General features: G+C 60.7%; 103 protein-coding genes, 1 tRNA gene and 5 pseudogenes. 60 read left to right on the plus strand and 49 right to left on the minus strand.

Annotated elements, in window-relative coordinates:
- Positions 1-42: 42 nt before the first annotated feature.
- Complete coding sequence (bkdR, locus tag RS887_RS18045) at positions 43-531, minus strand: Bkd operon transcriptional regulator BkdR (RefSeq protein ID WP_008017457.1); 489 nt, start codon at positions 529-531, stop codon at positions 43-45.
- Positions 532-716: 185 nt separating this feature from the next.
- Here bkdR and RS887_RS18050 point away from each other — a divergent pair, with 185 nt between their 5' ends.
- From RS887_RS18050 to RS887_RS18070, 5 genes are all read left to right on the plus strand, one after another.
- Positions 717-1,952, plus strand: a complete 1,236-nt coding sequence (locus RS887_RS18050) for a 3-methyl-2-oxobutanoate dehydrogenase (2-methylpropanoyl-transferring) subunit alpha (protein WP_111288484.1) — start codon at positions 717-719, stop codon at positions 1,950-1,952.
- Between the two features lies 1 nt (position 1,953).
- Complete coding sequence (locus RS887_RS18055) at positions 1,954-3,012, plus strand: alpha-ketoacid dehydrogenase subunit beta (protein ID WP_111288482.1); 1,059 nt, start codon at positions 1,954-1,956, stop codon at positions 3,010-3,012.
- Entirely contained in the window at positions 3,013-4,287 is a 1,275-nt protein-coding gene (locus tag RS887_RS18060) for a dihydrolipoamide acetyltransferase family protein (RefSeq protein ID WP_008017454.1), read from the plus strand. It abuts the gene before it with no gap.
- Positions 4,288-4,290: 3 nt separating this feature from the next.
- Entirely contained in the window at positions 4,291-5,673 is a 1,383-nt protein-coding gene (gene lpdA / locus RS887_RS18065) for a dihydrolipoyl dehydrogenase (RefSeq protein ID WP_322616400.1), read from the plus strand.
- A 220-nt stretch (positions 5,674-5,893) separates the two neighbouring features.
- Entirely contained in the window at positions 5,894-6,913 is a 1,020-nt protein-coding gene (locus tag RS887_RS18070; RefSeq protein ID WP_322616401.1) for a branched-chain amino acid aminotransferase, read from the plus strand.
- A 65-nt stretch (positions 6,914-6,978) separates the two neighbouring features.
- Here the strand turns inward: RS887_RS18070 and RS887_RS18075 are convergent, their stop codons facing one another.
- Positions 6,979-7,737: a helix-turn-helix transcriptional regulator gene (locus RS887_RS18075; RefSeq protein ID WP_322616815.1), complete on the minus strand. Its 759-nt coding sequence runs from the start codon at positions 7,735-7,737 to the stop codon at positions 6,979-6,981.
- Positions 7,738-7,834: 97 nt separating this feature from the next.
- Here RS887_RS18075 and RS887_RS18080 point away from each other — a divergent pair, with 97 nt between their 5' ends.
- Positions 7,835-8,944 carry a cytochrome P450 gene (locus RS887_RS18080; protein WP_322616402.1) on the plus strand — a complete coding sequence of 370 codons (1,110 nt, stop codon included), beginning with the start codon at positions 7,835-7,837 and terminating at the stop codon, positions 8,942-8,944.
- An 11-nt stretch (positions 8,945-8,955) separates the two neighbouring features.
- Here RS887_RS18080 and dmeF read toward each other — a convergent pair whose 3' ends face one another.
- Together dmeF and RS887_RS18090 are read right to left on the minus strand one after the other, a co-directional pair.
- Positions 8,956-9,888, minus strand: coding sequence for a CDF family Co(II)/Ni(II) efflux transporter DmeF (gene dmeF, locus RS887_RS18085; RefSeq protein ID WP_322616403.1), 933 nt, complete (start codon positions 9,886-9,888; stop codon positions 8,956-8,958).
- A gap of 13 nt (positions 9,889-9,901) precedes the next feature.
- Positions 9,902-10,177 (minus strand): metal/formaldehyde-sensitive transcriptional repressor, encoded by a 276-nt coding sequence (locus tag RS887_RS18090; RefSeq protein WP_007988182.1) that lies wholly within the window; start codon positions 10,175-10,177, stop codon positions 9,902-9,904.
- 222 nt (positions 10,178-10,399) lie between these two features.
- Between RS887_RS18090 and RS887_RS18095 the strand changes: the two genes are divergently transcribed.
- Complete coding sequence (locus RS887_RS18095) at positions 10,400-11,431, plus strand: D-cysteine desulfhydrase family protein (protein WP_322616404.1); 1,032 nt, start codon at positions 10,400-10,402, stop codon at positions 11,429-11,431.
- A gap of 3 nt (positions 11,432-11,434) precedes the next feature.
- Here the strand turns inward: RS887_RS18095 and RS887_RS18100 are convergent, their stop codons facing one another.
- A complete protein-coding gene (locus tag RS887_RS18100; protein WP_322616816.1) occupies positions 11,435-11,620 on the minus strand; it encodes an FKBP-type peptidyl-prolyl cis-trans isomerase in 186 nt (61 codons plus the stop codon).
- 28 nt (positions 11,621-11,648) lie between these two features.
- Here RS887_RS18100 and RS887_RS18105 point away from each other — a divergent pair, with 28 nt between their 5' ends.
- The 3 genes from RS887_RS18105 (at position 11,649) to RS887_RS18115 (ending at position 14,707) form a co-directional block, all read left to right on the plus strand.
- The gene (locus RS887_RS18105; protein ID WP_322616405.1) at positions 11,649-13,280 is read left to right on the plus strand and encodes a recombinase family protein; all 1,632 of its coding nucleotides are present in this window, start codon (positions 11,649-11,651) and stop codon (positions 13,278-13,280) included.
- Between the two features lie 430 nt (positions 13,281-13,710).
- Positions 13,711-14,010 carry a hypothetical protein gene (locus RS887_RS18110; protein ID WP_322616406.1) on the plus strand — a complete coding sequence of 100 codons (300 nt, stop codon included), beginning with the start codon at positions 13,711-13,713 and terminating at the stop codon, positions 14,008-14,010.
- A 175-nt stretch (positions 14,011-14,185) separates the two neighbouring features.
- Entirely contained in the window at positions 14,186-14,707 is a 522-nt protein-coding gene (locus RS887_RS18115; protein WP_322616407.1) for a hypothetical protein, read from the plus strand.
- Between the two features lie 279 nt (positions 14,708-14,986).
- Here the strand turns inward: RS887_RS18115 and RS887_RS18120 are convergent, their stop codons facing one another.
- The 7 genes and pseudogenes from RS887_RS18120 to RS887_RS18150 form a co-directional block, all read right to left on the minus strand.
- The gene (locus RS887_RS18120; protein ID WP_322616408.1) at positions 14,987-15,556 is read right to left on the minus strand and encodes a recombinase family protein; all 570 of its coding nucleotides are present in this window, start codon (positions 15,554-15,556) and stop codon (positions 14,987-14,989) included.
- A 458-nt stretch (positions 15,557-16,014) separates the two neighbouring features.
- Positions 16,015-16,659 carry a hypothetical protein gene (locus tag RS887_RS18125; protein WP_322616409.1) on the minus strand — a complete coding sequence of 215 codons (645 nt, stop codon included), beginning with the start codon at positions 16,657-16,659 and terminating at the stop codon, positions 16,015-16,017.
- A 62-nt stretch (positions 16,660-16,721) separates the two neighbouring features.
- A complete protein-coding gene (locus RS887_RS18130) occupies positions 16,722-18,251 on the minus strand; it encodes a hypothetical protein (protein ID WP_322616410.1) in 1,530 nt (509 codons plus the stop codon).
- On the minus strand, positions 18,217-18,396 hold the full coding sequence (locus tag RS887_RS18135) for a hypothetical protein (RefSeq protein ID WP_322616411.1): 180 nt from the start codon (positions 18,394-18,396) through the stop codon (positions 18,217-18,219). The genes RS887_RS18130 and RS887_RS18135 overlap by 35 nt, the downstream gene beginning before the upstream one ends.
- Before the next feature lie 215 nt (positions 18,397-18,611).
- Complete coding sequence (locus tag RS887_RS18140) at positions 18,612-19,136, minus strand: hypothetical protein (protein ID WP_322616412.1); 525 nt, start codon at positions 19,134-19,136, stop codon at positions 18,612-18,614.
- A gap of 17 nt (positions 19,137-19,153) precedes the next feature.
- The gene (locus tag RS887_RS18145) at positions 19,154-19,639 is read right to left on the minus strand and encodes a hypothetical protein (RefSeq protein WP_322616413.1); all 486 of its coding nucleotides are present in this window, start codon (positions 19,637-19,639) and stop codon (positions 19,154-19,156) included.
- Between the two features lie 854 nt (positions 19,640-20,493).
- Positions 20,494-20,682 (minus strand): annotated as a pseudogene (locus tag RS887_RS18150) (FKBP-type peptidyl-prolyl cis-trans isomerase); the annotation flags it as partial.
- A gap of 173 nt (positions 20,683-20,855) precedes the next feature.
- Between RS887_RS18150 and RS887_RS18155 the strand changes: the two are divergent.
- From RS887_RS18155 to RS887_RS18170, 4 genes are all read left to right on the plus strand, one after another.
- The gene (locus tag RS887_RS18155) at positions 20,856-21,929 is read left to right on the plus strand and encodes a sensor domain-containing diguanylate cyclase (protein ID WP_322616414.1); all 1,074 of its coding nucleotides are present in this window, start codon (positions 20,856-20,858) and stop codon (positions 21,927-21,929) included.
- 120 nt (positions 21,930-22,049) lie between these two features.
- Positions 22,050-22,655, plus strand: coding sequence for a DJ-1/PfpI family protein (locus tag RS887_RS18160; RefSeq protein ID WP_322616415.1), 606 nt, complete (start codon positions 22,050-22,052; stop codon positions 22,653-22,655).
- Between the two features lie 184 nt (positions 22,656-22,839).
- Positions 22,840-24,144: an MFS transporter gene (locus RS887_RS18165; RefSeq protein WP_322616416.1), complete on the plus strand. Its 1,305-nt coding sequence runs from the start codon at positions 22,840-22,842 to the stop codon at positions 24,142-24,144.
- A 26-nt stretch (positions 24,145-24,170) separates the two neighbouring features.
- Entirely contained in the window at positions 24,171-24,947 is a 777-nt protein-coding gene (locus RS887_RS18170; RefSeq protein WP_322616817.1) for a substrate-binding domain-containing protein, read from the plus strand.
- Here the strand turns inward: RS887_RS18170 and RS887_RS18175 are convergent.
- On the minus strand, positions 24,937-25,851 hold the full coding sequence (locus RS887_RS18175) for a LysR family transcriptional regulator (protein ID WP_322616417.1): 915 nt from the start codon (positions 25,849-25,851) through the stop codon (positions 24,937-24,939). The genes RS887_RS18170 and RS887_RS18175 overlap by 11 nt on opposite strands.
- Positions 25,852-26,007: 156 nt before the next feature.
- On the opposite strand from RS887_RS18175, the gene RS887_RS18180 reads away from it, so the two are divergent.
- A complete protein-coding gene (locus tag RS887_RS18180) occupies positions 26,008-27,816 on the plus strand; it encodes a monovalent cation:proton antiporter-2 (CPA2) family protein (RefSeq protein ID WP_322616418.1) in 1,809 nt (602 codons plus the stop codon).
- A gap of 160 nt (positions 27,817-27,976) precedes the next feature.
- Positions 27,977-29,074 (plus strand): DNA alkylation repair protein, encoded by a 1,098-nt coding sequence (locus RS887_RS18185; RefSeq protein ID WP_322616419.1) that lies wholly within the window; start codon positions 27,977-27,979, stop codon positions 29,072-29,074.
- A gap of 105 nt (positions 29,075-29,179) precedes the next feature.
- Here RS887_RS18185 and RS887_RS18190 read toward each other — a convergent pair whose 3' ends face one another.
- Positions 29,180-30,070 (minus strand): LysR family transcriptional regulator, encoded by an 891-nt coding sequence (locus tag RS887_RS18190; RefSeq protein WP_322616420.1) that lies wholly within the window; start codon positions 30,068-30,070, stop codon positions 29,180-29,182.
- Positions 30,071-30,202: 132 nt separating this feature from the next.
- Here RS887_RS18190 and RS887_RS18195 point away from each other — a divergent pair, with 132 nt between their 5' ends.
- Complete coding sequence (locus tag RS887_RS18195; protein WP_322616421.1) at positions 30,203-31,849, plus strand: GMC family oxidoreductase; 1,647 nt, start codon at positions 30,203-30,205, stop codon at positions 31,847-31,849.
- Between the two features lie 16 nt (positions 31,850-31,865).
- Here RS887_RS18195 and RS887_RS18200 read toward each other — a convergent pair.
- Positions 31,866-31,988, minus strand: a pseudogene (locus tag RS887_RS18200) (outer membrane lipoprotein carrier protein LolA); the annotation flags it as partial.
- Between the two features lie 76 nt (positions 31,989-32,064).
- Between RS887_RS18200 and RS887_RS18205 the strand changes: the two are divergent.
- Entirely contained in the window at positions 32,065-33,687 is a 1,623-nt protein-coding gene (locus RS887_RS18205; RefSeq protein ID WP_322616422.1) for an MFS transporter, read from the plus strand.
- An 87-nt stretch (positions 33,688-33,774) separates the two neighbouring features.
- Here RS887_RS18205 and RS887_RS18210 read toward each other — a convergent pair whose 3' ends face one another.
- On the minus strand, positions 33,775-34,143 hold the full coding sequence (locus RS887_RS18210; RefSeq protein ID WP_008021151.1) for a DUF427 domain-containing protein: 369 nt from the start codon (positions 34,141-34,143) through the stop codon (positions 33,775-33,777).
- A 336-nt stretch (positions 34,144-34,479) separates the two neighbouring features.
- Here RS887_RS18210 and RS887_RS18215 point away from each other — a divergent pair, with 336 nt between their 5' ends.
- The 3 genes from RS887_RS18215 to RS887_RS18225 all read left to right on the plus strand — a co-directional run bounded on the left by RS887_RS18215 (position 34,480) and on the right by RS887_RS18225 (position 37,960).
- Positions 34,480-36,429 (plus strand): DNA topoisomerase III, encoded by a 1,950-nt coding sequence (locus RS887_RS18215; RefSeq protein WP_322616423.1) that lies wholly within the window; start codon positions 34,480-34,482, stop codon positions 36,427-36,429.
- Between the two features lie 174 nt (positions 36,430-36,603).
- Positions 36,604-37,107: a GNAT family N-acetyltransferase gene (locus tag RS887_RS18220; RefSeq protein WP_322616424.1), complete on the plus strand. Its 504-nt coding sequence runs from the start codon at positions 36,604-36,606 to the stop codon at positions 37,105-37,107.
- A 523-nt stretch (positions 37,108-37,630) separates the two neighbouring features.
- Positions 37,631-37,960, plus strand: a complete 330-nt coding sequence (locus tag RS887_RS18225; protein ID WP_043302583.1) for a hypothetical protein — start codon at positions 37,631-37,633, stop codon at positions 37,958-37,960.
- A 202-nt stretch (positions 37,961-38,162) separates the two neighbouring features.
- Here RS887_RS18225 and cynR read toward each other — a convergent pair whose 3' ends face one another.
- The gene (gene cynR / locus RS887_RS18230) at positions 38,163-39,044 is read right to left on the minus strand and encodes a transcriptional regulator CynR (protein ID WP_322616425.1); all 882 of its coding nucleotides are present in this window, start codon (positions 39,042-39,044) and stop codon (positions 38,163-38,165) included.
- A gap of 123 nt (positions 39,045-39,167) precedes the next feature.
- Between cynR and cynS the strand changes: the two genes are divergently transcribed.
- Positions 39,168-39,635, plus strand: a complete 468-nt coding sequence (gene cynS / locus RS887_RS18235; protein WP_322616426.1) for a cyanase — start codon at positions 39,168-39,170, stop codon at positions 39,633-39,635.
- Positions 39,636-39,697: 62 nt separating this feature from the next.
- Positions 39,698-40,357 carry a carbonic anhydrase gene (locus tag RS887_RS18240; protein WP_322616427.1) on the plus strand — a complete coding sequence of 220 codons (660 nt, stop codon included), beginning with the start codon at positions 39,698-39,700 and terminating at the stop codon, positions 40,355-40,357.
- A 61-nt stretch (positions 40,358-40,418) separates the two neighbouring features.
- Here RS887_RS18240 and RS887_RS18245 read toward each other — a convergent pair whose 3' ends face one another.
- Positions 40,419-41,921 carry an aldehyde dehydrogenase family protein gene (locus tag RS887_RS18245; RefSeq protein ID WP_322616428.1) on the minus strand — a complete coding sequence of 501 codons (1,503 nt, stop codon included), beginning with the start codon at positions 41,919-41,921 and terminating at the stop codon, positions 40,419-40,421.
- Between the two features lie 180 nt (positions 41,922-42,101).
- Between RS887_RS18245 and RS887_RS18250 the strand changes: the two genes are divergently transcribed.
- Entirely contained in the window at positions 42,102-43,352 is a 1,251-nt protein-coding gene (locus RS887_RS18250; protein WP_322616429.1) for an IS256 family transposase, read from the plus strand.
- 322 nt (positions 43,353-43,674) lie between these two features.
- Positions 43,675-44,181, plus strand: a complete 507-nt coding sequence (locus RS887_RS18255; protein ID WP_322616430.1) for a DoxX family protein — start codon at positions 43,675-43,677, stop codon at positions 44,179-44,181.
- 68 nt (positions 44,182-44,249) lie between these two features.
- On the opposite strand, the pseudogene RS887_RS18260 reads toward RS887_RS18255, so the two are convergent.
- From RS887_RS18260 to RS887_RS18280, 5 genes and pseudogenes are all read right to left on the minus strand, one after another.
- Positions 44,250-45,223 (minus strand): annotated as a pseudogene (locus RS887_RS18260) (nitrilase-related carbon-nitrogen hydrolase).
- Between the two features lie 103 nt (positions 45,224-45,326).
- A complete protein-coding gene (locus tag RS887_RS18265) occupies positions 45,327-46,259 on the minus strand; it encodes a GlxA family transcriptional regulator (RefSeq protein WP_322616431.1) in 933 nt (310 codons plus the stop codon).
- Positions 46,260-46,271: 12 nt separating this feature from the next.
- A complete protein-coding gene (locus RS887_RS18270) occupies positions 46,272-46,523 on the minus strand; it encodes an aldehyde dehydrogenase family protein (protein ID WP_416339982.1) in 252 nt (83 codons plus the stop codon).
- A 19-nt stretch (positions 46,524-46,542) separates the two neighbouring features.
- A complete protein-coding gene (locus RS887_RS18275; RefSeq protein ID WP_322616432.1) occupies positions 46,543-47,556 on the minus strand; it encodes a GlxA family transcriptional regulator in 1,014 nt (337 codons plus the stop codon).
- A 154-nt stretch (positions 47,557-47,710) separates the two neighbouring features.
- Positions 47,711-47,932, minus strand: a pseudogene (locus RS887_RS18280) (proline/glycine betaine ABC transporter permease); the annotation flags it as partial.
- Between the two features lie 108 nt (positions 47,933-48,040).
- Here RS887_RS18280 and RS887_RS18285 point away from each other — a divergent pair.
- Entirely contained in the window at positions 48,041-48,703 is a 663-nt protein-coding gene (locus tag RS887_RS18285; protein WP_322616433.1) for a glutathione S-transferase family protein, read from the plus strand.
- Positions 48,704-48,788: 85 nt separating this feature from the next.
- Here the strand turns inward: RS887_RS18285 and RS887_RS18290 are convergent, their stop codons facing one another.
- Together RS887_RS18290 and RS887_RS18295 are read right to left on the minus strand one after the other, a co-directional pair.
- A complete protein-coding gene (locus RS887_RS18290) occupies positions 48,789-49,217 on the minus strand; it encodes a TOBE domain-containing protein (RefSeq protein WP_322616434.1) in 429 nt (142 codons plus the stop codon).
- A gap of 277 nt (positions 49,218-49,494) precedes the next feature.
- A tRNA-Gln gene (locus RS887_RS18295) sits at positions 49,495-49,569 on the minus strand.
- A 307-nt stretch (positions 49,570-49,876) separates the two neighbouring features.
- Here RS887_RS18295 and RS887_RS18300 point away from each other — a divergent pair.
- Both RS887_RS18300 and RS887_RS18305 read left to right on the plus strand, forming a co-directional pair.
- Positions 49,877-50,305 (plus strand): hypothetical protein, encoded by a 429-nt coding sequence (locus RS887_RS18300; protein ID WP_322616818.1) that lies wholly within the window; start codon positions 49,877-49,879, stop codon positions 50,303-50,305.
- 114 nt (positions 50,306-50,419) lie between these two features.
- A complete protein-coding gene (locus RS887_RS18305) occupies positions 50,420-51,001 on the plus strand; it encodes a hypothetical protein (protein ID WP_322616435.1) in 582 nt (193 codons plus the stop codon).
- 41 nt (positions 51,002-51,042) lie between these two features.
- On the opposite strand, the gene RS887_RS18310 is transcribed toward RS887_RS18305, so the two are convergent.
- From RS887_RS18310 to RS887_RS18325, 3 genes are all read right to left on the minus strand, one after another.
- Positions 51,043-53,031 (minus strand): U32 family peptidase, encoded by a 1,989-nt coding sequence (locus RS887_RS18310; protein ID WP_322616436.1) that lies wholly within the window; start codon positions 53,029-53,031, stop codon positions 51,043-51,045.
- 237 nt (positions 53,032-53,268) lie between these two features.
- Positions 53,269-53,649: a RidA family protein gene (locus RS887_RS18320; protein ID WP_008021538.1), complete on the minus strand. Its 381-nt coding sequence runs from the start codon at positions 53,647-53,649 to the stop codon at positions 53,269-53,271.
- 76 nt (positions 53,650-53,725) lie between these two features.
- A complete protein-coding gene (locus tag RS887_RS18325) occupies positions 53,726-54,520 on the minus strand; it encodes an AraC family transcriptional regulator (RefSeq protein ID WP_322616437.1) in 795 nt (264 codons plus the stop codon).
- A gap of 187 nt (positions 54,521-54,707) precedes the next feature.
- On the opposite strand from RS887_RS18325, the gene RS887_RS18330 reads away from it, so the two are divergent.
- The 5 genes from RS887_RS18330 (at position 54,708) to RS887_RS18350 (ending at position 61,305) form a co-directional block, all read left to right on the plus strand.
- The gene (locus RS887_RS18330) at positions 54,708-56,354 is read left to right on the plus strand and encodes an APC family permease (RefSeq protein ID WP_322616438.1); all 1,647 of its coding nucleotides are present in this window, start codon (positions 54,708-54,710) and stop codon (positions 56,352-56,354) included.
- A gap of 46 nt (positions 56,355-56,400) precedes the next feature.
- A complete protein-coding gene (locus tag RS887_RS18335; RefSeq protein WP_322616439.1) occupies positions 56,401-57,327 on the plus strand; it encodes a 4-hydroxyproline epimerase in 927 nt (308 codons plus the stop codon).
- Positions 57,328-57,384: 57 nt separating this feature from the next.
- A complete protein-coding gene (locus RS887_RS18340) occupies positions 57,385-58,332 on the plus strand; it encodes a dihydrodipicolinate synthase family protein (protein ID WP_322616440.1) in 948 nt (315 codons plus the stop codon).
- Positions 58,333-58,438: 106 nt separating this feature from the next.
- Positions 58,439-60,016, plus strand: coding sequence for an aldehyde dehydrogenase (NADP(+)) (locus RS887_RS18345; protein WP_322616441.1), 1,578 nt, complete (start codon positions 58,439-58,441; stop codon positions 60,014-60,016).
- A gap of 2 nt (positions 60,017-60,018) precedes the next feature.
- Positions 60,019-61,305, plus strand: a complete 1,287-nt coding sequence (locus tag RS887_RS18350; protein ID WP_322616442.1) for an FAD-dependent oxidoreductase — start codon at positions 60,019-60,021, stop codon at positions 61,303-61,305.
- A gap of 43 nt (positions 61,306-61,348) precedes the next feature.
- Here RS887_RS18350 and RS887_RS18355 read toward each other — a convergent pair whose 3' ends face one another.
- Both RS887_RS18355 and RS887_RS18360 read right to left on the minus strand, forming a co-directional pair.
- The gene (locus RS887_RS18355) at positions 61,349-62,089 is read right to left on the minus strand and encodes a TorF family putative porin (RefSeq protein WP_322616443.1); all 741 of its coding nucleotides are present in this window, start codon (positions 62,087-62,089) and stop codon (positions 61,349-61,351) included.
- 86 nt (positions 62,090-62,175) lie between these two features.
- The gene (locus RS887_RS18360) at positions 62,176-63,915 is read right to left on the minus strand and encodes an amidohydrolase (protein WP_322616444.1); all 1,740 of its coding nucleotides are present in this window, start codon (positions 63,913-63,915) and stop codon (positions 62,176-62,178) included.
- A 107-nt stretch (positions 63,916-64,022) separates the two neighbouring features.
- On the opposite strand from RS887_RS18360, the gene RS887_RS18365 reads away from it, so the two are divergent.
- Entirely contained in the window at positions 64,023-64,937 is a 915-nt protein-coding gene (locus tag RS887_RS18365; protein ID WP_322616445.1) for a LysR family transcriptional regulator, read from the plus strand.
- Positions 64,938-64,970: 33 nt separating this feature from the next.
- On the opposite strand, the gene RS887_RS18370 is transcribed toward RS887_RS18365, so the two are convergent.
- Both RS887_RS18370 and RS887_RS18375 read right to left on the minus strand, forming a co-directional pair.
- Entirely contained in the window at positions 64,971-65,594 is a 624-nt protein-coding gene (locus RS887_RS18370; RefSeq protein WP_322616446.1) for an NIPSNAP family protein, read from the minus strand.
- Between the two features lie 131 nt (positions 65,595-65,725).
- The gene (locus tag RS887_RS18375; RefSeq protein WP_322616819.1) at positions 65,726-66,499 is read right to left on the minus strand and encodes a helix-turn-helix transcriptional regulator; all 774 of its coding nucleotides are present in this window, start codon (positions 66,497-66,499) and stop codon (positions 65,726-65,728) included.
- Positions 66,500-66,632: 133 nt separating this feature from the next.
- Between RS887_RS18375 and RS887_RS18380 the strand changes: the two genes are divergently transcribed.
- From RS887_RS18380 to RS887_RS18415, 8 genes and pseudogenes are all read left to right on the plus strand, one after another.
- Positions 66,633-67,862, plus strand: a complete 1,230-nt coding sequence (locus RS887_RS18380) for an MFS transporter (RefSeq protein ID WP_322616447.1) — start codon at positions 66,633-66,635, stop codon at positions 67,860-67,862.
- A gap of 175 nt (positions 67,863-68,037) precedes the next feature.
- Positions 68,038-68,853 carry a response regulator transcription factor gene (locus tag RS887_RS18385; RefSeq protein ID WP_322616448.1) on the plus strand — a complete coding sequence of 272 codons (816 nt, stop codon included), beginning with the start codon at positions 68,038-68,040 and terminating at the stop codon, positions 68,851-68,853.
- A 210-nt stretch (positions 68,854-69,063) separates the two neighbouring features.
- Positions 69,064-70,191, plus strand: a pseudogene (locus RS887_RS18390) (ABC transporter ATP-binding protein).
- A gap of 39 nt (positions 70,192-70,230) precedes the next feature.
- Entirely contained in the window at positions 70,231-71,373 is a 1,143-nt protein-coding gene (locus RS887_RS18395) for a spermidine/putrescine ABC transporter substrate-binding protein (protein WP_322616449.1), read from the plus strand.
- Positions 71,374-71,404: 31 nt separating this feature from the next.
- A complete protein-coding gene (locus RS887_RS18400; protein WP_322616450.1) occupies positions 71,405-72,322 on the plus strand; it encodes an ABC transporter permease in 918 nt (305 codons plus the stop codon).
- A gap of 1 nt (position 72,323) precedes the next feature.
- A complete protein-coding gene (locus RS887_RS18405; RefSeq protein WP_322616451.1) occupies positions 72,324-73,151 on the plus strand; it encodes an ABC transporter permease in 828 nt (275 codons plus the stop codon).
- Positions 73,144-74,616: an aldehyde dehydrogenase family protein gene (locus tag RS887_RS18410; RefSeq protein ID WP_322616452.1), complete on the plus strand. Its 1,473-nt coding sequence runs from the start codon at positions 73,144-73,146 to the stop codon at positions 74,614-74,616. Before RS887_RS18405 ends, RS887_RS18410 begins: the two co-directional genes overlap by 8 nt.
- A gap of 305 nt (positions 74,617-74,921) precedes the next feature.
- On the plus strand, positions 74,922-75,689 hold the full coding sequence (locus tag RS887_RS18415; protein ID WP_322616453.1) for a metallophosphoesterase: 768 nt from the start codon (positions 74,922-74,924) through the stop codon (positions 75,687-75,689).
- A gap of 64 nt (positions 75,690-75,753) precedes the next feature.
- Here RS887_RS18415 and RS887_RS18420 read toward each other — a convergent pair whose 3' ends face one another.
- Positions 75,754-76,776, minus strand: coding sequence for a GlxA family transcriptional regulator (locus RS887_RS18420; RefSeq protein WP_322616454.1), 1,023 nt, complete (start codon positions 76,774-76,776; stop codon positions 75,754-75,756).
- 120 nt (positions 76,777-76,896) lie between these two features.
- On the opposite strand from RS887_RS18420, the gene RS887_RS18425 reads away from it, so the two are divergent.
- A complete protein-coding gene (locus RS887_RS18425; protein ID WP_322616455.1) occupies positions 76,897-77,538 on the plus strand; it encodes an HD domain-containing protein in 642 nt (213 codons plus the stop codon).
- 128 nt (positions 77,539-77,666) lie between these two features.
- Here RS887_RS18425 and RS887_RS18430 read toward each other — a convergent pair whose 3' ends face one another.
- A complete protein-coding gene (locus tag RS887_RS18430) occupies positions 77,667-77,867 on the minus strand; it encodes a YbdD/YjiX family protein (RefSeq protein ID WP_057397509.1) in 201 nt (66 codons plus the stop codon).
- 200 nt (positions 77,868-78,067) lie between these two features.
- Between RS887_RS18430 and ahr the strand changes: the two genes are divergently transcribed.
- Positions 78,068-79,099: an NADPH-dependent aldehyde reductase Ahr gene (ahr, locus tag RS887_RS18435; protein ID WP_322616456.1), complete on the plus strand. Its 1,032-nt coding sequence runs from the start codon at positions 78,068-78,070 to the stop codon at positions 79,097-79,099.
- A gap of 62 nt (positions 79,100-79,161) precedes the next feature.
- On the opposite strand, the gene RS887_RS18440 is transcribed toward ahr, so the two are convergent.
- From RS887_RS18440 to RS887_RS18460, 5 genes are all read right to left on the minus strand, one after another.
- Positions 79,162-80,712 (minus strand): glycosyltransferase family 39 protein, encoded by a 1,551-nt coding sequence (locus RS887_RS18440; RefSeq protein ID WP_322616457.1) that lies wholly within the window; start codon positions 80,710-80,712, stop codon positions 79,162-79,164.
- A gap of 3 nt (positions 80,713-80,715) precedes the next feature.
- Positions 80,716-80,994 (minus strand): lipid-A-disaccharide synthase N-terminal domain-containing protein, encoded by a 279-nt coding sequence (locus tag RS887_RS18445; protein ID WP_322616458.1) that lies wholly within the window; start codon positions 80,992-80,994, stop codon positions 80,716-80,718.
- Positions 80,991-81,731, minus strand: a complete 741-nt coding sequence (locus tag RS887_RS18450; RefSeq protein WP_322616459.1) for a glycosyltransferase family 2 protein — start codon at positions 81,729-81,731, stop codon at positions 80,991-80,993. Before RS887_RS18450 ends, RS887_RS18445 begins: the two co-directional genes overlap by 4 nt.
- 49 nt (positions 81,732-81,780) lie before the next feature.
- Positions 81,781-82,758, minus strand: coding sequence for an NAD-dependent epimerase (locus tag RS887_RS18455; protein ID WP_322616460.1), 978 nt, complete (start codon positions 82,756-82,758; stop codon positions 81,781-81,783).
- Between the two features lie 200 nt (positions 82,759-82,958).
- The gene (locus tag RS887_RS18460; RefSeq protein ID WP_322616461.1) at positions 82,959-83,579 is read right to left on the minus strand and encodes a cell wall hydrolase; all 621 of its coding nucleotides are present in this window, start codon (positions 83,577-83,579) and stop codon (positions 82,959-82,961) included.
- 142 nt (positions 83,580-83,721) lie between these two features.
- Between RS887_RS18460 and RS887_RS18465 the strand changes: the two genes are divergently transcribed.
- A complete protein-coding gene (locus tag RS887_RS18465; RefSeq protein ID WP_322616462.1) occupies positions 83,722-84,573 on the plus strand; it encodes a CAP domain-containing protein in 852 nt (283 codons plus the stop codon).
- Between the two features lie 630 nt (positions 84,574-85,203).
- On the opposite strand, the gene RS887_RS18470 is transcribed toward RS887_RS18465, so the two are convergent.
- The 4 genes from RS887_RS18470 to RS887_RS18485 all read right to left on the minus strand — a co-directional run bounded on the left by RS887_RS18470 (position 85,204) and on the right by RS887_RS18485 (position 90,253).
- Positions 85,204-85,359, minus strand: coding sequence for a DUF2474 domain-containing protein (locus RS887_RS18470; protein WP_322616463.1), 156 nt, complete (start codon positions 85,357-85,359; stop codon positions 85,204-85,206).
- Positions 85,346-86,362 carry a cytochrome d ubiquinol oxidase subunit II gene (cydB, locus tag RS887_RS18475; RefSeq protein WP_322616464.1) on the minus strand — a complete coding sequence of 339 codons (1,017 nt, stop codon included), beginning with the start codon at positions 86,360-86,362 and terminating at the stop codon, positions 85,346-85,348. The genes RS887_RS18470 and cydB overlap by 14 nt, the downstream gene beginning before the upstream one ends.
- A gap of 17 nt (positions 86,363-86,379) precedes the next feature.
- A complete protein-coding gene (locus tag RS887_RS18480) occupies positions 86,380-87,801 on the minus strand; it encodes a cytochrome ubiquinol oxidase subunit I (protein ID WP_322616465.1) in 1,422 nt (473 codons plus the stop codon).
- A 127-nt stretch (positions 87,802-87,928) separates the two neighbouring features.
- Positions 87,929-90,253: an FdhF/YdeP family oxidoreductase gene (locus tag RS887_RS18485; RefSeq protein WP_322616466.1), complete on the minus strand. Its 2,325-nt coding sequence runs from the start codon at positions 90,251-90,253 to the stop codon at positions 87,929-87,931.
- A gap of 576 nt (positions 90,254-90,829) precedes the next feature.
- Here RS887_RS18485 and moaA point away from each other — a divergent pair.
- Together moaA and RS887_RS18495 are read left to right on the plus strand one after the other, a co-directional pair.
- Entirely contained in the window at positions 90,830-91,828 is a 999-nt protein-coding gene (gene moaA / locus RS887_RS18490) for a GTP 3',8-cyclase MoaA (RefSeq protein ID WP_322616467.1), read from the plus strand.
- Positions 91,829-91,833: 5 nt separating this feature from the next.
- Positions 91,834-92,733: a bestrophin family protein gene (locus RS887_RS18495; RefSeq protein ID WP_322616468.1), complete on the plus strand. Its 900-nt coding sequence runs from the start codon at positions 91,834-91,836 to the stop codon at positions 92,731-92,733.
- A gap of 265 nt (positions 92,734-92,998) precedes the next feature.
- Here RS887_RS18495 and glp read toward each other — a convergent pair whose 3' ends face one another.
- Together glp and moaB are read right to left on the minus strand one after the other, a co-directional pair.
- Positions 92,999-94,204, minus strand: a complete 1,206-nt coding sequence (gene glp, locus RS887_RS18500; RefSeq protein ID WP_322616469.1) for a gephyrin-like molybdotransferase Glp — start codon at positions 94,202-94,204, stop codon at positions 92,999-93,001.
- Positions 94,201-94,740, minus strand: a complete 540-nt coding sequence (gene moaB, locus RS887_RS18505; RefSeq protein WP_057395966.1) for a molybdenum cofactor biosynthesis protein B — start codon at positions 94,738-94,740, stop codon at positions 94,201-94,203. The genes glp and moaB overlap by 4 nt, the downstream gene beginning before the upstream one ends.
- Positions 94,741-95,024: 284 nt before the next feature.
- On the opposite strand from moaB, the gene RS887_RS18510 reads away from it, so the two are divergent.
- The 7 genes from RS887_RS18510 (at position 95,025) to RS887_RS18540 (ending at position 101,343) form a co-directional block, all read left to right on the plus strand.
- A complete protein-coding gene (locus tag RS887_RS18510; protein ID WP_322616470.1) occupies positions 95,025-95,915 on the plus strand; it encodes a LysR family transcriptional regulator in 891 nt (296 codons plus the stop codon).
- Between the two features lie 146 nt (positions 95,916-96,061).
- Complete coding sequence (gene fdhD, locus RS887_RS18515) at positions 96,062-96,889, plus strand: formate dehydrogenase accessory sulfurtransferase FdhD (RefSeq protein ID WP_322616471.1); 828 nt, start codon at positions 96,062-96,064, stop codon at positions 96,887-96,889.
- A gap of 43 nt (positions 96,890-96,932) precedes the next feature.
- Positions 96,933-97,439 (plus strand): cyclic pyranopterin monophosphate synthase MoaC, encoded by a 507-nt coding sequence (moaC, locus tag RS887_RS18520; protein ID WP_322616472.1) that lies wholly within the window; start codon positions 96,933-96,935, stop codon positions 97,437-97,439.
- Positions 97,436-97,687 (plus strand): molybdopterin converting factor subunit 1, encoded by a 252-nt coding sequence (moaD, locus tag RS887_RS18525; protein WP_008021978.1) that lies wholly within the window; start codon positions 97,436-97,438, stop codon positions 97,685-97,687. The genes moaC and moaD overlap by 4 nt, the downstream gene beginning before the upstream one ends.
- A 3-nt stretch (positions 97,688-97,690) precedes the next feature.
- Positions 97,691-98,179 (plus strand): molybdopterin synthase catalytic subunit MoaE, encoded by a 489-nt coding sequence (gene moaE, locus RS887_RS18530; protein WP_322616473.1) that lies wholly within the window; start codon positions 97,691-97,693, stop codon positions 98,177-98,179.
- 44 nt (positions 98,180-98,223) lie between these two features.
- Positions 98,224-99,582 carry a chromate efflux transporter gene (gene chrA / locus RS887_RS18535; protein WP_322616474.1) on the plus strand — a complete coding sequence of 453 codons (1,359 nt, stop codon included), beginning with the start codon at positions 98,224-98,226 and terminating at the stop codon, positions 99,580-99,582.
- A gap of 465 nt (positions 99,583-100,047) precedes the next feature.
- Complete coding sequence (locus tag RS887_RS18540) at positions 100,048-101,343, plus strand: FAD-binding oxidoreductase (RefSeq protein ID WP_322616475.1); 1,296 nt, start codon at positions 100,048-100,050, stop codon at positions 101,341-101,343.
- Between the two features lie 193 nt (positions 101,344-101,536).
- On the opposite strand, the gene RS887_RS18545 is transcribed toward RS887_RS18540, so the two are convergent.
- A complete protein-coding gene (locus RS887_RS18545; RefSeq protein WP_322616476.1) occupies positions 101,537-102,325 on the minus strand; it encodes a DeoR/GlpR family DNA-binding transcription regulator in 789 nt (262 codons plus the stop codon).
- A 453-nt stretch (positions 102,326-102,778) separates the two neighbouring features.
- Between RS887_RS18545 and speF the strand changes: the two genes are divergently transcribed.
- Complete coding sequence (gene speF / locus RS887_RS18550) at positions 102,779-104,962, plus strand: ornithine decarboxylase SpeF (RefSeq protein WP_322616477.1); 2,184 nt, start codon at positions 102,779-102,781, stop codon at positions 104,960-104,962.
- Positions 104,963-105,011: 49 nt separating this feature from the next.
- Here speF and ppk2 read toward each other — a convergent pair whose 3' ends face one another.
- Both ppk2 and RS887_RS18560 read right to left on the minus strand, forming a co-directional pair.
- The gene (gene ppk2 / locus RS887_RS18555; protein ID WP_322616478.1) at positions 105,012-105,830 is read right to left on the minus strand and encodes a polyphosphate kinase 2; all 819 of its coding nucleotides are present in this window, start codon (positions 105,828-105,830) and stop codon (positions 105,012-105,014) included.
- Between the two features lie 58 nt (positions 105,831-105,888).
- Complete coding sequence (locus tag RS887_RS18560; RefSeq protein WP_322616479.1) at positions 105,889-107,610, minus strand: SulP family inorganic anion transporter; 1,722 nt, start codon at positions 107,608-107,610, stop codon at positions 105,889-105,891.
- A gap of 320 nt (positions 107,611-107,930) precedes the next feature.
- Between RS887_RS18560 and RS887_RS18565 the strand changes: the two genes are divergently transcribed.
- A complete protein-coding gene (locus tag RS887_RS18565) occupies positions 107,931-108,383 on the plus strand; it encodes a hypothetical protein (RefSeq protein WP_322616480.1) in 453 nt (150 codons plus the stop codon).
- A gap of 257 nt (positions 108,384-108,640) precedes the next feature.
- A complete protein-coding gene (locus RS887_RS18570) occupies positions 108,641-109,588 on the plus strand; it encodes a helix-turn-helix domain-containing protein (protein WP_416339986.1) in 948 nt (315 codons plus the stop codon).
- Between the two features lie 729 nt (positions 109,589-110,317).
- Here RS887_RS18570 and RS887_RS18575 read toward each other — a convergent pair.
- Entirely contained in the window at positions 110,318-112,237 is a 1,920-nt protein-coding gene (locus tag RS887_RS18575; RefSeq protein ID WP_322616482.1) for a tyrosine-protein phosphatase, read from the minus strand.
- 257 nt (positions 112,238-112,494) lie between these two features.
- On the opposite strand from RS887_RS18575, the gene RS887_RS18580 reads away from it, so the two are divergent.
- The 3 genes from RS887_RS18580 to RS887_RS18590 all read left to right on the plus strand — a co-directional run bounded on the left by RS887_RS18580 (position 112,495) and on the right by RS887_RS18590 (position 114,870).
- Positions 112,495-113,403: an alpha/beta hydrolase gene (locus tag RS887_RS18580; protein ID WP_322616483.1), complete on the plus strand. Its 909-nt coding sequence runs from the start codon at positions 112,495-112,497 to the stop codon at positions 113,401-113,403.
- Positions 113,404-113,699: 296 nt separating this feature from the next.
- The gene (locus tag RS887_RS18585) at positions 113,700-113,936 is read left to right on the plus strand and encodes a hypothetical protein (protein WP_090456158.1); all 237 of its coding nucleotides are present in this window, start codon (positions 113,700-113,702) and stop codon (positions 113,934-113,936) included.
- Positions 113,937-114,126: 190 nt separating this feature from the next.
- Positions 114,127-114,870, plus strand: coding sequence for a hypothetical protein (locus RS887_RS18590; RefSeq protein WP_322616484.1), 744 nt, complete (start codon positions 114,127-114,129; stop codon positions 114,868-114,870).
- The last annotated feature ends 21 nt before the right edge of the window (positions 114,871-114,891 follow it).

The raw sequence follows: 114,891 nt of genomic DNA on the forward strand, positions 1-114,891 counted from the left end.
TGCCAGCGAAGGCGGCGTATCAGGCGATAAAGATGCTTGTGTCTAATTGCCGAGGATCAATCCGTTTGCCGGCAACGGCAACGCCGTCTTGTAGCGCACCTGCTTGAGCGCAAAGCTCGAACGGATATTCGCCACCCCCGGCACCTTGGTCAGAAAGTCCATCATGAAGCGCTCCAGCGACTGAATGGTCGGCACCAGTACCCGGATCAGGTAGTCCGGGTCGCCGGCCATCAGGTAGCACTCCATCACCTCGGGGCGGTCGGAAATCGCTTCCTCGAAATGCTGCAACGCCTCCTCCACCTGCTTCTCCAGGCTGACGTGAATGAACACGTTCACATGCAACCCCAGCAGGTCGGCATCCAGCAGCGTCACTTGCTCGCGGATCACCCCCAGTTCCTCCATGGCCTTGACCCGGTTGAAACAGGGTGTCGGTGAAAGATTCACCGAGCGCGCGAGGTCGGCGTTGGTGATGCGAGCATTCTCCTGAAGGCTGTTGAGAATGCCGATATCGGTACGGTCCAGTTTGCGCATGAGACAAAACCACCTGCTTTTTATGTTTATGCAGTTTTTTTATCTGCAAATGATCTTTAACGCAACGAAACAGAGAGAAATATTCTTCTTGGGCGGGCCTATGATTGTTGTAGGACAAGATTTCATTTACCGAATGAGATCTGTCAGCTCACTACAAGAAATTCACAAGATCGAGCGTAGAAGCCATGACCCAAGCGTACGAACCGCTGCGCCTGCACGTCCCCGAACCCTCGGGCCGCCCAGGGTGCAAAACCGACTTTTCCTACCTGCACCTGACCGATGCCGGCACGGTGCGCAAACCTTCCATCGACGTTGAACCGGCCGACACCGCCGACCTGGCCCGTGGCTTGATCCGCGTGCTCGACGACCAGGGCAATGCCCTCGGCCCCTGGGCTGAAAACGTGCCGGTGGAGATTCTGCGCAAGGGCATGCGTGCCATGCTCAAGACCCGCATCTACGACAACCGCATGGTGGTCGCCCAGCGTCAGAAAAAAATGTCGTTCTACATGCAAAGCCTTGGCGAAGAAGCCATCGGCAGCGCCCAGGCCCTGGCCTTGAACATCGACGACATGTGCTTCCCGACCTACCGCCAGCAAAGCATCCTGATGGCCCGCGACGTACCGCTGGTCGACCTGATCTGCCAGTTGCTGTCCAACGAGCGCGATCCGCTCAAGGGCCGGCAATTGCCGATCATGTACTCGGTCAAGGACGCCGGTTTCTTCACCATTTCCGGCAACCTTGCCACCCAGTTCATTCAAGGCGTGGGCTGGGGCATGGCCTCGGCGATCAAGGGCGACACCAAGATCGCCTCGGCGTGGATCGGCGACGGCGCCACCGCCGAATCGGACTTCCACACCGCCCTGACGTTCGCCCACGTGTACCGCGCGCCGGTGATCCTCAACGTGGTCAACAACCAGTGGGCGATTTCCACCTTCCAGGCGATTGCCGGTGGTGAAGCCACCACCTTCGCCGGTCGTGGCGTCGGTTGCGGCATTGCCTCCCTGCGGGTCGATGGCAACGACTTCGTCGCCGTCTATGCCGCCTCTGCCTGGGCCGCCGAACGTGCGCGCCGCGGCCTCGGCCCGACCATGATCGAATGGGTCACCTACCGCGCCGGCCCGCACTCGACCTCCGATGATCCGTCGAAGTACCGCCCCGCCGACGACTGGAGCCACTTCCCGCTGGGCGATCCGATTGCGCGCCTCAAGCAGCACATGATCAAGATCGGCCAGTGGTCCGAAGAGGAACACGCCGCCGTCAGCGCCGAACTCGAAGCCGAAGTGATCGCCGCGCAAAAAGAAGCCGAACAGTACGGCACCCTCGCCGGCGGCCAGATTCCGAGCGCCGCGACCATGTTCGAAGACGTCTATAAAGAGATGCCGGAGCACTTGAAGCGCCAGCGTCAAGAGTTGGGGATCTGACATGAACGATCACAACAACCAAATCGAGCTGGAAACCGCCATGACCACGACCACCATGACCATGATCCAGGCCCTGCGCTCGGCCATGGATGTGATGCTTGAACGGGACGACAACGTCGTGGTCTTCGGCCAGGACGTGGGCTACTTCGGCGGCGTGTTCCGCTGCACCGAAGGCCTGCAGGCCAAGTACGGCACCTCGCGGGTGTTCGACGCGCCGATCTCTGAAAGCGGTATCGTCGGCACTGCCGTGGGCATGGGCGCCTACGGTCTGCGCCCGGTGGTGGAAATCCAGTTCGCCGACTATGTGTACCCGGCCTACGACCAGATCATTTCCGAAGCCGCGCGCCTGCGTTATCGCTCCGCCGGCGAGTTCACCGCGCCGCTGACCCTGCGCATGCCCTGCGGCGGCGGCATCTACGGCGGCCAGACCCACAGCCAGAGCATCGAGGCACTCTTCACTCAGGTATGCGGGCTGCGCACCGTCATGCCGTCCAACCCCTACGACGCCAAAGGCCTGCTGATCGCCTCCATCGAAAACGATGACCCGGTGATCTTCCTGGAGCCAAAACGCCTCTACAACGGCCCTTTCGACGGCCACCACGAGCGCCCGGTAACCCCGTGGTCGAAACACCCCGCCGCACAGGTTCCGGACGGCTACTACACCGTACCGCTGGACGTTGCCGCGATTGCCCGTCCGGGCAAGGACGTCACCGTGCTGACCTACGGCACCACCGTCTACGTGTCGCAAGTGGCCGCTGAGGAAAGCGGCGTGGATGCCGAAGTCATCGACCTGCGCAGCCTGTGGCCGCTGGACCTGGAAACCATCACCCGATCGGTGAAGAAAACCGGGCGCTGCGTGATCGTTCACGAAGCCACCCGCACTTGCGGCTTCGGCGCCGAACTGACGGCGCTGGTGCAAGAGCACTGCTTCCACTACCTGGAAGCGCCGATCGAACGCGTCACCGGTTGGGACACTCCCTACCCGCACGCGCAAGAGTGGGCGTATTTCCCAGGGCCGTCCCGTGTGGGCGCGGCGTTGAAACGGGTCATGGAGGTCTGAATGGGCACGCACGTTATTAAAATGCCGGACATTGGTGAAGGCATTGCAGAAGTTGAATTGTCGGTATGGCACGTCAAGGTCGGCGACATGGTCGTCGAAGATCAGGTGCTGGCCGATGTCATGACGGATAAAGCGATGGTGGATATTCCGTCGCCGGTGCATGGCAAGGTCATCGCCCTCGGTGGCCAGCCGGGCGAAGTCATGGCGGTAGGCAGCGTGCTGATCAGCATTGAAGTCGAAGGCGCGGGCAACGTTAAGGAGTCGGCGCAACCGGCCCCTGTGAAAGAAGCACCGGTCGCAGCACCGAAGGTCGACGCCGTGATGGAAAGCAAACCGGTCGCTGCCGCAGCGCCGAAAGCTGCCATATGCCAGGGCCCGATGGTGGCTCGCGAAGCCGATGAACGTCCGCTGGCCTCGCCGGCCGTGCGCAAGCATGCGCTGGATCTCGGCATCCAGTTGCGTCTGGTGCGTGGCAGCGGCCCCGCCGGACGGATTCTGCACGACGACCTCGAAGCCTATCTGGCCCAGGGGCAGTCGAACGCTTCCGCTCCGGCCTCCGCCGCTTATGCCCAGCGCACCGATGAACAGCAGATCCCGGTGATCGGCATGCGCCGCAAGATCGCCCAGCGCATGCAGGACGCCACCCAGCGCGCCGCCCACTTCAGCTACGTCGAAGAAATCGACGTCACCGCCGTGGAAGAGTTGCGCGCGCACCTCAATGAAAAACACGGCGCGACTCGCGGCAAACTGACCTTGCTGCCATTCCTGGTCCGCGCCATGGTCGTCGCCCTGCGCGACTTCCCGCAAATGAACGCCCGCTACGACGACGAAGCCCAGGTCATCACCCGCCTCGGCGCCGTACACGTCGGCGTCGCGACCCAGAGCGACGTCGGCCTGATGGTGCCGGTGGTGCGCCACGCCGAAGCCCGCAGCCTGTGGGACAGCGCAGCGGAAATCGCCCGCCTGGCGACCGCCGCACGCAATGGCAAGGCCAGCCGCGACGAGTTGTCCGGCTCGACCATTACCCTGACCAGCCTCGGCGCCTTGGGCGGCATCGTCAGCACCCCGGTGCTGAACCTGCCGGAAGTGGCGATTGTCGGCGTCAACAAGATCGTCGAACGACCAATGGTGATCAAAGGCCAGATCGTGATCCGCAAGATGATGAACCTCTCCAGTTCCTTCGATCACCGCGTGGTCGACGGCATGGACGCGGCGCTATTCATCCAGGCCATCCGTGGCTTGCTCGAACAACCCGCTACCCTGTTTGTGGAGTAACTCATGCAGATTCTGAACACCACACTGCTGATCATCGGCGGCGGACCTGGCGGTTATGTGACGGCGATCCGTGCCGGCCAACTGGGCATTCCGACCATGCTGGTGGAAGGCCAATCCCTGGGCGGCACCTGCCTGAACATCGGCTGCATTCCGTCCAAGGCACTGATTCACGTCGCCGAGCAGTTCCACCAGACACAACACCACAGCCAGCATTCGGCCCTGGGTATCAGCGTTTCGGCGCCCACCCTGGACATCGGCAAGAGCGTGGAATGGAAGGACGGCATCGTCGATCGCCTGACCACCGGCGTCGCGGCGCTGCTGAAAAAGAACAAGGTTCAGGTCATTCAAGGCTGGGCCAAGGTCATCGACGGCAAAACCGTGGAAGTCGGCGACACGCGTATCCAGTGCGAACACCTGGTGCTGGCCACCGGTTCCAAAAGCGTCAACCTGCCGATGCTGCCGATTGGCGGACCGATCATCTCCTCCACCGAAGCCCTGGCGCCGACATCCGTGCCCAAGCGCTTGATTGTGGTCGGCGGCGGTTACATCGGTCTGGAGCTGGGCATTGCCTATCGCAAGCTCGGCGCCGACGTCAGCGTGGTGGAAGCCCGGGAACGCATCCTGCCGGCCTACGACGCCGAACTGACCCAGCCTGTGCACGACGAACTGAAAAAACTCGGCGTGAAGCTTTACTTGAAACACAGCGTGCAAGGCTTTGATTCACAACAAAATACCTTGCAAGTACTGGATCCGAACGGCGACACACTGAACCTGGAAACCGACCAGGTGCTGGTAGCCGTCGGTCGCAAGCCGAACACCCAGGGCTGGAACCTCGAAGCGCTGAACCTGGACATGAACGGCTCGTCGATCAAGATCGACAACCGCTGCCAGACCAGCATGCGCAACGTCTATGCCATCGGCGACCTGAGTGGCGAACCGATGCTTGCGCACCGGGCCATGGCCCAGGGCGAGATGGTCGCCGAACTGATCAGCGGTAAAAACCGCGAGTTCAACCCGACCGCCATCGCCGCCGTGTGCTTCACCGACCCGGAACTCGTGGTGGTCGGCAAGACCCCGGACGAGGCCAAAGCTGCGGGCCTGGACTGCATCGTGTCGAACTTCCCGTTCGCCGCCAATGGCCGGGCCATGACACTGGAGTCCAAAAGCGGCTTCGTGCGCGTGGTCGCCCGTCGCGACAATCATGTGATTGTCGGCTGGCAAGCGGTGGGCGTTGGCGTCTCGGAGTTGTCCACGGCGTTTGCCCAGAGCCTGGAGATGGGGGCGCGGCTGGAAGACATCGGCGGCACCATCCATGCGCACCCGACGCTGGGTGAGGCGGTGCAGGAAGCGGCGTTGCGGGCCCTTGGGCACGCCCTGCACCTCTAACCCGAACCTGTAGGAGCGAGCTCGCTCGCGAAAAACTCAGGACAACGCGATCATGCAGACGAGGCGCGTTATCGTTGACGTCCATCGCGAGCAAGCTCGCTCCTACAAGGAATGCAATCCGGGCTGCGAAATGGGCCCGGAATGAAGTATTGTTGTCCCCATCCAAAAAAACGTCAGAACCTTGAACCGTTTCGGCGGTTGTTAAGTGATAGAGGGTGTCATGGGTAACGAAAGCATCAATTGGGACAAGCTGGGTTTTGACTACATCAAGACCGACAAGCGCTATCTGTCGTACTTTCGCAATGGCGAGTGGGACAAAGGCACCTTAACCTCTGACAACGTGCTGCACATCAGCGAAGGCTCCACGGCCCTTCACTATGGCCAGCAATGCTTCGAAGGCATGAAAGCCTATCGTTGCAAGGACGGCTCGATCAACCTGTTCCGTCCGGACCAGAACGCCCTGCGCATGCAGCGCAGCTGCGCGCGCCTGCTGATGCCGCAAGTCGACACCGAGCAATTCATCGAAGCCTGTAAAGCAGTGGTCCGCGCCAACGAGCGTTTCATTCCGCCGTACGGCACCGGCGGCGCGCTGTACCTGCGCCCGTTCGTGATCGGCGTGGGTGACAACATCGGCGTGCGTACCGCCCCCGAGTTCATCTTCTCGATCTTCTGCATCCCGGTTGGCGCCTACTTCAAGGGCGGCCTGACCCCGCACAACTTCCTGATCTCCAGCTACGACCGCGCCGCGCCACAAGGCACCGGTGCCGCCAAGGTCGGTGGCAACTACGCCGCCAGCCTGATGCCGGGCTCCCAGGCCAAGAAGGCGCATTTCGCCGACTGCATCTACCTGGACCCGCTGACCCATACCAAGATCGAGGAAGTCGGTTCGGCCAACTTCTTCGGGATCACCCACGACAACAAGTTCGTGACCCCGAACTCGCCATCGGTACTGCCGGGCATCACCCGTCTGTCGCTGATCGAACTGGCCAGGTCCCGCCTGGGTCTGGACGTGGTCGAAGGCGACGTGTTCATCGACAAACTGGCGGACTTCAAGGAAGCCGGTGCTTGCGGTACTGCAGCGGTGATCACGCCGATCGGTGGCATCAACTACAACGACCACCTGCACGTGTTCCACAGCGAAACCGAAGTCGGCCCGATCACCCAGAAGCTCTACAAAGAGCTGACCGGCGTGCAAACCGGCGACATCGAAGCGCCAGCAGGCTGGATCGTCAAGGTTTGACCTGACGCCAGACGCACAAAAGCCCCCATCGGGTGACTGATTGGGGGCTTTTTCATGGTGGCGATTCAGCGACTGAACGCCTCTCCAGCAGCAGTGGCCACAGGCTGCGATCTTTTGCCATCACGTTCCAGCGGCAACTCAACCCCGAACCGCCCCGCCATCTCCTTGCGCCCCAACGCCGTCAGCGCCAGCGCGCGACTGTCCAGATCCTGCGTCACCCACTTGCGCTTGAGCGCCGTTTGCAGCAACGCCGCGCCCAGCGACCCACCCAGATGCGGCCGGCGCATGCTCCAGTCCAGGCATGGGCAGGCAAAGCGGCGGCGCAATGTGCTCAAGTCCTGTACCTCGATCCCAAGCCCCTGAAACATTGCCGTACCGCTGTCACTCAAGCGATAGGCCTGTTCGTCGGTTTCCTCAAGCCAGCCCGCCTCAAGCATCCGGTCATGCAACAGCACGGCCAGGGTGCCCGCCATGTGGTCGTAGCAGGTGCGGGCAAATTGCAGGCGATCCGGGGTACGCGACTGGAAACCCGGCGCGGTGTACCGGCCGATCACCATCAGCGCTTCCAGGGCCTGGGCCACGCGTTTGTCCGCTAGGCTGTAATAGCGGTGACGTCCCTGAACGTGCAGCCGCACCAGCGCCAGTTCCTTGAGTCTGGCAAGGTGGGCACTGGCGGTCGACGCGCTGACTTCGGCCACCGCCGCCAGTTCGGTACTGGTGCGGGCGTGGCCGTCCATCAGTGAACAGAGGATTTTCGTCCGCGCCGGCTCAGCGATGGCTGCCGCCACCTGTGAGACGCCGATGTCGTGGTGTTCTACGTTCACTGCGTTCGCTGCGTTCATATTTCGCTCCCGGACGAATCAACGCCCTTTCGGACTGGAGATAGTAGCAACTCTTTCCAACAACAAAAGGCTGTGACCCATGGACCCGATCATCACTGCGACCCATGCCGATCCTTATCCCTACTACGCACAACTGCGTGCCGAGGGTGGGTTGGCCTTTCATCCGGGGCTGAACATGTGGGTGGCCAGCAGCGCCCGGGCGGTGGCCGACGTGCTGGCACATCCCGTTTGCCACGTTCGCCCCGCACAGGAGCCGGTCCCCAGGGCGATTGCCGATGGCATGGCCGGCCAGGTGTTCGGCCAATTGATGCGCATGAATGAAGGCGAGCGCCAGCGTTGTCCACGGTCGGCGATTGCGCCGGGGCTGGAGTTGTTCGATGCGCGGGAAGTCGAGGCCCTGGTCAGCACCCGGTTGATCACCGCCGACGCCGCCGGCTTATATAACGCCATGTTCCGTGGGCCGGTGTGCGTGGTGGCGGCGCTGCTGGGATTCACCCCGGCTCAGGGCCGCGTCATCAGCGAACTGACGGCGGATTTCGTGGCTTGCCTGTCACCCTTGAGCGGCGCGGCACAGTTGACCGCTGCCCACGCTGCCGCCGAACAACTGAGCGGTTACTGTGTCGAGCTTTTGGCCGACCCGGACAATCACAGCCAACTGCTTGAAGGCATCCGCCAGCGCTTCGCGTCCGGCCCACCGCAAACGCTGATCGCCAACCTGATCGGCCTGTTCTCCCAGACCTTCGAGGCCACTGCCGGGCTGATCGGCAACGCCGTGTTGGCCTTGATTGACCATCCGTCGTTGCGCAGTGAATCACCCCCTGTTGAAGACCTGCTGGCCGAAGTGCAGCGCTTCGACCCGCCGGTGCAGAACACCCGCCGCTTCGTCGCCGCTCCCTGCGAGATCGATGGGCTGAGGCTGGATGCCGGAGACGTGATTCTGGTGTTGCTGGCCTCGGCCAATCGCGACCCGCAGCTCAACGACAACCCCGACGCCTTCCTGCTCGACCGCCCGAACCGGCGCAGCTTCACCTTTGGTGCGGGGCGCCATCAATGTCCGGGGCAACGGCTGGCATTGAGCATTGCCGGCGCTACTCTCAAGCAGCTTCTGGCAATGAGGCCGGCACTGGACCACCTGAAACGGGCATACCGCCCCTCTGCGAATGGTCGGACTCCACAGTTCAGTGATTGATCGAAAGCCGCTCAGGCAGTGCGATATTCGACAGTCAGGTGAGACAGCTCATGGACCGGCGCCAGTCGTTCGCGAATGGCGTCGGCACTGACATTGGCCGCCGCCACAACGCTGACAATTGCCGCCCGCGCCTGCGGGCCGACCTGCCACACATGCAGATCGCTGATACGCACATCGTCCGACGACTCGAGCAGTTCACGAATCTCATCGGCAACCTGTGCATCCGTGACATCGAGCAACACCGCAGCGCTGTCACGCATCAAGCCAACAGCCCATTTCGCGATGACGATGGCGCCCACGATGCCCATCACCGGGTCCAGCCACACCCACCCCAGATAGCGCCCCGCCAGCAACGCGGCAATCGCCAGCAGCGAAGTCAAGGCGTCGGCCAACACGTGGACATAGGCCGAGCGCAGGTTGTTGTCGTGATGGTGATGATGGCCGTGATCATGACCGTGCCCAAGATCGTGGCCATGTTGACCGTGGTCACCCGCCAGCAAAAAGGCACTGACTATGTTTACCGCCAGCCCCACTAGCGCAATCACTGTCGCTTCGGTGAATGCCACCATGGTGGGCTGAAACAGCCGAAATACCGACTCACCGGCAATGCCGATCGCCACCAGTCCCAGCACCATGGCCGAGGCAAAACCCGCCAGATCCCCGACCTTGCCGGTGCCGAAGCTGTAACGCGCATTGTTGGCATTGCGCCGTGCGAACCCATAGGCCGCCGCAGCGATGCCCAAGGCCCCGGCGTGGGTGGCCATGTGAAAGCCATCAGCCAGCAACGCCATGGAACCGGTGATGTAACCGGCAGCAATTTCGCCAATCATCATCACAAACGTCAGCGCCACTACCCATAAGGTGCGGCGGGCGTTTTCATCATGGGAAGCGCCGAGAAACACATGGTCGTGGGAAAAACGCGAAGCCTGGGGTGGCAGTGTCATGGGATTCAGGCCTCTATTTGGCATAACGACGGATGGCCAATAACAAGTCTTCCACGCCCTGGGCGCGCTCTTCGTCGCTCAGGTCTGGATGGGCCACGTGCTCACGGGCGTGGGCGTCGATGAACTGGTCCAGCAGACCATTGACCGCGCCCCGGATGGCGGCCACCAGATGGAGGGTCTTGGCGCAATCGGCATCGGACTCAAGTGCTCGCTCCACGGCCTCCACCTGACCGGCAATACGCCTCACCCGCTTGATCAGGTCATCTTTGTGTTCGTGAATGTGCGACATACCTATACCCCCTACCCCTATGTGGCACACATGGTCGCCGATAGAGCGGAGCCTGGCAAGGCACAACCAGATGATTGGCCGCTAAACGTTCAGATCCAATCCCCCAACTGCCCGACTGATTAGTTACACCGCGTTAAAACAGTCATGACAGGCAGTGCATTTATCCCGCAAGCCTTTCTCCATAGAGTCACCTGGACCATAGTGAACAACGAGGCTCGATTGATGCAAACCCAACTGGACAAGGCACTGAGTGTTTTTGCGCGGGCAGACCTGCTGCAAGGTCCCACACCCATTCAACGGGCTGCGCGACTCGAACAGCTGCTGGGCCTGGACAAGCAGGGTATCGGCCTGTTTCTCAAACGCGACGACCACATGTTGATCGGCGCGGGCGGCAACAAGCTGCGCAAGCTTGAATTGCATATCGGCGCGGCGCTGCAAGCCGGGGTCGATACGATCATTACCGTGGGCGGCATCCAGTCCAATCATGCCCGTCTGACCGCCGCGGTGTGCGCCCGGCTGGGCATCGCCTGCGAGTTGTTCCTGACCCGGGCCGTGGCCAAGGCCGAGGTGGATTACGAGCTCAACGGCAACGTGCTGCTCGACCAGTTGTTCGGCGCGCAGATGCAGGTGTTTGCCGGCGGTACCGATTCACTGGCCAAAGCCGAGGCCAGGGCAGCGCAGCTTCGGGACTCCGGGCACAAGGTCATGGTGCTGCCAACCGGTGGCTCGACGCCCCTGGGCAGCCTCGGCTATGCCCACTGTGCAGCGGAAATCGCCCGGCAAGAGGCCGAACTGCAACTCGCGTTCAATCAAGTGGTAGTACCCAACGGCAGCGCCGGGACGCATGCCGGGCTGGCGGCGGGTTTCCAATTGCTGGGCCGGGGCGCGTCCCTGGTCAAGTCGTTCTCGGTGCTGTCCGACCAGGAATCATCAACAGCGAGAACCCTGCAATTGACCCGCGAGACATTGGCGCTACTGGACAGTAACGCCCAGGTGCAGGCTGATGAGCTTGTGATTGACGGCAGCCAGCTGGGTGCCGGCTATGGCCTGCCAACCGTCGCCATGCAGGACGCGGTACGCCTGATGGCGCGTGCCGAAGGCCTGTTGGTCGACCCGGTGTACTCCGGCAAGGCCTTTGCCGGATTGCTGGCCGACCTGCAGCAAGGGCGCTTCGCCCCCGGGGACAATGTGCTGTTCATCATGACCGGCGGAACACCCGGCCTGTATGCGTACCGGGAAACCTTTCAGGCCTGACGCTCAATCATCCCGTGTCAGCACTTCCAGCAATTCAATTTCGAAGATCAGGTTCGAATTCGGCGTGATCTTGCCCATGGTGCGCTCGCCATAAGCCAGATGCGCCGGCACCAGCAACTTGCGCTTGCCGCCGACCTGCATGCCCATGATGCCCTGGTCCCAGATTTTTTGTATGTGACCCTGTCGAATGTTATGCTCTGCCGCATCAGGAGACTATATGAAACAGGCAATCTCGTACGTACGCTTTTCCAGCTTCCGTCAACACGGAGGGGGCTCCATAGAGCGTCAGACCGCCATGATTGCGGAGTGGTTAACCAGGAATCCCGATTACACGCTAAGCGGGTTAAAGTTCGAGGACTTGGCGAGGTCTGGCTATCACGGCGACCACATCAAAGCTGGTGGAGGCTTCAGCAAACTCCTTGCAGCCGTCGAGGCTGGCGCCATCAAAGAAGGCGACGTTGTACTGGTGGAAGCCATCGACCGAACGGGTCGGATGGACACCGTGGACATGCTCGACCTACTCACGCCAATCCTGAAAGCCGGTGTCTCGATTACCACCCTCGATGACGGAAACACTTACAACCGCACCAGCGTAAACGGCTCGCACATCTATATGCTGATGGCGAAAATCCAAGCCGCGAACCAATACTCGGAGACCCTCTCCCGTCGCGTCACCGCGTCGTACAGATTACGCGAAGAGAAAGCGAAGGCAGGACAGCAAGTGAAACGCTGGACACCTGCTTGGCTCACCGTCGAAGGTGTCGTGATTGAGCGAATAGCCAAGCACGTCAAGACTGCTTTCGAGTTATATGCGTCGGGTGTCGGCAAAGCAACTATCTCCGTCCGCATGCGAGATTCCGGCGAACCCGAACTGGCAAAGTGCTCAAGTCCAACTATCGAGGGCTGGCTGCGGAATAGAACTGCCATCGGATACTGGAACGACATCCCCAACGCTTATCAGGCGATCATCGAGCCGGATCTTTTCTTTCGTGCCCAACAACGCGGCAAGGAAGCGAAAACAATTCGCCCTGCGAAGACGGCAAAGCATTTCCTCGTCGGTTTGGTGAAGTGTGGCCACTGTGGCGGCAACTACATTATGCAAAACAAAGATGGACGCCCCCACAGCTTGAGGTGCTTGAACCGCCAGCGCCTGAAAGACAGTGGCTGCGATAACACACGTACTATTCCGAAACCGGTCTTGGACTATATCCGCGTCGAGACATCCTTGGGGGCGATTGAAGCAGCGTTCCAACGCCAACAACTGACGGTCAACCAGAAACGAATACTCGCTATCCAGAGCGAACTATCAGCGGTTGCACAGAAAATCACCGACCTCGCCACAGCAATTCAAACTGTCGGAGCTATCCCCGAAATCATCGGCCAACTGGAAGCACGGCAAGCCGAGCGGGAAACGCTGGAAGCAGAGTTGCTTGTGATGGAACGAACAGAAAGCCCGGTAGATACTTTCGGTGCCATCAGCGTCGAGGATGACTTGCTGGAAAATGACTCCGTAAAACTGGCAGCGTTGCTGAAAGGCGTGGATTACTGGATCACGGTCTACGTGGACGGGCGGATGGTCGTAAACTGGCCAGCAGAACAGGGACACGAATGGGCGTACAAAGGGGTTGAGCGGTCAACAGGACATTACCTGCTCCGAAGCTACGCCACCGAGGCTATGGACGAGATCCCCGATAACGTTTTTGGACTGAAAGCCAAGCCTCTGGATGAAACGATAAGGGTATTCCCGAAACCGCACCTTGCACCAAAACCTGCGTTGACTGCGGAAGAAGTGGACCAACTAAACCCGCTACAGAAGCTGCTCAGAAGAACGCACAAGCACCAACCATGAGGCGCTTGCCATGAAAGTACCGGCTGGAGCAATGGCGCGTCGGCAGTATAGAAGCTGGAAGCGATTTCCAAGCTCCCTACCCTAACCTCTGAGCAAGCCAGCCACCCATCGCAGACAGATTGAATGTCATCGCCAGGCCCTATACTGTACGTACACACAGTACAGGGTGCATGGGTGATGGAAGACGATTTGATCGATGACACCGGCTTTGAATTGGGCCGCCGCTCATTCAATGTCTCCACACGGCCGATTTCTCCCGCAGATGAACGACTGCATGGGTCGGCTGCAGCCTCTCGTAATAGGCAGAAATCAACCAAGAGCAGCCCTTGGACAGGCTGATGGCAATTCAGTATCGTCAGCATGTATCTGCCGAAAACTACCACACTACTTCAAAAGACGAACTGCCTTCCATTCTGTTAGGAGCTAACAATTGACCATCCACAAAAAAAGTCGATTAATGAACCTGATAGGTGGAGTAGGACTAATCGTCCTTGGCTTTGCCTTCTTAGCCAATAAGGTAGGAGAACAACCTCTCGGCATGATTGTGGCAATCGTGGGGATATACGGTTTCATGATTGCGATAGCTTTCGGTACGGCTTATGCGCTGTCTGGAAATTCGACGGAGAGGGTGAGCACGTTGATGCTCTGGCTCAACTGGGCACTAATCGGAGTTTATGTGTTGGGGTTGCAGCCATTGTGTTGGGAACGTTCGCTGCACCAGAAGTACTGAAACGGATGCTGAAAGCATTTTTGCCTGGTGCTTTGATCTTCGTTGCCCCCGAGCTCATCAACATTCGCGCACTTATGTCTAAGCAGTCTTCCGTCAACAAGTCTTAGTCTCTTATTCTGCCGGTGCATGCCAATGGTCGTGCAGTCGGCAATTCAATCGTAGGTTTCAAAAAGTCGTGCTACTTAAAATTGATCTCATCGGAAGCATAGGGGCGCATGCAGACAGCCTGCGGTTGGCCAGCGTACTACGCCTACTTGCAAGGGGGACGGACCTCGCAGCTTCACTCCAGTCATTCGTCGGAGCAAGTCCAACTGCGTTTCAGGCATCGATCACACTTTTAGGGGATAAATCGAAGCTGATCCACTCGGCGGATCAGTTATACCTTACGTTGGTGCGTGCAGCGGTAACTGAGTCATTGGATCTAACTCGGGACTACTGCAGGAAATCGGGTCAGACCGAAGTACTGAAGTCTCAACCTTGGTTCCACATGTTTCGGATCTTCCGTAATACCTTCAATCACAACTTCAAGTTAGAGTTTGGCAAGGAAGACCTGAAGGTATTGCCACTTACATGGAAAAATCTTTCCATTGTCGCCTCAGATAACGCTAAAGAGCTAACACATAAGCTATTGCCGCCTTCCGCAGCTATTGACTGGCTGACCGATCTTGAGAACTTCATCTCAAGTCAGCTCGCCTAAACTATGTGCTTGACCACAAACCACATCCATACCCACGACGCCATTCGCTGATTCCCGATTTTTTAAACCGGCACTTGCCCCAAGTCGAACATGGCCCGTGAAGCTGCGTACGAAATATGGTGACGGGGTATCGGGCAGAACGGCAGATTTACCGCACAGGGTGGGTCGAGATTAAGAGCCATTCCCGTGCCACCTCGCTGCCAGCAACGGAAATCGGCAAATATCGTGGGCAAAGAAAAGCCCCGCACTTGGCGGGGCTGCGGTATCCGCTAGAAGAGATTAGGCCTTATTCCAGTGCCGTTTGACGGTGGCAATACCGATCTTCAGTTCACCAGCCACTTGGGCTTGGGTCATATCCTGTGCTTTGAACTTCTGCACTGCCTTCGTGGTTTCCGCTGCTTCTGGGCGTCCAAGTTTCTTGCCTTCACTCTTCGCACGTGCCAACCCAGCCTGCGTACGTTCGATCAGGAGATCACGTTCAAACTCAGCCACGGCACCCAGTACCTGCATCGTCATCTTGCCTGCCGCACTGGTCAAGTCCACGCCGCCAAGGGCGAGACAATGAACACGAATGCCCGACGTTGCCAGATGCTCGACTGTCTGGCGGACATCCATCGCGTTACGACCTAGGCGGTCGAGCTTGGTCACGATCAGCACGTCGCCAGACTCCATCCTATCGAGCAGTTTCTGAAAACCGGGACGTTCCTTTGCAGCGATGCTGCCCGAGATTGTTTCCTCGACTACCCGGCTGGCCTGTACATCGAAGCCAGCGGCTTTCACTTCTTGCACCTGGTTCTCGGTGAACTGGGTGGCGGTGCTAACGCGGCAGTAAAGGAAAGCACGGGACATGGCGGGTGACTCCACTGGTATCGCTTAAGGTGGCATCAGTGTATCAAGGCATCATCAACTTACATAGGCTGTTTTTATGACACCTGATACCGCCTGTCTGGAAGGTATCGTTTAACGGTCGTTTGTTGGTACTAGCTTTAGAACGGCGGCAGGCCCGATCCTGCGTTGACCGGGGTGTCTTGGAAAGGAATGATACCCAGCAGATTTGCTGGCTACGGCCATATCTGAGCAACTTTGCTCACGCACACTGCGTGGGAAACCGATCCAAAGGCGGTTCGATTGAAAAGCTGCACGAAAAGGGAGGCTGGCTTAGCACCTGTAGTGGCAACGCGCCACAAACAGGGGGTTTGCCGGGAGAAGGGAGAGAGAGGGTGTGGAGGGAACGCCCGCAATGGGTTACAGGCGGATTAGTTATTCATTAGATACGAGACGGGAAGCTCTCCCCTTCTTCACGCTATCTATGGTGGCGAGATACGCGTAAAGACTGCATTGAATTCAAATTTGCCATACCTTGACATAACGTCTGGCTTCTCGAGGTACGAGCGCCCCTTAGAGGTTAGGTCGACGGGATCGCTTTTGAGTTTCTTCAGCTGTACGAGCCCACTTCGTTTTAGAACGTCTAACACTGTTTCCACAGTAGTCAACGATATGTCCGATACTGATGCGATAACAGCGGGAGTTGGCCCCACTCCAGTAGATTTGCTGTCGTAGATTTTCCTTACCCAGAACAGCACTCGCTCATCACTAGAGGCCAACTCAGGTAGAAGAGGATTCTTTAGAGCCTCCAGCTCTATCGAGAGAGATGCCAAGCGTGAGCGCTGGTACAGCAGGCAAGCAATTGCAATAGTGACCACCGCCAATGCAGGCAGCATCTTCCAGACAGGAACCGCCACCTCAGTGGAAAGCCATCCAGTGAGTTTGACGTAAGTGCTTACGATCCAACTGTCTGTACTCGTGAAAACATCTTGCCCAACAAGCTCGAAGATCGCGTTGATGGCCCCGGCCACAGTGCCAATCACGGCGAAGAACGCGATAATCCCAGCACCGACAGCAATGACTACAGCAATGAAACGGTTACGCTTCAACTGTTCTTTCCAATCCATACCGCTGCTCCTGTCCGTGTGCCCCCTGCGGGTCTAGGAATCTTAGCAGCAAGCCGCCACCGCTAGGCAGCCAGTGGCAGAGCTAAATTCCCTTGCGATAAGTACGACTCAATCTCCACGGGGGGGAACTCCAGATACTTCGGGTAGCGTTGGAATTGCACGCCGAACACCGTGTGCATGCGGTTATTACGGTACTGTTCCCGCCCCTGCTCTACAGCCGTTTGCAAACTCAATAGGACGCCATCCTGAGCGGCAAAGACTTGCTCGTCAGTGCAGATACCCAGGTCAAGCAGCGCCTGCCATGTACCCTCAAACGATGCGTACAGGGCGTCGATGTAGCTCAGCCAGTTTGACCCACAGGCTTCCCAACTCCATTGATCGGGGGCTCGCACCACTGGAACCAGAGTTCGCAAATGCATGCGCTTCACCAACTTCGCCTCCAGCATTTCCACGGGGATGGTCAGGCCCTGTAATGCGTTGTGGGCTGCCTCGATGATCGATGTAACCAACGCCTGTCGGTCAGGATCTAGAATACGGGCTGACGTTTTCCATGGGTACTGTGGGCAGAGGTACTGTAGCGGCGACCAAGTAGCATTCGGAAAGTCCAGGAAGCGACCACGGGCCCTGCCTTGTGCATCGTTGATCTGGGCAAGGTAACTGCCAAGCACCCGCACCAGCGATAACATGAACCGGCAGTTGTCCTTATGCTGCCCGTTTGGCAGTACGTCAGAGAATCGCAGCAGCTCGTCATGAAGTACGCCCAACTTGGAATCGAGTGGGCAGTTGCTGATGATGAAAGCCTTGAAACTCGTCCGCCCATTCTGGGTCGCGTCCAGAGCCTGCAACTCATCCAACTTCAGTGCCTCAAGTTCTGCCAAGGTGTAGCGGCGGTCCAGCAGTTCGTACAGGTCATTAGCCTGTTGCTTGAAAACGGTCTTGGCCAACCGTAGTCGGGCTGTCCGCTGGGGCATCTTCGCCAGTTCATCAAGGAATGTATCCAGTTCGGGACCGAGGAAGTCAGCGATCTTCTGAAGCACCTGATCCCGCGTCATATCGTCCGTGATGCTCCACTTACGCTTACGGGCAGATTCAGGGATCGAGGCGCCAGCCCAAGAATTCACTGGCTTGTTACCGTGCCGCTGATTAAGTTCTGCAATGCCGGTGAACAAGTTCTCCGGGGTAGTCAAACCAGTAGAACCATCGCGGCCATTCAGCGACTGGACGTGGCACTGTTGGTACACATCCTTGCCGTGACCGCTATCAACCCATCCGTAACGTTTTTTGCGGTAGTTATGCATGTCGTAAAGCTTGCGAAGACCAGCAGCATCGATGCCGTGGTAGGTCTGCACCGTTCCCGCCCGCTTGGCCTGCTCGATGAACCAGTAGCCAAAGGCACACTCGAGAAGTCGTTCTTTACGGCGTTCGATCTTCTTTTCTTTGGCGGTGGCCTGGGGAGCCGCTGCCGCCCGCTGACGCTTCTTCTTGCACGAGGCCTTGCAGGTGGAACGACCACCGGGCCTACGTCTGAACATTGTCCCGCAGTTGGTGCAGGGGACCTCAATCTGCTTGTTTGTAGTCTCGGCTGTTGCCATTGGTGTCCACGCCTGTTGGGATCAAGTTTGCTAGGGCGGCCTCCGTGATCAACACGTTCAGGCCATGGGTTACGTTGCTAATGCCACGCACGCTCATGAACGTCAGCAGGAGTTCTTTGGCGGCGTCGTTAAGGGAAATCCGCATGGTTTCTATACCTTGGTAATGCGTGTTCGCACGCAATTGAAAACGGCTGACCCCGCGTGGCGTAAGGGCTGTAAGCCGAAACGGGGACAAATATGTACCTACCCGCACCTTCAAACGCCTTTCGCCAGACAGCAAAAAACCGACGTAGTCAGTTGGGCCATTAGGCTTGACTATCGGAAGGCTGTTCAGGGAAGGCGGATATGATGCAGAAGAAGTTACTTGGCTATCGAGACCTTCTTTGGCAAGTACGCCCGTTGCAAGTCAGCCAGTGCCAACGCTTCTTCAGCTGCCTGATGTTCCGCTGCTACTTTGGCCACTGCTGCTGCGTGTTCTCTAGCCCTGCGAGCTACAGAGATTTCAATCTGGCGTTTCGTTTCTTCAACATTGCGAGCATATCGACTGGCGGCATACTCCACCTTTGCCTGCTCTGCAACTTCAAGAAGATCGGCATCGACAATAGCCGCCGGCTTCTTAAGTTGCACACTAAGATACAGCGGGCGGCAAAGGGAAGTTGCAACTGTATAGCCCTGAACAAAAAAGTCTGCTAGTTCGTTAAGAGCCTGAGTTAGGGGCTCCTCGCTGACCCAAGCCACGTTCACACCTAAACCTGGGTATGCTGGCGACATAGAGCTGCGAAAGTACCGCACTTCTTTCTGCTTAATTAGCCTCTGTAGTTCTTCGTCATCGTGCTTGAAGAACTCGATAACCTCACTACCATATTTGTATTGCGTGTTAGTCATATTACTATTCCTAATGGTTACTTAGATTTCTTACGTGTTTTGATCTGCGTGATAAGGCTTTGGCGGGCCTTGTCATCGCGAGGTAATGGTTTGGTATTGCTTATATCATTGGCGGCTGCAAGGCGCTTCTGGCGGTCTTCCAGAAGGGATTCCAACTCTGTACGGGAAACGCCACGCTTAGCGGCCTCTACATCCATGAAGGTCTCCAGATTAGCCTGCGCCTTGCGAACTGCTGCCTCAGTTTTGGCAACCTTAATCTCAGCCTGAGAAACCTTGGCCAGTGCCTGGGTAAGAACCTGCTTCTTTTTCCGATAGTCTTGCAAGTCGGCCAACGTAGTGATGATGCCAGCAGGCAGTACTTTAGCTTCCAGATGATTCAGGTAGTTCAACTCTACTTCATTGGCTTCGATGAAGTCTGAAGTTTCAGACACCAACTTCTCGTAACTGAACGAGAGAATGGCGCCTGAGTCTTTGGCGATTTCTAAGTAAAGAGCATCAGCCATTTATATTACTCCCGGCTTGCTGGCTAGTTCTGCTTCTTGTGCAATAAATGCTTGTTCCAGCTCTACTGGGGTTTGCTTGAGGGCTGCACGGTAATTGCGGGTCTGACAAACACCAGAACACCAACGACTGCGGTGACTTCGGCTGTAGTACATCGCCCCGCAGTGATGGCAGTACTTTCGCTTTAACGGATAACGCTTTTGCATCGATAATATCTCTAGACTGTGTAGTTGCTTTCGATCGGCCAAATATATCCCCGCACTCTATATAGAGAGTTCCGGAGAGGTTGACTATCGAGTTGTTTGCACTGAGTAGTGCGAGGGAAAGCCCCTGCAATGCAGGGAGCTTAGACTTTTCCACCACTGGTGGAGAATGAATTAGTGACCGTCTTCTGTTACATCCTGACGGTCGAGGACTGGCATTACCGACAATAGAGATATGCCTAACTCTATAGCCATCATGGCAACAACTGTTAAGGAATAACGTCGATCTTCTGCACTTGGAATCGACAAAAAGTATTTAACGGCACAGTTTGGCAAGGATTAAACCTAACCATGTCGTCGAGCAGGCGGGGGGAGCTTTGGGGAAGTTACTAGAGGGTCTATCTAATTATGCACACATTTTAGCATCATTAGCCAATCATGTCAAGTGAAAAATCATACCTCAAGAGATATTGCAACACTTATTGCGAGAAAGTTGACGAGCGGTAGATGTCACCAGATGTGGGGCCATGTTGCGGCGTGACGCTGTGTGTAATCTAGAGAGGTATGGGGTGCTGCTGGGCTGGCAGATTTCACACAGGAACGCGTGCTCTTGCACTCCCGCTCCAAAAGCCATAGGCCCACATAGCAAATTGTTGCTCCCAGCCCTTGATGACCCGCCCGGTGCCGATCACGCACTGGAAGGGTTTGCCACGGCTCCAGGAAGAATCGAATTCGGTCCCGTCCTCCAGCCAGCCACGGTACTGGGTGGTGATCAGCGCGCCTTTTACGGCGGCTTTTCCGTCACCCGGCTGAAGATCGATTACCTGAAGCTCGTCATTCATTGAATTCACTCGTATGCTCACTCGCCCTCAAGGGCCTGATGGGCGCCGTTTTCCCAGATTTGCCCTCGGTTGGCAACCATTGCCGCCTTCGCGCCCGGCGTTCAAAGCTGTTTGCTGAACTAAAATAATCAACTACCAACCGTACGGTTCACCGCTCTGATGGCCATCCCCGAATGATCCTGCTCTGGACCAGCGTCATCCTTGGCTCAATGACGCTTACCCTGATCGTCACGCTGGTCTGGCGCGAGCGCTTGCTGCAACAGCAACTGGCAGAGTATCGAGCGATCATCAATAGCCTGTCCGAAAGCCGGAACATCCACCAGGATGGCGACGCCGAGCGCTTCAAGCGCAGCCAGTATTTCGCTCGTATCGGCACCTGGGATTGGGATGTCGACACCGACCGGCTGTACTGGTCGGAAGCCATTTTCGGCATGTTCGGCTTCAAGGTCAGCGAAGTGACGCCCTCCTATACCCTGTTCTGCTCCTGCGTGCACCCGGACGACCGGCTCAGGGTTCGGGCCGGCGAACTGCGTTGCCTGGAAACCGGCGAAAACCATGATGAGGAATACCGCGTGGTCTGGCCCGACGGAACGATCCGCTGGCTGCGGGAAACCGGCAACGTGGTCAAGAATGAACACGACGAAACGGTCAAGATGATGGGCGTGGTACGCGACATCACCGAAGAAAAGGCCTCGGCCAACTATCTCAAGCACCTGGCCCATTACGACCCTTTGACCGGCCTGCCCAATCGCCTGGTGCTCGAAGAGCGCCTGTCCGAAGCGCTGGAGCAGGCGCGCGCCGGCGCCACGCGGGTGGCGCTGGTGTTTGTCGATCTCAATGGCTTCAAGGCCATCAACGACCGCTATGGCCATGCGGCCGGCGACCGGGTGCTGGTCACTACCGCTACACGGCTCAAGCGCATTCTGCGCGGCACCGACACCGTCGCCCGGATCGGTGGCGACGAATTCGTGGTCATTCTCCAGGACTTGCCCCAAGGCAAAAGCCTGCAAGACGAAGCGCGCACCATCTGCCAGAAAATCTTCGTCGAACTCTCTCCGCCCGTCACCATCGGCAACGACCAGCGCCATATCGGCACCAGCCTCGGCGTCGCCGTGTTCCCCGATCATGCACCGAGCATTGACCGCTTGCTGCACATTGCCGACCTGGCGATGTATGAGGCCAAGCGCAGCGGGAACAATCAGTATCGGTTGGGCACCGAGAGCGTTGTGCGGGCGTACAGCCAGTAACGCCAGGTGGGCGGGTGTCGGCTCTCGTTACATGACTGTTATCATAATAATGTTTCGAACTGTACCGGCAACGTTGAGGGGCACCCGAGTAGGCTGCTCAAAAAACCATCGGAGTTCGCCATGCATATCGCCATCCTGACCTTTGACGGCTTCAATGAACTGGACTCGCTGATCGCCTACGGCATGCTCAGCCGGGTTTCCCTGCTCGGGGACAAGGATTGGCGCGTGAGCATCGCATCGCCGACTGCGCGGGTCACGTCGATGAATGGTTTGACCATCGATGCGCACATCGATCTCGCCGAGGCCTGTCAGGCAGATGCGGTGCTGGTGGGCAGCGGCCGCAAGACCCGGGAAGTGGCCGCAACCCCGGGGATCATGGAGCAACTGCAATTCGATCCCGCACGCCAGCTGTTGGCGGCCCAGTGTTCCGGCACCTTCCTGCTGGCCAGACTCGGACTGCTCGGGGATGCTCCGGCCTGCACCGATGCCATCAGCAAACCCTGGGTGCTGGAAGCCGGCGTCAATGTCGTCAACCAGGCCTTCTACGCCAACGGCAACATTGCCACCGCGGGTGGCTGCCTGGCGTCGCCGTACCTCGCGGCCTGGCTATTGGCGCGGTTGAAAGGCCGCGAGACCGCCCGGGAAGTGCTGAACAATTTTGCCCCTGTGGGTGAGAAGGATGAGTATGTGGCCCGGGGGATGGGGCATATCGAGGCGTTTATCTGATCGTTTGGCCATCCAGCCTGACGCAGGCTCGCCCTGTCCACGGATGCATTGATCCACTTCGCGCATCAATGCATGCCAACAATGCAATTAACATATCGATGCCCCTGCTCCACTATCCGCCCCAATAAGAACCGTGCGCCGCGTCCAACCGGGGCACGTCATAAAAGCGGTGGAGTACAGGTCAATGACAGCATCAATCCAACAGCCCGCGACTACCGGTCGCTCCCGGGCCAACGCGATCTTCCGGGTCACCTCGGGCAACTTCCTCGAACAGTTCGACTTCTTCCTTTTTGGTTTCTATGCCACGCAGATCGCTGCCGTGTTCTTCCCGGCCAGCAGCGAATTCGCCTCTCTGATGATGACCTTCGCCGTGTTCGGTGCAGGCTTTTTGATGCGTCCGTTGGGCGCCGTGGTGCTGGGTGCCTATATCGATGATGTGGGTCGACGCAAAGGGTTGATCGTGACCTTGTCAATCATGGCCAGCGGCACCATCCTGATTGTGCTGGTGCCCGGTTACGAAACCATCGGTTTGTTCGCCCCGGCCCTGGTGCTGATCGGGCGGCTGCTGCAGGGCTTTTCCGCCGGTGCGGAGTTGGGTGGCGTGTCGGTGTATCTCGCCGAAATCGCCACACCCGGCCACAAGGGCTTCTTCACCAGTTGGCAGTCGGGTAGCCAGCAAGTGGCAATCATTGTCGCCGCCGCACTGGGCTATGCCTTGAACCAGTGGATGGCACCGGGTGTGATTGCCGATTGGGGCTGGCGGATCCCGTTTTTCGTCGGCTGCATGATCGTGCCATTCATCTTCCTGCTGCGCCGCAACCTGGAAGAAACCGAAGAATTCGCCACCCGTAAACACCGTCCGGGCATGGGTGAAGTGTTCCGCACCCTGGGACAGAACTGGCTGATCGTGTTTTCGGGCATGATGATGGTCGCCCTGACCACCACCGCGTTCTACCTGATCACGGTGTACGCGCCGACCTTCGGTAAAACCGTGCTGCACCTGAGCACGTCCGATGCACTGCTGGTGACGTTGCTGGTCGGCGTCTCCAATTTCATCTGGCTGCCGATTGGCGGTGCACTCTCGGACCGTATCGGTCGACGCCCGGTGTTGATCGTCATGGCCTTGCTGGCCATCGCCACCACCTACCCGGCACTGACCTTTCTGGTCAACGCGCCCAGCTTCATCCACATGCTGCTGGTCTTGCTGTGGCTGTCGTTCATCTACGGCCTGTACAACGGCGCGATGATCCCGGCGCTGACGGAAATCATGCCTGTGGAGGTGCGAGTCGCCGGGTTCTCACTGGCATACAGCCTGGCCACGGCCGTGTTCGGCGGGTTCACTCCGGCGATATCGACCTTGCTGATCCAGTACACCGGCGACAAGGCTGCGCCGGGTTACTGGATGAGCTTTGCAGCACTGTGCGCGCTGTGCGCGACGCTCATGCTCTATCGCCGAGCCTCGAATCACCTGCAAGCGGTGGCGTCGTGAACCTGCCCTTTATCGAGAACATGACCATGAAAAAACCGTTCAATCTGGCCGCCCTCGCGTTGGTAGCCAGCCTGGGCTTGAGCGGCATTGCCCAAGCTGAAGAGGTACGCGTGATGACCTCCGGCGGTTTCACTGCGGCCTACAAGATCCTCGGGCCGAAATTCGCCGCCGCCACCGGCAACACCCTCAACACCGCACTGGGTCCATCCATGGGCAAGGCGCCAGAGGCGATTCCCAATCGCCTGGCCCGCGGAGAGCAAGCCGACGTGGTGATCATGGTCGGCTACGCACTGGACGATCTGATCCAACAAGGCAAAGTCGATCCTGCTTCAAGAGTCGAACTGGCAGATTCGCGCATTGGCCTGGTCGTGCGCGAAGGGGCACCGAAACCGGATATCAGTAACGTCGAGGGCCTGAAAAAGACCCTGCTCGATGCTAAATCAGTGGCCTACTCCGACAGTGCCAGCGGCGTGTACATCGAACAGCAGCTGTTCAAACGCCTGGGTATCGAAGACCAACTCAAGCCCAAGTCGACCATGGTTCCGAAAGTCCCCGTGGGTTCGGTGGTTGCCACTGGCGATTATCAACTGGGCTTCCAGCAAGTCAGCGAGTTGTTGCCAGTGCCGGGGGTCAGTTTCGTGGCGAAGATTCCGGAGTCAGTGCAGTCGGTTACCCGGTTTGCCGCCGGTATCCCGGTAGGTGCACAGCACCCGGTCGAAGCCAGAGCCTTGCTGGAATACATGGCCTCGGCCCAGGCGCAACCGGACGTAAAAGCGACCGGGCTGGACCCGGTCAGTCGCTGACTGCCGGCTGCAGGACTTTCATCTCCACCACCAGCCGTTCCAGTTCAAGTGCCGCCGGGGTCAGTGTTCGACCCCGGCGCTTGATCAGACCGACGCTGCGCATCACTTGCGGTTCAGTCAACGGCACCCGCGTCAGGATCGGGTGATCCGCTGCCGGCATCGCCATCAGCGGCACCGCCGCCACACCCAACCCGGCCTCCACCAGACCGATCATGGTGGTCACGTGGCGGGTTTCGCAGATACTCGGCCGCTGCGGCACCACGCCGGTCAACGCCTGATCCAGCAGAAAGCGGTTGCCCGAGGTTTTATCCAGCGAGATGTAATCCTGCCGGTAGAACTCGTCCCAGGTGACACTGCTGCGCCCCGCCAACGGATGATCGCGCCGGCACGCCACTACATATCCCTCTTGCACCAAGGGCTCGAAATCCACTTCGGCTTCCAGCGTGCCCATGAAACTCAGGCCGAAATCCGCTTCGCCATCAACTACCGCACTCAACACTTCGTGGGCGCTGGAGTCCAGCACCTTGACCCTGATCTTCGGAAACTGCCGGTGATAGTGCGCGATCACCCGTGGCATGAAGTAGTAAGCCGCCGAGGGTACACAGGCGACGGTGACGTGACCAAGCCGGGTCGAAGCGACTTCGCTGATACCCAGCAATGCCACGTCCAGATCGTCCAGAAGGCGTTCGACGCTGGGCATGAAACCCCGTCCGGCCTGGGTCAGGCTGACCTTGCGCGTGGTGCGCTCAAACAGCTTCACGCCCAGGGCGTCTTCGAGCTTTTCAATCCGCCGGCTCAGGGCTGGCTGGGATATCCGCACGGAATCGGCTGCCTTGCGGAAGCTGCCCTGCTCGACCACGGCACGGAAGGCTTGCAGGTCATTGAGGTCGAAGTTGATTGCCATGGAGTTGCTCGGAAACGAAGCTGATTGATCAGCTAATTCTATAAATGTAACTAATTAATGCAAATTGTAACATCTGAACCCGGGCGCTTTGCTGACGTCGAAGGGCTCAGCCTTTATTCTTGTCCTCCCCGTTGTACCGAGTTCTGGAGTTTTCTCATGCCCCATGAAGGCAACCTGCTACAAGCCGCCGTCGTGTTTCTGCTGGCGGCCGTGCTCATCGTTCCATTGGCCAAGCGCCTGCAACTGGGGGCGGTCCTGGGCTACCTGTTTGCCGGGGTGATCATCGGCCCGTCGGTACTGGGCCTGATCGACAACCCGCAAAGCGTCGCGAACATTTCCGAACTCGGCGTGGTGTTACTGCTCTTCATCATCGGCCTGGAGCTGTCGCCACGACGTTTGTGGGTCATGCGCAAATCAGTGTTCGGCGTGGGTCTGGCGCAAGTGTTGCTGACCGGTTCGGTGATTGGCGTGGTGGCGCTGTGGGTCTTTGGCCAGCCATTGAACACCGCGATCGTCCTGGGCCTTGGCCTGGCCCTGTCGTCCACGGCGTTCGGCCTGCAAAGCCTGGCTGAACGCAAGGAACTGACCAGCCCCCACGGGCGGCTGGCGTTCGCGATCCTGTTGTTTCAGGACATCGCCGCGATCCCGTTGATTGCCATGGTGCCGTTGCTGGCCGGCGGCGGTCACGCCACCACTGCCGGCGAAGACCTGAACCACGGTCTGCAAGTGCTGGTCAGCATCGCTGTGGTGGTGATCGGCGGGCGCTACCTGCTGCGACCGGTGTTTCGCGTGGTGACCAAAACCGCGCTGCCAGAAGTGTCCACCGCCACGGCGTTGCTGGTGGTGATCGGTACGGCCTGGCTGATGGAACTGGCCGGCATTTCCATGGCACTGGGCGCATTCCTCGCCGGCCTGCTGCTGGCGGACTCCGAGTATCGCCATGAACTGGAAGCCCAGATCGAGCCGTTCAAGGGCCTGTTGCTGGGGCTGTTTTTCATCAGCGTCGGCATGGGCGCGAACCTGAGCCTGCTGCTGAGCATGCCGGTCGCAGTGCTGGGCCTGACCCTGCTGCTGATCGCGATCAAACTGCCGCTACTGTTTGTGGTCGGTCGACTGGCCGGCGGCTTGAAGAAGGTCAGTGCGATCCGCCTGGGCATCGTGTTGGCGGCCGGTGGTGAATTTGCCTTTGTGGTGTTCAAGATCGGTCGCGATCACGGGCTGTTCGCGGCAGAACTCTATGACTTGCTGGTGTTGACCATCACTCTGTCCATGGCCGTGACACCGCTGTTGCTGCTGGTTTGCGCACGGTTGGTCAGCCCGAAAGTGCAACCGGTGGAAGTGCCGGAGAAGTTCCGCGAAATCGACGCCGACGCACCACGGGTGGTGATTGCCGGCATGGGCCGCATGGGCCAGATTGTTGCGCGGATCTTGCGCGCACAGAACATCAAGTTCGTGGCCCTCGACACCTCGGTGGAAACCATCGAACTGTCCCGCAGTTTTGGTGGCGTGCCGGTGTTCTACGGCGACCCGATGCGCCCGGAAATCCTCAGCGCGGCCAAGGTCGGGGAAGCCGAGTTTTTCGTGATCGCCACCGACGACCCGGACACCAACATCAAGACCGCCGAGCTGGTGCACAAGCTCTACCCGCATATGAAAATCATCGCCCGTGCCCGCAACCGTCAGCATGTGCACCGGCTGATGGACGTCGGCGCTCACGCCGTGCGCGAAACCTTTCATTCGAGCCTGGAAATGAGCAGGAAAACCCTGATCGGGTTGGGATTGACCCAGGCCCAGGCGGATGCGCGGATCAAACGCTTCAAGCAGCACGACGAAGAGGTGCTTGAAGCCCAGCATGCGGTGTATGACGACGCCGTGAAAGTGATGCAGACGGCAAAGGAGGCGCGAGTCGAACTGGCGAAGTTGTTCGAGTCGGATCAGCTGCAGGAGCAGGTGGGCACAAAATGAAGTGGATTTGAGGGCCCCTTCGCGAGCAAGCCCGCTCCCACAAGGGGGCTCTGTCAGGCTCAATATTTGTGAGCACCCAAGATCCAATGTGGGAGCGGGCTTGCTCGCGAAGAACGATAACGCGGTGTGACGGACTAACCACAACTTCAAAGGAACCAGCATGGCTGACCAACCTGCCCCCGCCCTCAAGGAAATCTTCAACGCCGAACGCCTCAGGCACGTCGCCTCCGAGATGACGGCGGTCTATCCGGCATTCGAGGCCAGGCGCTTCCTGAAGCTTGCCCAAACCGGCCTGGCAGACCTCAGCGTCATGCAGCGCATGGCCCGGGTCAGCGAATGCCTGCACGCCGTGCTGCCCCTGGACTATGAAGCGTCACTCAAGGTGCTGCGTGCCCTCGCCCCGCGCCTCAACAGCGGTTTCGTCAGCATGTGCCTGCCGCACTATGTCGCCACTTATGGCGCCCATGCGTTCGAGGTGTCGATGGACGCCCTGAAGTACTTCACCGCCTTCGGCTCCTCGGAATTCGCGATACGCCATTTTCTGCGCAGCGACCTCGAGCGTTCGCTCAAGCTGATGCACGTCTGGTCGCTGGATGACAACGAGCATGTGCGGCGCCTGGCCAGTGAAGGATGCCGGCCACGCCTGCCCTGGTCATTCCGGCTGGAGCCCGTTCAGGCCGATCCGGAACTCGCCGCGAAAATCCTCGACAACCTCAAGGCCGACACGAGCCTGTACGTGCGCAAATCCGTGGCCAATCACCTCAACGACATCACCAAGGACCATCCTGAATGGGTGCTGGACCTGATCGAAGGCTGGTCGCTGGACAACAGGCACACCGCATGGATCGCCAAACACGCCCTGCGCAGCCTGATCAAACAGGGCAACCAGCTGGCACTGGCGATTATCGGCGCGGGCGGCAAGCCTGAAGTCGAGATCGTCGATGTGAAAGTCGAACCGCCGGTGATTGGACTGGGAGAAAAGATCACCCTGTCGTTTGCCGTGAAATCCACCGTTGAAAGCAGTCAGCGCCTGGTGATCGACTACGCCATCGATTACGTCAAGGCCAATGGCAGCACCTCGGCGAAGGTATTCAAGCTCAAGGCGCTGACGTTGCCCGGTAACGCCAGCGAAGTCGTCAGCCGAGGCCAGCACATCAAGGAACTCACCACCCGCCGGCATTATGCGGGGCGCCATGCGGTGCACATCATGGTCAACGGGGAACGGTTGGCCAGTACGGCGTTCGAGATTCTCGGTTAAACCATAAGATCTATTTTGGATGTGCCGCCGCTTTCGCGAGCAAGCCCGCTCCCACATTGAAATGCGGCCCCCTGTGGGAGCGGGCTTGCTCGCGAAGGCGCCAGTTCAGGCACCGCCCAGCAACAACCCCTGCTCCCGCTCACACAACTCCACCACATAATCCCAAAGAACCCGCAACCGCACCGATTTGTGCAGTTCGCGGCGGGTGCTGATCCAGTAGCTGCGCTGGATGCTTTCGTCCGGCAACAGCGGCACCAGGTCCGGGTCGGCGCTGGCCATGTAGCATGGCAGCACCGCGATCCCAAGGCCTGAGCGCGCAGCCTGTTGCTGGGCAATCACGCTGGTACTGTGAAACACCACCTGCGGGTTGCGGCAGAAGCTGTTGAGGAACATCAGTTCCTGGCTGAACAGCAAGTCATCGACGTAGCCGATCCAGGCGTGACGCCCCAGGTCTTCGCGACTGCGCAATGGCGGCGCACGGTCGAGATAGTCCTGGCTGGCGTAGAGCGCCAGGCGATAGTCGGTGAGTTTGCGCGTGACCAGCATGTCGGCGGCCGGGCGCTCGAGGTGGATGCTGATTTCCGCCTCGCGGTTGAGGATGCTGACAAAACGCGGCACCGCCACCAGTTCCACTTCCAGCCCCGGATAGCGCTCGAACAAGCCGTTCATGCGACTGGCGAGGAACATGATGCCCAGGCCTTCGGTCACCCCGACGCGGATCTTGCCCAGCGGCGCGGTGGATTGGGTGATTTCCTCCTGGGCCAGCAGCGCCACGTTCTCCATTGCCTCGGCGTGTTTAAGCAACGCTTCGCCAGCCGGGGTCATCTCATATCCCTGGGCATGCTGAACGAACAACGCCGTACCCAGGCTCTTTTCGATGGCCTCGATGTGCCGCGCCACGGTGGCATGGGTGGTGTTCAGGCGGCGGGCGGCCGTGAGCAAACGCCCGCTGCGCTGCAATTCGAGAAAAAACCGCAGGTCATTCCAGTCGAACATGAATCGTCCTTGTTCGTTGCCGTTCGGGATGCTGTTTAAAAACGCACAGCGGCTGCGCAAAAACTAACATTCTTTTGACGAAAGCTAACAACTAGGATGACAGACAACAAGAACAACAAAACGAGGTCAGGGATGCAGACTTCCCTTGATGAATTCGATTACATCGTGGTCGGGGCCGGGCCGGCCGGGTGTCTGCTGGCCAATCGACTGTCGGCCAATGCGCAACATCGCGTAATGCTGCTCGAGGCTGGCGGCCGCGATAATTATGCGTGGATTCACATCCCCGTGGGCTACCTGTACTGCATCGGCAACCCGCGCACCGACTGGTGCTTCAAGACCGAAGCGCAAAGCGGCCTGCAAGGTCGCGCCCTGAGCTATCCGCGCGGCAAAGTGCTGGGGGGCTGCTCTTCCATCAACGGCATGATCTACATGCGCGGCCAGGCCACTGACTACGACCGCTGGGCCGCCGACGGCAACCCCGGCTGGAGCTGGCAGGACGTATTGCCACTGTTCAAGCAGAGCGAAAACCACTTTGCCGGCGCCGCCGAATTTCATGGTGCCGCGGGTGAATGGCGAGTCGAACGCCAGCGCCTGTCGTGGCCGATTCTCGACGCCTTCCGCAGTGCCGCCGAACAAAGCGGCATCGCCAGCATCGATGACTTCAACCAGGGCGACAACGAAGGTTGCGGTTACTTCCAGGTCAATCAGAAGGCCGGCGTCCGCTGGAACGCGGCCAAGGCTTTTCTCAAGCCGGTGCGCCAGCGCCCCAACCTCACCGTTCTGACCGGGGTCGAAGTCGACCGGGTGCTGCTGGACAATGGCCGCGCCTCTGCGGTCAGCGCCCGCTGGCAAGGCCAGGCGAAATCCTTCAAGGCACGCAAGGAGATTGTCCTTTGTGCCGGCTCGGTCGGTTCGCCAGGCATCCTGCAACGCTCCGGCATCGGCCCGCGTCCGCTGCTGGAGCGGCTGGGTATTGGCATCACCCATGAGCTGCCCGGTGTCGGCGGGAATTTGCAGGATCACCTGCAGCTGCGGCTGATCTACAAGCTGGAAAATGCCCGCACCCTGAACCAGATTGCCGGCAGCCTGTGGGGCAAGCTGGGCATGGGTCTGCGTTACCTGTACGACCGCAGCGGCCCGCTGTCCATGGCGCCGAGCCAGTTGGGCGCCTTTGCCCGCTCGGGGCCGGAACAGACTTCAGCCAACCTCGAATATCACGTACAACCGCTGTCGCTGGAGCGCTTTGGCGAACCGCTGCATGCGTTCCCGGCGTTCACCGCCTCGGTCTGTGATTTGCGCCCGCAAAGCCGTGGCCGGGTGGACATCCGCTCGGCCAACCCGCAAGAAGCACCACTGATCCAGCCCAACTACCTCAGCCACCCGCAAGACCTGCGGGTGGCCGCCGACGCCATTCGCCTGACCCGGCGCATCGTCAGCGCGCCGGCGCTGCGCCCATTCAATCCGGTGGAATACCTGCCCGGCGACAGCCTGCAAAGCGAAGAGCAACTGCACGAAGCCGCCGCGCGGATCGGCACCACGATTTTCCATCCGGTGGGCACCTGCCGCATGGGCAACGACGCCGACGCCGTGGTCGATGCGCAACTCAAGGTCCATGGCATCCCCGGTCTGCGCATTGCCGATGCTTCGATCATGCCGCGCATCACCTCGGGCAACACCTGCTCGCCAACGCTGATGATTGCCGAGAAGGCTGCACAACTGATCCTCAACCCCGCCACAAGGAGCATCACACCGACAATGGAACTGATCGCACACCCCTGAATCCTGTGCGCCCCCCTGTAGGAGCGAGCTTGCTCGCGATGAACCTGAGAGCACCACGGGGTGTCAGGTTTCCCACGTCATCGTTGACGACCATCGCGAGCAGGCTCGCTCCTACAAGTAACGAGTACACCCGATACATGGCAGTAGCGGCACCCGCCCACAAGGCCGGCGCCGACAGTGGAACAACAAAAACAATCACTGTGAGGGATACCGGTATGTCAGAACACGTTCAATCCCTGGAAGCCGTGCGCAGCGCGGGCACCAGTCAGGAAACCCAGAAAGTCATCTTCGCCTCGTCCCTCGGGACGGTCTTCGAGTGGTACGACTTTTTCCTCTATGGCGCCCTCGCGGCGGTGATCAGCAAGCAGTTTTTCGCCGGGGTCAACGACACCACGGCGTTCATCTTTGCGCTGATGGCCTTCGCCGCCGGCTTCATCGTGCGGCCGTTCGGCGCGCTGGTGTTCGGTCGATTGGGGGACATGATCGGGCGCAAGTACACCTTTCTCGCCACCATCGTCCTCATGGGCCTGGCGACGTTCTGTGTCGGGCTGCTGCCGACCTACGCCAGCATCGGCATCGCCGCGCCGATCATCCTGGTGGTGCTGCGCATGCTCCAGGGCCTGGCCCTGGGCGGAGAATACGGCGGTGCCGCGACCTATGTCGCCGAGCACGCGCCCATCGGCAAGCGTGGCTTCCACACCAGCTGGATTCAATCCACCGCGACCCTGGGCCTGCTGCTCTCGCTGCTGGTGGTGCTGGGCTGCCGCTACTTCACCGGCGATCAGTTCGAAGTCTGGGGCTGGCGTATTCCGTTCCTGTTTTCCATCGTGCTGCTGGGCATCTCGACCTGGATTCGCCTGAGCCTGCACGAGTCGCCGGCCTTCGTGAAAATGAAAGAGGAAGGCAAGCTGTGCAAACAGCCGATTCGCGACTCCTTCGGTAAATGGGAAAACCTCAAGGTCGTGTTGATCGCGCTGTTCAGCATCAATGCCGGGCAAGCGGTGACCTTCTACGCCGCGCAATTCTACGTGCTGTTCTTCCTCACCCAGTTCCTGAAAATGGACCCGGCGGTGGCCAACGGCTTGCTGATTGTCAGCGTGACCATTGGCGCCCCCTTCTTCATTTTCTTTGGCTGGCTGTCGGACAAGGTCGGGCGCAAACCGGTACTGATGATCGGCCTGCTGCTGGCCACCGCGCTGTACTTCCCGATCTTCAAGACCCTGGCCCACTACGCCAACCCGGCCATCGACCAGGCCAGCCGCCAGGCACCGATCACCGTGATGGCCGACCCGGCCACCTGCACCTTCCAGTTCGACCCGGTGGGCAAGGCCAAATTCGACAGCCCGTGCGACAAGGTCAAGACCTTCCTGGTCAAGCAGGGCTTGCCGTACAGCAGTGCTGTCGCACCAGCCGGCAGTGACGTGCAGGTGAGCATCGGTGACGTGAAGATCGATGGTTTCGACGAAGCCGCCTTGCGCGGCGCCGTGACCCTCGCCGGTTACCCGAAACAGGCAGACATGCAGCAGATCAACAAACCGATGATCGTCGCGCTGATCGTTGCGCTGATCATCATCTCAGCGATGTGCTACGGCCCCCTGGCAGCGTTGATGGTCGAACTGTTCCCGACCCGCATCCGCTACACCTCGATGTCCCTGCCCTACCACATCGGCAACGGCTGGTTCGGCGGTTTTCTGCCGACAGTATCGTTCGCGCTGGTGGTGTACACCGGGGACATCTTCTACGGGCTGTGGTACCCGGTGGTGATCACCGGGGTGAGCCTGGTGGTGGGGATGATTTGCCTGCGTGAGACTCGTAACGTGGATCTGGATAAAAACTGAAGCTAGCCAGTAACAACCTGTGGGAGCAAGCTTGCTCCCACAGGAGGCCAGGAGATCGCGGCTTCTTTGTCGCAGTGAAAACGACAATCACTCGTCGAGTTCGATGACCTCGAATTTCACTTGATCCGGATAGAAAGCCATGTACTCCTGAATCTGCCTGACGGAGACCTTGGGATTCTCGTAGCTCCACACCGCGTTGGCGCCCTCATGACCCGGGACCTGCAAACTGAAATAACTGGCATCGCCCTTGTACGGGCAATAACTGGTGTGATCAGTGCGGGCGAAATACTTCTCGTCAATGTCCTCTCGCGGCACGTAGTACACCGGTGGGTAATTGGCCTCCAGCAACACCAGCGCGCGCGAGGACGCGGCCACCTGGATTCCGTGGAACTTAACCAACAGGCAGCCGGGCTGCTCGGCGATGGTGATGACAGGACTAGGACCGGAGCTTTTCATGGAATGCGTTCCTCATGACGGTGATGGACCTGCAAATCGAAATACCGCATTAACGTTCATCGCGGGCAAGCCCCCTCCCACAGTTTTTCGACAACACCTCAGAACAGTGTGGGAGCGTGGCTTGCCCGCGATGGGCTGCGCAGCAGCCCCAAAACCCGAGACCACGATTCATCAGGTATAACCCAAGTTTCACCCAAGCGACTGCTTCGCAGCCGAACGGGAGCAAGGCAGTCGTCGCGACACACAAAGCTGTACATCCATACAGATAAAGATTGCCCGATCGCCCGTCAACCGCCATTCTGTGCACCTCTGGCACATAGATCGACGATGGTGGTTATGCGGCTGTACCTCTGTGAAAAACCTTCCCAGGCCAAAGACATTGCGGCGGTCCTCGGCGCCAAACGCCGGGGCGATGGCTGCTGGCTGGGAACAGACGTCACGGTAACCTGGTGCATCGGCCACCTGCTGGAAACCGCACCGCCGGATGCCTACGACGCGCGCTACAAGCGTTGGGTGCTGGCCGACCTGCCGATCATTCCCGAAAAGTGGAAAATGACCGTCAAGCCGCGCACCGCCAGCCAGTACAAGGCGGTCAAACGCCTGCTCGGTGAAGCGTCCGAACTGATCATTGCCACGGACGCCGACCGCGAGGGCGAGATGATCGCCCGGGAACTGGTGGAGCATTGCCGATATCGCGGGCCGATCCGCCGCCTCTGGCTGTCGGCGCTGGACGATGCGTCAATCCGCAAGGCCCTCGCGGCACTGAAACCGGGGAACGAAACCTTCAGCCTCTATCACTCGGCCCTGGGGCGTTCCCGGGCCGACTGGCTGATCGGCATGAACATGAGTCGGCTGTTCACCTTGCTGGGACGCCAGTCCGGCTATCAAGGCGTGTTGCCGGTCGGCCGGGTGCAAACGCCGACCTTGCGCCTGGTGGTGGATCGCGATCGCAGCATCGCCGACTTTGTGCCCGTTCCCTATTGGGCCATCGATGTGCAACTGCTGCACAACGGCACCGCGTTCACGGCGCAATGGCGCGCGGCATCCCAGGTTTGCGACGATCAGGACCGCTGCCTGAATCAGGCGCTGGCCCAACAAGCGGCGGCCGCCATGAGTGGCGCAGCCAGTGCGCGGGTGATCAAGCTGCGCACCGAGCGGATGCGCGAAGTGGCCCCACTGCCCTTCGATCTGGGCACCCTGCAGGAGGTCTGCTCGAAGAAACTCGGCCTCGGCGCCCAGGAAACCCTGGACATCGCCCAGGCGCTCTACGAAACCTACAAAGTCATTACCTATCCGCGCAGTGATTGCGGTTACCTGCCCCTCAGTCAGCACAGCGAGGCACCGGCCATTCTGGCGGCGTTGCGCCAGGCCGATCCGGCATTGAACGCCTTGCACGATCATCTTGATCCGCAACGGCGCTCACGGGCCTGGAACGATGCCAAGGTCAGCGCTCACCACGGCATCATCCCCACTGCTGCGGCGAAGAACCTCGACAAACTGGCGGGAAAACAGCGCGCGGTCTACACGCTGATCCGCGCCCGCTATCTGGCGCAGTTCCTGCCCAATCACGAATACGACCGCACCCAGGCCGACTTCGATTGCGCCGGCGAAGCCCTGCGCGCAGTGGGCAAGCAGATCATCGAACCGGGCTGGAAACGCGCCCTGCCCGAAGCGCTGGCTCCGGCCAAGGGGCGCGAAGCTCCCGCGCCGCAGGCACTGCCCAACCTGGCCGAAGGCATCGATTGCGCAGTGGTCGGCGTGCAACTCAAGGACCTCTGGACGCAACCGCCGAAGCCGTTCACGGAAGGCGATCTGATCAAGGCCATGAAGAACGTCGCCAAACTGGTGGAAGACCCGCTGCTCAAGCAAAAGCTCAAGGACACCACCGGCATCGGCACCGAAGCGACCCGCGCGTCGATCATCCAGGGCCTGCTCGACCGTGGTTATCTGGTCAAGAACGGCAAGGCCCTGGCTGCCACACCGGCCGCGTTCAGCCTGATCGACGCCGTGCCCCGGGCCATCGCCGATCCGGGCACCACGGCGATCTGGGAACAGGCCCTGGACATGGTGCAAAGCGGGGAAATGAGCCTGGAAGCGTTCGTCACCAAACAGGCGGCGTGGATGAGCAAACAGATCAGCCGCTGTGCCGGGCTGAGCCTGACCATCAGCGGTCCACCGCCCGCCGGACGCGCCGCAACCCCATGGAAGAAAAAGCGCAAAAGTACCCAGCGCAAACCGGGCGGCACACAGCGCAGGGCAAAACCGGCCGGCAAAACTCAAACCTGACACAGAAGCCTGTGGCGAGGGAGCTTGCTCCCGTTGGGCCGCAAAGCGGCCCCAAAAACGGGACTGCTGCGCCCGAACGCGGACCGGTCCAGCGGGAGCAAGCTCCCTCGCCACAGATTGTTCATCGCCGGCCATAATGTTCCGTGTCACCTGCCGAATCAGGAGTCACTTCGAATGTCTTCGATAGAACTGCACGCCGCCCAACGCGATGAGCTGGAAACCATCGAGAACCTGATGCAGTTCTACACCTACGATTTCAGCGAATGGCTGCCGTTGAAACTGGGTGAATCCGGTTTCTTCAACATCCTGCCCATGCCGGACTATTGGCGAAACCCGGCCACCCGTCCCTTCCTGATCAAGGTCGACGCAGAACTGGCCGGCTTCGTGGCCGTGGATAACCAGACCCATCTACCCGGCGCCGAGTACAACATCGGTTATCTGTTCGTCAGCCGACGCTTTCGTGGCCGGGGTGTCGCCCGGTTTGTCGTGTCCACCCTCTTGAGCCAATTCCCCGGTCAATGGCAGATTTTCCATATCGAGGCGAATCAGCCGGCACGACTGTTCTGGGCCGCCGTGATGCCGGGGCTCTGCGTTGGCGGGTTCACCTTGCATCAGCAGGTGGTTGACCGCCATCCCTGCACTTTTTACCGCTTTGAGTGTCCGCCTTTGTCGTCCTGACCGACACGCCCCCGACTCCCACCGCTAATTCCGAACAGCTTTGTCCGACAATATGTAGTGACTAAAAATAATCACTACAAAACCGTTGACGCCTCCGTTTTGCCCTTGCATGATGCAGACGTCTCCCCGATCGGGAGTACAGGCAACACGTTTGAGCAAGCTCGTCTGACCGCCGAGCTGTTTTTCCCGGATACACGCTGCCCACAAGGCAGATTGAAGAAGCTGACCTGGCCTGAACGTCCAGTACAAGGGCGAGAAGACTTGGCGAGCAATCCTCATGAAGCTTGTGGCCGACCCTGAAAGCGTCGGCAGTGGCCTGAAGGTTTTCGCCGCTTCTCTTCGTTGTGACGCTATTGCGTAGCAGTTATTCAACACGACTACATGCAACAGACGCAGGACCCCGCCCGATAAGGCGGTCGAACGCTGACGTCCTGGTTTCGGTGCCAGGGATCAACTAACCGATGGGCTACCTGTATTAGCGAATCAACTTTGAAAGATCACCAATTGGTCAAGGGGCTTTATGATGAATCTGAACAATCAACCAACTATCGATGAACTGGCTCGTATGTTCGCTGCAAAAAAAGACAGCCACGACAGCCATATTCTCTGGATCAGCAAGTGTGGCCAGGTGCATATCGACTGCCTGTCGCCGCACGCCCATGAAGCAGAGTTCGACCAGAACAACCAGAACCTGCTCGCCCGACTGAAGATGTACCGTCGCGGCCAGGGCTATGTCGGCAAGAAAGCCGCAGCCGACAAGGACTTCATCGGTAATGTTCTGCAAACCCTGAAACAGGCCTGGGCCTCGATGCAGAATCAGAACGAAGTTCGGGTGATTGACCGGTTCTACTGATTGAAATGAGTCATCACTGACTTATTGAAAAACAAGGCCTGCTCCCAATTAAGGAGCAGGCCTTTTTTTCGACCAGGACGCGGTCTCTTGTAGGAGCTGGCTTGCCAGCGATAGTCGTTAACGATAACGCGTGTAAACCGGATAAACGCGGCGCACTTGAGTCCATCGCCGGCAAGCCGGCTCCTACAGGGTTTTGTGGTGATCAGGAACGATCAGTAGCCAACACCAGATCCACAAACGCCAGTGACGCCGCACTGTGGTAGTTGTTCTTGCGCCGAAGCAACGCGGCCCCGCGCTCAGGCGCTGCGCCCCGCATGGACAGTTTGCGCAATGCCCGATCCTGGGTGGCGATGGGTTCCGGCAGGATGGTGGCGATGGCGCAATGCCGGATGACTTCCAGCAGCGTGTTGACCGAGTTCACTTCAATCGCCACTTTGGGCGTGATGTGCACCTGAGCGAAATACTCGTCGATGCACGTGCGGGTGATGTAGTCCGGGGTCAGCAGCGCAAACTCAAGCTGAGCCACCTCTTCGACGGACAACGCGTCCTGATGTTCGTATAGCGGATGATCCCGCCCAACCATCAACCCCAGGGTTTCGGTAAAAGCCGGGATCGATTCGATGTCGGCGCTTCTCACCTGATCGAACGCAATCGCGATATCCAGCGAATCATCCGCCAGCCCGGCCTCGATTTCGTCCATCGACAACTCGAAAATCTCCAGGTGGATGTTCGGGTAACGCGCCACGTAGTCGCGCACCAGCGGCCCGACCAGATAGGCCATGAAGGTCGGCGTCATGGCCAGACGCAAGGTCCCGCGGGACAAATCCTTCACGTCGTGCAACGCACGCTTGCCCGCCTCCAGCTCCACCAATACCCGCCGCGCGCATTCAATATAAGCCTCGCCGGCATCGGTGGGCCTGACCGTGCGCGAGGTGCGGTCGAACAGGCTCACGCCCAGGGAGTCTTCCAGTTGGCGGATCTGCTGCGACAAGGTCGGCTGGGACACGTGCAGCACTTCGGCAGCGCGCGTGAAACCACCGTGGTCGGCCACCGCCAGCAGGTAACGCAAATGTCGAAGCAACATGGGATTCTCCATCTATAGGCAGCACTTATGGCTTGCATTGTATATCGGTCTTGGACGCTATGGATGGATCGGCAGAAAATGGCCCCACACCCAAGCAACACCAATCCCGATAGGAGAATCACCATGCAACAGTCCCATGCCTACAACGACCCAAGCCTGGCCCTGACCACTTCTGTCCTTGAAGCCAAGGCACGCAAAAACCTGTCGTGGCAGGACCTGGCCGACGGCACCGGATTGAGCCTGGCCTACGTCACCGCCGCCCTGCTCGGTCAACATCCGCTGCCGGAAAGCGCAGCCAAAGTGGTCGGCGACAAACTCGAACTGGACGCCGACGCCGTGGCCCGGCTGCAGATCATCCCGCTGCGCGGCAGCCTCTCAGGTGTGCCGACCGACCCGACCATCTACCGCTTCCACGAAATGATCCAGATCTACGGCACCACCCTCAAAGCCCTGGTTCATGAGCAGTTCGGCGACGGCATCATCAGCGCGATCAACTTCAAGCTCGACATGAAGAAAGTCGAAGATCCGGAAGGCGGCTCCCGCGCCGTCATCACCCTCGACGGCAAGTTCCTGCCCCTGCGTCCGTTCTAAGTCGATACCGGCCCGCACGCCCCGTGCGGGCCAAACCCTGCCCATCCCATGAGGAAGCGATCATGAAAGCGCTCATCGACGGTTTCTTGAAGTTCCAGAAAGAAGCCTTTCCGCAACGCACCGACCTGTTCAAACACCTGGCCACCACCCAACATCCGGGCACGCTGTTCATCACCTGTTCCGACAGCCGTGTCGTGCCGGAACTGCTGACCCAACAAGAGCCCGGTGAACTGTTCGTGATCCGTAACGCCGGCAACATCGTGCCGTCCTACAGTCCGCATCCGGGTGGTGTGTCGGCTACGGTCGAATACGCCGTCGCTGTGCTCGGCGTGACCGACATCGTGATCTGCGGCCATTCGGACTGCGGCGCCATGACGGCGGTGGCCAAGTGCAAATGCATGGATCACCTGCCCGCCGTCAGCGGCTGGCTGCAACACGCCGAGTCGGCGAAAGTGATCAACGAAGCCCGGCCACATGCCAGTGAAGCGGCCAAGGTCAGTTCGATGGTTCGGGAAAACGTCATCGCCCAACTGGCCAACATCCAGACGCACCCGAGCGTGCGACTGGCCCAGGAAAAGGGCCTTTTGAACCTGCATGGCTGGGTGTACGACATCGAGACCGGTTCGATCGACGCACTGGATGCCGACAGCCGAAGCTTCGTGTCGCTGGTTGAACACCCGGACACTTGTGCCGTATCGGCCAAAGTGATCAAGGCCGCGTGATCAGCACCGCCGATTGTTGAAGAAAGTGACCGCCCTTGCAGCGGTCACTGGTTGCGCCAGTTCAGCGTTTGACGCCCAGGTCGATCTGGGTCATGCGGCTGCGAATGGTGAACACACCATCGCCCGAGAGAATCGCACTGCGAGCAAACAGGCGCCCGCTCTCCCAGTTCGAAAGACCCAGTTCCGGCTTGTTCAACGCATACTGGCCGTCGACCCAACGGGTGATGCCATTGCCGACAAAAGGCGCGTTGACCGCGTTGTAGAAGCGCTCCTGCGCCTCTGCACTTTCGCTGATCAATGACACCGTGAATTGCGGGCTGTAACGGTTGAACAAGGCAATGGCGCTGTCCAGGTCGTCAACGATTTTCAGGCTGACTTCCGGGGTTTCTTCCCACTCCCATTCACGACCCAATTGATCTTCCGGTAACGGCTCGGCCTGCGCCTCGGTCTGATAGCCTTCGGCGCGGTACACCTTGACCGTTGCAGCCAGCCAGTCTGGCGGCAGGTGCGACTCGCTGCCTTCGACGATGTGCAGCTTGCAGCCCTGACCCCGCGCGGTGCCGGCCTGCTGGAGTGCGTCGAGGAACAGCGGAACCAGTTCAGCGGCGCGGTCGCGGTGAATCAGGCAGACGTTCAGGGTGTTGCAGACCTTACGGTCCAGAGAGTTGCGCACCACCGCGGCAAAGCGTTGGGCGTCGGCAGCGGCATCGGCGATCAGCCAGGCGCCACCGGTGCCGTGCAGGCTGACTGCCGTGCCGGCCTGTTGCGCGATGCTGCCCAACTGGCTGACGGCGCGGCCCGAACCGCGGGCCACCGCCAATGACAGGCGCCGGTCGGCGAACATCGCCCAACCGGCGGCGTGGTTGACACTTTCCACCAGCGACACGGCACCGACCGGCAAGCCGGCGTCGCTCAGCGCAGGGTTCAGCGCATGGCTGACGATCGCCTGGGCCGTGCCCAACGCATCACTCCCGATGCGCAGCACAGCGGTGTTGCCGGTGCGCAACACACCGGCGGCATCGGCAAACACATTCGGCCGGCCTTCGAAGACGAACGCGACGATGCCCAACGGCGAGACCACTTGCTCGACTTTCCAGCCATCGTGTTCGACACAGCTGATCACCTTGCCACGGCTGGCCGCTGCATCACGCCACGCGCGCAGGCCGGCGATCATGTCGCGACGCATGCGCTCATCGGCCAGCAACCGGGTGGTCGAGCGACCGCGCGCCTTGGCCCGTTCGATGTCGGCCAGGTTGGCGGCTTCGATCAACGCCCAGCATTCCGGGGTTTCCAGGCGTTGGGCAAACAGGTCGAAGAAGGCGCTGATCGCTTGATCAGACACAGCCGACAGCGCGGTAAACGCCGCTTCGGCACGCTCGATCGCGACGCTGGCCGCTTGCTGGTCCGCCACGGGGATCAGCAGCAACTCGCCGCTGACCTGCTCCACCAGCAGGTGGTCACCGGGCTGGAAGCGCTGCGCCAGCTCGGGGCTGACGACAGTGACACGGTTACCGGCGAAAGGGATGGGCGTGCCAGCGACTAGACGTTCGAGCGCAAGAGACATGAAGCGGTTACACCATGCAATGGGCGGTCGGAAAATGTATAGCAAATTCCCTGGAGCGTCACGTTTCCGGCCGGCGACCGGTGATCTCCTGTGGGAGCGGGCTTGCTCGCGAATACGAGGGTGTACTGAGGTTTGTGTAAACGGTCATTAGGCGCACACTGCCTTTCCCAAGGAGTTTCAATGACCGAGCCAAAGCGCACCAAACGAGTCAAACCCGACCCTGAGCTGGTGAGGCTGGCCGACAGTCTGTTGGCCAATTACCGAAAGCCTGAGGATTTGATCGGCGAAAATGGCTTGCTTAAGCAGCTCACCAAGATGCTTGTCGAGCGCGCCCTGGAAGCTGAAATGACCGAACACCTGGGTCATGACAAAAGCGCAGCGGTGACCAATGCAGAAGGAAATGCACGCAACGGCCATAGCGGCAAGACGCTCAAGGGCGATTTTGGCGAGCTACCGCTGGAGATTCCCCGTGACCGTCAGGGTATGTTCGAGCCCCAGCTGATTTCCAAGCACCAGACACGCTGGACCGGCTTCGATGACAAGGTGATTTCACTCTACGCCCGTGGAATGACTGTTCGGGAAATCCAGGGACATCTGGAGGAAATGTATGGAACCGAGGTCTCTCCCAGCCTCATCTCGGCGATCACCGACGCGGTCAGTGAAGAGGTCAAGGTCTGGCAGTCGCGCCCTCTGGACGAGCTCTACCCGATCCTTTACCTCGATTGCATTCACGTCAAAGTGCGCGACAGTGGCGCAGTCAGAACCAAAGCGGTTTACCTGGCCATTGGCGTCAACATGGACGGTCGCAAAGAGGTGTTAGGGCTGTGGATCGCCCAGACGGAAGGCGCCAAGTTCTGGCTGCAAGTCGTTACAGAGCTTAAAACCCGCGGGGTAAAGGACATTTTCATTGCCTGCGTAGATGGGCTCAAGGGCTTCCCTGAAGCCATCGAAGTGGTCTATCCGCAAGCATCGGTTCAACTGTGCATCGTGCACATGGTGCGCAACAGTCTGAAGTTCGTGTCCTACAAGTATCAGCGCGAGGCCGCCGCTGACCTCAAACTCATCTACCGCTCGACGACCGTTGAAATGGCCGAGCAAAAGCTGACCGACTTCGAGGCCAAGTGGGATGATCGATACCCTCTGATCAGCCAGTCATGGCGCAAAAACTGGGCGAGAGTCATCCCCCTGTTCGATTATCCACCGGAGATCCGCAGGGTGATTTACACCACCAACGCCATCGAGTCGATCAACATGAGCTTGCGCAAGGTCACCAAAAGCAGAGCCTCATTCCCGACTGACGATGCGGTAATGAAGCTCTTTTATCTGGCGCTGAACAACATCAGCAAGAAGTGGACAATGCCAATCAGGGACTGGGCGGGGGCCTTGAACAGGTTCAGTATCCAGTTCGAAGACAGGCTTTTGCAGGATTAACAGCAACCCCGTTTACACAGAATTCAGTACACCCCCGCGAATACGGTGTGTCAGGCACCATCACCGAAACAGACACGCCGTCTTCGCGAGCAAGCCCGCTCCCACCCTGGTTGTGCAGTGGATGAAAATCTCATCGTCACGTATCTCAATGTATACAACCCCGCCCCCGACACACCCCGCACTCAAAACCCCGCCACAACGACACACCGCAGATACACCCCCTTGATGAAATACGCCTGCCGATTGGCCACGCCGATCAAAGCGCTCAACTCACGGGGCATGCCGTTGCCCCGCCTCCCTGACCTGAAAGAGATCAACGTCCATGAGCACCTCCATTTCTTCGGCCGTCAAAGGCCTGCACCTGAACCTCGACCGTGCCGGCGACTGGGTTGCCCCCCTGGCGTTGCGAGTGTTCCTCGCCTGGGAATTCTTCGAGTCCGGCCTTGAGAAATTCAACGGCCAGAACTGGTTCGCCGATATCCAGGAGCGCTTCCCGTTTCCGTTCGACCACATTCCCGAGACGCTGAACTGGGAGCTGTCGATGTGGGCCGAACTGATCTTTTCCATAACGTTGCTGGTGGGCCTGGGCACGCGCTTCTCGGCGTTGAGCCTGATGGTGGTGACCCTCGTCGCAACCGCCGCCATCCATTGGCCTGCCGACTGGCACACCCTGAGTGAACTTGCCCAAGGCTATGCCATCAGCAACAAGGGTTACGGCAACTTCAAACTGCCATTGATCTACCTTGTGGCCTTCACGCCGCTGCTGCTGTCGGGTGCCGGCAAGCTCAGCATCGATGCGCTGCTGACCCGTTTCTTCTGGCGGCGCTGAAACCAGATCCGTAACGCGGACAAACAAAAGGGGACTTCCATGAAGTCCCCTGTTTTTTTGCCTTGAAACTAACCCATCACTTCCTCCAGCCCGGTCTCTTCGGCCAGCTTCGGATGCGCACTGCGTTCATGCACATGGGTGTGAGGTGTGCGGTCAATCAGCAGGCTCAGCAGTTCCGGGCGGCTGTAGTGACCGCTGGAATCCATCATGCGTTTGCGCTTGTCGATCAGGCCCATGTCGAGGTCGGCGATCACCTCGCCCTCACCCTCCAGCAACGAGCCCAGCACCGAGCCATCCGGGCTGATGATCGCGGTAAAGCAACCACCGGAGATCGGGCCGATGGCGCAACCGGTGTCGGCCATGATCTGCGCCTGTTGCTCGGGGTGCAACCAGGCCGTGGAGTTGACCACAAAGCACGCGGCCTCCAGGGCATGCTGGCGAATGCTGACTTCCATTTGCGCGGCGAACAAGGGACCTGCAACGACCCCGGGTACATCGCCGCATGGATCTGCTCACCATCGGCCATCAAGGCATAACGGGCCAGCGGGTTGTAATGCTCCCAGCGGGCCAATTGACCGATGCGCCCTACCGCGCTGTCGACGGCCCGCAGGCCGGAGCCGTCGCCCATGCCCCAGATCATGCGCTCGTGGTAGGTCGGGGAAATCTTGCGGCGACGCTGGATCAGCGAGCCGTCGGCATCGAACAACAGCTGCGTGTTGTACAGCGTGCCGCCATCGCGTTCGTTGACGCCGATCGACACGACCATGCCGGCTTGCCTGGCCGCAGCGCCAATGGCGTCGGTGGCAGCCGAAGGCACGGTGACCGCCTGGTCCAGCAGCTTGAGGTGTTCGGCGGCCATTTCGAACGGCGACTGCACGTAGGAAAAGTACGGGTAGTACGGCACGATGGTTTCCGGGAATACAGCGAATTGCACGCCCTGTTCGCCGAGTTCGAGAATCTTCTGCACCACTTTGTCGACGGTGCCTTCTCGGCTGTAAAGAACGGGGCTGATTTGTACGGCGGCGGCTTTGACGAGGCTCATGGCGGTGATCTCATTGAGGGAAAGGTTTCAACGAGATCCAGATTACGACAATAATATAAGGGCATGAATGTCATATGCACCACCTTTTAGGACATCGCGAAAATCACCCCCGACTGGCCCGCTGAATCACCTGCGGCGGCTGTCCGAACGCACGTATAAAAGCGCGGCGCATGCGTTCCCGGTCACCAAAACCCGTGGCTGTCGCCACGACATCGATGGAGTGCCGTCCGCTTTCCATCATCAACCGGGCCGACTCGACCCGCAGGTTTTCGATGGCCTTGGCCGGAGACTGGCCGGTTTCGGCATGAAACACCCGGCTGAATTGCCGGGGGCTGAGATTGGCCGCGCCGGCCAGTTCCTCAACCGTCAGCGCGGACTTGAGATTCTGCTTGGCGTAGTTCAACGCGGCCTGTATCCGGTCGGTCTTGGGGGCCAGTTCCAGCATCACCGAAAACTGCGACTGCCCGCCGGAACGCCGGTGGTAAACCACCAATTGCCGCGCCACCTTGCGGGCAACCTCGGCGCCCAGATCCATCTCCACCAAGGCCAATGCCAGGTCCACGCACGCGCTCATGCCCGCCGCCGTCCACAGGTGGCCATCGTTGATGAAGATCCGGTCTTCCTCGACCTTCACGTTCGGGTACGCCTTGCGAAAGGCCGGCACATGCGCCCAGTGGGTAGTCGCCCGCCGACCGTCGAGCAAACCGGCCTCCGCCAACGCATTCGCACCGGTGCAAATCGAGCCCAGGCGCCGGGTACCGTGGCTGGCGCGGCGCAAAAACGCCAGCATGCCCGGCGTGGTCGGGCGAATCAGGTTGTCGCCCATGACCAGCAGCGTATCGAACGAGCGCTGGTCGAACGCTTCGGTCTGCACACCGAAACCGGCGGACGTCTGCACCAGGCCACCCGGCTCGGACAATAACGCAATGCTGTACAACGGCTCATCTGCGGCGTTGTTGGCCAACTCGAAGGCGGCACATATGGCCAGGCCCAGAACCTGAAAACCGGGGTAAACAATGAGTCCGATCTGGTGCATGGCGCAATGACCCTAAACGTGGCATGCCTGACAAACAGGCCAGAATCTGCACTCTAACCCGAACTGCCCGCAGCGCAAATCAGGGTGACGCCGACCGCCATCAAAGACCGTCGGCTCGACAAAGATCTCGCCCTCGGTATGACCACCGAAAACAACGCGCAGTTTTTCCACGCCGGCCTGCTCGAGATACGAGCGGACTTTCTCGAAGTGCGCCTGGCTGACCATGAAACCGATGCGGTTTTCCGGGTCCAGCGGGCTGCCCATTTTCCAGTTGATCAGCGGCTTACTTGACCAGCCTGGTTTCCCTGGACGGCCGATAGCCAAAATAAGAGCTGTAGCACTTGCTGAAGTGGCTGGGAGAAACGAAACCACAGGCGACCGAGACTTCAACGATGGTCAGCGTGGTGTGCTGCAGCAAGCGCCGCGCCTCGGTGATGCGCAAGTCCATGTAATAGCGCTGCGGCGTGGTGCCCAACTGCTCCTTGAACAGACGCTCGATCTGCCGGCGAGAGCGCCCTGCGTAGAGGCACAGCGTCTCCATTTCCAGCGGTTCCTCCAGATTGGCGTCCATCAGGTTGACCACCTCCTTGAGCGGACCACTGACCGAGACATTCAGCGACGGCTTGATGCGCCGGTAGCGTGAAGCCTCAAACGCCAGAATGTCTTCGATGCCATCGGTCAGCGCCTTGTCGTACAGCCCCCTGATCCACTCCAGGGCCATATAGAACGTCCCCGTCGGGCTCGACGCTGTCAGGCGGTCACGATCGACCACGTAGGCTTCGCTGGTCACCTGGGTCAGTTTGGCAATTTCCGCCAGTGCCGGGCGGTGTTCCGGGTGAATCGCACAGCGATAACCCTCGAGCAAACCGGCGCGCCCGAGAAACCACGCGCCGTTCCAAACGCCAGCCAGGGTAACGCCCTGCTCCGCCGCGTCTTGCAGCAGGTTGATCAATGTCTCGTCGGCGTGCAGATGGGTGCGGTATCCGCCACAGACCACCAGCAGGTCCAGGTTCTGAATCTCGGCATGGCTCAGGCAGGCGTCGGGACGGATGACCAACCCCAGATCGCTGATCACCTCTGCGTCCTTCAGGCCAAAGGTTTTCGTTGAAAACAGCTCCGGCCGCAACAGGTTGGCCGTCACGACCGTATCCAGCGCCTGGGTAAACGCCGGCAGCGAGAAATGCTCCAGCAACAGGAAACCTGCCCGCGCCTGCAGAACGGATTGGCCTTCATGCTCCTTGAGGAAGCGAAGGTTCTTGCCTTTCATCGCTCCACTGAACTGACGTCGCTCTACCAACGCTCGCCTCGCTTCGTCCTGTCGACGAACCTGTGAAATAGCGCTTTGATACCTGTCACTCCCGACCTGAAAACCTGTATCCCCTGGCGCCGGACATTCGGCGCCTGCACTGTTTACGCAAGTTGAAAGCCTTGGGCAAGCCAGTCTTTTGTCCTTAAACCAGTTTGCGCGGGGAATGGCGCTGCAACGCACCGCGTGACAAACGATCGAGCAGCAATGCCACCGCCACGATCGCCAACCCGGCGCGAAGTCGCAGGCCCATCTCCATTCGGGTCAGGCCACGGGTGACTTCCGCGCCAGGCCCGCCGGCGCCGACCAACCCCGCCAACACTACCATCGCCAGGGACAGCAGGATGCATTGGTTGAGTCCGTCCAGAGGAAAGGCAATCGCCACCGAGATCACCGCCACCTGACGAACCGCCTCGCACCGACGCGAACCTGGGTCGATACTGCACGGGCCTCCCCCTTCGCCGAGGAAAGGAACATGCCGCTGACTCTGTATTTCCATCCGCTCTCGTCGTTCTGCCACAAAGCGCTGATCGCGCTCTATGAACTGGAAATCGAGTTTGAAAGAAGGATCATCGACCTGGGCAACGAGGCTGACCGGGCCGAGCTGCAAGCACTTTGGCCACTCTGCAAATTTCCGGTGATCCGCGATCACGACCGCCAACGGAACGTAGCCGAGTCGAGTGTGATCATCGAGTACCTGGACCACCACCAGGCCGGCCACCTGTGCCTGATTCCTGAAGATTGGGATACCGCGCTGGAAGTACGCCTGTGGGATCGTTTTTTCGACCTGAACGTCCAGGTGCCGATGCAGAAAATCGTCGCCGACCGGATGAACGCCTCCAACGGCGACCTGACCCGCGAACGCGCCGCGCTGACAACGGCGTACGGCATGCTTGAACGTCAGTTGAGCGCAAACGCCTGGGCCGCCAGCCCGGCGTTCAGCATGGCCGACTGTGCCGCTGCCCCGGCGCTGTTCTATGCCAGCACCCTCGTGCCGTTTCCCGACGAGCATCATCGCTTGAGTGCTTATTTCGACAGGTTGATCCAGAGGCCTTCGGTCAAACGGGTGATCGACGAGGCGAGACCGTACTTTTCCATGTACCCGTTCGCCGAGGCCATTCCACAACGGTTTCGGTAGTGATGATTGGGAGGCGAAAACGAAAAATCCCCGTGGTCCATCAGGAAATGGATCACGGGGATCAATAACGAACGCTTGCGTCTGATCAGGCCGGAACGCCCAGGATGATATGGGAAGCCTTGATCACGGCCGTGGCGCTGACGCCGGTTGCCAGACCCAGCTCTGCCACAGCATCGCGGGTGACGATCGAATAGACCTTCGAACCGCCGGCCAGCTCGATGACCACCTCTGCGTTGACCGCGCCATCGGTAACGCTCAGTACGTTGCCTTCCAGGCAGTTACGCGCCGACAGGCGAATGTCGCTCGACTCGGTCATCAACATCACCCAGGGCGCCTTGATCAGCGCAACGGCTTCTTTGCCGACGGCGATGCCCAGGCTCTTGATGCTTTCCATGGTGACGACGGCAACCAGTTGCTCACCGCCCGCCAGGGTCAGAACCACTTCGGCGTTGACCGCGCCTGGCTGGACCTGGCTGACTTTGCCTTTGAATACGTTGCGTGCACTGACTTTCATGTGAAGCGTCCTTTTCTTGACTTTGAAGTTAGGAAACGGCCGGCATCATCAGTGTAAGCGCTGTGTAGAAACAACTACAGCGCTGCGATGGTTCAGTGACGGATGGCCAGGTCAGTCCGAAAGGTCTTCATGAAACGCGCCAAAAGGACGCCCGCGAGCCTTGGCTGGACGCTGGCTGGCAGGGAACATCCGGGAAATGAATAACGAACGCAGAAAAACAGCGAATCGACGAATAATAACCGCCGTTCGAGTGTTATCGGATTGTGCAGGAAGAAAATGGCAGGGGCGGCTGGATTCGAACCAACGCATGGCAGGATCAAAACCTGCTGCCTTACCGCTTGGCGACGCCCCTGTATCTGTTGCGATGAGTGCCTGGCACTCGCTTTCTTGAGTGGCAACAGGACCTGTTGCCTTCTTGCGTGTCAGGCTCCCTGAGGGCTGCTGCAAGAGTGGGCGCAAATTTACCAACTTTTGTCTCGTCTGGGAAGCCCCAACAAAACAATTTGTTTTTTAAAACAGATGCTTAGTGTTGAGGCAAGTGATCGACACAGGTTCAGCCCGACCAGGTCTGCTACGCTTTTCCCGAATGGAATAAGGAATCGTTTGCGCAACACCCTTCCCCTTGCAATCTGAGGGCGCCAAATGTGAAAGGCAAACTAATGGGTACCGCTGCAACCCTCCTGGTGGTCGGGGCGGCGATTTATGGGTTGAACACCTGGGAACACATCCAGAGCCAGCGACAGGAAGCGGTCTGCAAGGCCACCCGGGAGCATCTCGACAGGCTGGAAATCCAGGCGCGGGCGCTGGCCTCCGAGTTGACGGTCGAAGCCTATGTCGAAGCCGAAAAAGCCGAGGCCGGCCAGTTGGTCCTGGCACTCGATACCGCCAGGAATGAAGCCGAGGTCGATGCCGTCATCGACAAGCACTCCGCGACTATCGAAGCGCAGATAACGGCCGAAGACGCCGAGGTCCAGTCCCGGGGCGAGCAACCCTTCCTCGGTCAGGAACTCAAGAAGCAACGCATCCCCACCGACGTCAAACAGGAACTCAAACGCGCTGAAAAAGCCGTCGCCGAGTCCTGTGAATAATGTCGACCGCCAGCGCCAGATTTGTCGCCAGCGTCTAGACTTCAGCAAAAGCAGCTTGCAACCAGACTCCGCGTTTTTAACAAAAATCCTGCAAAAAACGAGGGGGTCTCGACCTTGAAAACATCAACCCTCTGCGCCATGGCGTGCCTGCTGGTGTCGGTCGCGGTGTCTGCCAACTGCGTCATTCCGGTCCTCGAAATGGACTTCACACGGTCTGCAATGGAAACCCTGAAAAAAATCGGTATCGACGACGCGTGCATCATCGGCGCTTCCAGCCCCGCTGCGTTCACCTACTGCCGGGAAGGGTCGATGACACTCTGGAAGTATCAGGCACTGGACCTGGAACAAATGGCGGTGACGCACAGTGATGCGCAGCAGCCCTCGACGGTCTACCAACCCATTTCTGTCCTGGAGTTCGGGAGCGCGGCCTGTGAATACGAGAACAGCCTGGCCGCCGCTAAAAAGCCGGCAACGATGCGTTGGCTGATCCTCGGCCTGATGGCCATTTCGCTGCTGACTGGATTGGGTTACACCTGGCGGGCCATTCTGCAGCGCCGCCAAAACGCCACCGCGTACTCGCAACCCCATGAACAAGCGTCGGGCGAACTGCAGGCCACTGCACATGCAAAAGCTCTGGCAGCGTTTGGTCTGGCAGTTGCCGTGGCATTCATTTACTTCAAATACACCGGGTTTTGAACAACAGGTGAGCGCGCCGTTGCGGCGCGCCCACCGGTCACTCAGTGCGGTGCGCGCGGGATGGTCTTGAGCAGGTCTTCGGGGCTGATGTGCCCCACCACGCTGCCCGGCTGCGGCATATCGAGGATGTGCCCTTTCATCTTGCCGATGATGTGCATCTCGCAAGGCTTGCAGTCGAACTTCAAGGTCAGCACTTCATCGCCGTGGATCAGTTGCATCGGCGCAACCTTGGTGCGCACGCCGGTCACGCCCTTGGCCTGTTTCGGGCACAGGTTGAAGGAGAAACGCAGGCAGTGCTTGGTGATCATCACCGGCACCTCGCCGGTTTCCTCGTGGGCCTCGTAAGCTGCGTCGATCAGCTTGACGCCATGGCGGTGATAGAAGTCGCGGGCCTTCTGGTTATAGACGTTGGCCAGGAACGACAGGTGCGACTCCGGGTACACCGGCGGCGGTGTGGTTTCGGCCTTGCGGCTGCCACGGGGATGGGCGGCGATCCGCGCTTCGGTCAAGGCATCGATCACTTCACGGCGCAAGGCCTTGAGCTGCGAGTTCGGGATGAAGTACGCCTGCGGCGCGTCCAGCTTGATGTCGATGGCGTGGTACTGCGTGGTGCCCAGTTGGCCGAGCAGGTCCTGCAATTGCTCCAGCGCCTGCTCCGGTTTGTTGGCGGCGCCGAACGGGCCATTCAGGGTAACGCTGGCGTTGATGCCTTCTTCGCTGGTAGCGGTCAGTTCCAGCTGCTCTTCACGCAGGCGCGCGACCCAGCGCAGGGCCACGCGACGCTCGGCGGAGGTCTTTTGCAGCGCCTGTTGCCAGTTGTGATCGAGATTGCGATTCAGCGGATGGTTGGGACGCAGCTTGTACATCCCCTCCGGCATCTCATTGGGCTCGACGCGATAGCGATAACGCTTCTCGCCGTCCTCCTCGAACTCGCCTTTCGGTTCGGCGATGTTGGCGCGGAAGCCCACCACTTCACGCTTGACCAGCACATTGAGGCCGTCGCCGTTGGACAGCGGCTCGTGGGTCACGACCTGCATGTCACGCTTGGCGACTTTCTCGACCACACCCACCGGCAAACCGGTGAAGGTCGGCGAGTCAAAGGCGCCAATATCGATCTTGCGGTCAGTGACGAAGTAATCGGTGCTGCCGCGGTGGAAGGTTTTTTCCGGGTCGGGCAGGAAGAAATGCGCGGTACGGCCGCTGGAGGCACGGGCCAGGTCCGGACGGTCTTCGAGCACGGCGTCGAGGCGCTGTCGGTAGTAGGCGGTGATGTTTTTCACATAGCCCATGTCCTTGTAGCGGCCCTCGATCTTGAACGAACGCACGCCGGCCTCGACCAGTGCGCGGATGTTGGCGCTCTGGTTGTTGTCCTTCATCGACAGCAGGTGCTTTTCGTAAGCGATCACGCCACCCTTTTCGTCCTTGAGGGTGTACGGCAGACGGCAGGCCTGGGAGCAGTCGCCACGGTTGGCGCTGCGCCCGGTATGCGCGTGGGAAATGTTGCACTGGCCGGAAAACGCCACGCACAACGCGCCATGGATAAAGAACTCGATGGCCGCGTCGGTTTCGTCGGCGATGGCACGGATCTCTTTGAGGTTCAGCTCGCGGGCCAGCACCAGTTGCGAGAAACCAGCCTGGTCGAGGAACTTCGCCCGCTCCAGCGTGCGGATGTCGGTCTGGGTACTGGCGTGCAGTTCGATCGGCGGAATGTCCAGCTCCATCACACCCAGGTCCTGGACGATCAGCGCATCGACGCCGGCGTCGTACAACTGGTGGATCAGCTGGCGGGCCGGCTCCAGTTCGTTGTCGTGCAGGATCGTGTTGATGGTGGTGAACACTCGCGCATGGTAACGACGGGCGAATTCCACCAATTGGGCGATATCGCTCACTTCGTTGCAGGCGTTGTGGCGGGCGCCGAAGCTCGGGCCGCCGATGTACACGGCATCGGTACCATGCAGGATAGCCTCGCGGGCGATGGCGACATCGCGGGCAGGGCTGAGCAATTCCAGGTGATGTTTGGGCAAAGACATAGTTTTTTTAGTCAGGCTTGTCACGGTCGAGGCGTGCATTGTAGCGGCGAAACGCCTGACCGGCACCCGTGTGCTGCCAGGTGGTGTTTCGAGCAGGCCTGGCTTGCCTCAATCCCTGTAGGAGCGAGCATGCTCGCGATGGTCGTCAACGATAACGCTGGCAACCTGATGCCCCGAGTCGCTCTCAGGTTCATCGCGAGCAAGCTCGCTCCTACAGTATTGTGTGTGTTTCCGTGATCACGCCTTGGCCGCCATCGCGGTCACTTCCACGCGCATGCCTTCCACTGCCAACGAGGCAACCCCGACAGCAGCGCGCACCGGCCATGGTTTGGCGAAGTAGCGCTTGTACACCTCGTTGAACGCGGCGCGGTCGGCCATGTCGGTGAGGTAGATGGTCAGGTGCATCACGCGGTCCATGGAACTGCCGGCACGCTCCAGCGCAACCTTCAGCGCTTGCAGGGTGCATTCGCTTTGCAGGGTGATATCGCCCAATTCCAGGCTGCCGTCGGCGCGGGTCGGGATCTGGGTGGAGACCAGCACGCCGCCGAAACCGACGACGTCGGAAGAAATCGAATCCGCATCAGGATCGGGCGTAAAGGTCAGGTCGTGGTTTGCCATGGGAACTCTCTTGCTTGAAGTGGTGAGGCAGGCGCCTTTTGCGCGGCCAGTCTACAGGGCCATTGGCGGCGCGTCGCTAATCCGCACCGGACGGTTGCGGGTGACCGGTGGCCTGGCGGTACTGGCGCGGGGTGAAGCCGGTCAATGCCTTGAACTGCCGGGTGAACGCGCTGTGGTCGGTATAACCGCATTGCAGGGCGACCTCAGTGATCGGCAGATCCGTGTAGAGCAGTCGATGCGCGTGCTCCAGGCGAACCTTCTGGATCATTTGCCGTGGCGTCAAATGGAACACACGCTTGCAGTAGCGCTCGAGCTGCGCCACGGAAATGCCGGCGATGCGCGTCAACTCGCCGAGGGTGACGCGACGGTTGAAATGCGTACGGATGTGCTCGTCCACCGCCGCCAGGCGCTGGTACGCCGGGTGCGTGTCACTGGCCGATTGCAGGTCGACCGAGATGCCCGCCAGACCGATGATCTGATTATGGCGGTTATACAGCGGTCGTTTATGGGTCAGGCACCAGCCCGGCTCCCGGCTGCCGTACAGGTGCAACTCCAGCTGGTCTGACAGCACCAGACCTTGCTCCAGCACACGCCGGTCCTGTTCGGTATAGCCGGGCCCCAACTGCTCGGGAAATACTTCGGCGCTGGTTTTCCCCTGCAGCGGTTTTAGCTGCTTCAAGCCACAGCGTTGAACCAGCGTGCGATTGGCCATGACATAGCGCGCCTGCACGTCCTTGATGAAGATCGCCGCATTCGGAATGACATCGAGCATCGGCAACAAAAGCGCAATGCCTGCCAGCAGTTGTTCGATGGTTTCGGGGCGGTTCGAGTCGTCGCCCTGGCACAACAGCGCAAACGCATCCTGAGTCATCTACCTGTCTCTCCCAATGATCGGCCGTTGCCCATTGTGCTGATTTCGTCATCGACACCCAAGGAAAACATCAATCGCGAACAAGCCGCCGAGTTCACTCTATGGCCACCGCCCTCCTCGGCAAAACCGACGGGGACGACTTGAAGTGCACACCTGCCTATCCAATAACTCACAAGAAGGCGATGCCATGCCAGGCCAAGGCAAGTTCAAAAAACAACTTTCGTTGATAGACCTTACGTTTATCGGACTGGGGGCCATCTTCGGCTCCGGCTGGTTGTTCGCAGCCAGTCACGTGTCCGCCATCGCGGGACCGGCGGGGATATTTTCCTGGCTGCTGGGCGGTTTTGCGGTGCTGCTGCTGGGCATCGTCTACTGTGAACTCGGCGCCGCATTGCCCCGTGCCGGCGGTGTGATTCGCTACCCGGTGTACTCCCACGGCCCGTTGCTCGGCTACCTGATGGGCTTCATCACGCTGATCGCGTTTTCCAGCCTGGTGGCCATCGAGGTGGTTGCCGCGCGCCAGTATGCCGCTGCGTGGTTTCCCGCATTGACCCAGGCCGGTTCCAGCAATCCAACGGCGATTGGCTGGCTGGTTCAGTTCGGTCTGCTGTGCCTGTTCTTCATGCTCAACTACTACAGCGTGAAAACGTTCGCCAAGGCCAACAACCTGATCAGCATGTTCAAGTTCATCGTGCCGTTGCTGGTGATCGGCGTGCTGTTCACTTTCTTCAAACCGGAGAACTTCCAGTCCCAGGGCTTCATGCCGTTCGGACTGTCAGGTGTCGAGATGGCGGTGTCCGCCGGCGGCATCATCTTCGCCTACCTGGGGTTGACGCCGATCATCTCGGTGGCCAGCGAAGTGAAGAATCCGCAACGCACCATTCCGATTGCACTGATCCTCTCCGTACTGCTCTCCACCGCCATCTATGTGTTGTTGCAAGTGGCCTTCCTCGGCGGCGTGCCCACCGAAATGCTCGCCAACGGTTGGGCCGGCGTCGCCAAGGAACTGGCCCTGCCATACCGCGACATCGCCCTGGCATTGGGCGTGGGTTGGCTGGCTTATCTGGTAGTGGCCGACGCGGTGATCTCCCCCAGCGGCTGCGGCAACATCTACATGAACGCGACCCCGCGGGTGATCTACGGCTGGGCGCAGACCGGTACGTTCTTCAAGGTCTTCACCCGCATTGACGAAAAGTCCGGCATCCCGCGTCCGGCGTTGTGGCTGACCTTTGCCCTGTCGGTGTTCTGGACCCTGCCCTTCCCTTCGTGGGAAGCGCTGATCAACGTGGTCTCCGCCGCGCTGGTGTTGAGCTACGCCGTCGCGCCGGTGTCGGTGGCTGCCCTGCGCCGCAATGCGCCGGATATGCCGCGGCCGTTCAAGGTCAAGCGCATGGGCGTTCTCGGCCCGGTGTCGTTCATCATCGCCGCGCTGATCGTCTACTGGTCCGGCTGGAGCACCGTGTCCTGGCTGCTTGGCCTGCAAATCCTGATGTTCGTGGTGTACCTGCTGTGCGGTCGCTTTGTGCCGACCCAGCACCTGAGCCTGGGCCAACAAGTGCGTTCTTCGGCATGGCTGATCGGCTTCTATGCCGTGACCATCGTGCTGTCCTGGCTCGGCAGCTTCGGCGGCATGGGCGTACTCACCCATCCCTTCGACACCCTGGTCGTGGCGGCCTGCGCCATGGGCATCTACTACTGGGGCGCAGCCACTGGCGTGCCGGCGCATCTGGTTCGCCTGGAGTCCGAGGACGGTGAAGAAGAAGCCGACCCCGTCTACAGCGGCACGGCCACAGGCCTGCGTCCGACCGGTGTGTCCGCCCAGACCTCTCGCTGAAATTCAGGCCGGCAAAGCCTGCGTGTTCCTCTGAATGGAAAGGTTTATGAAAAAAATACATGTCATTGATTCCCACACCGGCGGCGAACCGACTCGCCTGGTGATGTCGGGCCTGCCCCCGTTGTCCGGCCGGACCATGGCCGAGAAGCGCGATGCCCTGCGCGAGCAGCATGACCCATGGCGTCGCGCCTGCCTGCTGGAGCCCCGTGGCAACGATGTGCTGGTGGGTGCGCTGTACTGCGAACCGGTGTCGCCGGACGCCACTTGTGGCGTGATCTTCTTCAACAACGCCGGCTACCTCGGCATGTGCGGTCACGGCACCATCGGCCTGGTCAACTCGCTGCATTACCTGGGTCACATACAGCCTGGCGAGCACAAGATCGATACGCCGGTCGGCCCGGTCAGCGCCACGCTGCATGAGGACGGCAATGTCACCCTGCGCAACGTGCCCGCCTACCGCTACCGCCAACAGGTGCCGGTCGAAGTGCCGGGACATGGTCGCGTGTACGGCGACATCGCCTGGGGCGGCAACTGGTTTTTCCTGGTGTCCGATCACGGTCAGGCGTTGCAGATGGACAACGTCGAGTTCCTCACCGAGTACACCTGGGCCATGCTCAAGGCCCTTGAGGCCCAGGGCATCCACGGTGAAGACGGCGCGCTGATCGACCACATCGAACTGTTTACCGACGACGAATCGGCCGACAGCCGCAACTTCGTCATGTGCCCTGGCAAAGCCTACGACCGCTCGCCCTGCGGGACCGGCACCAGCGCGAAACTGGCGTGCCTGGCGGCCGATGGAAAACTGGCCGCCGGCGAACGCTGGGTCCAGGCCAGCATCACCGCCAGCCAGTTCGTCGGCAGCTATGAATGGGAAGGCGAACGCATCATCCCTTTCATCACTGGCCGCGCCTACATGACCGCCGACAGCACCTTGCTGATCGACGAACAAGACCCCTTTGCGTGGGGCATTTGAGCCCCACGCCTTTTCCCTAACCCGACCTGAATGAACGCTTCAAGGAGTGACAACAAAATGAGCGACAACATTTTCACTGGCTGCATCCCTGCACTGATGACCCCGTGCACCGCCGAGCGCAAGCCGGACTTCGACGCGCTGGTGGCCAAGGGTCGCGAGCTGATCGACATTGGCATGAGCGCAGTGGTGTATTGCGGTTCCATGGGCGACTGGCCGCTGCTGACCGAAGCCGAGCGCCAGGAAGGCGTGGCGCGCCTGGTGGCCGCCGGCGTTCCGACCATCGTCGGCACCGGTGCGGTCAACAGCCGCGAAGCGGTTTCCCATGCCGCCCACGCGGCCAAAGTGGGCGCCCATGGCTTGATGGTCATTCCTCGTGTGCTGTCTCGCGGCGCTTCGGCCACCGCGCAAAAAGCCCACTTCGCCGCGATTCTCGAAGCCGCCCCGGGCCTGCCAGCGGTGATCTACAACAGCCCTTACTACGGCTTCGCCACCCGCGCCGATCTGTTCTTCGAACTGCGCCGCGAGTACCCGAACCTGATCGGCTTCAAGGAGTTCGGCGGTGCGGCCGACCTGCGCTACGCCGCCGAACACATTACCTCCAGGGACGATGACGTAACCCTGATGGTCGGTGTCGACACCCAGGTGGTTCATGGCTTCGTCAACTGCAACGCCACCGGCGCCATCACCGGCATCGGCAACGCGCTGCCGCGCGAAGTGTTGCGCCTGGTGGCCTTGAGCAAACAAGCGGCCAAGGGCGATGCCAAGGCACGTCGCCAGGCGCGGGAACTGGAATCGGCACTGGCGGTGCTGTCGTCCTTCGATGAGGGCTGCGACCTGGTGCTCTACTACAAGCACCTGATGGTGCTCAACGGTGACAAGGAATACACCCTGCATTTCAACGAGACCGATGCGCTCAGCGATGCCCAGCGTCGTTATGCCGAGAACCAGTACGCGCTGTTCCGCCAGTGGTACGAGCAGTGGTCGGCCGAGCAGAACTTCGTCTGACATCCAGCCTGTGCAGCGGCGTGCCAATGCGCGCCGCCTTTATTTTCGCCCACGGCGGTACCGCGTTTTTTCGCAAACGCCCTACCTCTTTTTTTCAGGAACGACCATGACTCTGACAGGCAACATGTTGATCGGCCAGCAGGCCATCACCGGCAACCGCGAAGCGATCCGCGGCATCGATCCCGCCACGGATCTACCCCTTGAGCCGGCCTATCACGGTGGCAGCGGCGAACACGTCGAACAGGCCTGCGCCCTGGCCTGGAGTGCCCTGGACAGCTATCGCGCGACATCCCTGGACGCCCGCGCCGAATTCCTCGAAACCATCGCCAGCGAAATCGAAGCCCTCGGCGATGCATTGATCGACCGCGCCGTGGCCGAGACCGGCCTGCCACGCCCGCGCATCCTGGGTGAACGCGGTCGCACCTGCCAGCAACTGCGCACCTTTGCCCGCACTGTACGCGCTGGCGAATGGCTGGATGTACGGATTGACAGCGCACTACCGGAACGCCAGCCCCTGCCCCGCCCGGACCTGCGTCAGCGTCAGGTGCCGCTGGGCCCGGTGGCGGTGTTCGGCGCCAGCAACTTCCCCCTGGCCTTCTCGGTCGCCGGCGGTGACACCGCGTCTGCGCTGGCCGCCGGTTGCCCGGTGATCGTCAAGGCCCATGGTGCACACCCCGGCACCAGTGAGCTGGTGGGCCGGGCGCTGGCCCGGGCGGTCAAACTGTGCGGGCTGCATGAAGGCGTGTTTTCGCTGTTGTTCGGCTCCGGCCGTGAAGTGGGCATTGCCTTGGTCACCGACCCGCGCATCAAGGCCGTGGGCTTTACCGGCTCGCGCAGCGGTGGCATCGCCCTGTGCAAGGCGGCCCAGGCGCGTCCCGAGCCGATTCCCGTGTATGCAGAAATGAGCTCGATCAATCCGGTCTTGCTGTTCCCGGCGGCACTGCAATCGCGAGCCGAAGCGTTGGCGCAAGGTTTCGTCGCCTCCCTCACCCAAGGCGCCGGCCAGTTCTGCACCAACCCCGGCCTGGTGATTGCCCGCCAAGGCCCGACCCTTGAGCGTTTCATCCAGACGGCCGCGCAACTGATACAGCGCAGCCCGGCACAGACCATGCTCACCCCCGGCATTTTCAACGCCTACGAGGCCGGCATCGGTGCGCTGGCCGAGCATGCCCACGCTGACACAGTGGCCGTCGGCCTGAGGGGTGATACCCCGAACCAGTGCCAGGCTCACCTGTTCGTCACCCAGGCCAGCGAATTTCTCGCCGATCCGGCCTTGCAGGCGGAAATGTTCGGCGCCGCTTCGCTGATCGTGCAATGTGCCAGCGACGAGGAAATCCGCCAGGTCATCGAACACCTGGAAGGCCAACTGACCGCCACCCTGCACCTGGACGATGCCGACGTGGAGAGCGCCAGGGCATTGCTGCCGACCCTGGAGCGCAAGGCCGGACGCCTGTTGGTCAATGGCTGGCCGACCGGGGTCGAGGTGTGCGATACCATGGTCCATGGCGGCCCGTTCCCGGCGACGTCCGACACGCGCACCACCTCGGTCGGCACCGCCGCCATCCTGCGTTTCCTGCGCCCGGTCTGCTATCAGGATTTCCCGGACGCCCTGTTGCCGGCCGCGCTCAAGCACGGCAATCCGCTGCAGTTGCGTCGCCTGCTCGACGGCCAGAGAGAAGCCTAGCCATGTCCAACGTCTCCCTTTTCAACAACCCGCACGCCACGGCGGACGTTGCCGTGATCGGCGCCGGGATCATCGGCGTCGCTTGCGCCCTGCGCCTGGCTCGCCAGGGCCGGCGGGTGGTGGTCATCGATCAGCAGGAGCCCGGCCGTGGTGCCTCATTCGGCAATGCCGGACACCTGGCCACCGAGCAGGTGTTCCCCATCGCCGACCTGTCCATCCTCAAACGCCTGCCCGCCATGCTCATGGACCCCATGGGTCCGCTGCGCCTGGACTGGAAATACATGCCCCGGGCCCTGCCCTGGTTCATGCGCCTGTTGCTGAACCTGCGACCGGTGCCGTTCCAGCGCACCGTGGCCGGCATCCGCGCACTCAATGAAAGCAGCCTGGGTGCCTGGAACCGCTTGCTGGAGACCATCGACCGCCCCCAGTTGCTGAAGGAAGACGGCTCGTTGCTGGTGTTCGAGCGCGCCGACTCGCAACAGGCCATCGAAGCGCTGCAGGCGCGCATGCGCCAGCAGCAGGTGCCGATCGACTTCTGGCAGGCCAAGGCTGTACGCGATGCGGCGCCGCAACTGAGCGAGCAGATCCGCGGCGGCTTGTTCTTCCCGCGCACCGGGCATTTTCTCGATCCCTTCCGGGTGGTTGGCGAACTGGTCCACGCGGCTAAAAGCAGCGGCGTGCAGTTCCTCCAGCAGCGGGTCGAGGGTGGGCAATTGAATGAACACGGCGTGTCGTTGATCACTGATCAAGGCCGCGTCAGCAGTCGACAGGTGCTGATTGCCTGCGGCGCGCATTCCGCGAAGCTCACTGCTGCGCTGACCGGCAAAAAGGTGCCGCTGGACACCGAGCGCGGCTATCACCTGATGCTGCCCCACGAACACCAGCGCTTGCCGTTTGCCGTCACCTCGCTGGAACGCAAATTCATCATGACGCCGATGGTCGATGGCCTGCGCCTGGCCGGCACCGTTGAATTCGCCGGTCTCGAATGTCCACCAACAATGGAACGTGCCTGGCAACTGCACCGATTGAGCAAGGGCCTGTTCAAACGCGACCTGAGTGCCGAAGCGGCCACACCGTGGATGGGTTTTCGCCCGTCCTTACCCGACTCCCTGCCGATCATCGATCGGGTGTGCGACGGCAAGGTCCTGCTCGTCTTCGGCCATCAGCACCTGGGGTTGACCCAGGCGGCGGTCACGGCGGAAATGATTGCGCAAATGGCCTCCCCCTTGACCGGTACCCAGCCCCACGACCTGCCGGCGACTGCGGCGTACCGGCTGGATCGTTTCTGAATGAACCTACCGAGACCTTCTGCTCAGGACGCAACCGCCTCGATCAGAAGGTCTTGCTGGCGCTGACCACGACGGTGGCGGCGCACACATCGCCATAGCCGTAGTAGCTCGTGCACTCATGCGTGGACAGGTCGGTGTCGACGTAGGCCAGCGCCCAGTCGACTCCCACGGCGCTATGGGTCAGCCGGGCTTCCCACTCGTGATAGTCGCCACGGGTAGCGCCGTTGCCGGCAATGAACACGTCATCCTTGAAATCGAACTGGCCATAACGCACCTCCAGCCCCGTATCCGCCGGTAGCGCGTAGCTGTAGCCCAGCCAGGTGTAGAGGGTGTCCTGGTCCTTGCCTAGATAAGTCTGCAAATCGTTGGAGTAGTAACTGGCGAACTTGAAGCCATAGGCTTTGACGATGGCGTAGACCTCGCTCTGGTTGAAGTCCGATTGCCTGGCGTAGGTGTACTTGAGGTAGCCCAGGTCGAGGCTGACGTCATCGGTGATCTGCTTGAAGAAGCCCGCGTAAAAATCCTGCTCCAACCGGGTTTTATAGTTCAGGCCGAAATCGACATTGGAGGTCCAGACCCCGGCGTAGACGCCGCTGCTGTGCAGCAATGTGGCGTCCAGTTGCACCGCCGGGTCGCCCAAGGTCAGCGACAAACCACGGCTGCGGTAGTCGCTGACCACCGCCGGCTTGAGCATCAATTGAAGGTCATCGGTCAGCGTCAGGGCGTGGGCAGCCAGCGGCAAAAAAGTGCAGGCGACAAACAGGGTCAATGCAGGGCGATGCATGTTTCGGGTCCTTTCTTATTATTGATCGGGCAAGGCTTCGCCCTCCCCTTGCCGGCGCGGCAAAGGGTGGGCGAACAGGGGGGGAGTTACGGGCGGCTGTAGACTTCGCGGCCGGCGAAGTAAGTCTTGAGCACTTGGGTATCGGCCAACTGCGCTTCAGGGGCGCTGAATACATCGCGATCAACAATGATCATGTCGGCTTGCTTGCCTGGGGTCAGCGTACCGATCTGCTGTTCCAGGCCGATGGTTTTGGCGGCGTTGCGGGTGTAAGCGTAGAACATGGTCTCGCGGTCGATGGCTTCGGCCTGATTCAGCACACCCTTGGGGCCTTTGCGGCTGATGGCTTGCCCGATCGCTTTCCACGGATCAGGTGTCGAGACCGGCCAGTCGCTGGCACCGGAAATGGTCGCGCCGTTCTTGAGCAGCGAACGCGCCGGGTACATGAACTGGAACTGCATGGCATTGATGTAAGGCTGCAGCAAATCGATGCTCAGTTCGTCTGCCGAAGCCCAGTAAAGTTGCATGGACGCAATCACATTGAGCGGCTTGAACCGGGTGAACTCCTTGGGGTTGACCATCTGCAAGTGGGTGATGGAGTGGGCCACATTGTTGTGCCCCTCGCGACGCGCCTGCTCGATGCCATTGAGGGATTCACGCACCGCACGATCACCGATGGCATGCACATGCACCAGCCATCCGCGGGCATCGGCGGCGCCCACCAGTTCGCCGAAGTGCGCCGGGTCGATCAGCAGCTCACCGCCCTTGAGCGAGTTCTTGTAGGGCGACAGCAGCGACGCGGTTTGCGCCGGAAACTCGGCGACGCCGTCGGCAAACACCTTGATGCCGGGCAGGCTGAGATTGTCGACGTCGGCGAACTGCTGGCGGACCTGCTCCATGACCTCGAGGTCGGCGGGTTTGCTCTTGGGATTGACGACCATCAAGGCCGCCACGTGCAGGCGCAGTTCGCCCTTGTCCGCCAACGCCTTGTAGGCCGGCAGCACCCCGACATTTTTCACCGTGGGCTTGAAGTCGAACAACGCATCCCCCGGCACCGCGTTGGCCGCCGGGTCCATCAGGGCCGTGACGCCCAGGCTGTGGTAAAGGTCGCGGGCAGCCTCGGCGGCGCCAATCAACTGCTCAAGACTGGCCGGCGGCAGTTGCGACATCACCGCCGACAAACCGGCATCGGCGACGAAACCGTTAGGGGTGTTGTCGTCATGGTGGCCGATGGTCGCCAGCGCTTCGCCAGTGAGTGCCTTGACCCGCTCGGCATCGATACCGGCGCGTTTGAGCAAGGCCTTGTTGGCCCAACCGGTGTGGTAGTCCCAGCCGACAAACAGTATCGGCGTGTCCGTCCATTCGCCCTGGTTGAAGCGTTTTTCGAACTCCGCCACCTGGCTCCAGTAGGTCGAGGGCGCCCCGCCGACAACGAGCATGTCGCCATGCCGGGCCTTGCCGTTATCGCGCCACTCGCGCAAGCGCTGCTCCAGCTCATCGAACGGCAGCATTTGCGTCTCAAGATCGGCGGACTTGAGCTTCACGCCGCCAAACACCGCGTGGCTGTGGGTGTCGATAAAGCCGGGCAGCAACACCTTGCCCTGCAAGTCGACGACCTGCGTGCCGGGGTCCTTGAGGGCCAGCACCTCGGCATCGCTGCCGACCTTGACGACTTTTCCGTCCTCCACGGCCACGGCCTGTTGCAGGGCCTTGCCCTGCTCTGCCGTAAAGACTTTGCCGTTATGCAAAATCAGATCGGCGGCCGCCATGCTTTCCATAGAGGAAAGACCAATAGCCATGGCCAATGCCGACTGGAATATTCGCTTCATCGTCCCGCACCTTTTTTCTTGTAAGAATGCCGAGAGACTAGCGAACCGGGCGGCGGTAAAGAATACTCGGCCCACGCAACACATACTTTCCAAACAGGAAACACTGCATGGACCAACTCAGCGCCATCGCGATGTTTGTCGAAACCGCCGACCAGGGCAGTTTCACCCGCGCTGCCTCGCAACTGGGCAAAACCACGTCGGCCCTGACCCGGGCCATCACCCACCTGGAAGAAGAATTGGGCACGCGCCTGTTCGAGCGTTCCACTCGACGCATCGCGCTGACCGAGGCCGGGGAGATTTTCCTCGCCAGTTCGCGGCAAGTCCTCAGGCAACTGGATCAAGCCCGGGAAGACATCGATCAATTGCAGCGGGAAATGTATGGCCTGCTGCGCGTGACCGCCCCACCCTCGTTCGCGCCGGCCTTTCTCAACGCGGTGTGCTGCCGCTTTCTGGAGCGCTACCCGCAGATGCGCCTGGACGTGGTGCTGACCGATGAGTTCGTCGACCTGGTCGAAGGCCGATTCGACCTGGCGGTGCGGGACGGCCCGATAGAGCTGCCCGATCTGATCACGCGCCCGTTGACCGCCAACCGCATCCTCCTGTGCGCCAGCCCGCGTTACTTGCAACACAACCCGCTGGAGGTTCAACCGCACACCTTCAATCAACATGACTGGCTGCTGTTTCGTCATCCCGCCCTGAACCCGCATTACTGGTGGATCGAACACGAGGGTGAACGCAAGCGAATCGCCCAGCCGACACCGCGACTGAGCAGCGACAACTATGACTTCCTGTTCGGTGCCCTGCTGGTCGGCCGGGGTTTGCAGTTCTGCCCGCAGTGGAGCGCCGCACCGTACCTGCGGCGCGGCGAACTGGTGCAACTGTTGCCGGACGCCGACCTTGACCCTGAGCAGTTCGGCAGGAAAATCCATGTGATTTACCCGGCGCACCGCCGCCATACACGCAAGCATCAGGCTTTCATCGAGTGTCTGAATGAGTACCTGGACGAGCAGGCGTTGCATTGAGGCGGGCATCCGGCCAGTCGAGCCGTGCCCCGGTCATTGCAAGGGCGAGAACTTCGCGGGCAGGTAGATCGTCGAGCACATGTCCCGCAGTTGCGGGCCGGAGTTTTCCGGCGGCCAGACGCCGTCGGCGACCGCTTGGGTGCGCACCTGCAGGCGCTGTTCAAGGCTGGTCCACGGCCAGATGTGCAGATAGCGCGGCAGCGCACCGTCAGTGGCATAAAACGCCGCATACACCGATGAATACTGTTCGGCGGTTCGCGCTTCGATGGCTTTGCTCCAACCGTCTAGGGTGGGCTGCAACCCGCTGCTGACCAGGTCGTAGACGCGCAACTCATAGAACGGACCATGCTGGCCGGCGCTCATGGGTTCGAGGAAGGGAAACAGCGTGTAGTTTTCGATGCGCAGGTCGGTGATCCACTCGTTGATGCCAAACGCCCCGCCCCCCAACAGAAAACGCTCACGCTCCGCCTGCCGAAAGCTTTCGTCCCCATAACCGCGCAGCACGGCGATCTGGTTCAACTGGCCGATCTCCGAGGCCCAGCAGCCCATCAATGTGCCGCCGACTTTCGGATCGTCCAGCGCAGCCTCTATGCGCGCCAGGGCATCCGCGACGGTACGCACGCGCACAGTGAAAGTGATCAATTCAAATAAACGCATAGCGACTCCGCCCAACGGTTTGCCAAAAGCACACAGCCTAAGGCAGCCCCCCGCAGGGAGGATATTGAGACGAACCCCATCAGTCACGGCATTTGCCGCAGTGTTCTAGGTAGTTTCTTTACGCCGGACCATCACTTGAAAAAATCACTCGGCGTCTTGCCGAACTGCTTCTTGAACATGGTCGTGAAGGCGCTCGGGCTGTCGTATCCCAACTCGCCGGCGATGTCGATGATCTTCTCCCCGACGGCGATTCGTTCCAGCGCCAGCAGCAGTCGCGCTTGCTGGCGCCATTGGCCGAAGGTCATGCCGGTTTCCTTGCGGAACCGTCGCTGGATGGTTTTTTCGTCTAGGCCCAGCCGGGCGCTCCAGTCCGACACTGTCGACCCATCCCCGGGATCACGCTGCAACGCGGTACAGATCAGGTTGATACGTTGATCGGCAGGCTGCGGCAGGTTCAAAGGCAAGGTCGGCAGGATCGTCAGCTCATCCAGAATCAGCCGCAACACCCGGGCTTCCCGCGGGTCCGGATCGACGGAAAAGTCGAAGTCGACCGAGACCTTGATCAGCTCACTGAGCAACGCGGAAACACTCACCGCCCGGGTTTCGGCGGGCAGATCCGGGCTCGCGTCAGGGTGCACGAAAACGCTGCGCATCTTGATCGCCCCCACGCAGCGAATCGAGTGCACCTCTCCACTCGGCATCCAGATGCCACGGCTCGGCGGCACCGTCCATTGGCCCATCGCGGCGTGCACCACCATCACGCCTTCGATGGCATAGATCAGTTGATGTTTTTCATGGGAGTGCGGCGCAATGAACCAGTTTTCCGGGTAGTCGGTCGCACTGCTGCGAACACTCCAGCCGCCCTGGTCGATCTCCGCCAGGAATGTCTGCATTGGCTTGATAATGACGCCCTTTTTGCAATAGTCGGCGCCCGAGTTGCGCGAGACGGGCACCATTGATGCCCCTAGGATAACGCCGAACCCCGAAATTGGCTGCGCCTTGCGCTCGCAGTTCGCGTTTTTATCCGGAAACTCGCCCATGTCGACCACTACCCTCAGCTCTCCCTCAGCCACCGTCTCGGTTGCCAACCAGGCCAGCCCCCTGGTCATGCGTGTCATTGGTGCCTGTGCCCTGGCGCACCTGATCAACGACCTGATCCAGGCCGTGCTGCCGTCGATCTACCCGATGCTCAAGGCCAGTTATGGCTTGAGCTTCACCCAGGTCGGCCTGATCACCCTGACCTTCCAGCTCACCGCTTCACTGCTGCAACCCTGGATCGGTTTCTACACCGACCGTCATCCCAAACCCTGGCTGCTGCCGGCCGGCATGGTCTGCACCCTGATCGGTATTCTGATGCTGTCGCTGGTCGGCAGCTTCCCGGCCATTCTCGTGGCCTCGGCACTGGTGGGCGTAGGTTCGTCGACCTTTCACCCCGAGACCTCACGGGTGGCGCGCCTGGCTTCGGGCGGTCGCTACGGCCTGGCGCAGTCGACCTTTCAGGTGGGTGGCAACGCCGGCAGCGCCTTCGGCCCGTTGCTGGCCGCCGCGATCATCATTCCCTATGGCCAGGGCAACGTCGCCTGGTTCGGCCTGTTCGCAGTGTTTGCCATCCTCGTGCAGTACGGCCTGAGCCGCTGGTACCGCAATCACCTGAACCTGTTCAAGCTCAAGCAAGGCAGCAAGGCCACCCACGGCCTGTCGAAACGGCGGGTGACGTTCGCCCTGGTGGTGCTGGCGTTGCTGGTGTTTTCCAAATACTTCTACATGGCCAGCTTCACCAGTTACTTCACCTTCTACCTGATCGAGAAGTTCGACCTGTCGGTGGCCAGTTCGCAGCTGTACCTGTTCCTGTTCCTCGGTGCCGTCGCGGCCGGCACCTTCTTTGGTGGCCCGATCGGTGACCGGATCGGCCGCAAGCAAGTGATCTGGTTTTCCATCCTCGGCGCCGCGCCCTTCACCCTCGCCCTGCCCTACGTCGACCTGTTCTGGACGGGCGTGCTGAGCATGATCATCGGCTTCATCCTCGCCTCGGCTTTCTCGGCCATCGTGGTCTTCGCCCAGGAACTGGTGCCCGGCAACGTCGGCATGATCGCCGGGGTGTTCTTCGGCCTGATGTTCGGATTTGGCGGCATTGGCGCCGCGTTGCTGGGGCATCTGGCGGATATCCAGGGCATCGAGTACGTGTACACGCTGTGTTCGTACCTGCCGCTGCTGGGGATTCTGACGATCCTGCTGCCGTCTACCGGAAAACGGCCGTCGGGAGCATGAATGACCGTTCAACCTGATCACTTTTGCTACCCGCCCTGTAGCACTCGGTAACACCCGGCCCTGTTGCGGTGCGTCTTTGTCACGGCGCACCGCCACTCGGCCCGCTGCCCACGGACAACTTCGCCATGGCGTACTTTGTGCATCCACAGGCCATCCTCCTCGGCCTGTAGCCACCATGCGCCCCAAGGAACTGAAACTCTGGACCACCGGTGTCGCCCACCTGCTCGACCTGCCTGCCGGGCATGCGCGGCTGTCGGGGCTGAGCCACTGGATCCGGCAAATCTGCCCGGTCGATCATTTCGTGTTGTTTGTCTACGAAGGCAATCACCGGCCACTGGCGTTGTTCGATACGTTCTCGGCGGACAAGCGCGCGGTGTATGTCGACGACTATCAGTGCGGGCCTTACCTGCTCGATCCGTTCTACCTGGCCTGCACCCGCGGTCAGGCACCGGGACTGTGGCGTCTGCGCCAGTTCGCCCCCGACCACTTCTACCTTGGCGAGTACTTCCTGACCTATTACCAGCAAACCGGACTGGCCGAGGAAGTGGCGTTTTTCGTCGACCTCGGCGACGGCGCCACGGCGGTGCTGTCCCTGATGCGCTCGACCGCCAGCTGCGCGTTCAGCCGTGACGAAATGCAGTTGGTCGAATGCGCGCAGGCGGTGGTCGAACAGGTCATCAATGAAGCCTGGCGCTTGCGCCAGGCCCAGCAACCGCGCCCGGCGCAAGACCTGGACTTCAAGATCCGCGAAGCCTTCGACCACTTCGGCGCGCACATCCTCACCGGGCGCGAGCAGGAAATCGTGCAACTGTTGCTGCGCGGCCACTCCAGCGCCTCGGTGGCCGAACAACTGAGCATCAGCCCCGGCACAGTGAAGATTCACCGCAAGAACATCTACGCCAAGCTGGGCATTGGCAGCCAGTCGGAGTTGCTGGGGTTGTTCATTCGCGAGTTGACGGAGGACCAGCTGCCAGCAACAAGCCTTGTGTAGGAGCGAGCCCGCTCGCGATGGTCGTTAACGATTACACGGGATGACTGGCTCAACGCAGCGCTCTTGAGTCCATCGTCGGAACGCAGCCCGGAGCAAGCTCGCTCCTACAACAAACCTCTTCTATCCCCCAAGGGATATATACACCGCAAAACCCCGATTGCTAGTTTGGCCCCCGACGCACTGATTTATCACTGCAAGGGAGCCCGCATCGTGAACAACAGCGTGAACGACACCCCGCCAAGCGATATCGAATTCTGCAATGTGGTCAAACGCTATGGCGAGGTGCAGGCCGTCAGCGGTCTGAATTTCGCGGTGCGGCGTGGCTCGTTTCATTCCTTCCTCGGTGGTTCGGGTTGTGGCAAGACCACCACCCTGCGCATGATCGCCGGCTTCGAACAGCCCACCAGCGGCGAGGTCCGTTTGGCCGGCAGGAGCGTTGCCGGCGTGCCGGCGTTCGAACGGCCGGTGAACATGGTGTTCCAGCATTACGCGCTGTTTCCGCACCTGACCGTGGCGCAGAACATTGCCTATGGCTTGCGCTATCGCACACCGCGCCCGGATAAAAAACAGCAACTGCGCATGGCCGATGAAGCGCTGGAAATGGTGCGCCTGAGCGGCTTCGGCCAGCGCAAGCCGAGCGAGCTTTCAGGCGGCCAGCAACAGCGCGTCGCCCTCGCCCGCGCCCTGGTCAACAAGCCGACGGTGTTGCTGCTCGACGAGCCACTGGCCGCGCTGGACCGCAAGCTGCGCAAGGAGATGCAGTCTGAATTGCTGCGCTTGCAGCGCGAGGTCGACATCACGTTCGTGCTGGTCACCCACGATCAGGAAGAAGCCCTGTCGATGAGCGACAGCATCAGCGTGATGCACAACGGCTCGATCATCTAGACCGCCACCCCGGAACAACTCTATGAAGCCCCGGCCAGCCGTTATGTGGCCGACTTTATCGGTGAGTCCAATCTGTTCGACGGCACCGTTCAGCAGCTCAACGGCCATTCGGTGGTGCTGCGTACCGAGCAAGGGCTGGAACTGACCAGCCCCCTCACCCCCACCGGCAAGGGCCTGAGCGCCAATGCCGCCGGTTGCATTGCGGTACGCCCGGAGCTGATCAGCATCGCCGGGGTCAATACCGAGATGACCCGCGAAGTGAAGCTGCCGGGCTGCGTCGAAGACCGCATTTACCTGGGCAATTCCACCGAATACCGCGTCCGCACCCAGGCCTTCGGGGTGGTGTGCGTGCGTGTGCCGCGCCATCAGGATCATGGCGCCAATGCATTCGAACACGGCGCGGCAGTGCGCGTCGGCTGGGATCACGCCAATGGCCTGGCCATGGCGTTGTAAATCATCGATTCGTTTCATCAACCGGATGTGGAGCGTGCTATGGACCAGAAGACTTTTATAAAAACCCTGCGTAGCTGGCAGAACGGCTCGATCAGTCGCCGCGACTTCCTTGGCCGCACCGGCCTGGGGATTGCCGCCGCCGTGGTCGCGGCCAACATCCCCGGCCTGTTGACCTCCACCGCCGAGGCGGCCGAGCAAAGCAAACTCGGTGATCGCCTGTCGCTGGCGACCTGGCCGAACTACCACAGCCAGGAAAACCTCGACGCCTTCGGCAAAACCACCGGCGCCCGGGTGTCGATGAGCGTGTTCGGTTCCAACGAAGAAATGCTCGCCAAGTTACAGGCCGGCGGCAGTGGCTGGGACGTGCTGGTGCCGACCAACTACACCATCAGCACCTACGTCGGGCTGGGCCTGATCGAGCCGCTGGACCTGTCGCGCATTCCCAACTTCGACGCCTCGGCGTTCCAGCAGAAATTCATGGCCCAGGGCACGGTGGACGGCAAGGTCTACGCGGTGCCGAAAAACTGGGGCACCACCGGCATGCTCTACGACACCGGCAAACTGAAAAACGGCCCGACCAGCTGGAAGGAATTCTGGGCCGCCGCCCAGGGCCCGGCCAGTGGCCGGACGATGGTCCACGACTACCAGTTGACCGCCATCGGCAACGCCCTCAAAAGCTTCGGCTACAGCTTCAACTCCCTGGACCCGAAAGAACTGGCCGACGCGGAAAAACTGCTGATCGAGGTCAAGCCGCACCTGTTCGCGATCAACTCCGACATCCAGCCATCGATGCGCAGCGGCGATGCCTGGCTGGCGATGTCGTGGACCGGTGACGCCTCGCAACTGCACCGCGACAACGCACAAATGCAGTTCGAGCTGGGCAAGGAAGGTGGGGAACTGTGGAGCGACTTCTTCGCGATTCCGAAAAGCTCGGAGCACAAAGACGCCGCCTACGCCTTCATCAACTACCTGCTCGACCCGCAGCACAACAAACTCGAAGTGCTGAGCCACGGCTACCCGAGCGGCGACAAGCGTGTCGATGCCTTGCTGCCCACGGCGATGTTCGACGATCCGATCATGTACCCGGCCGCCGAAGCCCTGAGCCCGCTGGAGTTCGGGGCTGCCGCCACGCTGACCAGCCCGGCGCGCGCCGAACTGATGGCGCGCTTCAAGTCCGCCTGATCGCCTGATCATGGCCAATGAGGAGTCACCCATGAATGTCGCCGCCCACCCGCAAACGGTGCAACCGGGCCATGCCCTGTCCGTCGAGGTTCGCCAACGGCGCCGCCTCGGCCGACGCATCACCCTGCTGATGCTCTTGCCTTCGACCCTGTGGTTCCTGCTGCTGTTGTTGATGCCGCTGGTGATCATCCTGGTCTTCAGTTTCGGCGAGCGCAGTGCCGTGGGCGGTTACGCCGGTGGCTTCACCCTGGCCAACTACCTGAACCTCGGCTCACGCGGTGCGGCGTTCAGCAACACGCTGATGCTCGCGCCGCTGGGCACCCTGGTGTGCCTGGTGGCGGCTTATCCGCTGGCGTACTTCCTGGCGGTCAAGGTCACGAAAAACCGTTCGCTGCTGCTGATCCTGGTGATCGTGCCGTTCTGGACCAGTTTCCTGATCCGCACCTACGCCTGGATTTTCATCCTCAGCGGCAAAGGCATTCCGGCGCTGCTGGCCAGCCTGGGCCTTGAGGACGTGCGATTGATCAACACGCCGTGGGCGGTGCTGATCGGCATCGTCTACGGCTACCTGCCGCTGATGGTGTTCCCGATCTACGTCAGCCTGGAAAAACTCGACAAGCGCCTGCTCGAAGCCTCGGCGGACCTCGGTGCCAGCGCCTTCGAAAGTTTCCGGCGCATCACCCTGCCCTTGTCCGCGCCGGGGATCATCACCGGGGTGATGCTGGTGTTCATCCTGCTGATGGGCGAGTTCCTGATCCCGGCGATTCTCGGTGGCGGCAAGGTGTTCTTTGTCGGCAACGCGCTGGTCGACCTGTTCCTGCAATCGCGCAACTGGCCATTCGGCAGCGCCCTGGCCATGACGCTGGTGGCGATGATGCTGCTGATCATCGGCCTGTACCTGAAACTGGTGGCGCGCTACGGCGGCCGCCCTGCCGACGGAGGCCTGTGACATGTGGCTGCGCAGCTATTCGACATCGCTGTACCTGTTCCTCTACGCACCAATTGCCTTGATCGTGCTGTTCAGCTTCAACGCCGGGCGCAGTGGCCTGGCCTTTCAGTGCTGCTCGGTGCAATGGTTCGGCACTGCATTCGGCAACCCGTTCATCATGGAGGCCCTGGGCAACAGCGCACTGATTGCCTGCAGCTCGGCGGTGATCGCAACGCTGTTCGGCACCCTGGCGGTGTTCGCCTTGCAGCGCTGCGGCAGCAAAGTGCGGATGCTGTTCGATGCGTTGACCTATTGCGCGATCATCGTGCCGGGCATCGTCATCGGCATCTCGACGCTGATCGCCTTCATCAGCCTGTTCGACCTGATCAACCCGTTGCTGGCGAGCTGGTTGCCGACGGTGCCGAAGTTGAACATGGGTTTCTTCACCGTGATCGCCGCGCACTCGCTGTTCACCATGGCCCTGGTCATGGTGATCGTGCGCAGCCGCGTCGACTCGCTGGACAAGGCCTTGCTCGAAGCCTCGGCTGACCTCTACGCACCACCGATGGACACCTTCTGGCGGGTGACCCTGCCGCAGATCAGCCCGGCGATCATGGCCGGGTTCCTGTTGGCCTTCACCTTCAGCTTCGACGATTTCATCATCGCGTTCTTCGTCGCCGGCTCCGAAACGACGCTGCCGATCTACATCTTTTCCTCCATCCGCCGTGGCGTCACACCGGAGATCAACGCGATTTCGACGGTGATCATCTGCGTGTCGCTGGCCCTGCTGTTCACTTCCCGCCATCTGCAAAACCGCCGTACCGGCGTCCAGGAGTCGCACCATGCGTGATCAGCTTTACATCAATGGCGAGTGGGTCAGCCCGGATCTGGGCGGCTATCTGGACGTGATCGACCCGGCTACCGAACAGGCCTTCCACCGCGTGGCGGCAGGCACCGAAGAAGACGTCGACCATGCCGTGCGCGCGGCCCGTCGCGCCTTCGACAATGGCTGGGGCCAAAGCAGCGGCGCCGAGCGTGCGCAGTGGCTGGAGGCATTGGCCGATGAACTGGAAACCGGCAAACAGGCACTCTCGGAACTGGAAGTGCGCGACAACGGCAAACCTCTGCCGGAAGCACAATGGGACATCGGCGACGCCATCGCCTGCTTTCGCTACTACGCTGGTCTGGCCCGCGAACTGGACCAGCAGCAGGACCAGCCGCTGGCCTTGCCGGACGAGCGATTCCGCTGTCGAATCCGCCACGAGCCGATTGGCGTCGCCGGGCAGATCATTCCCTGGAACTACCCGTTGCTGATGGCCGCGTGGAAGGTGGCGCCCGCCTTGGCCGCCGGGGCCACGGTGGTGTTGAAACCGTCCGAGCTGACGCCGCTGACCGCCCTGGAACTGGCCGCTGCCGCCGATCGCATTGGCTTGCCCGCCGGGGTGGTGAACGGGGTCAGCGGTCTCGGCGCCGACGCCGGCAGCCCGCTCACCGAGCATCCGGGCGTGGACAAACTGGCGTTCACCGGCAGCGTGCCCACCGGGGCGAAAATCATGTCGGCGGCGGCGCGGGACATCAAGAACATCAGCCTGGAACTGGGCGGCAAGTCAGCCTTCATCCTGTTCGATGACGCCGATGTCGAAGCGGCGGTGGAGTGGATTCTGTTCGGGATTTTCTGGAATCAGGGCCAGGTGTGCAGCGCCACGTCACGCCTGCTGGTGCAGGAAGCCATCGCCCCGCGCCTGATCGAGCGGCTGGTGGAAGAAACCCGCAGGATCAGCATCGGCCCCGGCATGCAGCCCAGGGTGCTGCTGGGTCCGCTGGTCAGCCAGGGCCAGTACGACAAGGTGCTCGGCTTCATCGACCAGGGCCTGGCCAGCGGCGCCCGTTTGCTCACGGGCGGACGGCGACCGGTGCATCTGGCCGAAGGTTACTTCATCGAACCGGCGATCTTCGATGAACCGGGGCACAGCAGCATTCTGTGGCGCGAGGAAGTGTTCGGCCCGGTGCTGTGCATCAAGCGCTTCAAGACCGAAGAGCAAGCGGTGCAGATGGCCAACGCCAGCCGCTTCGGCCTGGCCGCCGCCGTGATGAGCGCGGACTTGCAGCGCAGCGCCCGGGTCGCCAACCAGCTGCGCGCCGGGATCGTCTGGGTCAACTGCTCGCAACCGACCTTCGTCGAAGCGCCCTGGGGCGGCATGAAACACAGCGGTATCGGCCGGGAACTGGGCCAATGGGGCCTGCACAATTACCTGGAGGTCAAGCAGGTCACCGAGTACGTCAGCGACCAGCCTTGGGGTTGGTATTTGAAGTAAGCCGGTCAACTGTGGGTGCGGCGGGTCGGCCAATATCTCTGTTGGATGTACCGGCCTCTTCGCGGGCAAGCCCGCTCCCACAGTTTGATCCTCAGTGAACTCGAACCTTGCGGCTGGCCACAATCCCTGTGGGAGCGGGCTTGCTCCGGGCGGCGATCCGACGAAGAGGCCGGTACATCCAGCATCGAAGTCGCCTGCCCCGCCGCTATCCGCCGACAGTTCCATTGCCACGGCAGGCTTGTGACAACGGGTCAGCAACGCGTAACTTGAATAACCTGCCCTTCAAGACACGCCGGAGTTGATCAATGCGCATCGCCTTGCTGTCCGACATGCACCTGTCCGTCAACACGATCCCTTTTCCCGCGGTGGATGCCGATATTGTCGTGCTCGCCGGGGATATCGCCCGGCCAGCCAAGGCCATCGAGTGGGCCAAGGCGTGCCCGGTTCCGCTGGTGTACGTGGCGGGCAATCACGAGTTTTATGGCAGTGACCTGGTGTCCACCTACGAACAGTTGAACAGCCTGACGCAAGGCACGCAGATCCACGTTCTGGAGCGTTCGGAGTACGTCCACGACGGCGTGCGTTTTCTCGGTTGCACGTTGTGGTCTGACCATCGTCTGCTCGACAGCGCTGAGGACCGGGCGCTGGGCATCGATCTGGCGACCCAACTGATCCGCGACTTCAGCCACATCAAGATCGCCCCCGACTTTCCAGACCTGTTCACGCCCGCCATTTCCCAGCTGGTGTTTCTGCAAACGGTCGCCTGGCTGGAAGACTGCTTCACCCGCGACAGCAGCATACCCACGGTAGTGGTCTCTCATTTCGCCCCGACACGGTCGAGTATCAGCCCGGCGTTTGCCGGTTCGCCGATCAACTCAAGCTTTGTCTCGGACCTTGAATCGCGGATCAAGGACTGGCAGCCGGCACTGTGGCTGCATGGCCATACCCATGGCAGCTTTGATTATCGGGTGGGCAACACCCGCGTGGTCTGCAACCCCCGGGGCTATGCCAGGAATGGCATCAACGAAAACCCGGATTTCGACGACGCCTTCGTGATCGACCTGGCGCTCTGAGGTGCACTCGGGTTGTCGATCATCCATTGCCTGGGTGTCTCGGTGCGAAAGCCTCGGGCGCCCCCTACCCTGCGTCTGGCGCGAAACGTTGCGCGTACTCTCTGGGACTCACACCAAGGCGCCGGACGAAAACCTTCCTCAGTACGTCGACGCTGTGATAACCGCATCGGCGTGCGACCTCTTCCATCGAGCGCCCGCCCAGTTCCAGTTCCCGGCAAGCCGCTTCCAGCCGAACGTCTTCAACGTACCTGGCCGGCGTGGTCTTCAACTCCCGCTGGAAGGTCCGTATCAAGGTTCGGACGCTGGTGGCAAAGCGATCCGCGAGGATTTCCACGGTCAGATGTGAATTCAGGTGTTCGCTGATCCAGTGGCGCAACTCATCCAGATTTGAACCGGGGACCTGCTGCGATTGCAGGGCGACACTGAACTGCGCCTGTCCACCGGGACGGCGCAGGAACAGCACCAGGTTTTTCGCGATGTCCAGCGCGGCGTCATCCCCCAGGTCTTCGCTGACCAGTGCCAGCGCCAGGTCGATGCCCGCCGAGATACCCGCCGAGGTATAGACGTTGCCGTCCTTGATCCAGATCGGATTCGGATCGACCTGCACCTTGGGATAACGCTCGGCCAGGTCCCGCGCCATGCGCCAGTGAGTCGTCGCACGGCGCCCGTCCAGCAGGCCTGCATCCGCCAGGGCGAACGCGCCGACACAGATCGAGCACGCCCGGCGTACGTTTTCGGACCTGGTGCGAATCCATTCGATGGCTGCCCCGTCCAGTTGATCGATGGCCTGCCAGCCCGTCGCCACGATCAGCGTGTCGATGGACGTGTCGGCACGCCGCTCGTGCTCGAGTGTCGTGTGGGCCATGAGCCCGATACCGGTGCTGCTGGCCATCTGCGGGTTGACACCCGCGCAGACCAGCTCAAGTACGTAAGGCGCGATGTCTCCCTCGTACAGGGTATTCGCCAGGGAAAACACCTCGGCCGGGCCGATCACATCGAGAGCATCCACCGGTGGCAGGCCCAATATCACGATGCGTTTTGGCGTACGACCAATCGATGGGTGACCGGGTTTTGTCTTGCGGGTCACGGCTGCCTCCTGCAGGTTCAAGGCGCCAATATTGGCACAAATCATCCGTAAATAGTCAATTGTGCCACCTCCCGAATCCCTAGAGTGAACGGCAAGTCAACGTCATCCCCGGGAGGCAACATGAATACACCCATCAACATCGGCGGCTTCAGTGCGCCAGACTCCGAGCTGGCCCGCAGAGCCGCTTCGCTCGTGGAGCGCGTCCACTCCAGGGCGCTATTGCATCATGTGCACCGCACATGGTGGTTCGCCGAATTCCTCGGTCAACGCCTGGGCTTGCAGTACGACCGGGAAGCGGTCTACCTCGCGGCATTGCTACACGATCTGGGGCTGACGCCCGAGTTTGCCGCCGACCAGCGCTTTGAGGTCGATGGCGCTGATGCCGCCCGTCGTTTTCTCCTGGCCAACGGTTATGCGCAGGCAAAAGCCGAACAGGTCTGGGATGCGATCGCCCTGCACTCCAGCGCCGGCATCGCCGACCGCAAACAGCCGGAAATCGCCCTGATCTATCTGGGCGCCCATGTCGATGTCATGGGGCTGCATCTGGATGAAATAACCCCCTCGCTGGTCGACGACACGCTCGCGCTCTACCCCCGCATCGGCATGAAAGCAGCCTTTACCCAGGCCATCGCCGAAGTGGCCAGGAAAAAACCCCATACGGCCATTGGCACCGGGCTCGCGGATGTCGGGCGTCGCCACATCCATGGCTTCGATTGCCCGAATGTCTGCGACCTGATCGACAACGCGCCCTTCGACAGCTGATCCACGCCAATTGGTCAGCGCCGCAAACGGTAGCTGACTTCGTACGGGCCAATCGCCCATTGTTCGAACAGTGACCGTGGAGGGCGTATGCGTCGGCCACTAAAGACCCGCGCATACGCCCAACGCCTTCAACAGCAGCGCGTATTGCACTTGCCCCGACCAAAACGCGCTTCCTGGCGTTCGCGGAAAAACGCCTCATGACTCATGACCGGCTCGCCCGGACGGTTGCGGGCCATTTGCGCCACGTAGTTGTCGTACTCGGGAACGCCGACCATCAATCGGGCGCTCTGGCTGAGCAATCTGGCGACCTGCTGCAATTTACGGAACATGGCTGATCTCTCTGTGAACGTCGGACCTGACCCATGAAACCGCGCTCATGTATCTGCAGTGTGTCCACATCGGGCGCCTTTGTATTTTCAAGTATCCAGGGTCGTACCCGATGGAGCGCCGGCAACCCGCTACACTTTCCTCGCTCCGCCGCTGCACCCGAGCGGCCAAAAACCCCTGACTTGTGATCTGGAGGTGTCCCATGAGCGACAGCAGCGAACTCACCACCTTTACCGGCTGGGCCGCCACGGCAGCGGGCGCGCCACTGCAACGCTACAGCTACGATCCCGGCCCGTTGGGAAACGATGAGGTGGAAGTCGCCGTGGAATATTGCGGCGTCTGCCACTCCGACCAGTCGCTGATCGACAACGATTGGGGCATCAGCCACTACCCGTTCATTCCCGGCCACGAGGTGGTCGGCCGTATCGTGCGGATGGGCGACCAGGTGCGCGGCCTGGAGATGGGACAGCGGGTGGGCATCGGCTGGTACAAGGGCAGTTGCATGCATTGCACCTCATGCATCGAAGGCTCCCATAACCTGTGTCGCACCGTGCAACCGACCATCATCGGCAGCAACGGTGGCTTTGCCGACCGCATTCGCGCGCACTGGGCCTGGGCCCTGCCGATTCCGGACGGACTCGACCCGGCGCTGGCCGGGCCGTTGTTCTGTGCCGGCTCGACCGTGTTCAACCCGCTGCTGGAGTTCGGCATCAAGCCCACCGACCGGGTCGGCGTGGTGGGTATCGGCGGCCTCGGTCACCTGGCGCTGCGCTTTCTCAACGCCTGGGGCTGCGAAGTCACGGCGTTCACCTCATCGCTGAGCAAGCAGGACGAAGCCAGGCGCCTGGGTGCACACAAGGTGGTCGCCTCGACCGACACCGATGCACTCAACGCCATTGCCGGCACCCTGGACTTTCTCCTGGTCACCGCCAATGCCAACCTCGACTGGACCGCCATGCTTGCCACCCTGCGCGGCAAGGGGCGTCTGCACTTTGTCGGCGTCGTGCCCGATGCCATTCCGGTGCACGTGTTCAACCTGATTCCCCAGCAAAAAGTCTTGTCCGCCTCACCGGTCGGTTCACCCGCCAACACCGCGACCATGCTGGAGTTCTGCGCACGCCATCAGATCGTGCCGCAGGTCGAGATGTTTCCCATGAGCCGGATCAACGAAGCCATCGATCATCTGCGCAGCGGCAAGGCGCGTTATCGCGTGGTGCTGGACGCCAGTCAATGACAGGCGAAGAACGAAGAGAAAGGGCCGCTTGAATGATGAGTTCAAGCGGCCCTTTTTTGCCCTCAGGGATTGGCAACCTGCGCCGGCGCCACCGGCATATGCGGGTCATTCCAGATGAACCGATAGGCTTTGCTGGCTTCTTGCGGCACGCATTTGCCGGTGTCGGCATCCGCGCCCACGATCGACCAGTTCGCCCGGGAGTTTTCACCCAGTTCGCGGGCTGCTTCGGGTTTGAAGCACTGGCTGAGTACGTCATCCGGCACCAAGGCGTAGGCCTTGGGGTGTTCGCGCAGATACAGCGCGGCTTTTTCGATGGACGAATAGTCCATACCGAAATGCACGATCGGCTGACGGGCAAACAACCAGTGCCCCTCCTCCCAGTTGACCAGCACCAGATCGGCGCCCTGGGTCATGGTCGCAGCTTGCGTCATGAGCACCTGATCGATGTTGGTGCCTTCCTTGAGCGGTTCGATGAAACCACGGGCGAACCACAACACGAACCAGGTTGCTACCAGTGCCGGGAACACCCGACGCAAACGCGGGTGCCTTTTGAACCAGCGCTTGAGCATCCACGGAATCAACGGCGCGGCGACCAGCACCAGCCCAGGCAGCGCCGGGTAGATGTACAACTTGCGCTTGCCGCTGCTGATGCAGAAAAACAGCACCACCAGCGCTACCCAACCGAGCAATACCAGGACCCGGCCGTCGCGTTTTTGCAACTGACGGCGCCAGGCGGGCACCAGCCATGGCAGCACCAGCACCAGCGGTAGCCAGTACTGCGGAATCACGTTGGTGAAGAAATACCAGAACGGTTCACGGTGATGCCACGCGGCGGCATAACGGCCAGCGGTCTGGTGCAGGAGGATCTCCCGCGCATAGGCAATTTCGTCTGCGCTGCCATTGAAGAGGATGGACAAGGCCAGGGGCAGCAACCAGATCGCAATCGCCGCGAGCATCAACAGCAACCCCAGCAACCACTTGCGCGCCTCGCCGGGCATGGCCACCACACCGGGCCAGTCTTTGCGCACCGCATAGGCGTAAGGAATCAGCAACAGCGCCGGCAGGAAACCCACGCCCTTGGTGATCACGCCGATGCCCATGGCCGCGCAGCCCACGTAAAACCAGCGCCAAGCAGGGCCCAGCAGCAGGTGTCGCGCCAGCCCGTACAGGCCCAGGGAGGTGAACAGAATCAGCAGGCTGTCGATCTGGCCGGTGCGCAGGATGCTGTAGGTCTGGTATGTCGCCAGGTACAACAGTGCGGCGTTGCGCCCGGTACGCTGGGTCCACAGGCGACGGCCCAGGTCATAGACCATCGCCGTGACCGTCACGGCCGAAAACAGGCCCGGGATATAAAGGGCGATGTTGGGCTTGCCAGTCAGCCAGGTGAAGAACGCCACCGTCCACATGAAAATCGGCGGCTTGTCCCCGTAGATTTCGGCGGCCCGGTGCGGGATCAGCCACGAGCCGTTTTGCAGCATCTCCAGTGCGACGCCGAGGAAGCGTTCCTCATCCACATTCTGGGCCTGGCGCAGCCCCATTCCCGCGCCGATCAGCAACAGGGCAAGCAGCATCAGGCCCAGGCATTCGACCCTGGGCGACAACGATCTACGCATGGTTTATTCCTTCACGCTTCTGCTTTTGGCAATCAATTGCAGGTTGCGAAAATAGACGAGGGAGCCAAAGGCCTGACCGGCGATGAACACCGGGTCCTGACGATAAATGGCATAGGCGAGCAGCAGGGTGCTGCCGACGATGCTCAGGTACCAGAAGTTGGTCGGGATCACGCTGCGTTTCTTGTACTCGCTGTACAGCCACTGCAGGACAAAGCGCCCGGTAAAGGCCACCTGCCCCGCAAAGCCGACGATCAGCCACAGGGTTTCACGCGACACCATCATCCTTCGATCTCCTGGGCAATGGTGTTCAGCCGCGTGCGCTTGATCAGCCACCAGACCCCGAACAAATCGAGAATGCCGACCAGCGCGCGGTCGATGTTGCCGTATTTCGACACCCCGGCCGTGCGCGGCCGGTGGTTGACCGGGTGCACGATCATGCGTCCGTTATGGCGCTGGATCAGCGCCGGAATATAGCGATGCATGTGGTCGAAGTACGGCAGGCGCAGGAACGCCGCGCGCTCGATCAGCTTCAGGCCGCAACCGGTGTCCGGGGTGGCATCCTTGAGCAGGCGCCGACGCAGGTTGTTGGCGAAACGCGAGGCGTAGCGTTTGCTCGCGGTGTCGCGGCGATTGACCCGGTGCCCGGCAACCAGCTGCACATCGACCTGGCCCGGTTCGCCGCGCACCAGCGCCAGCATGCCGGGAATGTCCGCCGGGTCGTTCTGGCCGTCGCCATCGAGGGTCGCCAGCCACTGCCCGCGCGCCTCCCGTGCCGCGTGGTACAGCGAGGTGCTCTGCCCCAGCGACCGCTCGTGATGGAGGATGCGCAAGGTGTCCAGGCCGTCGTGGCGCATTTGCCGCAACTCCTGCAGGGTCGAGTCGGTGCTGCCATCGTCGACCACGATGATTTCATAAGCCTCATCGGCCAGTGCCACGCGGATTTCCTCAAGCAATGGCTTGAGGTTGTTCGCTTCGTTTTTGGCGGGAATCAGTACGGATACAAAAATGTCTTGGCTCATGGGGTCTCTCTCGCCTTCTTTGATTTTTTCGAGATCAGAGGCGAACGCTTCAAATCTGATAGAACTGCCGATACCACTTCACAAACTCGCCGACGCCGGTTTCGAGCGTCACCTGCGGGCTGAAGCCCACCCACTCGGCCAGTGCCGAGACATCGGCCCAGGTCTTGACCACATCACCGGCCTGCATCGGCATGTAGTTGCGCCGGGCTTGCAGGCCCAGGGCGGATTCCAGGCAGTCGACGAAATCCAGCAACGCCACCGGCATGCCACGCCCGATGTTGAAAAGCCGGTTGACCCCGGTGGCGGAGCCTTCCGGCACCGGAGGCTTTGGGCGTAGTCGGGCGATGCCTTCGACAATGTCGTCGACATAGGTAAAGTCCCGCGACATCTGCCCCTCGTTGTAAATGTCGATGGGCAGGTCCTTGAGGATGGCGTCGGTAAACTTGAACAGCGCCATGTCCGGGCGGCCCCACGGACCGTAGACGGTAAAAAAGCGCAGGCCACTGGCTTTCAAGCCATACAGATGGCAGTAACTTTCGGCCAGCAGTTCATTGGCGCGCTTGCTGGCGGCGTACAGCGAAACGGGATGTTCGACAGGATCCTCGACACTGAACGGCATCTTGCTGTTGGTGCCGTACACCGAACTGCTCGAGGCGTAGATCAGATGCTCGGGGCGATGGTGCCGGCAGGCTTCCAGCACATTGAGGAAACCCACCAGGTTCGATTGCCCATAGACATCCGGGTTATCCAGCGAGTAGCGCACGCCAGCCTGGGCGGCCAGGTGCACCACCTCGGTAAAACGGTGTTCCTGGAACAGGCTCATCAGCGCCGGTTTATCGACGATGTCCATTTTCCGGAAACGAAAACCCGGCAAAGTCTCCAGCACCTTGAGGCGCGCGTGCTTGAGTTCCACGTCGTAGTAGTCGTTGAGGTTGTCGATACCGACAACGTCCTGACCTTCGCGGCACAAGCGCTGGACCGTATGAAAACCGATGAAACCGGCTGCACCGGTGACCAGAACGGTCATTGGGCGCACGCCTGCGACTGCGCCGCGATCGGCGCGAGATTACTGATCCAGACACTTGTCAGCTTCATGTGTACTTCCTGCTTATGGCGTCATTCGCGCGCGGTTTCGTTGTGAAGCTTATAAAACAGAAACATTTCAGTTTCGATAAGGCCGTGCACGACTTCAGTAAAAAAAAAGATATTTGGCCGAAATAGCCGCTACTATTTGGCCGATCCGTCATGTGGCTTGTAAAATCGGAACAAACCGATATCCACGGTCCTGATGTATTCCTTGGCCCAATCCGGGTTGACGGTACGGTCATGGAAATACAGGGCACCCTGCGTACGGTCCGGCAGTTGCTTGTTCAGGGCCTTGCGCGCGATTTCCTTGGCCATCGCGTAAGGCGCCTCTTCCTGCGCCGAATCGGACTTGCCGTCACACCACCAGGAGAACTGGCAACTCCTGGTCTCGGAACCCTGCTTGACCACTTTGCACACCGTGTCCGGAAAGCCCTCGTGGCCCAGGCGATTCATGACCACGTTGGCCACCGCCTCCATGTCGGCGGAGTCCTTGCCCTTGGCTTCCCAGTAAATCGAGCGGGCCAGGCAGGTGATCGCATCGTCCAGCGGCGCGGCACCCGCCGGGTCAACGGCCTGGACTTCGGACGGGGTAATGGCTTCAGCCTTGGGTGCCGGTGCAGGGTTGCTGTTCTCGGCGGCCTTCTGCTCCAGCACTTCGGCCTTGTTCTCGGCCGCTTGTTGTTTTTGCTCTTGATCCCCGGCGGCCACCGGGCCGGCAAGCAACGTGAGGACGAGGCAGGAGGCCATCCAGTCAAGACGCATGATCGGTTTCACTCGGTGAGCGATTCGATTCAGTGTAGTAGTGAAATGATTTCACCCACCCCACTACACTCTGGATAAATCCGTTGCCCTGGATGGGCCAACTTCGCGCATCATGGGCGCAAACTGCTCAAGGGGGATTTTCATGGGTTTCATCTCATCCGCAATGGGTTTGGCCGGTTTGTCACTGAGCCTGGTATTCGCCGCCAGCGCCTCGGCGGCGGACGAATCGCAATTGATCGAATCGATCAACGTCTACCGCAGCCAACTGCAGCGCTGTGCCGGCCAGGTTTCCTCGGAGCTGCCGCCGCTGTCGGCCGACCCGCGCCTGGTGCTGACCGCCCCGAGTATCGGCAATCTGCAACAGGCCATGGCCACGGCGGGTTATCCCATGAAGAATGTGCAGGCCATCAGCCTGTCCGGGCCTCGCGATGCGGCGTCGGCGATGAAGGCGATTCAGGAGAGTTTTTGCCAGATCGTCCTCGACCCGCAATTCGTCGATGTCGGCGTCAGCCGCCAGGACCGTGAATGGCGCATCGTGGTCGCGCGGCCGTTGTTGAGCGCACGCCTGGGCGGCGCGCAGGCCGAAGGCCAGAAGCTGCTGACCGAAGTCAACGCAGCACGCACCCGGCCACGCCAGTGCGGTGCGCAATCCTTTGCCGCCGCGCCAGCGCTGGCCTGGAACGCCACACTGGCCAGCGCCGCCGAAGGCAACTCGCGCTCCATGGCCAACCACAACTACTTCGATCACAAGGACCGCGACGGCCGCACACCGGGTGACCGCGCGGAACTGGCCGGCTACGACTTCCAGCAGATCGGCGAAAACATTGCCGCCGGGCAAGACACGCCACACAAAGTGGTCGAAGGCTGGCTGTCCAGCCCCGGCCATTGCGCCAACCTGATGAACCCGCAGTTCCGCGAACTGGGCGCCGCTTACGCGACCGACCCGAAGAGCGATGCAGGGATATACTGGACAGCAATGTTTGGGGCGCAGTAATGACAAGGCTCTGAGTGTGTCGCGGACGGGCCATCCAACGGGGCACCTGTAGGAGCGAGCTTGCTCCTACAAGGAAACGAGCTCAATTGCGATCAGGCAGGCCGACGGGGCAGATCAATATCAAAAGCCAGAGCTAATCCGTATCTGTAGGAGCGAGCTTGCTCGCGATGGACGTCAACGATGACGCGGACTGTCTGAATCCCCGCGGTGTCCTGGCGTTTTTCGCGAGCAAGCTCGCTCCTACAGGGAAACGCGTTCAATTGCGATCCGGCCGGCCGGTAGGCCGCCTCGCTTTTGCTTTTGCTTTTGCTTTTGCTTTTGATCTTCTTGCCCCTCGAGAGGCCGAGCGCAGGTTCTGCGCAGTGGGCAACCCGGCATGAATGCCGGGTTAGCCGCCACCGGCCATGGATGGCCGATGGCGGCGGGCCCACGGAGCAGGACCGAAGCGAGGGCATGCCGAGCCTAGGCGAGGCACCGAACGAAAGGGGCAAGAGCCCTTGGTTACTTGGGGCTCTTCCAAGTAACCCGCCGTAAGGGCGGAACCGCTAGTGGCCGTTACCGCAGGAATGGAAATTCACCCAATCCATAAATACGCCCCAAAGTGAACTGGCCCCCTTCAACGACTTGCCATCAATGACTACTCATCCCGGCAGCCTGCATCAACATCCGCAATGCCCCCGCCACCACACCCAACGCAACCACACTGCCCAGCCAGATCAACACCAGCCACCCAAGACGCTTGTACCAAGGCACCGGTGCCGGTTCACGAGAATCAATGGTAGCCATCGCCAATCCTCACTTTGCCGCGGAATACGTAGTAGCTCCAGACCGTGTACATCAGGATGATCGGCAAAATGAACAGCGCCCCGATCAGGATGAACAACTGGCTGGTCGCCGGAGACGCCGCCGCCCACAGGCTGATGGAGGGTGGCACGATGTTCGGCCAGATGCTGAACGCCAGGCCGATGTAGCCCAGGAACACCAGCATCAGGGTGAAGACGAACGGCCAGTGGGTGTGACGCTGGCGCAGGGTCCTGAGCAAGCCGAACATCGCCAGCAAGGCCAGCACCGCAAGACCACCGAACACCGCCAGGTGCGCATGGGCAAACCAGCGCGTGGCGATTTCCGGATGGAGAATCGGTGTCCACACACAGATCACGCCGATCACCGCCAACAGCAGCCACGCCAGGGGCCGGGTGAACAGGCGCATCCGCGATTCGAGCATGCCTTCGGTCTTGACCAGCAACCAGGTGCTGCCCAGCAGCGCATAGGCGATGATCAGGCCGACACCGCAGAACAGCGGAAACGGTGCCAGCCAGTCCAGCGAACCACCGGCGAACTGCCGGTCGACCACCGGGATACCGGCAATGTAAGTACCGATCACCACGCCCTGGGAGAGCGTCGCCAACAGCGAACCGCCGATGAACGCCATGTCCCAGATATGGCGCTTTTCAGGGCTGGCCTTGAAACGAAACTCGAACGCCACGCCGCGGAAGATCAGGCCGCACAACATCAGGATCAGCGGCAGGTACAACGCTTCCAGAATCACCGAATAGGCCAGCGGGAACGCGCCATACAGCGCCGCGCCGCCCAGCACCAGCCAGGTCTCGTTGCCGTCCCAGACCGGAGCCACGGTGTTCATCATCACATCGCGCTCCTTCGCATCCGGGATCAGCGGGAACAGAATGCCCAGCCCCAGATCGAAGCCATCCATGATCACGTACATCATCACGCCGAAGGCGATGATCACACCCCAGATCAGCGATAAATCGATACCTTGAATACCCATGATTCAACTCCCTTCCTTCAATTGACGCGGGCGTCGGTTTCGAGGATTTCGGCGTCGGCAGACAGTGGCCGGCGCGGTGTGATCACCTGGTCGGAATGCCCGCCTGCGGAATGCCCGTGATGCGGCTGCGGCCCTTTGCCGACCAGTTTCATCATGTAGCCGATGCCCACCGTGAACACCGAGAAATAGATCACCACGAACAGCGCCAGCGAGAGGCTCAACTGCGCGACACTGTGATTCGACGCGGCATCGGCGGTGCGCAACAGGCCATACACCACCCACGGCTGACGCCCGACTTCGGTGGTGATCCACCCGGCCAGCATGGCGATCAGGCCGCTTGGGCCCATCCACAGCATCAGGCGCAGGAACCAGCGGTTGCGGTAGATGGCACCACTGCGGCGCAGGGCCAGGCCGAGCACGCCGGCCAGCACCATCAACATGCCCAGCCCGGCCATGACGCGGAAACTCCAGAAGATCACCGTCGCATTGGGCCGGTCCTCTTTCGGGAAGCTCTTGAGCGCCGGGATCTGCTTGTCGAGGCTGTGGGTCAGGATCAGGCTGCCCAGGTAGGGAATCTCGATGGCGTATTGGGTCTTCTCGGCCTGCATGTCGGGGATGCCGAACAGCACCAGTGGCGTCGCTTCGCTACCGTTGTTTTCCCAGTGCCCTTCAATCGCAGCGATTTTCGCCGGTTGATGTTCCAGGGTGTTCAAGCCGTGGGCGTCACCCACCACGGCCTGGATCGGCGCGACGATCAATGCCATCCACAACGCCATCGACAGCATCTTGCGCACTTGCCGGGTGTCGTTGCCGCGCAGCAAGTGCCACGCCGCCGACGAGCCGACAAAGAACGCCGTGGCCACGAACGCGGCAATCGCCATGTGCGCCAGGCGGTACGGGAACGACGGGTTGAACACGATGGCCAGCCAGTCCAGCGGCATCACGCGACCGTCGACGATCTCGAAGCCCTGGGGCGTTTGCATCCAGCTGTTGGACGCGAGAATCCAGAAGGTCGAGATCAAGGTGCCGATGGCGACCATGACCGTGGAGAAGAAGTGCAAGCCACGCCCTACCCGGTTCCAGCCGAACAGCATGACCCCGAGGAAACCGGCCTCGAGGAAGAACGCCGTGAGCACTTCATAGGTCAGCAACGGCCCGGTGATGCTGCCGGCGAAATCGGAGAAGCGGCTCCAGTTGGTGCCGAACTCGTAGGCCATGACCAGCCCCGAGACCACGCCCATGCCGAAGTTGACGGCAAAGATCTTCGACCAGAAATGGTAGAGATCGCGATAGGTGTCGTTGTGGGTCTTCAGCCAAAGGCCTTCGAGCACCGCCAGGAAACTGGCCAGCCCGATGGTGATGGCGGGAAAGATGATGTGGAACGAAACCGTGAACGCGAATTGAATCCGCGCCAGGTCCAGTGCCTCCAGGTTAAACATGTCGATATCCTCATCGCGGCTGAAAAACGGCGGCACACGGCCGGGCCACCGTCAGGCCGGAGGGCCTGCAGCCAACACAAGTCGAAAGGTTTGCAGTGAGCGGTTGCGGCACCGGGCCGCCCCGCTGCTATGCGGCGGTAGTCGAAATCAGGCTGCTGGCCTTCGCCTGCTCCAGCCGGATGGCAACGAACTTGGAAGTCGGGGTGAAGGTACGGTCACCGTAACTTTCCAATGGCACCAGCGGATTGGTCTCCGGGTAGTACGCCGCCGCCTGACCGGCCGGAATGTCGTAGGCGATCAGGGTGAAACCGCTGACCCGACGCTCGCGTTCGTCGTCCCACAGCGCCACCAGGTCGACCTTCTGCCCCGGTTCGAAACCCAGTCGGCGAATGTCCTGTTCGTTGGCGAACACCACGTCGCGCATGCCGTACACCCCGCGATAACGGTCATCCAGACCGTACAGCGTGGTGTTGTACTGATCGTGGGAACGCATGGTCTGCAAAATCAGGTGCGGCTTGACCGCCAGGTTGCGCACGCCCTCGCTGATCAGGTGCTCCGGCAACACGCTCGGGGTGAATTGGGCTTTGCCGCTGGCGGTTTTCCAGATGCGCCGGGCCGCGTCGTTGGGCATGTGGAAACCGCCCGGATGCAGCAAGCGCCGGTTGAAATCTTCGAAGCCGGGAATGGTGTCGGCAATCATGTTGCGGATGCGGCCGTAGTCGCCGATAGCCCAGTTCCAGTCGATCGGGTGCTTGCCCAGTGTCGCGGCGGCGATGCCGGCGATGATCGCCGGTTCCGACAGCAGGTGTTTCGACTTGGGTTTGAGTTGACCGTGAGAGATGTGGATCATGCTGAAGGTGTCTTCCACGGTCACGCCCTGCGGGCCTTCGGCCTGCATGTCGATATCGGTGCGGCCCAGGCACGGCAGGATCAGCGCTTCACGGCCGGTGACCAGATGGCTGCGGTTGAGCTTGGTGGCGATGTGCACGGTGAGGTCGCACTTGCGCAACGCAGCGTGGGTGCGCGGCGTGTCGGGGGTGGCCTGGGCGAAGTTGCCACCCAGGGCGATAAACACTTTCGAACGCCCCTGCTCCATCGCGCCAATCGCCATCACGGTGTTGTGGCCGTGCTCACGCGGCGGCTTGAAGGAGAAGCGTTTTTCCAGGGCATTGAGCAAGTCGGTAGGCGCCAGCTCGTTGATGCCCATGGTGCGGTCGCCCTGCACGTTACTGTGACCGCGAACCGGCGACAGGCCCGCGCCCGGACGGCCGACGTTGCCGCGCAGCAGCATCAGGTTGATGACTTCCTGCAGCGTCGGCACCGAATGCGTGTGCTGGGTCAGCCCCATCGCCCAACACATGATTACCCGTTTGGCCCGGGCGTACATGCGCGCGGCGAGTTCGATGTCGGCGAGGGTCATGCCCGATTGCTGCTCGATGTGCTCCCAGCTGGTCGCGTCGACTTCAGCCAGATAGGCATCCATGCCCGAGGTGTGTTCGGCGATGAACTCATGGTCGAACACCGGTTCGCCGCCGGTGGCCTGAGCTTCGCGCTCCCACTGCAACAGGAACTTGACCATGCCGCGCATGACCGCCATGTCACCGCCAAGTGCCGGACGAAAGTACGCGGTGTTGGTGGGCTCGGAGCCATTCATCAACATTTCGATCGGGTGCTGTGGATGCTGGAAGCGCTCCAGCCCGCGCTCCTTGAGCGGATTGATGCAGATCACCTGAGCACCACGCTTGACCGCTTCGCGCAGCGGTTCGAGCATCCGCGGATGATTGGTGCCAGGGTTCTGGCCAATGACGAAGATCGCATCGGCATGCTCCAGATCGTCGAACACCACGGTGCCTTTGCCCACGCCCAGGCTTTCGATCATGCTCACCGCGCTGGCTTCGTGGCACATGTTGGAGCAGTCCGGAAAGTTGTTGGTACCGTAAGCCCGGACGAACAACTGATAGAGAAACGCCGCCTCGTTGCTGGCCCGGCCCGAGGTGTAGAACTCGGCCTGGTGGGGCGATTCCAGCGCGTTGAGGTGCCGGGCGATCAGCGCGAACGCTTCGTCCCAGGTGGTTTCGACGTAGCGGTCGGTGGCCACGTCATAGCGCATCGGGTGGGTCAGGCGTCCCTGATACTCCAGCCAGTAATCGCTCTGCTCGGCCAGCGCCGAGACTCTGTATTTGTTGAAGAAGGCCGGGTCAACCAAACGGCCCGTGGCCTCCCAGTTGACGGCCTTGGCGCCGTTTTCGCAGAACTTGACCATGCCGTTTTCCGGCGACTCGCCCCAGGCGCAACCGGGGCAGTCGAACCCGCCGTTCTGGTTGGTCTTGAGCATGGCGCGAATATTCTTCAGCGCGTTTTCACTGCCCAGCCAGGTTTTGGTAACAGCGATTAGCGCGCCCCAACCAGCGGCGGCACCTTTGTAGGGTTTGTAGCGGTCGACTTGAGACATGGTACTTCTCCGTGACCTGATTCAGGTCATTGATCGTTTGACGGAGAAAGCATATGAACAGGGATTTATTACTGTCTAATCGCTATTTATGACCACATGATCGAGGATATTTATCATCGATATTTATCGTTGTTTTTCATCAACTTATAAAATTTAAACAGCCATTTACGCGGCAATTTTTTCCATCATAGATGCACTCGATCAACCGGTTACTAATAGTGATTGGACGGCCCCTAAAGTTGCTCTTAGCCTGCACTCAACAAATCCGTTATCAGCGCATTATTTGTAGGAGCGAGCTTGCTCGCGATGGACTCAAGGGCACCGCGTTCAGCCAGTAAGCACGCGTAATCGTTAACGACCATCGCGAGCAGGCTCGCTCCTACACCTGCGCTTAACAAATCCGTTTTCAGCGCAATATCTGTAGGAGCGAGCTTGCTCGCGATGGACTCAAGATCACCGTGTTCAGCCAGTCATCACGCGTAATCGTTCACGACCATCGCGAGCAGAGCTCGCTCCTACAAAAGACCACGCTCGCTTAACGGAACATTCATTCAATGCGTGCCAAGCGAGGGTGTCATGTCAGAACGAGTCTTGATCGATGGGTTCTCCCGGCGCGTGGATTATCTGCGGATGTCGGTCACCGACCGCTGCGATTTCCGTTGCGTGTATTGCATGGCCGAGGACATGCAGTTTCTGCCACGCCAACGGGTGCTGACGCTGGAAGAGATTTATCAGTTGGCACAAAGCTTCGTGGCGCTGGGCACCCGCAAGATCCGCCTGACCGGAGGCGAGCCGCTGATCCGCCCGGGCGTGGTGCAACTGTGCGAGAAGATCGCCGCCCTGCCCGGCCTGCGTGAACTGTGCATGACCACCAACGGTTCGCAGTTGGCCAAACTGGCCGAGCCGTTGTTCGAGGCCGGGGTCAAGCGCCTCAACATCAGCCTCGACTGCCTGGACCCGCATCGTTTTCGCGAACTGACCCGCACCGGTGACCTGGCGCAGGTCATCAAGGGCATCGACGCTGCCAACAAGGCCGGATTTCGCAACACCAAGCTCAACTGCGTGGTCATGAAAGGCCGCAACGACCATGAGATCAACGATCTGGTGAGCTTCGCCATCGACCGCAACCTCGACATCTCCTTCATCGAGGAAATGCCGTTGGGCACCATCGACGAGCACAGCCGCGCCGAATCGTTTTTCGCAAGCAGCCAGGTCCGCGAGCGCATCGCCGAACGCTACACTTTGATTGATTCCGCCGAGTCGACCCAGGGTCCGTCGCGCTACTGGCGCCTGGCCGAGGCGCCACAGATTCGCCTGGGGTTCATCTCACCCCACAGCCACAATTTTTGCGGCACCTGCAATCGGGTGCGGCTGACCGTGGAAGGACGTCTGCTGCTGTGCCTGGGCAATGAGCACTCGGTGGATCTCAAGGCTGTTCTGCGCAGCCACCCCGGACAGCCCGAGCGCCTGGAACAAGCCATTATCGAGGCGATGAAACTCAAGCCTTATCGACACAACTTCGAAGTGAACGACGATGTACAGGTCGTTCGCTTCATGAACATGACGGGCGGCTGAACCCCATGATCGTGAGACCCAAACCCAACCTGATCGGCGTCCTGACGTCCCTCAAGGGGTCGATCGCCAAGCGCATTGCCTGGCGCAGCCTGATGGTGACGTTGCTCGCCTCAGCCATCGTGCTCATTGAAACCTTGCACCCCAGTTACTTTTCCAAGGTCAGTGCAACACCCTTCACGCTGCTGGGTTTGTCGTTGTCGATCTTCATGAGCTTTCGCAACAACGCCTGCTACGACCGCTGGTATGAAGCGCGCAAGGCGTGGGGCGATGTGATCGTGGAAGTCCGTTCGATGATTCGTGAAACCCTGGTGATCAAGGACACGGATGAGCGACACACGATCCTCAGCAACCTGTGCGGCTTTGCCCATGCCCTCAACGCGCGGCTGCGCCAGGAAAACGAACTGGCCACCAGCGGCGACTGGCTGCACCCGATGCCCAAGGGCAACACCACGGACATCAGCGGGCAAATACTGATGCAGGTCGGCCAGCAGTGTTCGACACTCAACGAATCCGGGAAGATCAACGACTGGCGCTACACGCTCATGGCCAACCACCTGGCCGGCCTGACCCACGCCCAGGCGGTCTGTGAACGGATCAAGAACACCCCGCTACCGTTCCCCTACACCCTGTTGCTGCACCGCACCATCTACCTGTTCTGCATCCTCCTGCCGTTTGCCATGGCCGAACCCCTGGGCTGGCTGACCCCGATTTTCACCGCGATCGTCAGCTACACCTTTTTCGGCCTGGACGCGATCGCCGATGAACTGGAAGACCCCTTCGGTCGCGATGAAAACGACCTGCCCACCGACGCCATCGTGCGCAACATCGAGCGTGATGTACTGGCTGCACTGGGCGTAACGGAACTGCCGCCACAACTGGAGCCGGTGGATTTTGTGTTGAACTGATTTTCAGGAAAAACGCAAAACCTGTGGGAGCGGGCTTGCTCGCGAAAGCGGTGGGTCAGGCAACATCTCTGTTGAATGTGCCGGCCTCTTCGCGAGCAAGCCCGCTCCCACAGGTATTTCAGGCGGCTGCAGGATTTACATTCACTGAAGATCAAAACTGTGGGAGCGGGCTTGCTCGCGAAGGCGGTGGGTCAGTCAATATCGCTGTTGGATGTGCCGGCATCTTCGCGGGCAAGCCCGCTCCCCACAGGTATTTCAGGTGTATTCAGAACAGCTCGCTGAAGGGAATAAACCGCGCGGTGTCGCCCACTGCCAAGGTGCAGCCTTCCGGCACTTCCACCAGCCCATCGGCCCAGGACGCCCCCAACAAAACGCCTGAGCTCTGGTTCGGATACAGCACCGCTCGACCCGCTTCGAGTTTCGCCTTGAGGTACTCGCGGCGACTCCCGGGTTTGGGCCAGGCAAAGCCGACACTGACCGGGAAGCTCAACGGCTCGACCTCTTCGACCCCCTGAATCCGTAACAGGTAAACCCGGGCCAGCAGGCCGAAAGTGACCAACGCCGATGTCGGATTGCCCGGCAGGCCAATCACCGGCACGCGGCCGAAGTGGCCCACGGTCAATGGTTTTCCGGGTTTGATCGAGAGTGTCCACAGCAGCGGCTTGCCGCACTCGCGCAGCACCTGGCCGAGGCAGTCGGCGTCACCGGCGGACACGCCGCCAGTGCTGAGCATCAGGTCCGCGGCGTGTTGCAGCTGTTCGAGCTTGAGCCGCGTCTGGCGTGGCTCGTCGGGGAGAATGCCGGCATCGATGACCTCGCAACCCAATGCACTCAACCAATGGCTCAACAATGTGCGGTTGCTGTTGTAAATGCTGCCGGGCTTGAGTGGCGTGCCCGGATCGACCAGTTCATCGCCGGTGGACAGCAACGCCACCCGTGGTCGCCGCACCACCTGCACATGGGTGCAACCCTGTGCCGCCGCGACCGCCAGCTCGAACGGACCAAGGCGCTTGCCGGCCCGCAGCAACACATCGCCGACGCGGTTTTCCTGGCCTTGCGGGCGGATATTGCTGCCGGCGTTCAGTGGCTGCTTGAAGCGGATCCGTCCGTCATCCAGTACCTCGGTGTTTTCCTGCATCTCCACGCCGTTGGCACCCGGCGGAACAGGCGCGCCGGTAAAGATGCGTGCACAGGTTCCCGGTGCCAGGGCTTCGGGGGCGTGCCCGGCAAACACCTGCTGCGACACGCTCAGTGGCTCCCCGTCCCAGCCGTCGACATTCAAGGCATACCCGTCCATGGCGCTGTTCGGCCACGGCGGCAGATCGAGGGTCGCCACCAGGTCGTTGGCCAACACCCGTTGCCTGGCGGCACTTAGCGGCACCGCTTCGCTGTCTTCAATCCTGTGTGCCTCGGCCATTGTCAGCAGCCGGTCGATGGCTTGCTCCACCGACATCAGCGGTGCAGTGCTCATCCCCGCGTCCCGCAGACCTGCACGGGCTTGAGGTGCGGTACGAAATTGCACGGCCGGTGGCGAGCGTCGAGTTGCTCGGCGAGGATGCCTTCCCACGCGGTACGGCAGGCGCCCGTGGAACCCGGCAGGCAGCAGACCAGCGTGCCATTGGCCAGCCCGGCCAGTGCCCGGCTCTGCACCGTGGAGGTGCCAATGTCGAGTATCGAAATCGCCCGGAACAGCTCACCAAATCCATCGATCTGCTTGTCCAGCAAACAGGCCACCGCCTCGGGCGTGCTGTCGCGGCCGGTGAATCCGGTACCGCCAGTGATCAGCACCACCTGAATGCCGTCGTCGGCAATCCAGTTCGCCACCTGCGCACGGATCTTGTACAGGTCATCCTTGAGCAGGTTGCGCTCGCTGAGGGTGTGGCCGGCTTCCAGCAAACGACTGACGAGTAACTGGCCGGAAGTGTCATTGGCATATTCACGGGTATCGCTGACCGTCAGCACGGCAATATTCAAAGGGATAAACAACGCATCCGGTTTGACGCTCATGGGATTCTCCGACAGATATTAATTAAATAACTTTCGGAGACTAAAGCGCCCCAGCAAACGCTGTCTAATCACTCTAACCAACCAGACTATCGAGCCGCTCTATCAATATAAAAACAATAAAAGTTCAGCGACGATAGAGCCCATCGATAACCCCTTAAATACCAGTGATTGGACGCACGCCAAAGACAGTGAGATCGTCCGCACCTCACGTTTTCCGCCGTGCCTTGTGTCTTGCGCACCTGAGTCAATACTTACCCTTCACTCCCCCGTCAGCAGGTGCCGTCATGGACATCAAACAACTCAAGTTCCTGATCGCCCTGGAGCAGACCCGGCACTTCGGCCAGGCTGCCGCGCGATGCCACATCACCCAGCCCACCCTGTCCATGCGCCTGCGCAACCTCGAGGATGAGCTGGACCTGGTGCTGGTCACCCGGGGCCAACGCTTCGAGGGTTTTACCCAGGCCGGTGAGCGGGTGCTGGCCTGGGCCAGAACCCTGCTGGCCGCCCACGACGGGCTCTTCGCCGAGGCCGCCGCGTGCCGGGGCCAGCTCGTCGGCAACTTGCGCCTGGGCCTGGTGCCGCTCAGCAGCTTCAACCCCGTCACCTACATTCAGGGCCTGTCCCGCAGCTTTCCCGAGCTCAAGTACAGCCTGTCCTCCCTGAGTTCCGACCAGATCATCGAGGGCCTGGGCAACAATCAGCTTGACCTCGGGGTGTGCTACCTCGATCACGTCAACCCGAGCTATTTCGAGTTTTTCGAGATCGGTGCAACCCGCGTCGGCCTGCTGTACGACACTCGCCACTTCCATTTCGAGGGTGCGCAAATGAGCTGGGAGGATGCCGCCGAACTGCCGCTGGGGATGCTCAGCAACGGCATGCACTACCGCAAATCCATCGACCTGAGCTTTCGCAGCCGCGGACTGGCCCCACAGCCGATCCTGGAAAGCGATTCGACTTACCAATTGCTGCAGGCGATTCACGAAGGTTTCTGCTGCGCGATCATGCCGCTGGACAGCGGCCTGGAAGAACCCATCGAACACCTGTCGTTCATCGAATTGCCGGATGCCAGTGTGCTCGCCCCCCTGGGCCTGGTCATGCGCAAGACCGAACCGCGCTCGGCAATTGCCGAGAAGTGTTTCGCCGAAGCACGAACCTTATTCAGCCGGACTTCCTGAACAAGTTTCGGTTTTATATAAAACCGAAAAAGACATGTTTGGCCGGCCTGATAGACATCACCAATCGGCACATCGGAACAAGCGATTGGACGTATTGAAAAGTTACCCGTAGCCTGAACTTAATTCAGCGCTTCGAGGTTCTTTTCATGTTATGCCAAGTTGAACAAGTCGATATTCGAAGCGACACCAACGCCCCCGCACCCAAGCCGCTGAGTGTGAACTTTCGCGAGTACGACAACACCGCGTCTGTCTGTCAGGCGGCGCTGGCTTCAGAGATTGCCCTGGCAATCACCTACAACGGTTTGAGTCAGACCGTGATGATGGTGTCGCCAGGCAACCTCGAAGATTTCATCCGTGGTTTCAGCGTCAGCAACGACATCGTCGAAGACCAGAGCGAAATCCACGACCTGCGCCTCACCCGATTCGACCAGGCCGTTCAAGCAGACGTGCAGATCTCCAGCCGCGCGTTCTGGGCACTGAAGAACCATCGTCGGCAAATGGCGGGCACCAGTGGTTGCGGACTGTGCGGTGTGGAAGCGCTGGAGCAGGCCTTGCCGAAACTGCAGATTCTCGATCCGGTTGCCTTGCCGCCCGCCGAGCATTTCATCGACATTCGCGGCCGCATCGAACAGGCACAACAGATGGCCCGCAGCAGCGGCGCGTTGCACGCGGCGCTGTACTTCGACCCCCAGGGCAACGCGCTGATCTGCCGCGAAGACATTGGCCGCCACAACGCGCTGGACAAATTGATCGGTGCCCTGCAACACGCCGGCATCGACAGTCGCAGCGGCTTCACCGTGGTCACCAGCCGTTGCAGCCTGGAACTGATTCACAAAGCCGTCAGGGCCAGGCTCGGCACACTGGTGAGCCTTTCGGCGCCCACCGCCCTGACCGTGCAATGGGCAATCAAACATCGCCTCAACCTGATTCACGTCCCCCACCGGAACGCACCACGCATTTACAGCCCGGCATGATGCCTTCACCCGATCACCGCGCTGGCAAGCGCAGGAACTTCCCATGACAGACCTTTCAGATGCATCGCCCAATGGCCTGACCCACCTCGACCGTCAGGGTCGCGCCAACATGGTCGATGTCAGCGAAAAAACCTCGACGCAGCGTGAAGCCCGGGCCCAGGCCTGGGTGCGGATGCGCCCGGAAACCTTGAAGCTGATTCAAAGCAACGGCCACCCCAAGGGCGATGTGTTTGCCGTCGCACGAATCGCCGGAATCATGGCGGCGAAGAAAACCCATGAGCTGATTCCGCTGTGCCACACCCTGCTGCTCAGCTCGATCCACGTCGAACTCAAGGCCTGCACACCCGACAGCGTGAAAATTGTCGGCACGTGCCGCGTCGAGGGCCAGACCGGGGTCGAACTGGAAGCCCTGACCGCCGTCAGCGTGGCAGCGCTGACCCTCTACGACATGTGCAAGGCGGTGGACCGCGCCATGGTCATCGACGACATCCGCCTGCTGAGCAAACAAGGTGGCCGCTCCGGTCATTTCAAATTCGAGGACGCACAATGATCCTGATCAACTACTTCGCCCGTTATCGCGAGCAGCTCAACCTGGGCGGTGAAAAACTGCCCCTGACCGACAGCCTCAAGACCATCGAAGACGTGCGCCAATTGCTGATGGCTCGCGGTGAGCTGTGGAGCAACGTGCTGGGTGAAACCAACCTGATGTGTGCCCTGAACCAGGAGCTGTGCCATCCGGACCGGGTGATCGAGGACTATGACGAGATCGCCTTTTTTCCACCGGTCACCGGGGGTTGAGACATGTCGGTTCGGGTCCAGTGTGAAGTGTTCGACGTCGGCCGGTTGATCGACAGCCTGCAGGCGAACGATCCGGGCGTGGGTGCCGTGGTCAACTTCGTCGGCTACGTGCGCGACATCAATCAGGGTGAGGCGGTCGCCGGGTTGTATCTGGAACACTACCCCGGCATGACCGAACGATCGCTGCAGAACATCATCGACAACGCCAGGGCCCGTTGGCCGCTGAGAGCGGTGGAGATCGCGCATCGGATCGGCCCGTTGTCGATCAGCGAGCCGATCGTGTTTGTCGGCGTCAGCAGCCAGCATCGTCAGGCCGCTTTCGAAGCTTGTGCGTACATCATGGACTACCTGAAAACCGACGCGCCGTTCTGGAAACGCGAAGACGTGGCATGCGGTGCACGCTGGGTCGATGCCCGTGACAGCGACCGATCGGCCGCCGCGCGCTGGGCAGATGCGCAGCATCAGAAGACTATCCAACGCGCTCCGGCGTAGCTACAGTCATTGGCTCAAAGCTTGTCTGCACAAGGAATCTGCGCTTGAGCCCCACGCCCTCCCCGATTACGCAACAGGAATTGCCGAAACCCCAAGCCATCAGCCTGCGCGAAGCCTTTCTCTTCTGGCTCAAGCTCGGTTTCATCAGCTTTGGCGGGCCGGCCGGGCAGATTTCGATCATGCATCAGGAGCTGGTCGAACGCCGGCGCTGGATCTCCGAGCGGCGCTTTCTGCATGCCCTCAACTACTGCATGTTGCTGCCCGGGCCGGAGGCTCAGCAGCTGGCGACCTACATCGGCTGGCTGATGCACCGGACCTGGGGCGGAGTGATCGCAGGCGTGCTGTTTGTTCTGCCATCGTTGTTCATCCTGATTGCACTGTCCTGGGTGTACATCGCCTTTGGTGAAGTGCCCGTGATCGCCGGGTTGTTTTACGGGATCAAGCCGGCGGTCACGGCCATCGTTGTGCAGGCGGCTCACCGGATCGGCTCGCGGGCGCTGAAGAATGGCTGGTTATGGGGCATCGCCGCCGCGTCCTTCGCGGCCATCTTCGTGCTTAACGTGCCGTTTCCGTTGATCGTGCTTGGCGCGGCGGTCATCGGTTATTTCGGCGGGCGGCTGGCACCGGAAAAGTTCAGGGCCGGTGGCCACAGCGCGGCGAAAAAATCCTTCGGCCCGGCCGTGATCGACGACGACACCCCAACCCCTGAACACGCCCGCTTCAGTGGCTTGAAACTGGCACGCCTGACCGTGATTGGTGCGATCCTGTGGGCACTGCCCATGGCCATGCTCACCGCACTGTTCGGCTGGGAAGGCACCTTGACCCAGATGGCCTGGTTCTTCACCAAGGCTGCGCTGCTGACCTTCGGCGGTGCCTATGCCGTGCTGCCGTATGTCTACCAGGGCGCGGTCGGTCACTACGGATGGCTGACGCCGACGCAGATGATCGATGGTCTGGCGCTCGGTGAAACCACTCCGGGTCCGTTGATCATGGTCGTCGCCTTTGTCAGCTTTATCGGTGCCTACGTGCATCAGGTTTTCGGGCCGGACCAAGCGTTTGTCGCCGGTGCCGTTGCCGCCACGCTGGTGACCTGGTTCACCTTCCTGCCTTCGTTCCTGTTCATCCTCGCCGGCGGGCCGTTGGTGGAGTCGACGCACAACGAACTCACCTTCACCGCACCGCTGACGGCCATTACGGCTGCCGTGGTGGGCGTGATTCTCAATCTGGCGTGTTTCTTTGGCTACCACGTGCTTTGGCCCAAAGGCTTCGAAGGACGACTGGACTGGCCTTCGCTGCTGATCGCCCTGGTGGCGGGCATTGCGTTGCTGCGGTTCAAGCGCGGGGTGATCGAGGTATTGATCGGCTGCGGGTTGATCGGCCTGGGTGTGCACCTGATGTCCTGAATCAGACATTTACATGCGTCACAATCCTCCCTAGTATCCAGCCATCCCCGGATGGCTTGTTCCACTCGCCACCGACGATTTCCGCCGCCGGAAACTTGCGCCATGCGTACTTCGCCGTCAGAACAGCACCTGCTGATTATTTCGACCCAGGCCACCTCGCTGCTGGCCGTGGACGGCATTGCATGAAGCGCATCGTCAACCTGCCCATGGCCCTGCGCCGTTCCAAACTGCGTCATTCCGCACGTCCGCCGGATAGCGCCCTGCCCGCCTGATCGGCGAGCCCCCTCCTTTCGCTCCTGCTCAGCCATACACAGAACCTGTGGGAGCGGGCTTGCTCGCGAACGCGGTGTGTCATTCACCGTTGATGTCGAATGACACACCGCGTTCGCGAGCAAGCCCGCTCCCACATGACTGCGTTCGCCTGACCGGCATTGAGCTTCTCCCCAATTCTGCCTGGACACCGACATGACTCAACGTTGCAATTCCTACTACGCCGCCACCCTCAACCAGGACACCGATTACCCGACGCTGCAAGGCCGGCACCGGGTTGACGTGGTGATCATCGGCGGCGGATTCACCGGCGTGGCCACCGCCGTCGAACTGGCGGAAAAAGGCCTGAAGGTCGCGATCGTCGAAAGCCACAAGATCGGCTGGGGCGCCACCGGACGCAATGGCGGCCAGGTCACCGGCAGCCTCTCCGGCGATGAAGCCATGCGCAAACAGATGCGCCGCACCCTTGGTGACGAGGTCGACGACTTCATCTGGAACCTGCGCTGGCGCGGGCACCAGATCATCCGGCAGCGCGTGGAAAAGTACGGCATCGCCTGCGACCTCAAGCACGGCCACCTGCACGCGGCGTACAAGCCCGCGCACATGGAGGGCTTGCGCAAGGATTACGATGAAGCCGTGCACCGTGGCATGGGTGATGAGATCAGCCTGCTCGACCGCAGCCAGGTCCGCGACCTGTTGCAAAGCGACCTCTACCACGGCGCGATCAAGAACACCCGCAACATGCACCTGCACCCGCTCAACCTGTGCATCGGCGAGGCCCGCGCAGCCGAAAGCCTGGGCGCGTTGATCTTCGAAAACAGCGAAGTGCTGGAGATCATCCATGGCGACGGCCTTCACCAGAGCCCGGGCATACGTACCGCCCACGGGCACATCGAGGCCAATCAGGTGCTGCTGGCCGGCGACGTCTACCACAAACTGGAACCGGGCAAGCTCAAGGGCAAGATTTTCCCGGCCATGGGCGGCATCGTCACTACCGCGCCGCTGGGCGATCTGGCCAGACAGATCAACCCCGAAGACCTGGCGGTCTACGACTGCCGTTTCGTGCTCGACTACTACCGCCTCACCGCTGACGGTCGCCTGTTGTTCGGTGGCGGCGCCAACTACAGCGGCAAGGATTCACGCGACATCGCCGCCGAGCTGCGCCCGTGCATCGAGCAGACCTTCCCGGCGCTCAAAGGCGTGGCCATCGATTACCAGTGGAGCTGCGCGATGGGCATCGTGATCAACCGCATCCCGCAACTGGGCAAGCTGTCGGACAACGTCTGGTATTGCCAGGGCTACTCCGGCCACGGCATCGCCACCACCCACATCATGGGCGAAATCATGGGCCGGGCGATCACCGGGCAACTGGAGCAGTTCGACACCTTCGCCGCCTGCCAGCACATCCGCGTGCCCATGGGCGACCTGCTCGGCAACCCGATGCTCGCCGCTGGCATGTGGTACTACCAGATGCTTGAGCGCCTGCGCTGAGGTTGTTGGCCGGCACATTCAGCATGGATGTTGTTTGTGCCGGCCTCGATATTTGAGCTCGACATCAATTCCTGTGGGAGCAGGCTTGCTCGCGAAGGGGTCGGTACATTCAACCCATATTCAGCGGCAGTCACACCGCCTTCGCGAGCAAGCCCGCTCCCACAGATTGATCTTCGGTGGACACAAAAAACGCTCAAGCCTGCGCCTGCACCACCTCGACCCCCAACGCCCGGTAGTCCTCGACACTGCCTGACGCCACATGCTGCTCGGTGATCAGCGTGTGCACGCGATGACAAGGCGCGACGACAAAGGGTTCCACCGCGCCGAGCTTGTCCGCCGTGGTGACGGCAATCACGTGGGAGGCACAGTCGAGCATCGCCTGTTTCACCGGCACTTCATCGAAGTGCAGTGAACTGAGGCCCACCTGCGGGTGAATCGCGCAGACACCGGTAAACAGCAGATCGGCCTTGATGGCCGCCAGCAACCGCAGGGTTTCGTGGCCGCTGGCCGACATCGTCGCCGGGTTGAGCTGGCCGCCGGCCAGGATCACCTTGATGCCTTTGTATTCGGACAAGGTAATGGCCGTCATCGGCGACGCCGTGATCGCGGTGATGGCGATGTCCGCCGGCAGCGAACGCGCGATCTGCAAGGTGGTGGTGCCGGAATCGAACACCACGATCTGTCCGTCCTGCACCCGTCGCGCCGCCAGTTGCGCCAGATGGGTTTTCATCTCATCGGTTTCGCTGATCCGGGTGAAATAGTCCTTGCCCGTGTCTTTGGGCCGCGGCAACGCCCCGCCGTGCACCCGCTGCACCAGGCCGGCGCTGGCCAGTTCCGCCAGATCGCGGCGGATGGTGTCTTCGGACACCGCGAAATGCTGGCTCAACTCCGAGGCCATGACCTTGCCGTCACGTTCGAGGATCAACAGGATTTTTTGCCGGCGCACTGACGGCAGTTCGACAGCAGAATGATTGTCGTGCATGTTTTTGCTCGTTTGTGCGCGTTTTGTGCGCATGGCTGCGTGTTTATGCGAGATTAGCCAAAGCACGGGTCAAACACAAACGACCGGCCGGGAAAACACTTACCGGTATCATTTTTTTCGATCTTTCAAATCATTACAGCGAATTTTTCATTTTCCTGTGACCTGTTCAACATGGCGCCGTCACTCATGTTTTGGATGGAAACTTCATGAATATCAATTTTGCTTTTGCGTGCATGATCGTGGTCTCGTTCACGATTGCACTGGTGAACGGCTGACCGCTATCGGTGAGCCATGGCCTCTCGTCCAGCAAATCGCTAAAAGCCTGACAGATCAGGAATATGCTCTATAACCAGTGGTGACATGATTTCCGATCACGGGAACTGGAAGGCTCCCTCGGAAGTTGCTCTCTAAAAAAGCCGCGGACAATTGAGTGCCCGCCAGGAGACACCACCCATGAAAGCCCTGAAAATCGCCGCCAGCGATGGCACATCCGAATGCTTCCTGAACGCCCGGGAGGTGGTCCCGCTCAGTCAAACCGATTTTACCGACGTCGCCGTGGCCGTGGTGTCGGTCAATGATGTGCTGGCTGGAGCGTTGGACACCATTCAGCGCACCGGTTTTGATGTGCCGATTTTCCTGGTGCCCTCCCCCGGCACCAGCACCCGCCCCCGAGAAGTCTACAAACACCTCAATGACGTGCTGCTGCAAGTGAACGGCATCTTCGACCTGTCCCCCAGCAACGTCGAATACCATGGCAACCAACTGGAGACAGCGGCCAAAGCCTATGAAGAAAGCCTGCTGCCGCCCTTCTTCGATTCGCTCAAACGGTACACCGAGGCGGCAAACGCGACCTTTGCCTGTCCCGGTCACCAGGGCGGCCAGTTCTTTCGCAAGCACCCGGCCGGCCGGCAGTTCTTCGACTTCTTCGGCGAGACGCTGTTCCGCGCCGACATGTGCAACGCCGACGTCAAGCTCGGTGACCTGCTGATCCACGAAGGGCCGGCGCTGCTGGCACAGAAACACGCCGCGCAGGTGTTCAACGCCGACAAGACCTATTTCGTGCTCAACGGCACCTCGGCATCGAACAAGGTGGTGACCAACGCCCTGCTGACCCCGGGCGATCTGGTGCTGTTCGACCGCAACAACCACAAGTCCAACCACCAGGGCGCGCTGTTGCAGGCCGGCGCCACGCCGGTGTATCTGGAAACAGCGCGCAACCCCTATGGCTTCATCGGCGGCATCGACGCCCACTGTTTCGAGGAAGAGTACCTGCGCGAACTGATTGCCGAAGTCGCCCCGGACAAGGCCCAACTGCCACGGCCATTCCGCCTGGCGATCATTCAACTGGGCACCTATGACGGCACTGTCTACAACGCCCGGCAAGTGGTCGACCGCATCGGCAAGCTGTGTGACTACATCCTGTTCGACTCGGCGTGGGTCGGCTACGAACAGTTCATCCCGATGATGAAAGACTGCTCGCCACTGTTGCTCGACCTGAACGAGAATGACCCGGGCATCTTCGTCACGCAATCGGTGCACAAACAGCAGGCCGGTTTTTCCCAGGCCTCCCAGGTGCACAAGAAAGACCGGCACATCAAAGGCCAGGCCCGCTATTGCAACCACCACCGGCTCAACAACGCCTTCATGTCCCAGGCGTCCACCAGCCCGTTCTACCCGCTGTTCGCCTCGCTGGATGTCAACGCGCGCATTCACTCAGGCCGCAGCGGCCTGCGCCTGTGGGAGGACTGCGTGAAGTTCGGCATCGAAGCGCGCAAGTTGATTCTCGAAGCCTGCACCATGGTCCGGCCGTTCGTGCCGTACACCATCGAAGGGCGCGCGTGGGAAGACTACCCGACGGAAGAAATCGCCAATGACATCCGCTTCTTCGAGTTTCATCCGAAGGACCGCTGGCATGCCTTTGGCGGCTACGCCGAGAAGCAGTACTTCATCGACCCGTGCAAACTGCTGTTCACCACCCCGGGCATCGACCCGGTGGACGGCAGCTACACCGAGTTCGGTATTCATGCCGGCATCCTCGCCAACTTCCTGCGTGAAAACGGCATCGTCCCGGAAAAATGCGACCTGAACTCGACTCTGTTCCTGCTCACCCCGGCTGAAGACTGGGCGAAGATGACCCACCTGGCCGCGCAAATCGCCCGCTTCGAACGCTTCATCAGCGATGACGCGCCGATGAGCCGGGTGCTGCCGGCCATCTACGCGCAGCATCAGGAGCGCTATCGCAACTACACGATTCGCCAGCTCTGCCAGGAAATGCACGACCTGTATCGCAGCCACAATGTGCAGCAGTTGCAGAAGAACATGTTCCGCAAGGAACACTTCCCGAAAAAGGCCATGAACCCGCAGCAAGCGCAAATCGAATACATCCGTGGCAACGTCGAACTGGTGGCGCTGGCGGATGCGGACGGGCGTATCGCCGCCGAAGGTGCACTGCCCTATCCGCCGGGTGTGCTCTGCGTGGTGCCGGGAGAGATCTGGGGTGGCGCGGTATTGAAATACTTCCTGGCCCTGGAAGAAGGCATCAACGCGTTGCCGGGGTTCACACCGGAGCTACAGGGCGTCTACCTGAAACACGAAGGCGGTCGCACCCGGGCGTATGGGTACGTGATCAAGGCCTGATGGCATGCAGCAGGAGCCGGCGTGGGCCGGCTCCTGCCCAATGCCTCGATCAGAATTTTTCCGGGATGAACTTGAACGGATAGTTCGGATCCCGATAGTTACCGGGACTTTGCCGCTTGGGCAGCGTCACTTTTGCCCGTGGTACATCCTCGTAAGGAATGCTGTTCAGCACATCGCTGATGATGTTCAATCGCGCCCGCCGCTTGTCATTGGAGTTGGCGACCCGCCAAGGGGCGAATTCGGTGTCGGTGGCCTCGAACATATCGTCCCGGGCACGGGAGTAATCGTACCAGCGGTTATAGGACTTGAGGTCCATGGGTGACAGCTTCCAGATTTTACGCCCGTCGGTGATACGCTCCTTGAGGCGTCGGGTCTGTTCCTCCTGGCTCACTTCAAGCCAGTATTTGATCAGGATAATTCCCGATTCGACCAGTGCCTGCTCGACTCGAGGCACCCCGGTGAGAAAGGTGCGCACCTGCTCTTCACTGCAAAACCCCATGACCCGCTCTACACCGGCGCGGTTGTACCAGCTGCGATCGAAGATCACCACTTCACCGGCCGCCGGCAGGTGCGGCAGATAACGTTGCACATACATCTGGCTTTTTTCCCGTTCGGTCGGTGCCGGTAGCGCCATCACCCGAAACACCCGCGGACTGACCCGTTCGGTCAGCGCCTTGATGGTCCCGCCCTTGCCGGCGCCATCACGGCCCTCGAAGAGGATGCAAACCTTGGCACCCGTGTGCTGCACCCACTCCTGCAGCTTGACCAGCTCGACATGCAGCCGCGCCAGTTCCTCGAGATAAACCTTGTTCTTGAGCTTGCCGCCTTCGACCGGTTTGCTTTTCGGTGCCGCCTTCTTCTTTGCCATGCCCGTTACCTCCGTCAATGCGTTACACAGCGTCCGGAGTGCGCCCGGCCGCGTTCATTCAGCGCCGACTGCGCTGGTAATGTTCAACCGCCTGCTCCAGGTTCAGGAACATGCGGGCCTCGCCCAGCGTGTGTCCCAGCGGTGCCTTGATGACCATGGCCCAGACGCTCGGGCTCATGCCTACCAGCCACAGCGAGATGCCTTTCTCGCCCATGAGTTGTTCCGCATTGGTGAGCATTTTCAGGGCTGTGTATTCCAGGTCGAACACGCTGCGCAGGTCCAGGACCACGACTTGGGGTGTCGCCGCATCAATCAGCGGCCGGATCTTCTCGGCGATGCGCTCGGCATTGGCAAAGAACACCCGCCCCTCGGGCCGCAGCAACAGCAGTCCGTCAAAGTGTTCGTCATCGGGGTGTTCGGCGGACTGCGGCCGGTACACATTGGTGCCAGGCTTGCGCCCGAGGATGTGCACGGGTGGGTCCGATACTTGATAGGCCAAGGCCAGCAGCGAGACGATAATCGCCACGACGATCCCTTGCAGCGTGCCCAGCAGCATCACGCCGATCATGGCCACCACGGCCCAGACGAATTCGGTACGGCGCACCGACAGGATCTCGCGAAATTCCGCCGGTTCGATCAGACCCACCGAATACACGATCACCACGGCGGCGAGCGTGGCATTGGGCATCAGGCCAATCAGCGGTGCCAGCAGCAGGCACGTGCCCAATGCCAGTGCAGCGGTGACCAGTGCAGCCAGTTGCGAACGGGCGCCGGCCAGGCGGTTCACCGCCGTTTGGGTGGTCCCGCCCCCCGCGACCATGGCCCCGAGAAACGCACCGCCGATGTTGGCAATGCCAGTGGCCAGCAGCTCCCGATTCGGTTGTGGCGCGGGCTCGTCACTGCGGGCGAACGCACGCCCCGCGGCGATGGTTTCGGTGAAACTCATCAGCGCGATGCCCATCGCCGAAGGCCAAAGGGTTTCGGCCAACGACCATACCGGCAGGGTCGGCGCGGGCATTCCGATCGGCACAACGCCGACCGCAGACACACCAAAGCGCTCCAGGCCAAACAGGCTCATGCCGAGGATGCCGAGCGCCACCGCAATCAACGGTGCGGGCAGTCGCGGGGTAAAACGCTTCATGCCGACCAGCAGCAGTACCATGAACACACCGACCGCCACGGTCGGCAGGGAGGCGTGACCGATGCTCTGAACCGTGGCCAGCAGATTGTGCAGGAAGCCATCTTTGTCGATGTGAGTACCCAGCAGTTTGGGTAGTTGATCGAGCACGATGACCACGCCGATGCCGGCCTTGAAACCCACCAGCACCGGTTCGGAAATGAAGTTGGCGACGAAACCCAGGCGCAGCAACCCCGCGACGATCAAAATTGCGCCCACCATCAGGGCCAGCGTGGCGGAACCCGCCAGCAAGGTCGCCGCATCGCCATCGGGGCTGATCTGGCCCAACGCGGAGCCGGCAAGAATGGCCAGGGTGGTTGTGGTGCTGACACTGAGCGGGCGCGAGGTACCGAGCACGGCATAGATCACCATCGGCACCAGCACCGTGTACAGCCCGACCTGCACCGGCAGGCCGGCAATGGTGGCGTACGCCAGCGCCTTGGGAATGACCACGGCCGCTGCCGTCAGCCCGGCGACCACATCGCCTCGCAGCCAGTCGGGCCGGTAACTGCCGAGCCACTCCGGGATCAACAGGCTGAGCAAGGTACCCCGTTGTGGAGCGCCTGGACTCCGCTCTTGCGGATGGCTGCCTTGTTGATTCATGAGTCACTCCAGTCGCAATTCGTCCGGTGCGGATGATGAGTGGGCTCAACTGACCGCACAATCCTTTAACTGCACGCCTGACCACTGCAAACCTTCATCGACATCCAGGCGCATGTGCCAGTGGGCAATCCACGCAGGTTCGGCCAGTTACAAATGTAGCCGGTTTGCGCGGCCACGCCGTTCCATCGCTGGCGAAAGGGACAACGCCCCACCATCACCGCTCAAAAAGGGAAAGCCTTATATGGACGACGTCAGAAAGCGATAAATGAGCTATACCCGCTAATTCTCCCATTGCAGTTCTTCAACTCAGGAGTTTGGCAATGAAGCTCAACCTCTCACTGGCAGCACTCATGGTCGCAGCAAGCCTTTTCGGCTGCACCACTTCGCCGAATCATGGCGTAAACGTCAAGTTGGTCGCCACCCGGCAAAACGCCGGTCAGATCGGCAACGTCACGTTGACGGACTGGGACAACAAAACCGGGCTCAGTTTCTTCGTCAGCGGTGTTCCAAGCGGGGCGTCCCTGCCCTTGCGCCTTTACTCTTTCATCAATAATGGCAGTTGCGAGCGACCCGGGTCTGTCGCCTACGCGATGAACGACACCGTCAACACCGAACGCCAACCCGTGCGTGGCTGGACGTTTTCCAGGACGGCACCTGTCCCCTTGCAAACCCTGCTTGCCGGCAAATACTCGGTGGTCGTGCGAACGGCTGCGACCGATGGCAACTTCGATATCTTTTGCGGGGATATCAAACCTGCAGAGCCGGTGAAATAGCCGCGGCCACTTCAGCTCAGCCCACCTGCCGATACCGCTCGTGCCACCGGTTGTTCAGTGCGAGCGGCGACAGCGGTAAAAACCCGGGTCACAAACCTGTCATTACTCACTGATAACGTCTTGGCGCTTCCCCGAACCACATCCGCTCGATCTCCGATCGCCAGTTCCCTGTACCAGGGCTTTGCCCTCCGCTCAAGGTGACACTTCAGGTGTACTCAAGCACGACGCGCAAGCAAATCATCATCAGATCCAACGACATGAGCTGCGACGACTTTGGCGCGTTGTTCTCGAACCTGTTCGGCAACCTCTATTGCGACTCTCCGCCGCCACCGAAAAACATCATCATCGGCGGGGTCTACGGCAGGCACGAAGGTGTCAGTTTCCGTCGCATGCACTATCGCGGTGACTTCACGGTGGCTTTTCCGGCCCCCCTCGATGAAATCACCTTCGTCATTCCCACCGCCGGCAAGATCATCTTCAACCACGTCACCGAGTCGACAGGTTTTGCCCGGGTCGGCCTGGCCATCGACAAGGCCGAGGTCCGCTCGGCACGCTTCGTCGATAATCATGCGCAGCACGGGATCTCGATCAGCCGGGCGCTGATCACCGAACGGCTGTCGATGCTGCTGGGCAAGCCGATCCTGCAGAAAGTCTGTTTCGAGCCCGTGGTGGACCTGAACGTATCCGCCTTGCAGGGCATCAAGGCACTGGTGGACCTGGCCACGGGCACCGAGTTCGACCTGCTGATCAACACCGGTTCGCTGATGCCTTCGCGCCTTCGCGAAATGCTGGTCGATGCGGTGCTGGAAGCCTGGCCGCACAACTTCACCGAAGCCCTTCAGCGCCCTTCCCCACTGATAGCGCCGCGGCATGTGAAGCTGGCTGTCGAGTACATTCAGGCGCATCCCGACCACCTGGCCAGCGGTACGGAACTGGCGCAACTGACCAACGTCAGCCTGCGCGCCTTGCAGGAGGGTTTTCAGCGTTTCATGGGCACTTCGATCGTCGCTTATCAGCGCCAGGTACGCCTGGAGCGCGCCTTTGCCGCGCTGTCCCAGGGGGTGTCGCTTTCGGTGACTGACGTGGCCTTGCAACACGGCTTCAGCAATGTCGGCCGGTTCTGCCAGTATTTCCAGAGTGCCTACGGCATCAGTCCCGCCGATGTGAGAAAGGGCCTGCGAACGCGGCCGATGGCGACCAATTGAGAAATTGTAGGAGCGAGCCTGCTCGCGAAAAACAACGGGACACCGCGGGCATTCAGGCAGCCCGCGTCATCGTTGACGACCATCGCGAGCAGGCTCGCTCCTACAATGGGTCTGCGTACACCCACTGCTCTTCATCACTCAACAGGCCGAGCGTTAGCTCGCCTGCCGCTCTTGATCTTGATCCACCCGCCCCCTCGGCAGGCTGAGTGGAAGCGTTCATCCGGGGATTGGCGCGCAGCGCCGTTCGACGCAGTCGAACCCATTGCATGTAGGTCGCGCGAAGCCGACCGGAGGGCAATGCCCCCGGATGAATGCCGGAGCGAAGGAACCTCGAGCCTAGGCGAGGGGCCGGACGTTCGGGGCGAGCGTTTTTTTTGCTTACTTTTTTTGAGGCGTTTGTCAAAAAAAGTGAGTCGCCGTCAGGGCGAAACCGCCAGTCGCCGTGACCAAAAAAACGGATATGTACTCAGTCAGACCGCCTTCGCGAGCAGGTCGGATTGCCGCACCGTTGCTCCCACAATTTGATCAGGTACAGCGGTAACATCAGGTCAACTTGCAGACAGTTGCTCCCACAGGTCGTGTGTCGTGCCCGGGTCATGTGGCAAGGACAAAACCTTGTGGGGACGGGCTTGCTCCGGGCGACGATCCAACGAAGGGGCCAGCACATTCAAAAACGATGCTGACTGACACTCCGTCATCGCGAGCAGGATCGCTCCCACAAGGATCCCGTCAGAACAGATAGCTGGCCTTCAGACCACCATTGAAGCCATGGCTATCGCCGCCACTGCTGGCACCAATTTCTGCACCCACGCTCCACGCACCCAGATTGGCCATGACATTGACGCCACCGGTGAACTGGTCACGATTGTCGAAGGCGGCTTGCTGTTCAACGTCCAGCCCCAGCAGGTGCCCCTCACTGTCGATTTCATGGTCGCCCAGCACATGCTCGTAGCCCACTTGCACGCCCGGCACTACTTGCCAGGCGCCCAGGCCGACCGGTGCAAATGATGCGTTGAGGTTGGCCACCGCACTTTTGCGGGTCTCCTGGATGCCATCGACGTCCAGGGCCAGCTCACTGCCTTTTTCCTGGAAGCCTGACAGGTTGACGTGGCTGATTCGCACACCGAGGCTTGGCTCGAGGGTCACGCCGTTCACCGGAACACGGTACCCCAATGCCAGGGTCGCGCCGGTGAGGTTGCCATGACTGTCGCCCCTGGCCGTACCCAGACCACCGCCGAGTTCGCGCTCGCTCTCGTAATCCAGGTAGCCGGCGCTGGCATCGGCATCCACAAACAGGCCACGTTCCAGACCCTTGGGTGCGAAGCGTGCGCCGACACTGAAGAAAGTCAGGTCGGTATCGGCCTCGCCACCGGCGCCACCGACATTGCCGCTGCTGTAGCCGAAACCGGCATGGGCGCTGAGCCGTTCGGAAAAGCGCTGGGTCAAACCAATCATCATACCCTGGCTATGCTCGTTGCTGCTTGAGGCTTGGGATGAGCCGTCGGTGCCCAGATACCCCGCCAGGGCGGTGCTCCACAGTCGATATTGCCCGGCCTTGAGGTCGATGCCGCTGGTGAAGGGCGCGGCGGCCTGTTCGATCATCGCGCCCTGGCGCAACAGATAGCTGGCAGCGTCGGCATGTACCTGACCGCCGACGGTGGACTCGACGCCCCCGAGGCTGCGCGCATCGATGGCCGATTGCAGGTAATAGTTGTAGGCGCTGTAGCTGCCCGACAGGTTGCTGTTCTGCAGTTGTTGTAACAACTGCGCGCCGGCGGCGGCGTTGCCGGCCAGGTCTGCCGCGCCAGGCAAGCTGTTGTAGAACACCATCTTGCCGCGCAGCACGTAGAGGGTTTCCTGGGACAGGCCAAGGCCTTGCTTGAGGTAGTTATCCATCGTGCCGTACTGCGCGGTCACCTGGTCCAGGCCGGCCTGCAGGTAACTGGCCTCCACACCGATCAGCGGCGCATAAATGGTCGCCATGGCCGGTGGCATCGCCGCCAGGGTCGCCTTGATACGCGCAGCCGTATAGTCGTTGGTCGCCAGGTAGTTGCTCATGATGGTGGCATCGTCGACCCCGGCGATGCTTTGCAGCACAGCGGCGGTCCAGCCCGTACGGTCCTTGCCGGCGGTGCAATGGAACAGCGCGGCGCCGTCGACCGCGGCCAGCTCATTGAACAGTTGGTTGAACTCGCTGCGCATTCCCGCGTTCCTGACGAAATCGCGGTTGGTGTCCTGCATCATGGCGGTGGCTTCGGCGGCGCTGTGGAACGCGACGTTGGTGACGTTCGCGCCAGACGTGGAGCCGCCGATGATGTCGATGTTGGTGTACGTCGCGCCCGTGAGCATCCTGTCGGGCGTGGCGGCGATCTCGCTGGGCGTGCGCAGGTCGTAGACAGCCTTGATGCCCAGGCCGTTCAGGGTCGCCAGATCCGCCGCCGACGGGGTCAGCGCGTTGGAGCGGTAAAACACCCCGCCACGCAGGGTGCCGTCATTGGCTGTGGTATAGGCAGTGGCAAGCCCGGCGACGTCGCGAAAATTGTCGATGCTCTTCAGGCGTGGCGTGTTGAGGGGAACCGTCTCGGCAGCCTGGGCGGCAGCGATGGACAGGCTCAAGACAGACAGCGAACACACAAGTCGTTGGAACACAGTGCAGCCTCATTGAAATCACATTGGGCTGACTAATATCTACATTGAAATGACGCTGAACATGACAAATCGCCCGCGAACGCAAATCATTGCGCGATGTGTCCACGAGGTTCGTTTTCCGTCCGTGGACGGTGGGTTTTGAGTCGCTGATCAAGCGCAAAGTGATCCATCAGTGGCTTGGGATACGTCTACGCTCACTCCAGCGAAACCCGGTGAAACGCTTCCCCGCTCCCCTGCATCCGTCTGGAGACACCGACATGATCCGCCCCTTGCTGGCCACACTCACCTTGCTCGCTCTAAGCCTTGTGGCCCACGCCGATGTCACGCCGTTCCCGGCGTCTTTCCACACCCGGGACATCCCCGTCGATGGCATCACAATGCACGTGCGCGTCGGCGGCAAGGGTCCGGCGGTGGTGTTGCTGCATGGCTTTGGCGACACCGGCGACATGTGGGCACCGCTGGCGGCCGACCTGGCACGGGACCACACCGTGGTGGTGCCGGACCTGCGCGGCATGGGCCTGTCATCGATTCCAGCGGCGGGCTACGACAAGAAGACCCAGGCCGGCGATATCCGCGGCGTGTTGCATGCGCTGAAGATCGAGCACTCGGTGGTCGTCGGCCACGACATCGGCACCATGGTCGCCTTCGCCTATGCCTCGCGCTACCCGGAGCACACCGATCGCCTGGTGGTGATGGACGCGCCGGTACCGGGCATTCCACCGTGGAACGATATCGTTCGCTCGCCGATGCTGTGGCACTTCGACTTCGGCGGAGCGGACATGGAGCGCCTGGTCGCCGGGCGTGAACGCCTCTACCTCGACCGCTTCTGGAACGAGTTCGCCGGCAACCCGGCCAAGGTCGATGAAGGCATCCGCCAGCACTACGCCAGACTCTACGCCCGCCCCGGCGCCATGCACGCCGCCTTCGCCCAGTTCCGCAGCATTCGTCAGGATGCCGTGGACAACGAAGCGTCGATGGTCAAAAAACTGAGCATGCCGGTGCTGGCGGTCGGGGGTGAGAAATCCTTCGGGGCCAATGAGGCCATCGTCATGCGCAATGCCGCGGACAAGGTCACCGAAGTGGTGATTCCGGGGGCCGGGCATTGGCTGATGGAGGAAGCGCCGACGCAGACCATCGCGGCGATTCGCGGGTTTATCGAGAAGTGACGTCGCGACCTGCGATTTCCTGCAGCACAACTCTAAAACCGTGTGTGGAATTCCATTCGGTAAGTGCCCATTCGGCCCGAGATACTCGCCGCAACCTTCTTCGATGTGAATCCACGCCTGATACGTCGCAGATACTTCAATGCCTGGCGCTGTTTCCCGATTGTTACCTCAGCGCCGCAGTTGTCACTTCTGCGCCGCCGAACGGGCCAATAGAGTATGGCCGTCGGTGTGGAACAGGGTCGTCGACTTGTCGGCCCGCGCCGGCACCGATCCCCCCATCACGGAAGAGGTGAATCATGAGTTTCGTCAAAGTTGAAAAAAACCAGAGCAGCGCCCCGTCGGATGCCGACATGAAAAAAGCCATGGTCGAGTCGGGCGGCAAGCCGGGCGAGGTCACCGGGACCAATGCCGCCCGCACCCTGACCTACACCGGCGTGGTCAATCACACGGTGTACGAGAACAAGCTGATCGAGATCGCCAAGGGTAAACGCACCAGCTGGAACTTCGTCTGGGCCGATGCCCGGGCCGCCTGAGGTCAAGGCGGGGCGGCCGATCGGCTGCCCCGCTGACTCGGTCCCTGATACAACCCCGATACCCGCTTGTAACACCAAGACACTTAGCCGCCCTGCCCCTCGCCCCTAGAATGAGGCCGTCAATGGACTGTAGCGCCAAACACCAGCAGCCCATTGATTGCCCAACACACCACCAAGGAAGAGGGAAACCATGAGCAAATCAATCGCTGTCAGCCAACAGAGCCAGCAGCTTCACAATGATGTGCAAGAAGCCGTCAAGTCGATCATGGGTGCAACGCCAACGCAACTGAAGGCGTCGGATTACGGCCGGGTACTGAGGTCGGCCCTGGCGGCTTCGCAAAAAACCGTCACCATCGAAATCGCCGCTGGCGACCTTACGCTGCTGAAGAAGTCCGGCTACAAGCTGTGCTTTGCCAAGAAGGTGGGTGACGCCGACTACAACGTGGTCTGGCAGTCCTATGACGCTTACCTGAGCAACAACGAGTTCAGCTGGACGCCGCAGTATCAGCTGTTCGCCTCCAACGTGTTCAAGGAAAACGTGCAAGTCAAAGTCTCGACCAACATCGTCAACATTGGCCTGGGGCAAACCTCGACACTCGATGAAAGCGGCCTGCTGAGCCCGGCGGTAACCGGTGGCCCGGACACTTCCCTGACTTTCGTGAACAACTACGCGCCGATTCATCCGGGGGTCAACCAGTTGTCCACCGGTATCGATGGCAACCAGGTCAGTACGCCGATCTATGTGGCCGTCAACCAGGTCGTCACCGGCAATACCGTGCTGACGCCGGTGGAAACCATCCTCGTGTGGTTCGAACAGAACGTACAGACCAGCACCATGTTCAGTACCTCACGCTCCAAGGCGATCGAAATCGACCTGACGTTCGATAACACCGCAGGTCGCCTTTACGAAGGCGGTCAGTGGAAAACCGTGTAACTGTCATGCCGGGGCAACCTT

The sequence above is a fragment of the Pseudomonas sp. BIC9C genome (genome assembly GCF_034541995.1).
Lineage (GTDB): Bacteria > Pseudomonadota > Gammaproteobacteria > Pseudomonadales > Pseudomonadaceae > Aquipseudomonas > Aquipseudomonas fluorescens_CC.

Coding starts and splice junctions, on each gene's coding strand:
- bkdR (WP_008017457.1), bottom strand. CDS start 531: ATGCGCAAACTGGACCGTACCGATATCGGCATTCTCAACAGCCTTCAG.
- RS887_RS18050 (WP_111288484.1), top strand. CDS start 717: ATGACCCAAGCGTACGAACCGCTGCGCCTGCACGTCCCCGAACCCTCG.
- RS887_RS18055 (WP_111288482.1), top strand. CDS start 1,954: ATGAACGATCACAACAACCAAATCGAGCTGGAAACCGCCATGACCACG.
- RS887_RS18060 (WP_008017454.1), top strand. CDS start 3,013: ATGGGCACGCACGTTATTAAAATGCCGGACATTGGTGAAGGCATTGCA.
- lpdA (WP_322616400.1), top strand. CDS start 4,291: ATGCAGATTCTGAACACCACACTGCTGATCATCGGCGGCGGACCTGGC.
- RS887_RS18070 (WP_322616401.1), top strand. CDS start 5,894: ATGGGTAACGAAAGCATCAATTGGGACAAGCTGGGTTTTGACTACATC.
- RS887_RS18080 (WP_322616402.1), top strand. CDS start 7,835: ATGGACCCGATCATCACTGCGACCCATGCCGATCCTTATCCCTACTAC.
- dmeF (WP_322616403.1), bottom strand. CDS start 9,888: ATGACACTGCCACCCCAGGCTTCGCGTTTTTCCCACGACCATGTGTTT.
- RS887_RS18090 (WP_007988182.1), bottom strand. CDS start 10,177: ATGTCGCACATTCACGAACACAAAGATGACCTGATCAAGCGGGTGAGG.
- RS887_RS18095 (WP_322616404.1), top strand. CDS start 10,400: ATGCAAACCCAACTGGACAAGGCACTGAGTGTTTTTGCGCGGGCAGAC.
- RS887_RS18105 (WP_322616405.1), top strand. CDS start 11,649: ATGAAACAGGCAATCTCGTACGTACGCTTTTCCAGCTTCCGTCAACAC.
- RS887_RS18120 (WP_322616408.1), bottom strand. CDS start 15,556: ATGTCCCGTGCTTTCCTTTACTGCCGCGTTAGCACCGCCACCCAGTTC.
- RS887_RS18125 (WP_322616409.1), bottom strand. CDS start 16,659: ATGGATTGGAAAGAACAGTTGAAGCGTAACCGTTTCATTGCTGTAGTC.
- RS887_RS18130 (WP_322616410.1), bottom strand. CDS start 18,251: ATGGCAACAGCCGAGACTACAAACAAGCAGATTGAGGTCCCCTGCACC.
- RS887_RS18135 (WP_322616411.1), bottom strand. CDS start 18,396: ATGCGGATTTCCCTTAACGACGCCGCCAAAGAACTCCTGCTGACGTTC.
- RS887_RS18140 (WP_322616412.1), bottom strand. CDS start 19,136: ATGACTAACACGCAATACAAATATGGTAGTGAGGTTATCGAGTTCTTC.
- RS887_RS18145 (WP_322616413.1), bottom strand. CDS start 19,639: ATGGCTGATGCTCTTTACTTAGAAATCGCCAAAGACTCAGGCGCCATT.
- RS887_RS18155 (WP_322616414.1), top strand. CDS start 20,856: ATGATCCTGCTCTGGACCAGCGTCATCCTTGGCTCAATGACGCTTACC.
- RS887_RS18160 (WP_322616415.1), top strand. CDS start 22,050: ATGCATATCGCCATCCTGACCTTTGACGGCTTCAATGAACTGGACTCG.
- RS887_RS18165 (WP_322616416.1), top strand. CDS start 22,840: ATGACAGCATCAATCCAACAGCCCGCGACTACCGGTCGCTCCCGGGCC.
- RS887_RS18170 (WP_322616817.1), top strand. CDS start 24,171: ATGAAAAAACCGTTCAATCTGGCCGCCCTCGCGTTGGTAGCCAGCCTG.
- RS887_RS18175 (WP_322616417.1), bottom strand. CDS start 25,851: ATGGCAATCAACTTCGACCTCAATGACCTGCAAGCCTTCCGTGCCGTG.
- RS887_RS18180 (WP_322616418.1), top strand. CDS start 26,008: ATGCCCCATGAAGGCAACCTGCTACAAGCCGCCGTCGTGTTTCTGCTG.
- RS887_RS18185 (WP_322616419.1), top strand. CDS start 27,977: ATGGCTGACCAACCTGCCCCCGCCCTCAAGGAAATCTTCAACGCCGAA.
- RS887_RS18190 (WP_322616420.1), bottom strand. CDS start 30,070: ATGTTCGACTGGAATGACCTGCGGTTTTTTCTCGAATTGCAGCGCAGC.
- RS887_RS18195 (WP_322616421.1), top strand. CDS start 30,203: ATGCAGACTTCCCTTGATGAATTCGATTACATCGTGGTCGGGGCCGGG.
- RS887_RS18205 (WP_322616422.1), top strand. CDS start 32,065: ATGTCAGAACACGTTCAATCCCTGGAAGCCGTGCGCAGCGCGGGCACC.
- RS887_RS18210 (WP_008021151.1), bottom strand. CDS start 34,143: ATGAAAAGCTCCGGTCCTAGTCCTGTCATCACCATCGCCGAGCAGCCC.
- RS887_RS18215 (WP_322616423.1), top strand. CDS start 34,480: ATGCGGCTGTACCTCTGTGAAAAACCTTCCCAGGCCAAAGACATTGCG.
- RS887_RS18220 (WP_322616424.1), top strand. CDS start 36,604: ATGTCTTCGATAGAACTGCACGCCGCCCAACGCGATGAGCTGGAAACC.
- RS887_RS18225 (WP_043302583.1), top strand. CDS start 37,631: ATGAATCTGAACAATCAACCAACTATCGATGAACTGGCTCGTATGTTC.
- cynR (WP_322616425.1), bottom strand. CDS start 39,044: ATGTTGCTTCGACATTTGCGTTACCTGCTGGCGGTGGCCGACCACGGT.
- cynS (WP_322616426.1), top strand. CDS start 39,168: ATGCAACAGTCCCATGCCTACAACGACCCAAGCCTGGCCCTGACCACT.
- RS887_RS18240 (WP_322616427.1), top strand. CDS start 39,698: ATGAAAGCGCTCATCGACGGTTTCTTGAAGTTCCAGAAAGAAGCCTTT.
- RS887_RS18245 (WP_322616428.1), bottom strand. CDS start 41,921: ATGTCTCTTGCGCTCGAACGTCTAGTCGCTGGCACGCCCATCCCTTTC.
- RS887_RS18250 (WP_322616429.1), top strand. CDS start 42,102: ATGACCGAGCCAAAGCGCACCAAACGAGTCAAACCCGACCCTGAGCTG.
- RS887_RS18255 (WP_322616430.1), top strand. CDS start 43,675: ATGAGCACCTCCATTTCTTCGGCCGTCAAAGGCCTGCACCTGAACCTC.
- RS887_RS18265 (WP_322616431.1), bottom strand. CDS start 46,259: ATGCACCAGATCGGACTCATTGTTTACCCCGGTTTTCAGGTTCTGGGC.
- RS887_RS18270 (WP_416339982.1), bottom strand. CDS start 46,523: ATGGGCAGCCCGCTGGACCCGGAAAACCGCATCGGTTTCATGGTCAGC.
- RS887_RS18285 (WP_322616433.1), top strand. CDS start 48,041: ATGCCGCTGACTCTGTATTTCCATCCGCTCTCGTCGTTCTGCCACAAA.
- RS887_RS18290 (WP_322616434.1), bottom strand. CDS start 49,217: ATGAAAGTCAGTGCACGCAACGTATTCAAAGGCAAAGTCAGCCAGGTC.
- RS887_RS18300 (WP_322616818.1), top strand. CDS start 49,877: ATGGGTACCGCTGCAACCCTCCTGGTGGTCGGGGCGGCGATTTATGGG.
- RS887_RS18310 (WP_322616436.1), bottom strand. CDS start 53,031: ATGTCTTTGCCCAAACATCACCTGGAATTGCTCAGCCCTGCCCGCGAT.
- RS887_RS18320 (WP_008021538.1), bottom strand. CDS start 53,649: ATGGCAAACCACGACCTGACCTTTACGCCCGATCCTGATGCGGATTCG.
- RS887_RS18325 (WP_322616437.1), bottom strand. CDS start 54,520: ATGACTCAGGATGCGTTTGCGCTGTTGTGCCAGGGCGACGACTCGAAC.
- RS887_RS18330 (WP_322616438.1), top strand. CDS start 54,708: ATGCCAGGCCAAGGCAAGTTCAAAAAACAACTTTCGTTGATAGACCTT.
- RS887_RS18335 (WP_322616439.1), top strand. CDS start 56,401: ATGAAAAAAATACATGTCATTGATTCCCACACCGGCGGCGAACCGACT.
- RS887_RS18340 (WP_322616440.1), top strand. CDS start 57,385: ATGAGCGACAACATTTTCACTGGCTGCATCCCTGCACTGATGACCCCG.
- RS887_RS18345 (WP_322616441.1), top strand. CDS start 58,439: ATGACTCTGACAGGCAACATGTTGATCGGCCAGCAGGCCATCACCGGC.
- RS887_RS18350 (WP_322616442.1), top strand. CDS start 60,019: ATGTCCAACGTCTCCCTTTTCAACAACCCGCACGCCACGGCGGACGTT.
- RS887_RS18355 (WP_322616443.1), bottom strand. CDS start 62,089: ATGCATCGCCCTGCATTGACCCTGTTTGTCGCCTGCACTTTTTTGCCG.
- RS887_RS18360 (WP_322616444.1), bottom strand. CDS start 63,915: ATGAAGCGAATATTCCAGTCGGCATTGGCCATGGCTATTGGTCTTTCC.
- RS887_RS18365 (WP_322616445.1), top strand. CDS start 64,023: ATGGACCAACTCAGCGCCATCGCGATGTTTGTCGAAACCGCCGACCAG.
- RS887_RS18370 (WP_322616446.1), bottom strand. CDS start 65,594: ATGCGTTTATTTGAATTGATCACTTTCACTGTGCGCGTGCGTACCGTC.
- RS887_RS18380 (WP_322616447.1), top strand. CDS start 66,633: ATGTCGACCACTACCCTCAGCTCTCCCTCAGCCACCGTCTCGGTTGCC.
- RS887_RS18385 (WP_322616448.1), top strand. CDS start 68,038: ATGCGCCCCAAGGAACTGAAACTCTGGACCACCGGTGTCGCCCACCTG.
- RS887_RS18395 (WP_322616449.1), top strand. CDS start 70,231: ATGGACCAGAAGACTTTTATAAAAACCCTGCGTAGCTGGCAGAACGGC.
- RS887_RS18400 (WP_322616450.1), top strand. CDS start 71,405: ATGAATGTCGCCGCCCACCCGCAAACGGTGCAACCGGGCCATGCCCTG.
- RS887_RS18405 (WP_322616451.1), top strand. CDS start 72,324: ATGTGGCTGCGCAGCTATTCGACATCGCTGTACCTGTTCCTCTACGCA.
- RS887_RS18410 (WP_322616452.1), top strand. CDS start 73,144: ATGCGTGATCAGCTTTACATCAATGGCGAGTGGGTCAGCCCGGATCTG.
- RS887_RS18415 (WP_322616453.1), top strand. CDS start 74,922: ATGCGCATCGCCTTGCTGTCCGACATGCACCTGTCCGTCAACACGATC.
- RS887_RS18425 (WP_322616455.1), top strand. CDS start 76,897: ATGAATACACCCATCAACATCGGCGGCTTCAGTGCGCCAGACTCCGAG.
- RS887_RS18430 (WP_057397509.1), bottom strand. CDS start 77,867: ATGTTCCGTAAATTGCAGCAGGTCGCCAGATTGCTCAGCCAGAGCGCC.
- ahr (WP_322616456.1), top strand. CDS start 78,068: ATGAGCGACAGCAGCGAACTCACCACCTTTACCGGCTGGGCCGCCACG.
- RS887_RS18440 (WP_322616457.1), bottom strand. CDS start 80,712: ATGCGTAGATCGTTGTCGCCCAGGGTCGAATGCCTGGGCCTGATGCTG.
- RS887_RS18445 (WP_322616458.1), bottom strand. CDS start 80,994: ATGATGGTGTCGCGTGAAACCCTGTGGCTGATCGTCGGCTTTGCGGGG.
- RS887_RS18450 (WP_322616459.1), bottom strand. CDS start 81,731: ATGAGCCAAGACATTTTTGTATCCGTACTGATTCCCGCCAAAAACGAA.
- RS887_RS18455 (WP_322616460.1), bottom strand. CDS start 82,758: ATGACCGTTCTGGTCACCGGTGCAGCCGGTTTCATCGGTTTTCATACG.
- RS887_RS18460 (WP_322616461.1), bottom strand. CDS start 83,579: ATGCGTCTTGACTGGATGGCCTCCTGCCTCGTCCTCACGTTGCTTGCC.
- RS887_RS18465 (WP_322616462.1), top strand. CDS start 83,722: ATGGGTTTCATCTCATCCGCAATGGGTTTGGCCGGTTTGTCACTGAGC.
- RS887_RS18470 (WP_322616463.1), bottom strand. CDS start 85,359: ATGGCTACCATTGATTCTCGTGAACCGGCACCGGTGCCTTGGTACAAG.
- cydB (WP_322616464.1), bottom strand. CDS start 86,362: ATGGGTATTCAAGGTATCGATTTATCGCTGATCTGGGGTGTGATCATC.
- RS887_RS18480 (WP_322616465.1), bottom strand. CDS start 87,801: ATGTTTAACCTGGAGGCACTGGACCTGGCGCGGATTCAATTCGCGTTC.
- RS887_RS18485 (WP_322616466.1), bottom strand. CDS start 90,253: ATGTCTCAAGTCGACCGCTACAAACCCTACAAAGGTGCCGCCGCTGGT.
- moaA (WP_322616467.1), top strand. CDS start 90,830: ATGTCAGAACGAGTCTTGATCGATGGGTTCTCCCGGCGCGTGGATTAT.
- RS887_RS18495 (WP_322616468.1), top strand. CDS start 91,834: ATGATCGTGAGACCCAAACCCAACCTGATCGGCGTCCTGACGTCCCTC.
- glp (WP_322616469.1), bottom strand. CDS start 94,204: ATGAGCACTGCACCGCTGATGTCGGTGGAGCAAGCCATCGACCGGCTG.
- moaB (WP_057395966.1), bottom strand. CDS start 94,740: ATGAGCGTCAAACCGGATGCGTTGTTTATCCCTTTGAATATTGCCGTG.
- RS887_RS18510 (WP_322616470.1), top strand. CDS start 95,025: ATGGACATCAAACAACTCAAGTTCCTGATCGCCCTGGAGCAGACCCGG.
- fdhD (WP_322616471.1), top strand. CDS start 96,062: ATGTTATGCCAAGTTGAACAAGTCGATATTCGAAGCGACACCAACGCC.
- moaC (WP_322616472.1), top strand. CDS start 96,933: ATGACAGACCTTTCAGATGCATCGCCCAATGGCCTGACCCACCTCGAC.
- moaD (WP_008021978.1), top strand. CDS start 97,436: ATGATCCTGATCAACTACTTCGCCCGTTATCGCGAGCAGCTCAACCTG.
- moaE (WP_322616473.1), top strand. CDS start 97,691: ATGTCGGTTCGGGTCCAGTGTGAAGTGTTCGACGTCGGCCGGTTGATC.
- RS887_RS18540 (WP_322616475.1), top strand. CDS start 100,048: ATGACTCAACGTTGCAATTCCTACTACGCCGCCACCCTCAACCAGGAC.
- RS887_RS18545 (WP_322616476.1), bottom strand. CDS start 102,325: ATGCACGACAATCATTCTGCTGTCGAACTGCCGTCAGTGCGCCGGCAA.
- speF (WP_322616477.1), top strand. CDS start 102,779: ATGAAAGCCCTGAAAATCGCCGCCAGCGATGGCACATCCGAATGCTTC.
- ppk2 (WP_322616478.1), bottom strand. CDS start 105,830: ATGGCAAAGAAGAAGGCGGCACCGAAAAGCAAACCGGTCGAAGGCGGC.
- RS887_RS18560 (WP_322616479.1), bottom strand. CDS start 107,610: ATGAATCAACAAGGCAGCCATCCGCAAGAGCGGAGTCCAGGCGCTCCA.
- RS887_RS18565 (WP_322616480.1), top strand. CDS start 107,931: ATGAAGCTCAACCTCTCACTGGCAGCACTCATGGTCGCAGCAAGCCTT.
- RS887_RS18570 (WP_416339986.1), top strand. CDS start 108,641: ATGAGCTGCGACGACTTTGGCGCGTTGTTCTCGAACCTGTTCGGCAAC.
- RS887_RS18580 (WP_322616483.1), top strand. CDS start 112,495: ATGATCCGCCCCTTGCTGGCCACACTCACCTTGCTCGCTCTAAGCCTT.
- RS887_RS18585 (WP_090456158.1), top strand. CDS start 113,700: ATGAGTTTCGTCAAAGTTGAAAAAAACCAGAGCAGCGCCCCGTCGGAT.
- RS887_RS18590 (WP_322616484.1), top strand. CDS start 114,127: ATGAGCAAATCAATCGCTGTCAGCCAACAGAGCCAGCAGCTTCACAAT.